Here is a 115,343-nt window from a genome sequence, read left to right as displayed (position 1 = left end):
GCCGCTGCCGCGACCGCGCTGTCCCTCGCGCACGGCAAGGCCGGTGCCCTGCTGATCGTCTGCGGTGACCCGCAGAAGATCAACGCGGTGCTGGGCGTCGGAGTCTGACGGCCGGCCGACGGCTTCGGCCACATGTCCGCGGCCCCGTGACGGGCGGGACCGGGAGGGTGGCCGGCGGCTGCCGGGGGGCCCTCGCGGGCCATGCCGCCCCGGGGTGTGCCGTACCCGCTGGTCGACAGCGGCTGCGGCCGCTCGAGGGGCCGGGTTTTCCCGCGTCCGCGCCGTCGTACGGCGTGGATCTGGCCAGCCCGCGCACGCTCGGCCGGGCTCGGCGCAGGAGCCCGGCAGGAGAGTGGGCGGGAGCCCGGCTCGGGAGCGGGCGACCTGCCGGCGAGCGGGCGGGCCCGGCTGGGGGAGTGGCACCTTGTCCGAGTCGTGCGAAGCCCGGGCCGTGACGCCGCACGCGGCGGTGGGTCATGGGCCCGCCGTGCTCGACGGCCTCGGCGCGTCTTCGACGGCTCCGGTCGGCCAAGTCGGCCCGGTCGGGTCAGCGGGCCGCTGCCCGGCGCAGGATCTCCGAGGCGACGCCGCCCGTGCGAGGCAGGTGAGGCGGTGCCTCGGCCGTCGCGAAGGGTTCCGGCGCCGAGGAGGCGTGGGGGCGGCGGCCGCCGCGTCCTTCGCCGAGGACCTGCCAGCCGTCGCGGGTCAGAGTGATGTACGCCCCGCAGCGCAGCCCGTGCAAGGTGCAGGCGTCACGCAGGCCCCACATCCACGCGCCGTCCTCCTCCGTCCAACGCGCGTCGCCCTCACGGCAGTACAGCAGCACGGCGGTGCGCACCGGAGTGCGGCGTCGCAGATCGTGCGGGATCACCCGGCGCAGTTGGGACAGGAGCGCGTTGCGGAACTGCCAGCCGTCCGCCGGTGCGGCGCGGCGGGTGAACGACGCGCTCGCCCGCAGCCGCTCGTCGGGGTCGAGAACGGCCACGATCGCGGTCGACGGCCCGGGCTGGTGCCGGGCGTGCAGTCCGCTGACGACTTCTCTGGGGTTGCGCAGCAGAGGGATTCCCGCGGCGGCCCACTCGGCGGGTTCGAGCATGCGGCCGGTGGACGCGGCGGACGCGGACGTCGACAAGGACGCCGCGGAGGACGGAGCGAATCCGAAGGTCACGTTCCTCCCTTCGGCTACGCGCCCACACTGCGGGCGAGTCGGATTCGGGGGAGCCCACACCGCAGCAGAGCTCTGCCGGACCACGGGCGAGCCGCGCGGGGAGCGGACTTCAATTCTTCCTGTCGAACTGGGATGCGGCAACGAGCAATTGGGGCCACAGACCGGTATGAGCTGGTGTGAGGCTTATATCTCGGCGTTGTATTTCTTCCCCCGTTCCCGGCCGCTGATGCACCGCCACGGCCCGGCCGGAAGACGCCACGGAGAGTGAGAAACGGCCGTGGCACCGAGGGCAGCCTGGGCGGCGAGGGCTCCGGTGGCCCGGCGCGCAGGGCGGGCCGCCGGGGCGGGCCGGCTCGCTCCTTCGCGCCGAGCCGGTGGCTCAGCCCTGCACCGCCAGGACGAGCGGCAGCACCCCGGTTGCTCCGGCCCGTCGGAGCAGCCGGGCGGCGACCGCCAGCGTCCAGCCCGTTTCGGTGAAGTCGTCGACTAGGAGAACCGGACCCTGAGCTTCTCCCAGGGCGGCGGCCACTGCCGGCGGCACCTCAAGCGTGCTCGTGAGCGCCTTGAGGCGCTGGGCGCTGTTGCTGCGCGCGACCGGAGCGGCATCGGGTGTGTACTCGACCGACCCCAGCAGAGGCAGCCGCCCCACTTCAGCGATGCGCGCGCCGAGCGAACCGATCAACTGCGGTCGGCTGCGCGACGCGATGGTGATCACGCCGGCCGGGCGGGGCGGGGCGTCCGCCGCCCCCGAGGCCCAGCCGCCGGGTCCCTTGGCCCAGTCGGCCAGCACGCCGATCACAGCCTTCGCGACATCGTCCGGAACCGGCCCGTCGGGCGTCTGGGGCGCCAGCAGCGGTCGCAGCCGGTTGCCCCAGCCGATGTCCGAAAGACGTCCCAACGCCCGCCCGGGACCGGCCTGTTCCCCGGCTGGAATGCGCCCCTTGAGTTCGATGCCGATCGCCGGCAGGCCCGTCGGCCACATGCGCCGCGGCTCCACCTCGATACCGGCCCTGCCGAGGTCGACGCGCGCCGCGTCCACCGCGGACGCCGTGGTGTCGGCCGTGAAACGGGATCCCGCGCAGTTGTCGCATCGGCCGCACGGCTTGGCACCCTCGTCGTCCAGTTGCCGCTGCAGGAACTCCATGCGGCAGCCCGTTGTCGAGGCGTACTCGCGCATCGCTTGCTGCTCCGCCTTGCGCTGCCGTGCGACCCAGGCATAGCGCTCCGCGTCGTACGTCCACGGCTGCCCGGTCGCGATCCAGCCGCCCTTGACCCGCTTCACCGCCCCGTCCACGTCGAGCACCTTGAGCATGGTCTCCAGCCGCGACCGGCGCAGCTCCACCAGGGGCTCCAGCGCCGGCAGGGACACGGGCCCCTCGGCACGCCCGAGGACGTCGAGCGTCCGGCGCACCAGGTCCTCCGAAGGAAAGGCGAGGGAGGCGAAGTACTCCCAGATCGCCTCGTCCTCCTTGCCGGGCAGGAGCAGCACCTCGGCGTGCTCCACACCGCGGCCGGCGCGGCCGACCTGCTGGTAGTAGGCGATCGGTGAGGAGGGCGAACCGAGGTGGACGACGAAGCCGAGGTCGGGCTTGTCGAAGCCCATGCCCAGGGCGGAGGTGGCGACCAGGGCTTTCACCTTGTTGCCGAGCAGGTCGTCCTCGGCCTGCTGCCGCTCCGCGTTCTCGGTCCGCCCGGTGTACGACGCGACGGTGTGACCGCGATGCCGAAGGAACGCGGTCACCTCCTCGGCGGCGGCCACGGTGAGCGTGTAGATGATGCCCGAGCCCGGCAGATCGTCGAGATGGTCGGCGAGCCACGCGATCCGGTGCGCGGCGTCCGGCAGCCGCAGCACGCCCAGCGTCAGGCTGTCCCGGTCCAGCGGACCGCGCAGCACCAGGGCGTCGGAGGCGTCGCCGGTGCCGAGCTGCTCGGCGACATCGGCGGTCACGCGGGCGTTGGCGGTGGCCGTCGTCGCCAGCACCGGCACCCCGGCGGGCAGATCCGCGAGCATGGTCCGCAGCCGCCGGTAGTCCGGCCGGAAGTCGTGCCCCCAGTCGGAGATGCAGTGCGCCTCGTCCACCACGAGAAGGCCGGTGGCGGCCGCGAGGGCGGGCAGAACCTGGTCGCGGAAGTCGGGGTTGTTGAGCCGCTCCGGGCTGACCAGGAGCACATCCACCTCACCGGCGGCGATCTCGGCCTGTACCGTCCCCCACTCCTCCGTGTTGGCGGAGTTGATCGTGCGGGCCGTGATGCCGGCCCGGGCCGCCGCCTCCACCTGGTTGCGCATCAAAGCGAGCAGCGGGGAGACGATGACCGTGGGCCCGCTGCCCCGGGCCCGCAACAGCGAGGTCGCCACGAAGTAGACCGCGGACTTTCCCCAGCCCGTCCGCTGCACGACCAGGGCACGGCGTCTGTCCGCGACGAGCGCCTCGATCGCCCGCCACTGGTCCTCGCGCAGTCGCGCCGCGCCGGTGGGGTCCCCGACGAGACGGGCGAGGACCGCGTCGGCGGCCTTCCGGAGATCCGCGTTGCTCGTGTGCTCCATGTGTCCATCCAACAGGACGCCACTGACAATCCGGGCCCGGCGGCCGAGGGCTCGCTCATGCTTCCCGCCCGGGCTCGGTCTCCCGTCCAGAACTCGGCTTCGCGAGAGGGATCGTGGCGAACGTTCAGCGCCTTGTTGACGCGTCCCTGACCGGACTTATCCACAGCCCCAACCGGAACATCGAAATCCGCGAGATCGTCTGCGCATGACGAACCACAGCGAAACCACCGGATCCTTCGAAAACGACGCCTTCCACCACCTTGTCGGCCCCTTCGGGCCTGACGACAGCCCCGCACACCAGGTGACCCTGCGGACCCCCGCCGAGCTGGCCGAGGCCCTGCCCTACCTGCTCGGCTACCGCCCCGAGGACAGCATCGTCCTGGTCGCCCTCTACGACCACGGAGGACGCGGCCGGTTCGGCGGCCGAGCCCGGCTCGGCATCCCCCGCAACCCCGACGACTGGCCGGCGATCGCCCACGAACTGGCCCGGGGACTGATCACCGGAAGCCGACGGCGGGGCGCACCGCCGGTGCAGATCGTCGCCTACCTCTGCCAGGAACCGGCACAGGGGGAAACGGGCCGGCAGGTCAAGGAACGCCTGGAGCCCCTCGCCGCCAAACTCCGCACCGAGTGCGGATCCTTCGACGTGCCGGTCATCGAAGCGTTGTGCATCTCGGACAGCCGCTACTGGTCGTACATCTGCGAGCGCGAGTGCTGCCCCTCCGAAGGAACGCCGATGGGGCTGCCCGGCACCTCCGTGCTGGCCGCCGCGGCCGCCTACGCCGGCGTGCAGGTGCGCGGCACCCTGCGCGAGCTGCGGGCACGCCTGCTGCCCTGGGAGACGTCCGCCGCCCTCGCACAGGAGGTGGCCCTGGACACCGCCAGCATGGAGCTGATCCCGAGGATCATCGACGGCGCGGGCCGCGAGGTCGCCCAGGAGACGGTCACCTCGGCCGAACAGGTCATGCGACGCCTGGCCGCGGCGCCACCGCTCTCCGACGCCGCCGCAGCGGACCGGCGCGACGACGAACTGCTGGACCACGACGAAGCCGCGGCCCTGATTCTCGGCCTGCAGGACCGCAGCACCCGCGACCGGCTGGCGGAGTGGATGGAGGGCGACCAAGCAGGCCCCGCGCTCCGGCTGTGGCGAGCACTCGCGCGCCGGTGCGTCGGTCCTTACGGCGAGCACGCCGCGGCGCCTCTCGCCCTCGCCGGCTGGGTCGCCTGGTCGACAGGCGATGAGATCGAAGCCCGTGAAGCCCTCGCCATGGCACTCGGCGCAGACCCCGGGTATGTCTTCGCACGCCTCCTCCACCAGGCCGTCAACGAAGGGCTGGACCCCGAGTCGGTCCGGCGCTGCCTGCGCACGGAACGGGACGAACGCACACGTGCCACGGCCTCACCGGAGCGTGCCGACGTCGTGGCGGAGAGCCGAGACAGCGCGGAGGGTCCGTGCGCCGAGAAGCCGTCCACGACGCCGATCCTCGGCCTCGGTGATGTCACGGACGCGGACGCCGCACAGCTTGTCACCGGTGCCGCGATGAAGGCCTCGTCCAGGCCCGGCACCGCCGAGCGACGACGACGCCCCGGAACGGGACGCGCACGTGCCGGAACGCACCCGCGGACCGCACGGCCGGCCGGCACACGCCCACGCGCCGCGGGTAAGGCGGCCGCCCGACAGGAAGGCGCCGCCGGGGACGACTCGCTGCCGGCCGGGGCAGATGCCGAGGCGGAAGGGTGAGCGGGCCGCTTCCTGGTGCCAGGAGACACGGCGGTTGCACGGACGGCGGTGACGTGGGGCGCGAACCCGCTGCTGCCCCCCTTCGCCCCACGACAAGGCCACCCTCATACGGGCGTGACCCCGGCGAGCCCCGCTCCGTTCACCTGAGTGGCGGAACGACAGGGCGGGGCGCACGACCGCACCGACCCCGCTCCGCCGCAGCCCCCCACCCGGCGCCGACCACGCCCGAGACGCACCGCGCGCAAAAGAGCCCTCGCATGCAGCAGCCCACGCCGCCGTCCGCGGCCCCGCCGGACACACCCACGGCTCCGTCGTACCGGTCACCCGGCACCCCGCACCCCGCACCGACCCCGCCGCCCACGACCTCCACCACCGCCCCCCAGCCACACCCGGCCGCGGCGACGCACCACGCCACTCCCAGTGGGACACCACGTACCGCTGATTCGGCCGCGTCACTGGGCCCCCCACCTCGTTCTGCCCAAGCCGCCGCGCCGCCCGGCACACCGCGTACCGCCGCGTCGGGCGCACCACCGGGCACCCCACCGCGTGCCGTCGCATCGGCCGCACCACCGAGCACCCCAGGCGGCTCCGTGACCGCCACTCGACCCATCTCCCGCGACACCCCGGCGCCCGCCCGGCCCGGCGCTCCACGGCGGTTGGTCGATCTCCCGCCCGTTCACACCAGCCTGATCTGTGTCGCCCTGCCGGGTCTCGCGATCTCCCAGGACGGGCAGCTCACCGGCCGAGGGCTCGACGGCATCTACCGCGCCGGCCGGCGTCTGCTGTCCCGCTGCCAAGTCCGGGTCGCCGGGCGTGAACCGCTCACCGTGCAGGCTCGGACGACCTCCGCCGACCGCGCCCGCTTCGTGGCGACACTGCGCGCCTCCCCGCACAGCGGCCCCGACCCGGACGTCGTCGTCGAACGAACCCGCTGCGCCGACGGCACCGAGCGGATCACCCTGCGCAGCACCGCCCCGCGCCCCCTGCGGCTCCCCCTCGAAGTGGCCCTCGGCACCGACCTGGCAGACCTCGCGGCCATCGCCTCCGGCGACGCGGGCCCCGAACTGCCCGCCACGGTGCACGCCGGCGGTCTGCGCTGGACCTCGCCCTCCGGCACCAGCTCGGTCACCGCCGATCCGCCCCCCTCCGATGCCCTGGCCTCGGCCGGGCTGCTGCGCTGGGACCTGGAACTGCGCCCGGGCGAGACCGCGACCGTGGAGCTGCGCGTTCGGCCGGACGGCGCGGGCCCCCTCCGCGCGGCGGGCCGTACGGCCACAAGTCCGCTCGCATCGCCACACGCCGACGGCGACGACCCTCGAGCACAGGAACTGCTGCGCACCAGCGTCGAAGACCTGCACGCGCTTCTGCTCCGAGACCCGGTACACCCGGCCGACACCTACCTCGCGGCCGGCGCCCCCTGGCGCTGTGGCCTTGCCCCCGCCGATGCGCTTGCCGCAGCCCGTATGGCGCTGCCCCTGGGCACCCGGCTCGCCGCCGGCACGCTGCGCGCCCTGGCCCGCACCCAAGTCACCGCCGCGGGACCGCGGTACGGACTGATCCCGGGACCGCGCCGCGACGCGGGTCCTCATCTGCCACCGAGCTGCACGGGCACGGAAGCCACCCTGCTCTTCCCCGTGCTCCTGGCGGAGGCCCGTCGCTGGGGACTGCCCGACCAGCAGACGGACCAGCTGCTGCCCGCCGCCGAACGCTGCCTGCACTGGCTGCGCGCCACCGTGCGTGACGGTACCTATCTGCGCGACCCGCAGCAGGGAGGACCGGCGCGCTGTGAGACGCAGGCGCATGCCCATCGCGCCGCGCTGCTCGGAGCCGAACTGCTCGACACGCACGGCAGGCCCGGCGCCGACGAACTGCGGCAGTGGGCAGCGGCCCTTCGTTCGGCGTTCCGGGAGGAGTTCTGGGCGGACGATCCGGGCGGCGGCCGTCCGACGGCCGCCCGTGCGCCCGACGGCCGACTTGTCACACACCTCGGGGCAGGCGCGGCCCACCTTCTCGACACCGGCCTGCTCGGCGAGGGAGAGCACGCCCAGGGGCTGCTGGACCGCGTTCAGACCGAACAACTCGCCCGGCTGCTCGGCAGCCCCGCCCTGGACTCCGGCTGGGGGCTGCGCGGCCTGTCGGCGAAGGAAGCCGGATACAACCCGTTCGGTCACCGCAGCGGCGCCGTACGGGTCCACGAGACAGCGGTGGCCGTTGCCGGACTCGCCGCAGCAGGCTACGAGAAGGAGGCATGCTCCCTGCTGCGCGGACTGCTGGCGGCATCGGAGGCCTTCGGGCACCGGCTGCCCGAGATGTACGGCGGCGAGCAACGCGCCGAGGGCAGGCTTCCACTCCCTCATCCAGCCGCGTGCCGTCCTGCCGCGACCGCGACCGCCGCAGGGGTCCTGCTGCTGACCATCCCCGCCGGAATCCGCCCCGACGTCGCGGCCGGCACGGTGACCTTGCGGCCCATGCCCAGCGCACCGCTGGGTGAGCTCGTTCTCACGGGCCTCCGAGTGGCCGACGCCCCCTTTTCCGTACGCGTCAGCAGACTGGGCCTGGCCATGGTCGAGGAGGCGGCCGACGGACTCCAACTGGGCTCCTGAACATCCCGGCTCCTGCGGTTCAGGCCGCACCCGGGTCCGGGCTACCGTGCGCGAGTCGCCACCTGATCGTCTCAGCCGTGATCCACTCTGCCTCGCCCGCGATCCGCTCGGCGTCGGGCCCGATCCGTTCGGACCCGGCCCCGACGCCCGAAGCCGCCTGCACCTGCATCAGCCACCTACACCTGCATCAGCCATCCTGGGCCCCGCGCCGCTCCGTCCTCCCTCTCCTGCGTCCTGACCTCGGCCGACCGGTCGGAACCCGGCACGGACAGACCCGGAACGGAAAGGCACTGGACGCGATGTGCACCGCATGGCGAACGGAAGTGGATCAGCGCGCGAAGCGGCCGACGAAGGGCGTGTTTATCGTCAGGCAGACGACTATGATCGCCGCATGCCCTACGACCCGTCAGCCTTTCCGCCCTTCGCCGTCACCGTGGACCTGGTCGTGCTCACCGTACGCCGCCATGCCCTGTGCGCTCTGGCGGTGCGCAGGGGCGAGGCGCCGTTCAAGGGCCGCTGGGCGCTCCCCGGCGGTTTCGTACGGGCCGACGAGGATCTCGCGCAGGCCGCGGCGCGCGAGCTGGCCGAGGAGACGGGGCTGCGCGTCCACGACCCCGCGGCACCCATCCAGGACAACGGCGCGCACCTGGAGCAGCTCGCCACCTACGGAGACCCCAAGCGTGACCCGCGGATGCGCGTCGTCAGCGTCGCGCACCTGGCGCTGGCCCCCGACCTGCCCGCGCCCCGGGCGGGTGGTGACGCCAGCAACGCGCGGTGGGCCCCCGTCGACGAACTGCTGCAGCAGGGCGGTTACGGCCGCGACGAGGAACCGGTCGCCCCCCTTGCGTTCGACCATGCGCAGATCCTCGCGGACGGCGTCGAGCGGGCCCGTTCCAAGATCGAGTACTCCTCGCTGGCCACGGCCTTCTGCCCGCCCGAGTTCACGGTCGGTGAGCTGCGCCGCGTGTACGAGGCGGTGTGGGGTGTCGCGCTCGACCCGCGCAACTTCCACCGCAAGGTGACCGGCACTCCGGGCTTCCTGGTGCCCACCGGCGGCACCACCACCCGGCAGGGCGGCCGCCCTGCCCAGCTCTTCCGCGCGGGCGGTGCCACCCTGCTCAACCCGCCGATGCTGCGCCCCGAGGTCTGATCAGCACCCTTCAGCGCAACCCGCTGCTCCCGGGACCCGCGCGTTTCACGCGCCATCCCGTGCTTCAGCGATGTGCGGGCGCTCCCGCACCCGCACACAGCCGTACGGTGGCGACGAGTGCCCGAACGCGCCCGTGATGCCCGAAAAACCCGAAATGGCGCGCTATCTTGCTGCGGTGATCCAGGCCTTCGGACTGACCAGCAATCCGCGCAAGGACCTTCCGCCCGTCGTCGACGACGTCTCCTTCGAGGCACACGCGGGCCGTGTCACCACGCTGCTGGGCGCAGCCGGTGCCGGCAAGACCACCGTGCTGAGACTGATGCTCGAACTGCAACAGGGCCGTGGCATCACCTACTTCAGGGGTCGTCCGCTGCACCGCATCGCCCATCCCTCCCATGAGGTGGGAGTGGTGCTGGGCGATGTACCCGGCCACCCGGCCCGCACCGTCCGTGGCCATCTGCGCATGTTGTGCGCGGCGGCCGGTGTCCCGGCGCGACGGGCCGACGAAGTCCTCGAAGCCGTCGGACTCGTCAGCCTGCGCGAGGAACGCCTCGGCACTCTCTCGCGCGGTATGGACCGCCGGCTCGGACTGGCCTGCGCACTCCTCGCCGATCCGCACACCCTCGTCCTCGACGACCCCACCGACGGTCTCTCCGCCCGCGAGAGCCGCTGGCTGCACGGGATGCTGCGCGCGCACACCGCCCAGGGCGGCACGGTGCTGCTCACCACGACCGACCCCAAGGAAGCAGCCCGCACCGCCGACCGGGTCGTCACCCTGGAAGAGGGCAAGGTCGTCGCCGACCAGGAGGCCGCGGACTTCTCCCGGACCCGGCTGCGCCCCAGAGTGGCCGTGCGCAGCCCGCACGCCCCCCGCCTGGCGGCCCTGCTCGCCAAGGAGGCCCGCACCTCCCGGCGCTCCGTGGAGGTCGTGCCGGAGGCCGGAAACCGCCTCTCTGTTTACGGCAGCACCTGCGCCGAGGTCGGCGAGGTCGCCTACCGGTACGGCATCCTCGTTCATCAACTCGCCGACGAGGTCGGGGACATGGGCGCAGGTGCGGCTGCGGAGCCGGGGGATGGCGCGGCGCACGCAGTTGGTCTCGGGAGGCTTGAGCAGGCATACGGCAACGATGGGGAGAGGGATCGCGCAGGTCTCCGGGCTACGGAGAGCGAGGTGCCGGATGGGTTCGGCCAGGGGCCGGTCCTTGCGTCCCATGCGCATCAAACGGCAAGTGACGACTCATCGGTCACAGAGGCATCAGCGGACGGAACGCCGGACCTTCTCCAGGGCCTGGACGCGCAGTCGCACGGCGAAGGAGAGCCGGAGGGCGACGACGGACGCCGCAGTGGCGACCGCGGTGGTCCGGAAGTCCCCGGGGTGCGGGCCCCCCTCCCACCCCTCCCACCCCCCATCTCCGTCCGCTCCGCGCCCAGCCCGATGCGTCCGCTCCGCTACGAGGTGCGGCGCGCCACGGGGATCAGTACCGGTTTCGTCACCTGCGCCGCCGTACTGATCGTCTCCGCTCTCACCGCCGTGGTCCTCGCTCGTCTCGGGCACACTCCGCAGCACCGGCTGCTCGCCGCCTGGCCGCAGGAGCTGCCCTGGCCGCCCGCGGCGCTCGGTGCCGGGTTGCTCGGCGCGCTCGCGTTCGGTGACGAGTTCCGCCACCCCGCTCTGGCGGCGGACCGCGGCACGGTGCCCCGCCGGCTGGGGCTGCTCACGGCCAAGCTCCTGGTCTCCGCGGCCACGGCGCTGATGCTGGCCTTTCTCTCCGTGGGCTGCGATGCGGAAATGCTGTACCTGTTCTACGGGCGGGAGCTCACGAAAGTTCCCGGGGACTGGCTTGTGATGTCGGCGAGTTGGGCCGGACTGGTCGTCGGCTGTGCGTGGGCCGGCGTCCTGGCCGCCGGTGTGTTCCGGTCCACGACGGCCGGGCTGGCCGCCGTGGTCGCCGTACCGGTCGTCGTCGTACCGCTCGTACACCAGGTCGTGACGGGAGCGTCCGTGCGAGAGGCCGCCGGGCTGTCCGCGCGGATGCGGGAGGTGTTTCTGCTGCAGTGGCCCTTCGGCGGAGAGCGCTATCTGCTCGCCGCCGTGCGCTTGATCGCACAACCCGTCGGGGGCGCGCTGATGTTGTCCCTCACGGCTCTGCTCTGCGCGTATGTGCTCACGAACCTGCGCAGCCGGGTCCGCTGACGACCGTCCGTGCCCGCCCGTGCACGGGTTGTGCGCAACTCCCTCGAGGGAAGCTCATTTCTTTCCGATAAGGCGTCAATTGCGACGGGGTGAGCGATCACCCTTTCGTGTGCTTTTCACCAAAGCCCTCAAGGGAGTTGGGAGCAGCGCCGAGAAAGGAATCCGTGAGTACCCTTGCGCACACCATGATGACCGCCGCCCGCTCCGCAGACTCCGGCCTCGCCGGCCCGGGCGAACTCGACCGCTACCCCTACGCCGAGGCCCCCGCCGACCGCGTCGGCGCACCCGTCTGGGAAGGAGCGGACCCCGAGCTGGGCCGGGTGGGCCGACGGTCCGCGGGCAACCGCGGCCGCGGACTGCACGGCCAACTCGTCCAGCAGCTGGGACAGATGATCGTCTCCGGTGACCTCGGTGCCGACCGCCCGCTGGTGCCGGAGGAGATCGGCCAGCGCTTCGAGGTCTCCCGCACCGTCGTGCGCGAGTCGCTCCGTGTGCTGGAGGCCAAGGGGCTGGTCAGTGCCCGTCCGAACGTGGGCACGCGCGTGCGCCCCGTCAGTGACTGGAACCTTCTCGATCCGGACATCATCGAGTGGCGCGCGTTCGGGCCGCAGCGTGACGACCAGCGCCGCGAGCTGAACGAGCTGCGGTGGACGATCGAGCCGCTGGCCGCGCGCCTGGCCGCCGGGCACGGGCGTGAGGACATCCAGCAGCGGCTGGCCGACATGGTCGAGATCATGGGGCACGCCCTGGCGCAGGGCGACGCGCTGACCTTCGCCCGCGCCGATGCCGAGTACCACACCCTGCTGATTCAGATCGCGGGCAACCGCATGCTCGAGCACCTGTCCGGGATCGTCTCCGCGGCGCTGCAGGTCTCCGGCGGTCCGGTCACCGGCTGTGACCGGCCGAACGAGGCGTCCCTGGTGCTGCACGGCAGGATCGTCGACGCCGTCGCCGCCGCGGACGGTTCCGCGGCCGAGACGGCCATGCGGCAACTGCTCACCGTCCACCCCGAGGTGGAGCGTGTGGTGCCCGCACCGCGCGAACACTGACCCCGTTCCGAACACTGACCCCGTTCCGCGGACGGTCCGGCCGGTGGATGCCGCCCCCCCTCCTGCGGCATTACCGGCCGTCCGCCGCCACGCCGGTCCCCGCGAACCGGGACGACACCGCGGGGACCGGCGGCCGGGCGGCCGGCTCGGTCCGGCGGCGAGGCGCCGGGGGCGACGGGGCAGCGCGACCGGCGGACCGGTCGTCCTCGAGCGGCGCCCGGAGCCGACGGCCGGTCCCGGCGGTTCCGGTTGAGGCTCATGGACCTGTGTCGAACGGGGATTCGGCGCCTCGTTCACGGGTACAGGTGACCATGTGTGCCCGTGTCTGACCGTTTTTGAGCGCTTACGGGGTGTGACTCGGGCCACGAAGATTGGGCGTAACGCTCAAGGAAACAACGCGATGACCTAAGAGGTGACAGCCGCGGAGGGAATACGGACGCCGTTCAAGGCGCTGTGCAACTTCCCGGCGCCCGCCCGCGCCGTCGGCCCATCCCCAAGCCGGTGGTCGGCTCCTGTCCGCAGTGGACGGGGCCGGAAGCCGTTTTCCAACGTTCCGAGAGGTTGTTCGTGTCGGCCAGCACATCCCGTACGCTCCCGCCGGAGATTGCCGAGTCCGTCTCTGTCATGGCGCTCATCGAGCGGGGAAAGGCTGAGGGGCAGATCGCCGGCGACGATGTGCGTCGGGCCTTCGAAGCTGACCAGATCCCGGCCACTCAGTGGAAGAACGTACTGCGCAGCCTCAACCAGATCCTCGAGGAAGAGGGTGTGACGCTGATGGTCAGTGCCGCAGAGCCCAAGCGCACCCGCAAGAGCGTCGCAGCGAAGAGCCCGGCCAAGCGCACCGCCAGCCGGACGGTCGCGGCGAAGACCGTGACCACCCGCAAGGCCACCGCCACGACCGCGGCTGCCCCGGCGGCACCGGCCGACCCCGCAGCCGATCCCGCCGAGGAAGCCGAGACCGAGAAGAAGGCCGCGGCGAAGAAGGCAGCCCCCGCCAAGAAGGCGACGGCGAAGAAGGCCGCCCCCGCCAAGAAGACGGCGGCCAAGAAGACGGCTGCCAAGAAGGACGACGCCGAGCTCATCGAGGAAGAGGTCCTCGAGGAGGCCAAGGTCGGCGACGAGCCCGAGGGCACCGAGAGCGCCGGCTTCGTCCTCTCCGACGAGGACGAGGACGACGCGCCCGCGCAGCAGGTCGCCGCGGCCGGCGCCACCGCCGACCCGGTCAAGGACTACCTCAAGCAGATCGGCAAGGTCCCCCTGCTCAACGCCGAGCAGGAGGTCGAGCTCGCCAAGCGCATCGAGGCGGGTCTGTTCGCCGAGGACAAGCTGGCCAACTCCGACAAGCTCGCCCCGAAGCTCAAGCGCGAGCTGGAGATCATCGCCGAGGACGGCCGCCGCGCCAAGAACCACCTGCTGGAGGCCAACCTCCGTCTGGTGGTCTCCCTGGCCAAGCGCTACACCGGCCGCGGCATGCTCTTCCTGGACCTGATCCAGGAGGGCAACCTCGGTCTGATCCGCGCGGTCGAGAAGTTCGACTACACCAAGGGCTACAAGTTCTCCACGTACGCCACCTGGTGGATCCGTCAGGCGATCACCCGCGCGATGGCCGACCAGGCCCGCACCATCCGTATCCCGGTGCACATGGTCGAGGTCATCAACAAGCTCGCGCGTGTGCAGCGTCAGATGCTCCAGGACCTGGGCCGCGAGCCCACCCCGGAGGAGCTGGCCAAGGAACTCGACATGACCCCCGAGAAGGTCATCGAGGTCCAGAAGTACGGCCGCGAGCCCATCTCCCTGCACACCCCGCTGGGCGAGGACGGTGACAGCGAGTTCGGTGACCTCATCGAGGACTCCGAGGCCGTCGTCCCCGCCGACGCCGTCAGCTTCACGCTCCTGCAGGAGCAGCTCCACTCCGTTCTGGACACCCTCTCCGAGCGCGAGGCCGGCGTGGTCTCCATGCGGTTCGGTCTCACCGACGGTCAGCCGAAGACCCTCGACGAGATCGGCAAGGTGTACGGCGTGACGCGTGAGCGCATCCGTCAGATCGAGTCCAAGACCATGTCGAAGCTGCGCCACCCGTCCCGTTCCCAGGTGCTGCGCGACTACCTCGACTAGGTCGCGGTCGTACGACGCGAAAGGCCCGGTCTCCCGCGAGGGAGCCGGGCCTTCTCCATGGTCCAGCGGGTGCGGGGCGCCGGGAGCTGGATCACTCTGGGTGTTCCATGGCGAACCCCGAGTGAGGAGTGTGCATGCGTCGTTCCATTGCCCGCGCGTTGATCCGGCCGCTGGTCCTGGCGGCCGCCGCAGGGGCCATACCGCTGATGTCCACCGCCCCCGCGTCCGCCGACAGCGTGGTGGTCGGGGGTTTCCCCGTCGACGTCGCGCAGAGCCCCTGGACGGTCGCGCTGTCCAGCCGTGACCGGTTCGGGGGTACACGGGCCGGGCAGTTCTGCGGCGGCGTGGCGATCGGCCGCACCGCCGTGCTCACCGCCGCCCACTGCCTCGGCGAGGACGTGCTGGGCGGCCCGCCGGAGCGGCTGCGGGACTTCAAGGTGATCGCCGGGCGCACCCACCTGTTGTCGGACGAGGGCAGCGAGATCCCGGTCCGCGAGACCTGGGTGAACCCGTCCTACGACGCCGGCAGCAACGCCGGTGACTTCGCCGTCCTCACCCTCTCCCGGCCGCTGCCCGACAGCGCCGTCATCACCATGGCCGCCGACGGCGACCCGGCGTACGCGCCCGGCACGCGCGCGATGGTCTACGGCTGGGGTGACGTCACCGGAGCAGGAGACTACGCCGCCAGTTTGCGGGCCGCGCCCGTGCGTGTCCTGTCCGACGCGCTCTGTGAGCAGGCCTATCCGGGCAGCGGCGACGGAACGTACAACGCCGAGAGCATGGTGTGTGCCGGCGAACAGTCCGGCGGCAGGGATGCCTGCCAGGGCGACAGCGGTGGCCCGCTGGTCGCCCAGGGGCGGCTGATCGGCCTGGTCTCATGGGGGAGTGGCTGTGGGCGGGCCGGCAGCCCCGGCGTCTACACGCGCGTGTCCGACGTGGTGCGGACGCTCAGCCGCGGCTGATGGCCGCACGGGGCCCGAACGCCCCTGAGAGCCTCTGTACGGGGCCTCACAACCCTTGACTCGACTGGGGGGCCCTGCGGGGCCCCTCACCGCTTTGCTGTACCGCGACGAGGACGGGCGGTCGCCCCTTGGGGGGACGACCGCCCGTGCCGCCGGCCTGTGCCGGAGCTCGCTCGTCGTGGTCGCGCAGGGTCAGCGCTCTTCTTCGGAGGCGGACTCGGGAACGGAGGTCAGTCGCTCCGTCTCGTCCTGTATCTCAGCGGCGATCTTCTTGAGTTCCGGCTCGAACTTGCGACCGTGGTGGGCGCAGAAGAGCAGTTCTCCGCCACTCAGCAGGACGACGCGCAGGTACGCCTGGGCGCCGCAGCGGTCGCAGCGATCAGCGGCCGTCAGCGGGCTCGCGGAAGTCAGAACAGTAGTCACGTCGCCTCTTCTCTAGCTCGACGAGCTGTCGTACCAGGGTCAACATCCAACCAGCCCCAAAACGTTCCCGCTCGCGGCTTTTCCTCGAAAAAAATCTCCGAGGCGGCTGGCTGCTGCCGGGTTGGCGGCGAATGTGCCGTATTGCGTATCGGTCGTGTCCTACGGTTTCGCTCGGTCGGTCATGGTTCCGCCCTCCCGGCGGGATTGCCGGTTTGTTCATGAGGACGTGCCCGGAGCCTAAACGGTTCATGCCTCCCAGGGAACGTGATGTGCACTTCACCCCATCGAGGGATCGAACAAGTATGCGACCCTGCACTAGGCTGACTCGAGCACGAGGGTGGCGTTACAACGGCTCTACCAGGCCTCGGTACCCTCTCACCGGTGACCGAAGCCGGCCCCTTACCCATGAGGGCCCCATCTGAAATTCAGCGAGGAGCGAACCGCGTGACCGCCGAGACGTCCGTGTCGTCCACAGCGCTGCTGGCAGGAGCAGAGCGGGACGGATCCAACTACACCGCGCGGCACCTGCTCGTCCTCGAGGGGCTCGAGGCCGTGCGTAAGCGTCCGGGTATGTATATCGGGTCCACCGACAGCCGTGGCCTGATGCACTGCCTGTGGGAGATCATCGACAACGCCGTGGACGAGGCCCTCGCGGGCGTCTGCGACCACATCGAGGTGATCCTCCACGACGACGGCTCCGTGGAGGTGCGCGACAACGGCCGCGGCATCCCCGTGGACGTCGAGCCGAGGACGGGCCTGTCCGGCGTCGAGGTCGTCATGACCAAGCTGCATGCCGGCGGCAAGTTCGGCGGCGGCTCCTACGCGGCGTCCGGCGGTCTGCACGGCGTGGGCGCCTCCGTGGTGAACGCCCTGTCCGCGCGGCTGGACGTCGAGGTCGACCGCGGCGGCCACACCCACGCGATCAGCTTCCGACGCGGTGTCCCCGGCGCCTTCGCCGGCGAGGGCCCGGACGCGAAGTTCGAGGCCAAGGGCGGCATGCGCAAGGCCAAGAAGGTCCCGCGGACCCGCACCGGCACGCGCGTGCGCTACTGGGCCGACCGCCAGATCTTCCTCAAGGACGCCAAGCTCTCCCTCGACACGCTGCACCAGCGCGCCCGCCAGACCGCCTTCCTGGTGCCGGGCCTGACCATCGTCGTCCGCGACGAGTACGGCCTGGGCGAGGGCGGCAGCAAGGGCGAGGAGTCGTTCCGCTTCGACGGCGGCATCAGCGAGTTCTGCGAGTACCTGGCGAGCGACAAGCCCGTCTGCGACATCCTTCGCTTCGTCGGCCAGGGCACGTTCAAGGAGACCGTGCCGGTCCTGGACGAGCACGGCCAGATGACGCCCACCGAGGTCACCCGCGAGCTCGGCGTGGACGTGGCGATGCGCTGGGGCACCGGCTACGACACGACGGTGAAGTCCTTCGTCAACATCATCGCCACGCCCAAGGGCGGCACCCACGTCGCCGGCTTCGAGCAGGCCGTCGCCAAGACCATGAACGAGGTCCTGCGCGCCAAGAAGCTGCTGCGCGTCGCCGAGGACGACATCGTCAAGGACGACGCCCTGGAGGGCCTCACCGCCGTCGTCACCGTGCGACTGGCCGAGCCGCAGTTCGAGGGCCAGACCAAGGAGGTCCTCGGCACCTCGGCGGCCCGCCGCATCGTGAACAACGTGATCACCAAGGAACTCAAGGCGTTCCTGACCTCCACGAAGCGTGACGCCGCCGCCCAGGCCCGGGTCGTCATGGAGAAGGCCGTCGCCGCGGCACGTACGCGTATCGCCGCGCGTCAGCACAAGGACGCCCAGCGCCGCAAGACGGCCCTGGAGTCCTCCTCGCTGCCCGCCAAGCTGGCCGACTGCCGCAGCGACGACGTCGAGCGCAGCGAGCTGTTCATCGTCGAGGGCGACTCCGCGCTCGGCACGGCCAAGCTCGCCCGCAACTCCGAGTTCCAGGCCCTGCTGCCGATCCGCGGCAAGATCCTCAACGTCCAGAAGTCCTCCGTGACCGACATGCTGAAAAACGCCGAGTGCGGCGCGATCATCCAGGTCATAGGAGCCGGCTCCGGGCGGACCTTCGACATCGACGCGGCCCGCTACGGCAAGATCATCATGATGACCGACGCCGACGTCGACGGCTCCCACATCCGCACACTGCTGCTGACCCTGTTCCACCGCTACATGCGGCCCATGGTCGAGGCGGGCCGGGTGTTCGCCGCGGTGCCGCCGCTGCACCGCATCGAGCTGGTCCAGCCGAAGAAGGGCCAGGACAAGTACGTCTACACGTACTCCGACCGCGAGCTGCGGGACAAGCTGATGGAGTTCCAGAGCAAGGGCATCCGATACAAGGACTCCATCCAGCGCTACAAGGGCCTCGGTGAGATGGACGCCGACCAGCTGGCCGAGACGACGATGGACCCGCGCCGCCGCACGCTGCGCCGGATCAACCTCACCGACCTCGAGGCGGCGGAGCAGGTGTTCGACCTGCTCATGGGCAACGACGTGGCGCCCCGCAAGGAGTTCATCTCCAGCTCGGCGGCGACGCTGGACCGCTCCCGCATCGACGCCTAGCCGCTGGGCTGAGCCTGGACCACCCGGGGCCCCGGGCCGGACGTGAGCGCGTCCGGCCCGGGGCCCCGCCGGTTCTCCGCGTCGCCCTGCCAGGACCCGCAGGTCCGGCGCCGCGCCCGGCCCTCGGTGGTTCTCCGCCCCGGCCTGCCGAGCCTTACGCCCTGCCAGGCCTTACGTCCTCCCAGGGCATACGTCCCGCCACGCCCCACGTTCGGCCAGTGCTTACGTCCTGGCATAGCCCGTGTGCTGACGAGGCGGGGCGCCCAAGCCAAGAGCCGCCGTGCGCAGCACCGAGCGTTCCCTCGGCCGGGCCCGGCCCCGCCAGGGAGAGCCCTACCCGGCCCCACCCGACCCGGCCCCACCCGACCCGGCCCCGCCCGGCCCGAGCTCAAGCTTGCTCCCCGCGGCCACCGCCCCCCATACACACGAGCGAACGCCGGCTCTCCACCCGTGGGTGGAGGAAGCGCCGGCCGCGGTTCCACCCGGTTTTCCACCCCCACTCCGATCCGCCCCACCTGGGCTTTTCCGTAGCTTCAGAGGCGTCGGCGGCACTCCGCTGCCGGCCCTCGTTCCGCTCACGGAGGCTTGCATGTCCGGGCTCGTCAATGTGCTGGTGATGGTCGCCGTCGCCGTGCTGGTGATCGCGCGCCAGTTCACTGCCCGCCGCGTCAGCGCCGACCGCCGCTGGTGGCTGGTGCCGGTCATCCTCACGGTCATGGCGCTGCGCTCGCCGGGGCTGCTCGACGCCCATCACCGCGCCGGATCCGTGGTGCTGCTCGCCGCCGAACTCCTCATAGCCGTCGCGACCGGCGCCGGCTGGGCCTGGACGACCCGCATGTGGGTGGAGACCGACGGCACCGTGTGGAGCAAGAGCACCAAGGCCAGCGGGGCGGCCTGGGCCGCCGGCGTCGCCCTGCGCCTGGGACTCATCGGCGTCGGACTGCTGGTGGGCATACACCAGAACAGCTCCGCTCTCCTGCTCGGCCTCGCCTGCACGCTGCTCGTCCGCTCCGCGATCCTGGTCAAGCGGGCCCAGTCCCTGCCCCCGGTGGCCGGCCCCGCTGCGGCGTACGGTGACGACATCATCCGCCAGGCACGGAAGGAACGCGTGTGACGGAGAACGCCTGGACGCGCTGGCCCTCCCGGGAAGCCCTGGGCAGCGAGGGCATCTCCCGGGCCCGGCGTCTGCTCGCCTGGGCGGTCAGGCTCGTCGCGATCGGGGCGCTGCTGTTCAGCTCCTTCACCGGCGGCCATGTCCACGGCTGGGGCATCGCCGCCGCCGCTGGGGTCGTCTTCGCGGCCACCGCCGCCGGCTGGGCGTTCTACCGGACCACGCTCGCCCACCGGCTCGTCCCGTCCGTCGCCCTGTGCCTGCTGCTCGTGGCTCTCGCGGTCGGCGCACAGGCCACCGATTTCAAGGTGCCGGCCCTGGTCATCTGGTGCGGCTGCGGTGTCGCCGCCCTGGAGCGGCTGCCCCTCGCGGCGGCGCTGCCCGTCACCTGGCTGTCCTTCCAGGCGTACGCGACCGTCAACAACGACGCATGGCTGACCACGGTCGTCACGACGGCCGGCCTGGCTCTCGGCGGGTACGCCCTGCGGCTGGACGCCGAGGCGCGCGGCAACGCCCAGCGGCTGCTCGCGCAGGAGCGAGCCGCCCGGGCGGCCGAGGCGGAGTCGGCGGCTCTGGCGGAGCGGGCCAGGATCGCCCGGGAGATCCACGACGTGCTCGCCCACAGCCTCTCTGCCCAGCTGGTGCATCTGGAGGCGGCCCGGCTGCTCGTCGAACGCGGCGCGGACCGCGAGCAGATCCTCGAACGGGTCGTGGCGGCCCGGGGTATGGCTCGGGAGGGCCTCGCCGAGACCCGGCAGGCGCTCTCCGCCCTGCGTGGGGAACTGACTCCCGTGGAGGACTTCCTCAAAGAGCTGGTCAGGCAGACCGACGGCGCGGAGGTCACCGTCTCGGGTGACAGCCGGCCGCTGCCGGCGGAGGCCTCGCAGGCGGTGCGCAGGGTCGCCCAGGAGGCGCTGACGAACGTCCGCAAGCACGCGCCCGGGGCCAAGGTCGAGGTGCGGCTGGACTACTCCGAGCACGAAGTGGCCCTGCGAGTACGGGACTCGGGGGGCAGACCGGGGGAGCTGACCGGGGCGGGCGGCGGGTACGGTCTGCTGGGCATGCGCGAGCGGGCCGAGCTGCTGGGCGGATCGCTCGACGCCGGGCCGGGTGAGGAAGGGTTCGTGGTGACGTTGAAGGTGCCGGTATGACCGAGGGGGAGGGCACGGTGTCGGCCAGGGTCGTGGTCGCCGACGACCAGACCGTCGTTCGGGAAGGCATCGTGATGCTGCTGGGGCTGCTGCCCGGTGTCGAGGTCGTCGGCGCGGCGGGAGACGGGGACGAGGCGGTGAGACTCGTCGCCGAACTGGACCCCGACGTGGTGCTGATGGACCTGCGCATGCCCCGCTGTGACGGGGTGGAGGCCACCCGGCGGATCCGCGCGGAACATCCGCGCACCCAGGTCGTGGTGCTGACGACCTACGCCGACGACGACTCCCTGTTCCCGGCGCTGCGGGCGGGTGCACGCGGCTATCTGACCAAGGACGCGGGCGGGGACGAGATCGTGCGGGCCGTGCACAGCGTGCTCTCCGGAGACGCCGGGCTGTCCCCGAGTATCCAGCGCCGCCTGCTCGAGCGGCTGTCGGAGCCCGAACCCCGGCAGCAGCCCGTCGAGCCGGCGCCGGACGGACTCACGGTGCGGGAGACGGAGGTGCTGCTGCTCATCGCGGAGGGCCTCAGCAACCAGGAGATCGCCCAGAGGCTGCACGTGTCCACCGCGACGGTGAAGACCCACATCAACAACCTCTTCGCCAAGACCGGGCTCAAGGACCGGGCGCAGGCGGTGCGTTATGCGTATGCGAAGGGGCTGGCCCGGCCGTCGGCGGGGGAAGTCACCTGATGGGGTGAACAGCAGGGGGAAGAAGAGTCAGGGATCTTCCCGTTCTGTCCATCCTTGGGCATGCAGTCAAGCAACGGTCGTCCACGCGGGGGCGGTCCAGACGGAACCGCCGCGCCCGAGCACCACCCCGCCCCCTCTGCCGTCGGCGCTCCCGAGAGCGCCCGGCACGACGACCCCTGGTACGACGCGCTCGCCTCCGGCTGGGGCGAGTCCGTGGACGGCACGGCGACGACCTCCGCTGCCGTGCCGGCCCCGCGAGGGGAGCGGTCGCAGGTGGCCGCGGCCGACGTCTACCTCGAAGTGCAGCGCAGCGCTGCCTTCCAGGAGGTCCGCAGCCGGTACCGGAGGTTCGTGGTGCCGGCGGTCGCCGGCTTCCTGCTCTGGTACGTCGGATACGTCGTGGCGGCGACCGCCGCGCCCGCCTTCATGGCGCGGCCGGTGGTGGGCGCCGTGAACGTGGCGATGGTCGCCGGGCTCGGTCAGTTCCTCAGCACGTTCCTGCTCACCTGGGCCTATGCGCGTCACGCCCGGTTGCGCCGGGACCGGGCCGCACTGGAACTGCGCTGGGACACTCAGGAAATGACCCGCGGCGCCCGAGGCGGTGCCGTATGACCGGGAACCACCAGACGCTGGCGTTGGCGCTGTTCAGCGTGTTCGTCGCCGTCACACTGGCGATCACGACCTGGGTGAGCCGCAACCGGCATGGTTCGGCCGAGGAGTTCTACGCCGGGGGGCGGCTCTTCTCCCCGATGGAAAATGGTTTTGCCATCGCGGGCGACTACATGTCGGCCGCTTCCTTCCTCGGCATCTCCGGACTCATCGCGCTGTACGGCTACGACGGCCTGCTGTACTCGGTCGGCTTCCTCGTGGCGTGGCTGGTGGTGCTCTTCCTGGTCGCCGAACTGGTCCGCAACTGCGGACGGTTCACCCTCGCGGACGTGGTCGCGGCCCGCATGCGGGAGCGGCCCGTGCGGATCGCGGCGGGAACTTCCTCCGTCACCGTGTCCGTTCTGTATCTGGTGGCGCAGATGGTGGGCGCGGGCAGCCTGGTCGCCCTGCTCCTGGGGCGTACGAGCGGTGCGGCGCAGTCCTGGACCGTCATCGGCGTGGGCGCACTGATGGTGATCTACGTGTCGTTGGGAGGGATGCGGGCCACCACATGGATCCAGATCGTCAAGGCGGTCATGCTGCTCGGCGGTACGGTCGCGCTGACCGTGCTCGTCCTCGTCCGCTTCCACGGCGACTTCGACCGGCTGCTGCTCACGGCGGCCGACCGCAGCGGCCACGGAGACGCGTTCCTGGCCCCGGGGCTGCGCTATGGCGCGAACTGGACCGCCCGGTTGGACTTCATCAGCCTGGGCCTCGCGCTGGTGCTGGGCACGGCCGGGCTGCCGCACATCCTGTCCCGCTTCTACACCGTGCCCACGGCCCGGGCCGCCCGGCGCTCGGTGATCTGGTCGATCGGGCTCATCGGTGGCTTCTACCTGATGACGATCGTCCTCGGCTTCGGCGCCGCGGCGATCGTTGGGCCGCAGGCGGTACGGCAGTCCAACGCGGCCGGAAACACGGCGGTCCCGCTGCTGGCGCTCGACTTGGGCGGCGGCCTCGACTCCACGGGGGGCACGGTGCTGTTCGCGATCGTCACCGCCGTCGCCTTCGCGACGATCCTCGCGGTGGTCGCCGGCATCACGCTGGCCTCGTCCGCCTCCGTCGCCCACGACCTGTACGCGTCACTGCGCCGCCGTACGGGCAAGCAGCGCAGTGAGGTCGCCGTCGCCCGGGCCGCCGCGGTCGGTATCGGCGTGGTCGCGATCGCCCTCGGGCTGCTCGCCCGCGACCTCAATGTGGCGTTCCTGGTCGGGCTGGCCTTCGCCGTGGCCGCGTCCGCGAACCTTCCGGTGCTGCTCTACTCGCTGTTCTGGCGCGGCTTCACGACGCGTGGCGCGGTGTGGGCCGTGTACGGCGGACTCGTCCCGGCCCTGCTGCTCGTCATCCTGTCCCCGGTGGTCTCCGGAGCCCCGAACTCCCTCGTCACGGGCGTCGACTTCCAGCTCTTCCCGCTGGAGAACCCGGGCCTGGTCTCGATCCCGCTGGGCTTCCTCGCCGGCTGGCTCGGCACCGTCACCTCCACGGAGGTCCCGGACGAGGCCAAGCACGCGGAGACCGAGGTGCGTTCGCTGACGGGCGCGGGAGCGGCCTAGAGCTGCCGCTCCGCTGGACGGCGTGTCTATTCGTTTGCCGCGGCCCGCGTCAGTCCTATAGGAAGATCGCATGCTCAGGGGCAGCAAGGTCGGGCTGAGGGCCCGGCACGAGGAAGACATCCCGGTCCTGCGCGCCGAACTCCTCGACGACGTGCTCACGTCGGCGCGGTCGGAAGGACGACCGTGGCGGCCCACGACGCCCGGCGCGGAGGACTCACGGCTGGTCTCCGACGACAAGGACGAGTCGAATGTCCGCTTCTCCGTCGTGGAGTCGGACGGCGGCACGCTCGTCGGTATGGCGACGCTGTGGGGCATCGACAACCACAGCCGCTCCGCGCACATCGGGCTGGGGCTGCTGCCGTCCACCCGCGGCAAGGGCTACGGCACCGACGTCGTCGCGGTGCTGTGCCACTACGGCTTCGTCGTACGCGGTCTGCAGCGGCTGCAGATCGAGACGCTGGCGGACAACGCCGCGATGCTGCGCTCCGCCGAGCGCAACGGCTTCGTCCGCGAGGGCGTACTCCGCTCCTCGGCCTGGGTGATGGGCGAGTTCCTCGACGAGGTGGTGCTCGGGCTCCTCGCCCGGGAGTGGAAACCGGGCGGCCAGGCGTAGGGTGCGCGCGCGAGGGCGAGGCGCGGTCGGTCAGCGAGTACGGCAGCGAGACACCCCCTAGGGCGCCACCCACGCGTACCGGTGTTCCGGGCGGCCCGTGTCGCCGTACTTCAAGGACAGCCGTAGGCGGCCGGCCTGTTCCAGGTGGCGCAGGTAGCGCTGGGCGGTCGAGCGGCTCAGGCCCGTGCGGGCGGCGACCTCGTGGGCCGACAGCGGCTGGTCGGAGCGGTGCAGCACCGAGCAGATCAGGTCCGTGGTGGGCTCCGAGTGACCGCTCGGCAGCCCCGGCGACGACGGCACCGAAGCGGTCCGCAGGGCGCCGAAGATGCGGTCGACCTGCTCCTGGCCGGCGACACCCCGCCCGCCGACCCGGTCCACGGTGCGGCGCAGGGCGGCGTAGGAGTCCAGGCGGGTGCGCAGGGCGGCGAAGGTGAAAGGTTTCACCAGGTAGTGCAGCGCGCCGAGACGCATGGCGGTCTGCACGGTCGTGACGTCGCCGGCCGCCGTGATCATGATGACGTCGGTGCCGTGCCCCTGCTGGCGCATCCGGTGGACGAGTTGCAGGCCCGTCTGGTCGGGCAGGTAGTGGTCGAGCAGCACCAGGTCGATCCCGCCCCGCTCGACGGCGGCCAGGGCCTGGGCAGCGCTGTGCGCGCGGGCGGCCACCCGGAAGCCGGGAACCTTTCCCACGTACTTGGCGTTGATCTCGGCGACACGGAAGTCGTCGTCCACCACCAGGACGTCAATCATCGGGCCTCTTTCTGTCAAGGCCAGGCGGGCGTTACGCCCGTGTTTCGGCTCCGTTGTTGTAGCGCGAGCAAAACGAGCACAACAGTCTGTTGCAAGCAAAAGAAGCGCATGTGCTCACAAGACTGCTGCTGTGGCCCCCGCCACATCTACGGTCCCGGCCCATGAGCACAGACACCAGCCCCGCCATCGAACTGCGGGGCGCAGGCAAAACCTTCCGGACGCCGTCCGGTGGTCTGCACACGGCCGTCAGGGACCTCGACCTGACCGTCCGGCAAGGCGAGTTCGTGGCGGTCGTCGGCCCCACCGGCTGTGGCAAGTCGACGACGTTGACGCTGGTGAGCGGCCTTGAGGAGCCCAGCGAGGGCGACGTCCTGGTCGCCGGTGAGCCGGTGCGCGGCGTCGGCGACAAGGTCGGCTTCGTCTTCCAGCAGGACGCCACCTTCCCGTGGCGCACGGTGCTGTCCAACGTCATGGCGGGCCCCCGCTTCCGCGGCGTGCCGAAGGCCGAGGCGAAGGAGAGGGCCCGCGCCTGGCTCGCCCGGGTCGGGCTCGCGGCCTTCGAGGACCGCTACCCGCACCAGCTCTCCGGAGGCCAGCGCAAGCGGGTCGCCCTCGCCGCGACCTTCGTCAACGACCCCGAGATCCTGCTCATGGACGAACCCTTCTCGGCGCTCGACGTGCAGACCCGGGCCCTGATGTCCGACGAGCTGCTGGAGCTGTGGGAGGGCACACGCGCCTCCGTCGTCTTCGTCACCCACGATCTGGAGGAGTCCATCGCCCTGGCCGACCGGGTCGTCGTGATGACGGCCGGACCCGCCACCGTCAAGCAGGTCTTCGACATCGACCTGCCGCGGCCCCGCAAGGTCGAGCAGGTGCGGCTGGAGCCGCGCTTCCTGGAGATCTACCGGGAGATCTGGGAGTGCCTCGGCGAAGAGGTGCGCATCACCCGCGAGAGGGGTGCCGCTCATGTCGCCTGAGGTGCTCAGCACGCCGGTCGTCGACACGGCCAAGACCCCGGACCGCGCGCACTCACGCGCGCGTGCCGCCCGCAGACGCAAAGTCGTCGTCATGTCCGTCCGTGCCCTGCTGCTGGTCGCCGTGCTCGGCCTGTGGGAGGTGCTCTCCCGCGCCAAGGTCATCGACCCGTTCAACTTCTCGATGCCCTCGCAGATCTGGGACCAGATCTCCACCTGGGTCCTGCACGGGACGGCGCTCGGCTCCCTCGGCGAGCAGATCTGGTACACGCTCTACGAGGCGCTCATCGGGTGGATCGTCGGTGTCATCGCCGGTGTGATCCTCGGTATCGCGCTCGGACGGATCGCGTTCCTCGCCGATGTCCTTGGTCCATACATCAAGGTGCTCAACTCGATACCCAGGATCGTCCTGGCCCCCATCTTCGTGATCTGGTTCGGCCTCGGTCCGGTCTCGAAGGTGGCCTCCGCCGTCGTCCTGGTCTTCTTCCCGGTGTTCTTCAACGCCTTCCAGGGCGCCCGAGAGGTCGACCGCAATCTCGTGGCCAACGCCCGGATCCTCGGTGCGAGCAACCGGAGGGTGACTCTTCAGGTGGTCATCCCGTCGGCGACGTCCTGGATCTTCACCAGCCTCCATGTCAGCTTCGGCTTCGCCCTCATCGGCGCCATCGTCGGCGAGTACATCGGCGCGACGAAGGGCATCGGCCTGCTCGTCGCCCAGTCGCAGGGCACCTTCAACGCCGCCGGTGTGTACGCGGCCATGGTGATCCTGGCCGTCGTCGCCCTCCTCGCCGAGGGACTGTTGACCTTCGCCGAACGGCGCATCTTCCGCTGGAAGCCGTCGCGCTCCGACAGCTGACGCCCACCCTCCTCTGCCCCTTGACGCGCCCTGCCGCCTCTTTCCCCGCCGCCCGGCCCTCTTCCAAGGACGTGAACGCTCATGCGCAAGACCCCTCGCCGGACCGCCAGATACGCCTCCCTGGCCACCGCCGGCCTGCTCGCCCTCACCTCGCTCACCGCCTGTGCCAACGACGCCGCCGACACCTCCGCCGACGCGGGCGGCAAGGGTGACGGCAAGGGCGTGAAGGTCAAGATCATGGTCGGCGGCCTGGACAAGGTCATCTACCTGCCGGCGATGCTCACCCAGCGCCTCGGCTACTTCGACGCCGAGGGCCTGGACGTGGAGCTGCTGAGCGAGCCGGCCGGCGTGCAGGCCGAGACCGCACTCGTCTCCGGTCAGGTCCAGGGAGCCGTCGGCTTCTACGACCACACGCTCGACCTCCAGGTGAAGGGCAAGGCCGTCGAGTCCGTCGTGCAGTTCTCGCACGCGCCCGGCGAGGTGGAGGTCGTCTCCACCAAGGCGGAGAAGGACATCACCTCGCCCAAGGACTTCAAGGGCAAGAAGCTCGGCGTCACCGGCCTCGGCTCCTCCACCGACTTCCTCACCAAGTACCTGGCGGTCACCAACGGCGTGAAGGTCAGCGATTTCACGCCGGTCGCCGTCGGCGCCGGACCGACCTTCATCTCCGCCCTCCAGCAGGGCGCGATCGACGGCGGCATGACGACCGACCCCACGGTCACGACCATCCTGGACAAGAACGCCGGGAAGGTGCTGCTCGACATGCGCACGCCCGAGGGCTCCCAGGCGGCGCTCGGCGGTCCGTACCCGTCGTCCAGTCTGTACATGCAGACGGACTGGGTGAACAGCCACAAGGACACCGTCCAGAAGCTGGCCAACGCGTTCGTCAAGACGCTCAAGTGGATGTCCACCCACAGCGCCTCCGAGATCGCCGACAAGATGCCCGCCGACTACTCGAAGGGCAACAAGGTCCTGTACGCCGCCGCCATCAAGAGCACGCTGCCGATGTTCACCAAGGACGGCGTGATGCCGGCGAACGGCCCCCAGACCGTCGAGAAGGTCCTCAAGGCGTTCAACCCCACCATCAAGAACGCCGAGGTGGACCTCGCCAAGACGTACACGACCGAGTTCGTCGAGAAGGCGGCCGGCTGACCACAACGAGCAGCGCCACGGGGGATCGAGAAGGCCGGGGGCCGTGCCCGTACTCCTGTGCGGGCACGGCTCCTTCCACCGCCCTCACGGCCGTGCCTCAGGCGCGGGTCGCCCACACGTAACGGTGTTCCGGGCGGCCCGCGTCGCCGTACTTCAGCGTCAGCCGCGCCCGCCCGGTGCGCTCCAGCAGCTTCAGATAGCGCTGCGCCGTCTGCCGGCTCAGGCCCGTCCGCTCGGCGATCTCCTGGGCCGACAGCGGCCCGTCGGCGTGCATCAGCGCCTGCCGGACCAGTTCCGCGGTGGTGGGGGAGTGCCCCTTGGGCAGCCCCGGCTCCGACGACGCGGACAGCGCGCCGAAGATCCGGTCCACGTCCGCCTGTTCCGCCTCACCGCCGCCGTCCAGCCTGCGGCGCAGCTCCGCGTACGCCTCCAGCTTGGCGCGCAGGCCCGCGAAGGCGAACGGCTTGACCAGGTACTGCAGTGCGCCCTGCCGCATCGCCGCCTGCACCGTCGCGATGTCCCGCGCCGCCGTCACCATGATCACGTCCGTCTGGTGACCGCGCCGCCGCATCTCCGACACGACCTCCAGACCCGTCTCGTCGGGCAGGTAGTGGTCCATGAGGACGAGGTCCAGGCGGGGCAGCTCCTCCACCTGCCGCAGTGCCTCCGCCGCGCTGTGCGCCTCGCCGGCGACGTGGAAGCCGGGCACCTTGGCCACATAGGCGGCGTTGACCTGGACGACCCGGGTGTCGTCGTCCACGACCAGGACCTCGATCATCGCGTCTCCTCCTCGACGGCCGAGTCCGCCGGTGTGGCCAGGACGGGCTGCAGTTCCGGCTCGGGCTCGGCCACCGCCTCCGGCAGCACGACCGTGAACTGCGCGCCCCCGCCCTCCGCCTCGGCCACGGTCGCGCTGCCGCCCTGCCGCTGCGCGAGCCGCCGCACCAGGGACAGGCCGATCCCGCGCTTGCCGTGCGCCGGCGGCTTCTTGGTCGACCAGCCCTCCGTGAACACCAGCTCCCGCTGCTCCTCCGGGACGCCCGGCCCGGTGTCCCGTACGCGCAGCACCGCGGTGCGGTCCTCGGCGCGCAGCTCGACCTCCACGCGCGCGTGCGGCGTGCCCGCGACGGCGTCGAGCGCGTTGTCGACCAGGTTGCCCACGATCGTCACCAGCCCGCGCGGGTCCACCAGGCGGTCCGGCAGCCAGGTCCGGTCCGAGATCCACAGGGCGACACCGCGCTCGGCCGCCACGGTCGCCTTCCCCACCAGCAGCGCGGCGAGCAGCGGGTCCTGGATCTTCTCGGTGACCTGCTCAGCGGTCGCCCGGTGGTCGCCGACGACCTCTCCGACGAACTCGACGGCGTCGTCGTACATCTCCAGCTCGAGCAGCCCGAGCAGGGTGTGCATGCGGTTGGCGTGCTCGTGGTCCTGGGCGCGCAGCGCGTCGATCAGGCCCCGCGTGGAGTCCAGCTCGCGGCCCAGCTGCTCCAGCTCCGTGCGGTCGCGCAGCGTGGCCACCGCGCCGCCGTCGTCGGTGGGCATCCGGTTGGCGACCAGGACGCGTTGCCCGCGGACCGTGAGCAGATCGGTGCCGGTGACCCGGCCGGCCAGCACGTCCGCCGTACGACCCTCACCGAAGGCCTCGTCGGGGGAGCGCCCCACGGCCTCCTCGCCGATGCCGAGCAGCCGCTGCGCCTCGTCGTTGAGCAGCCGGATGCGGCCGCCGCGGTCGAGCGCCACGACCCCCTCACGGATGCCGTGAAGCATGGCCTCGCGCTCCGCGAGCAGCGCCGAGATGTCGGAGAACGCGAGGTCCCGGGTCTGGCGCTGGACGCGCCGTGAGATGAGCCAGGCGGCCAGGGCACCCACGGCCAGGGCTCCGCCGGCGTACGCCAGCAGCCCCGGGATGGCGCTGATCAGCCGCGCCCGCACGCTGTCGTAGGCGATACCGACGGACACCGCGCCGATGATGTCGCCGTGTGCGTCGCGCAGCGGCACCTTGCCGCGCGCGGAGCGCCCCAGGGTGCCCTTGTCGATCTCCATGACCTCCGTGCCCTTCAGGGCGTCCTCGGGGCTGGTGGAGACGAGCTTGCCGATCTCCGAGGGCGTGGGATGCGACCAGCGCACCCAGTGCCGGTCCAGGACCACGATGTACTCGGCGTGCGTGGCTTTCCGGATCCGTTCGGCCTCCTGCTGCACCGGGCCGTCCGCGGTCGGCGCGGTGGTGAGCACTCCCTCGGCGATCTCCGGGTCCTGAGCCGTGGTCTGCGCGATCGCGAGGGCGCGGCGCATCGCCTGGTCGTCCAGCTGGTGGCTGAGCGGTGCGAGGAACAGCCCGGTCGCCAGCACCGCTACGCCCGCGGCGATCGCCACCTGCATCAGCAGCACCTGCGAGAACACCCGCCGCGGCAGACCGAGGCGCAGACGGCGTGCGGGGGGAGTGGGGCTCATACCCATGACGGTACGTGCCGGGGACGGCTGAGCCGTAGGGGGTGTGGCCTGGATCTCTTGACCCGGGCTTGACCGGATCTTGATCGGTGGGCACGCCTGGATGGATCAAGGACGACGGTCCATGTGATCAACCATGTGCGGCGGACGCGCACGACACGTCGAGGCGGGGACGGTCAGCGGACCCCCGCGGTCAGTTCCTCGACGGCCACGACGTCCATCCGTGCGGGCGTGCCCAGCACGGCGGCTCCGCAGCTCTCCGGGCGCGGCGGCAGCGCCTCGCCCTGCTCGACGGTGACCCGCCAGCGGCGGCCGTCGACGTGGGCGACGAACACCTCCCAGCGCGGTGCCGCGCCGTCCGTCCGTTCGATGCGCAGCGCCTGTGCGGCGTACTCGCCCGCGACGCCGCGCACGGCCAGCTCGGCCGCCTGGCCCGGGCGCTCCCAGGCGGACGCGCCACGGCAGCCCTCCACCACGATCCGGTCCTCCTGGACGCCGTGCAGCACCTCCTTGACGGAGTGCGCCTGCGCGCGGCCGTAGGCGTAGCCGTACGGCAGGACGAGCACCGTCGGTGAGAAGCGATGTCCACCCAGATGGGTGACCTCCCACACCCCCGGCACACCGGATGCCGTGAGCTCGGTGGCGAGGGGCCGGCCGAGCAGTGCGCAGCACCGGTCGCGCTTGCCGTTGGTGCACACCAGGGCCAGTGGCCCGCCGGTGTGCCGGCCGCCGCCGAGAACGGTGTCGAAGCCCGTGTGGTCGCCCCGGCCGAGCGCGGTGAGGTCGAGATCGAGCAGGCGGTGAGGGTCGGTGAGTGCCGCTCCGTGCAGCCACACGTTGCCGGGGACGGTGTGGGCGGCGTACACCTGCCGTACGTCCGGGGTGCCGAGGTCGGCGTGGCGGCCCGGGCGCCGGATCAGCGCGATCCGTACGCCGGTGCCTTCGGCGGCCGCTTCCAGGGCGCGGCCCAGCGCCGGATCCAGGTGGCTGGAAACGAGCGCCTTGGCGCCCCAGGGGCCTGGCTGCTCCAGGAGCAGCCAGGTCGTCGCCGTGGCTGCGGTTCCGGAAACGGGCTCGTCGAGGGCCCGCGAAACGGTCGCGCACGTACTCACACAGGTGAGCCTAACCTGACTTCGCATGGCGTGACTTCCGGCCGCGTCCGTGTCCTGGTTCGGACGAGTACCCCGGGGCTCACTCCGGCAACGGCTGCGGCGGTTTCGGCCCCACGTACTGCCCGCTCGGACGCATCCGCAGCGGCCGTTCCGCGTACTCCTCGAGGGCGTGCGCGATCCAGCCGGCGGTACGGGCCACCGCGAAGATCGTCTCACCGGCGGTGGGCGGCATCCCGTGCGCGGCGGTGAACACGGCGAGGGCCAGGTCGACGTTGGCGTGCAGCGGGGCGTGGCGGGCGGTGGTGGCCACGATGTCGCGGGCGGCGGCCAGGGCGGGCTCGGCCTGCGGGACCTGCTCCAGCAGGGCGAACAGGGCACGCGCGCGTGGGTCCTCGCCGGGGTAGAGCCGGTGGCCGAGGCCGGGGATCCGGCGACCCGCGCGCAGTTCCTCCGCGATCACCGGACCGGCGTTGCCCTCGTCCAGCACTTCCTGCAGCAGACGGTGGGCGAGCCCGCTGGCGGCGCCGTGCAGCGGCCCCTCGATGACGCCGAGGCCCGCGGAGACGGCCGCGTAGGCGTGCGCGCGGGCCGAGGCGGCGACGCGGACGGCCAGGGTGGAGGCGGCCAGGTCGTGGTCGACGAGAAGGCAGAGCGCGGCGTCCAGGGTCCGCAGGGAGGGCTCGTCCGGTTTCCGGCCGGTGAGCGCGGCCCACAAGCGGTGGGCCAGCGGTCCGGTCCGGAGGGGGGAGCGGTGCGTGGGGGCGAGGGCGGCGACGAGCGTGGGGATGAGGGTGCGCGCGGTGCCGAGCACGGCCTCCTCGGAGAGGTCGAAGCGCAGCGGGTCCTCGGCCGCGGAGGCGATCGCCGCGACCCGCAACCGGTCGGCCGGGCCGGCGTGTTCGGGCAAGGAGCACACGGCGCTGCGGGCCGCCGCCACGGACGCCTCAGGGGCGGTGAACGTGACACCCGGGCGCAGCCGGCCGGTCCACAGCCACTCGGCGATCTCCTCGTAGGAGTACCGGGCGGCCAGTTCGGTCGCGTCGACGCCGCGGAAGTAGTAGCCGTCCTTCTCGATCAGGGTGATCCGGGTGCGGACGGACAGCTCGCCGCCGGATCCCGAACCGCCCGCGCTCTCCCGCCTGTTGCGGCGGGCGAGCGCCTCGACCTCCGCGGCGTCGAAACTGCTGCCCCGCCCGCCGGGCACGCGGCGGCTGCTGAGCTGACCGCGACTCACGTACGCGTACACGGTCTCGGGCTTCACGCCCAGCAGTTCGGCGGCCTCCTTGGTGGTCAGCCGCCGTCCCGGGTGGCCGGGGTGGGGTTCATGGTCACGCATGGAGGTCACCGTAGCCGCCCTCTCGATGTATTGATTCAATCAATATTGACAGTAGTTGAGTCAAGCATAGACAGTCGAATCAATGCCAAGGAGGGAAACATGTCCGTCAACGCATCTGCCGTGAGGCCCGCCTCCCCGCTGATCGAGGCGCCCCGAGGGCTGGCCGGAGTCGTCGTGACCGACACCGAGATCGGTGACGTCCGTGGCCGTGAGGGCTTCTACCACTACCGCCAGTACTCGGCCGTGGAACTCGCCCGGACCCGCTCCTTCGAGGACGTCTGGCATCTGCTCGTCCATGGTGAACTGCCGGACGCCGAGCGCGGCGCCGCCTTCACCGCGCGGACGGCTTCGCTGCGCCGGCTGCCGGACGAGGTCCGTGCGGTGCTGCCGGCCGTCGCGGCGGCGGGTTCCGCCTCCGGGCCGCTCGCCGGGATGCGCACGGCGCTGTCGCTGCTCGGCGCGGCCAAGGGCTTCCGTCCGGTCTACGACATCGACACCACGCAGCGCCGCGACGACACCCTCGTGGCCACCGCGGCCGTACCGACGCTGCTCGCAGCGCTGTACCGGCTGGGCCGCGGGCTGGAGCCGGTGGAGCCACGGGAGGACCTGTCGTACGCCGCGAACTATCTGTACATGGTGACCGGTGCCGAACCAGACGCGGAGCGGGCCCGGGCGATCGAGCAGTACTTGATCTCAACCATTGATCACGGCTTCAACGCGTCAACGTTCACCGGGCGGGTCATCGCCTCGACCGGGGCGGACGTGGCCGCGTGCCTGGTCGGCGCGGTGGGGGCACTGTCCGGACCCTTGCACGGCGGCGCGCCCAGCCGGGCACTGGACACCCTGGACGCGATCGGCAGCCCCGACCGCATCGACGGCTGGATCCGCGAACGTGTCCTGGCCGGCGAGCGGATCATGGGCTTCGGGCACGCGATCTACCGCACCGAGGACCCCCGCTCCCGGATGCTCCGCGAGATCGCCCAGAGCTTCGGCGGCCCTCGGGTGGACTTCGCCGTCGAGGTGGAACGCCGGGTCGAGGCGATCCTCGCCGAACTGAAGCCCGGCCGGGAACTGCACACGAACGTCGAGTTCTACGCGGGCGTCGTCATGGAGCGGTGCGGTCTGCCCCGCGAGATGTTCACCCCCACCTTCGCCGCGGCACGGGTGGTGGGCTGGAGCGCCAACATCCTGGAACAGGCGGAGGATCCGAAGATCATCCGCCCGGTGGCGCGGTATGTGGGTCCGCAGGCGCCGGTTGCCGTCCCCGGGGGCGCCTGACCAGGCGAGCGCCGCCCGGCTGACAGGCATCCGGCGGTGCCTGAACGGGCGTCCGGTGGCCGTCTGGACAAGCGTGTGGCCTGGTGCCGTTCCGGGCGCCAGGCCTCATCGGTGGAGCGTCGAGCAGGAGCGGGGTACCGGACTGCTCGCCGGGTGACTCGTCCGGCTCGCGTGCGGTCGGCGTGCGGCCGGATGCGGGGAGGGGACACGTCAAGGGTGGACGTGCCGCCTGCGGGAGACGTCAGGCGTCGGGGATGTCCGCCTTGGCGCGGATCAGGGTCTCCCGGCTCACGACGACGATGCGTTCGTAGTCCGCACGCGCGGCGTCCGCCGGGAGCTCGGGGTCCAGCGCCTCGGTGGCCTCGGTGCCGATGACGGCGAAGTTGCCGTCGCTCAGCTCGAACACGTCCGGGCAGGTGGCTCCTGAGTTACTGCCTCGGGCGCTGGGCGGCACACCGATGCGGCGCACGATCTTCAAAGGTACCGGTCCTTACAGAGCACAAAGTCGGGGCAGAGTGGTGGGGATCACGCTAGTGGTGTTGATGTGCTCCGTGTGGTCGGACGGGCAAAAGTCACTCCGTCGTGTCAGCCGGTCGGCGGGTTGCCGACCACCCACCACTCCTCCGTGTCGGCGTCGTCCAGCTCCTGGACCAGGCCGTCGATCATGCGGCCGATCTGCGCCTCCTCGGACGACTCGTTCAAAGTGGCGCGCATGTGCCGGGAGGCTTCCCAGTACTCGCGGAAGGCTTGGCTCTGCAGCAGCTCCCGCATGTGCCGGTACAGCTCCTCCCGGTCCAGGAGGCCGGCCCGATGGCTGTGGTACAGGTAGGCGTACCAGGCGTTGGCGTACAGGAACTGGCGGCGCTTCTCGGCCGGGATGTCCTTGTCGTAGGTGTCGATCACCGGGGCGAGTGAGGGATCGTCGATCGCCTTGGTCAGCAGCTCCCAGTGCATGCGCTGCTGATGGGCCAGGGCCTGGCGCAGCGAGGCCACTTCCTCGAGTTCGAGCCGTTTGGCGTGGAGCCGTTCCGCCTCCGACCGTTCCGCTTCCGACCGTTCCGTCCGCGACCCTTGCGCCTGCGACCCTTCCGCCTCCAGCCGTCGCTGCCACGCGGCCAGCGTCGTGCCGAGCGCGGTGAGCAGCAAGCCGGCGGCGGAGCCGAACCTCCCTGCCGTGAATTTCCGTGTGGCCATGTCAACCCCCGAATCAGGCGACCGTCCGCCGGTCGTCGGTGTGGGTCGACTGATGGGGACCGGCGAGCGATGGGCGGCGCTTGCCGCCTCCAGGGTGCCGAGCGGCTCTGATCGGCGGGGAGGCGGAGAGGAGGCGCACGGAGGGAAGCGAGGGTCGCACAATCCGGCGCCTTCCCAACGTCTGCCCCGCAAGTGCTGCTAACAATCGTTCACTTCGCCGTGATTCTTACGGCTCGTATCCTGGGGCGGCATTCAATCCTCAGACGTACGCCGTCCCGCGAGCCGGTGTACGCACAGGCGTGAGAGAGGTCGTACGTGGGGCAGAGCCCGAGTCCGCAGCAGATCCCGGTCGTCGTGCTCGCCGGATTCCTCGGCTCCGGCAAGACCACCCTTCTCAACCACCTGCTGCACCGCAGCGGCGGCAGCCGGATCGGCGCGATCGTCAACGACTTCGGCACGATCGAGATCGACGCCATGGCGGTGGCCGGCGCGCTCGGCGACTCCAGCGTCTCCCTCGGCAACGGGTGTCTGTGCTGTGCCGTGGACGCCAGTGAACTTGATCAATATCTTGACCGGCTCGTCCGGCCGTCCCTCGGCATCGACGTCGTCGTGATCGAGGCCAGCGGACTCGCCGAGCCGCAGGAGCTCGTCCGCATGCTCCTGGCCAGCGAGAACCCACGCGTCGTCTACGGCGGTCTCGTCGAGGTCGTGGACGCGGCGGAGTTCGACGACACCCGCGCCCGGCACCCCGAGATCGACCGGCACCTCGCCCTCGCCGACCTCGTCGTCGTGAACAAGCTCGACCGGGCCGCCGACGGGGAGCGCGTCCTCGGCCTCGTCCGCTCCCTCACCGACGGGGCCGCTGTCGTACCCGCCACGTACGGCCGCATCGACCCGGAGTTCCTCTTCGACTGCCGGCCCAGCGACGAGCGCGTCGGGCAGCTGTCCTTCGACGACCTGCACCGGCATGACGACGACGAGGCCGGCGAGCACGCCGGGCATCTGCACACCGGCTACGACAGCCTCTCCTTCACGTCCGACCTGCCGATGGAGCCCCGGCGGCTGATGGAGTTCCTCGACAGCCGTCCCGAGGGGCTGTACCGGATCAAGGGATACGTCGACTTCGGACCGTACGACCGGCACAACCGGTATGCCGTGCACGCCGTCGGGCGGTTCCTGCGCTTCTACCCGGAGCCGTGGGAGACGGCGGACGCCCAGCCAGGGGCAGCGGACGCCCAGCCACGGGAAACGACGGACGCTCAGGGAGGGGCCGTAGCGGACGCCCAGCCGGGGACGGCGACGGACGTCCGGCGCACCCAGCTCGTCCTCATCGGCGCCGGCATCGACGCGGACGCGCTCGCCGGGCAGCTCGACGCGTGCAAGAACGGCGCCCCACACGCCGACGAGCACGGCATGTGGGGCGTCCTTCGCTACGTCCGCGATCCCGAGGCCGATCCCGAGCCCGGGGGCGGCCTCGGGGGCGATCCCGGGACCGCCGACGGGCCGCCGGTCGAGAGTGACGAGGTGCCGGCCGTGACCGACTAGGTTCCGGCCGGCACCGACGAACCGCCGGTTCAGACCGGTCCCGCCACCGCCGCCACCGTCTTCGGCAGGGACACGCCCGAGCCGTCGCGGCGCGGGTCGGGCTCGGGCAGCTCGGCCGGCGTGCCGTTCTTCTGCGCCGCCTTGGCCGGCGCCGGGCCCGCCCAGGCGAGCGACAGGCAGTCCTCGCCCTTGAGGAACCGCTGGCAGCGCACGCCGCCGGTGGCCCGGCCCTTGCGCGGATACTGGTCGAACGGGGTCAGCTTGGCCGTCGTCTGCACGGAGTCGTCCAGCGTGCCGCGCGAGCCCGCGACCGTGAAGACGATCGCGTCGGCCGCCGGGTCCACCGCGGTGAACGAGATGACCTTGGCGCCGTCGGTGAGCTTGATGCCCGCCATGCCGCCCGCCGGCCGGCCCTGCGGACGCACCACGGACGCCTGGAAGCGCAGCAGCTGGGCGTCGTCCGTGATGAAGACCAGGTCCTCCTCACCCGTGCGCAGCTCGACCGCGCCGACGATCCGGTCGCCCTCCTTGAGGGTGATGACCTCCAGCTCGTCCTTGTTGGCCGGGTAGTCGGGCACCACCCGCTTCACCACGCCCTGCTCGGTGCCGAGCGCCAGACCGGGGGAGGACTCGTCGAGCGTGGTCAGGCAGACCACCTGCTCGTCGCCGTCCAGCGAGATGAACTCCGCCACGGGGGCGCCGCCCGAGAGGTTCGGCGCGGCCGCCGTGTCCGGCAGCTGCGGCAGGTCGACCACGTTGAGCCGCAGCAGACGGCCCCCGGAGGTGACCACACCGACCTCGCCGCGCGCCGTCGCCGGCACCGCCGAGACGATCACGTCGTGCTTGCTGCGCCGGCCGTCGCCGTCGTCGAAGGGGTCGGCGGTCGCGGTGCGGGCCAGCAGGCCGGTGGAGGACAGCAGCACCCGGCACGGGTCGTCGGCGACCTGCAGCGACACCGTGGCCGCCGGGGAGCCCGCGGACTCCAGCAGGACCGTACGCCGGTCGGTGCCGAACTTCTTGGCGACCGCCGCCAGTTCGTTGGACACCAGCTTGCGCAGCTCGGCGTCCGAGTCCAGGATCCGGGTCAGCTCCTCGATCTCCGCGTTCAGCCGGTCCTTCTCCGCCTCCAGCTCGATGCGGTCGAACCGGGTCAGGCGGCGCAGCGGCGTGTCGAGGATGTACTGGGTCTGGATCTCGCTGAGCGAGAAGCGCTCCATCAGGCGCTGCTTGGCCTGCGCGGAGTTGTCGCTGGAGCGGATCAGCCGGATGACCTCGTCGATGTCGACGAGCGCCGTCAGCAGGCCCTCCACCAGGTGCAGCCGGTCGCGCTTCTTGGTCCGGCGGAACTCCGAGCGGCGCCGGACGACCTCGAAGCGGTGGTCGAGGTAGACCTCCAGCAGCTCCTTCAGGCCCAGCGTCAGCGGCTGGCCGTCGACCAGGGCGACGTTGTTGATGCCGAAGGACTCCTCCATCGGCGTCAGCTTGTACAGCTGCTCCAGGACCGCCTCCGGCACGAAGCCGTTCTTGATCTCGATGACCAGGCGCAGTCCGTGCTCGCGGTCGGTGAGGTCCTTGACGTCGGCGATGCCCTGGAGCTTCTTCGAGCCCACCAGGTCCTTGATCTTGGCGATGACCTTCTCGGGACCGACCGTGAAGGGCAGCTCCGTGACGATCAGGCCCTTGCGGCGCGCGGTGACGTCCTCCACGGACACCGTCGCGCGCATCTTGAACGTGCCGCGGCCCGTCTCGTAGGCGTCGCGGATGCCGGAGAGTCCTACGATCCGGCCGCCCGTGGGCAGGTCGGGGCCGGGGACGTGCTTCATCAGCGCTTCGAGGTCGGCGTTCGGGTGCCTGATCAGGTGCCGGGCGGCGGAGATGACCTCGCGCAGGTTGTGCGGCGGCATGTTCGTCGCCATGCCGACCGCGATCCCGGACGAGCCGTTGACCAGGAGGTTCGGGAAGGCGGCCGGAAGGGTGACCGGCTCGCGCTCCTGGCCGTCGTAGTTGGGCTGGAAGTCGACGGTGTCCTCGTCGATCGACTCCGTCATCAGCCCCGTGGCCTCGGCCATCCGGCACTCGGTGTACCGCATGGCGGCCGGCGGGTCGTCGTTGCCGAGCGAGCCGAAGTTGCCGTGGCCGTCCACCAGCGGCACGCGCATGGAGAACGGCTGCGCCATACGCACCAGGGCGTCGTAGATCGACGCGTCGCCGTGCGGGTGCAGCTTGCCCATGACCTCGCCGACGACACGGGCGCACTTGACGTAACCGCGCTCGGGGCGCAGCCCCATCTCGTTCATCTGGTAGACGATGCGGCGGTGCACCGGCTTGAGGCCGTCCCGGGCGTCCGGCAGGGCGCGGGAGTAGATGACCGAGTACGCGTACTCGAGGAAGGAGCCCTGCATCTCGTCGACGACGTCGATGTCGAGGATCTTCTCCTCGAAGTCGTCGGGCGGCGGGGTCTTCGTGCTGCGGCGGGCCATCGCTGCCTGGCTCCTTGCTGAAGCGTGAACGGTATCTGACGCGGACCATTGTGGACCGTGGGACTGACAAGCCGGGCGCGGACCCGGCTCCGGCGTACGAAGCCGTGCCCGGGCACCCGGGTCCTGGCTGCGTGGAGCGGCGCCGGACAACCGGATCCAGGCTGCGTGAAGCCGTGCCCGGACGCCCGGATTCCGGCTGTGTGGCGGAGCCCGGACACCCGGCCGCCGTCACCCCGCGGCCGTACCGGACCGCCCGACGCGGGGTGCCGGACTCCGGCCGGCCCGGACCGCGCACCACGATCGCCCGAAGGCTACGCGATCTCGCTGTCGGCGTACGCCGTGCGGGAACTTCGCCGCCGGTCCGCCCGCTTGCATACAGTGGCAGGACGGCAGGAAACACGCGGTTTCACGACCGCTTCCGCGATCGAAGGGACGTACATGCCCATGGGTCACACGGCCACAGCCGAGGCAGGCTCCGGCGGACTGACAGCAACCGAGCACCGCCTGGCCAACGGCCTGCGCGTGGTGCTCTCCGAGGATCACCTGACCCCGGTCGCGGCGGTGTGCCTCTGGTACGACGTCGGCTCGCGCCACGAAGTCAAGGGGCGTACGGGTCTGGCTCACCTCTTCGAGCACCTGATGTTCCAGGGCTCCGCCCAGGTGAAGGGCAACGGTCACTTCGAGCTGGTGCAGGGCGCCGGCGGGTCGCTGAACGGCACCACCAGCTTCGAGCGGACCAACTACTTCGAGACCATGCCCGCCCACCAGCTGGAGCTCGCGCTCTGGCTGGAGGCCGACCGCATGGGCTCCCTGCTGGCCGCCCTGGACGACGAGTCCATGGAGAACCAGCGCGACGTCGTCAAGAACGAGCGCCGCCAGCGCTACGACAACGTCCCCTACGGCACCGCCTTCGAGCGGCTGACCGCCCTCGCCTACCCCGAGGGCCACCCCTACCACCACACGCCGATCGGCTCCATGGCGGACCTGGACGCGGCCACCCTCGAGGACGCCCGCCAGTTCTTCCGCACCTACTACGCGCCGAACAACGCGGTCCTGTCCATCGTCGGCGACATCGACCCGGAGCAGACCCTCGCCTGGGTCGAGAAGTACTTCGGCTCCATCGCCTCCCACGACGGCAAGCCCGAGCCGCGTGACGGCACGCTGCCCGACGTCATCGGCAGCCAGCTGCGTGAGGTCGTCCGCGAGGAGGTCCCGGCGCGCGCCCTGATGGGCGCCTACCGGCTGCCGCACGACGGCACACGCGCGTGCGACGCGGCGGACCTCGCGCTGACGATCCTCGGCGGCGGCGAGTCCTCCCGCCTGTACAACCGGCTGGTGCGCCGCGACCGCACGGCCGTCGCGGCCGGCTTCGGACTGCTCCGGCTGGCCGGGGCGCCCTCCCTGGGCTGGCTGGACGTGAAGACGTCCGGTGACGTCGAGGTGCCGGTCATCGAGGCCGCCATCGACGAGGAGCTCGCCCGGTTCGCCGCGGAGGGCCCCACGGCCGAGGAGATGGAACGCGCCCAGGCGCAGTTGGAGCGCGAGTGGCTGGACCGGCTCGGCACCGTAGCGGGCCGCGCCGACGAACTGTGCCGCTACGCGGTCCTGTTCGGCGACCCGCAGCTCGCCCTGACCGCCGTCCAGCGCGTGCTCGAGGTGACGCCCGAGGAGGTGCAGGAGGTCGCCAAGGCCCGCCTGCGGCCCGACAACCGCGCGGTGCTCGTGTACGAGCCGAAGACCCCGGAGGCCGCACCGGCCGCAGACGTGCCCGAGGACCCGGAGCAGGAAGCGACCGTAGAGGCCGGCAACGACAACGAGGAGACGGCCAAGTGACCGAGCTCGCCACGATGGACTTCCACCCCCAGCCCCAGGCGGGCGAGGCCAAGCCGTGGGCGTTCCCGGCTCCCGAGCGCGGCACGCTCGGCAACGGCCTGACGGTGCTGCGCTGCCACCGCCCCGGCCAGCAGGTCGTCGCCGTGGAGGTGCTCCTGGACGCCCCCCTGGACGCCGAACCGGCGGGCCTGGACGGCGTCGCCACGATCATGGCGCGCGCCTTCTCCGAAGGCACCGACAAGCACTCCGCGGAGGAGTTCGCCGCCGAGCTGGAGCGGGCCGGCGCCACCCTCGACGCGCACGCCGACCACCCGGGTGTCCGCCTCAGCCTGGAGGTCCCCGCCTCCCGGCTGGCCAAGGGCCTCGGCCTGATCGCCGACGCCCTGAGGGCCCCCGCGTTCGCCGACAGCGAGATCGAACGGCTGGTGCGCAACCGCCTGGACGAGATCCCGCACGAGCTGGCCAGCCCCGCCCGCCGCGCGGCCAAGGAGCTGTCCAAGCAGCTCTTCCCGGCGTCCTCGCGCATGTCGCGCCCCCGCCAGGGCACCGAGGAGACCGTCGCGGCCGTCGACGCGGCCGCCGTGCGCGCCTTCTACGAGCGGCACGTGCGCCCCGCCACCGCCACCGCGGTGGTCGTCGGTGACCTGACCGGCCTCGACCTCGACGACCTCCTCGGCGACACCCTGGGCGCCTGGACCGGCTCGCGCACCGAGCCGCGCCCCGTGCCGGCGGTGACCGCCGACGACACCGGCCGGGTCGTCATCGTCGACCGCCCGGGCGCCGTCCAGACGCAGCTGCTCATCGGCCGGATCGGCCCCGACCGGCACGACCGCGTATGGCCCGCGCAGGTGCTCGGCACCTACTGCCTGGGCGGCACCCTCACCTCCCGCCTGGACCGGGTCCTGCGCGAGGAGAAGGGCTACACCTACGGCGTGCGCGCCTTCAGCCAGGTGCTGCGCTCCGCCCCCGACGGCACGGGCGCGGCGATGCTCGCCATCAGCGGCTCCGTGGACACGCCGAACACCGGCCCGGCGCTGGACGACCTCTTCAAGGTGCTGCGCACCCTGGCGGAGGGCGGCCTGACCGAGACCGAGCGCGATGTCGCCGTGCAGAACCTCGTCGGGGTGGCCCCGCTGAAGTACGAGACCGCCGCCGCCGTCGCGGGCACGCTCGCCGACCAGGTCGAGCAGCACCTGCCCGACGACTACCAGGCCACGCTGTACCGGCAGCTCGCCGCGACCGGCACGGTGGAGGCCACGGCGGCGGTCGTGAACGCCTTCCCGGTGGACCGGCTGGTGACCGTCCTCGTCGGTGACGCCGCGCAGATCAAGGAGCCCGTCGAGGCCCTCGGTATCGGCGATGTCACCGTGGTGAGCGCGGAGTAGCCGCACACGCGCGTGGGGCCCTGGTGTCTGACGGAGCACCAGGGCCCTTGCCGTGCCTGCCGGCCTGTTTATGATCCAAGGCGCGGCATCCCCCATATGCCCGAATTGGGGCGGAGGTTGCCTGTCTGGCCTGTGGGATGGCTTACAAAACCCCTGATTCGTTTGAGGACTGAAGGTCGATCACCGTAGCTTCGTCCGGGCTGTTCGTCAGGCAGTGCGCCGCACCCGCGGCACCGGACAGTCATCGCCGAGTCCCCGTACGGCGCGAGCCAGGGGAGCCGGGGACCCACACGTCCCTGGGGTGAATCGGGCGCCCGCGAGGGTGCCCGTAGGAGACCTTCCTGCTCCGAACCCGTCAGCTAACCCGGTAGGCGAGAGGGAAGGAAAGGACAAGCCACCACATGGCGTTCGTCAGCGCCACCGGGAAGCACCGTCGTCCCAGCCGGATGAAGCGCACCACCGCGCAGGCCGCGGGTATCGCCGCGCTCACCACCACCGGCGTCATCGGCACCCTCGCGGCCCCCGCCCTCGCCGCCGACACCTCCGCCGAGCACACCGGTCTGCTCCCCGTCATCAGCGTCGACGACGCGGTCGCCGCGCAGATCGACGCCCAGGCCGAGGCCCAGAAGCAGGCCGCCGAGCAGGCGGCCATCGAGCAGGCCGCCCGTGAGGCCGCCGCCGCGCGGGCCCACGAGGCCAGGGAGCGTGCCGCCCGGGAGGCCGAGCGCAAGCGCCTGAACAGCTTCACGGCCCCGATCGCTCACTCCTACGTCTCCACCGGCTACGAGGCCAGCAGCTCCCTGTGGTCCTCCGGCCACCACACCGGCATCGACTTCCACGCCGCCACCGGCACCACGGTGCACGCGGTGGGCTACGGCACCGTCGTCGAGACCGGCTGGGGCGGCGCCTACGGCAACCAGATCGTCATCCGCATGCACGACGGCACGTACACCCAGTACGGGCACCTGTCGTCGATCGGCGTCGTCGTGGGCCAGCAGGTCGTCACCGGCCAGCAGATCGGTCTGTCCGGCGACACCGGCAACACCACCGGGCCGCACCTGCACTTCGAGGCGCGCACCAGCCCCGAGTACGGCTCCGACATGGACCCGGTCGCCTATCTGCGCGCGCACGGCGTGAACGTCTGACGCACCAGCACGGCATCAGCCCCAGGAAGCCCCGGCGCACCGCGCCGGGGCTTTCGGCGTTTCCCGGCTCCTCGTCCCCGGGAGAAAACCGGCAGGTGACCAAAAAATATCCATGGAATCCGGCTCGCCGTCGGAAATTCCGCCCCCTTGGAATAGAGTCACGGAACACGCGTCCATCGTCGGCGTTTCACGGGGATCAAGGCGGAGGTCGGACATGCGAATTCCGGCGCACTCGGTGTGCACGGCGATCCGGGACGACATCGTCGCCGGTGTCCATGAACGCGGCAGCCGGCTCACCGAGGAACTCCTCGCCCGCCGCTACGGAGTCTCCCGGGTGCCGGTGCGGGAAGCGCTGCGCACCCTGGAGGCCGAGGGCTTCGTCGTGACGCGACGGCACGCGGGCGCGTGCGTGGCCGAGCCCACCGAGCAGGAGGCGGCCGACCTGCTGGAGATGCGGATGCTGCTGGAGCCCCTCGGGGCGGCGCGCGCCGCCCAGCGGCGCTCCGAGGCGCACCTGAAGGTGCTGCGCGGCCTGGTGCGGCTCGGCCAGGAGCGGGCCAGGCGCGGCACCGGCGACGAGCTGCGCTCCCTGGGCGGCTGGTTCCACGAGACGCTCGTGCAGGCGTGCGGGAGCCAGGCGCTCACCGCCACGCTCACCCAGCTGCGCCACAAGATCGCCTGGATGTACGCCGTGGAGCCGTCGGCCGACCCCGTGCGGTCCTGGGCCGAGCACGGCGCGCTCGCGGACGCGGTCGCACGCGGCGACGCTGAGCGGGCACGGGCCGTGGCGGCCCTGCACGCCGAGCGCTCCACCGCCGCGCACCGGCTGCGCTCCTTCGGCGGTGAGCGGCCCGAGCCGGTGAGGAGTTCGCAACATCCCGTAAACACGTGGAGCCTGCGGAATTAACGTGAGCGCCGTATACAAAGAGAGGGAGTACTCGCCCGCTGAAAGGGCTGCCCTCCTTTTCTTTCCCGGGCGCCTCCTATTTCCTCCGCCTTCTGTTTTCCTGCGCCTCCTGTTCGCCAAGTCTCGCCGGGGGTGAAAAGAAGGCCGCGTCGGCCTCGAAAGGCCGACGCGGCTTCTTTGTGCGTGACTCGGACGGTCAGGCGTGACTCAGACGGTCTCGGGGAGCTCCTCGAGGCCCTCGGAGACCAGCTTCGCCAGACGGTCCAGGGCGGCGTCCGCGCCCTCGGCGTCGGAGGCGAGCACGATCTCCTCGCCGCCCTGGGCGCCCAGGCCGAGGACGGCCAGCATGGAGGCCGCGTTGACCGGGGTGCCGCCGGCCTTGGCGATCGTCACCGGGACGCCTGCGGCCGTGGCGGCTCGGACGAAGATGGAGGCGGGGCGGGCATGGAGGCCCTCGGCCCAGCCGACGTTGACGCGGCGCTCAGCCATGTGTTGCTGCCCTTCAGTTTCTCAGGGTTGTCTAGACCAGTTTCCCATATGGTGAAGCATGCCCGAAGAGGTCCTGCGACCCCTTCGGACGCGATCACCGGGCCTCGGCCTCGACCCGGCATCCGTCCTCCACAGAGTGCCCCGCGCCGTTGTCGTACGCGAGCCGTACTCTGGGCCCCATGCAGAGCGCGTCGGACAGGCAGGAGTACCCCGCCCACTGGGAGGCCGACGTGGTGCTGCGCGACGGCGGCACCGCGCGGATCCGCCCCATCACCGTCGATGACGCGGACCGCTTGGTCAGCTTCTACGAGCAGGTGTCGGACGAGTCGAAGTACTACCGCTTCTTCGCCCCCTACCCGCGTCTGTCCGCGAAGGACGTCCACCGCTTCACACACCACGACTTTGTGGACAGGGTGGGACTCGCGGCCACGATCGGCGGCGAGTTCATCGCAACCGTACGCTACGACCGGATCGGCCCGAACGGAATGCCCGCGTCCGTACCCGCCGACGAGGCCGAGGTCGCCTTCCTCGTCCAGGACGCCCACCAGGGCCGCGGGGTCGCCTCCGCACTGCTCGAACACATCGGCGCCGTCGCCCGCGAGCGCGGCATCCGCCGCTTCGCCGCCGAGGTGCTGCCCGCCAACAACAAGATGATCAAGGTGTTCACTGACGCCGGGTACACCCAGAAGCGCAGCTTCGAGGACGGCGTGGTGCGCCTGGAGTTCGACCTGGAGCCCACCGAGCGCTCCCTCGCCGTGCAGTACGCGCGCGAACAGCGCGCCGAGGGCCGTTCGGTCCAGCGGCTGCTGATGCCCGGCTCGGTCGCCGTCGTCGGCGTCGGCCGCACCCCCGGCGGCGTCGGCCGCAGCATCCTCGCCAACCTCCGCGAGGCCGGCTACACCGGCCGCCTGCACGCCGTGAACCGCGCCTTCGAAGCCGACGTCACCGAACTCGACGGAGTCCCCGCCCACCGCTCCGTCACGGAGATCGAGGGCCCGGTCGACCTCGCGGTCGTCGCCGTGCCCGCCGACCACGTGCCCCAGGTCGTCGCCGAGTGCGGCGAGCACGGCGTGCAGGGCCTCGTCGTGATCTCCGCCGGGTACGCCGAGAGCGGCCCCGACGGACGCGAGCGCCAGCGCGAACTGGTCCGCCAGGCCCGCAGCTACGGCATGCGGATCATCGGCCCCAACGCCTTCGGCGTCATCAACACCTCGGCGGACATCCGGCTGAACGCCTCCCTGGCGCCCGAGATGCCGCGCCCCGGCCGGATCGGCCTGTTCGCGCAGTCCGGCGCCATCGGCATCGCCCTGCTCTCCCGGCTGCACCGGCGCGGCGGCGGCGTGACAGGCGTCACGGGCGTCTCGACGTTCGTCTCCTCCGGCAACCGTGCGGACGTCTCCGGCAACGACGTCCTGCAGTACTGGTACGAGGACCCGGACACCGACGTCGCCCTGATGTACCTGGAGTCGATCGGCAACCCCCGCAAGTTCACCCGCCTCGCCCGGCGCACCGCGGCCGCGAAGCCGCTGGTCGTCGTCCAGGGCGCCGCGCCGCAGGGACACGCCGTACGGGCGACACGCCTGCCGCACGCCACGGTGTCCGCGCTGCTGCGCCAGGCCGGCGTGATCCGCGTCGACACGATCACCGAACTGGTCGACGCCGGTCTGCTGCTGGCCCGCCAGCCGCTGCCCGCCGGCCCGCGCGTGGCGATCCTCGGCAACTCCGAGTCCCTCGGAGTGCTGACGTACGACCAGTGCCTGGCCGCCGGGCTGCGCCCGCACCGCCCGCTGGACCTCACCACCGCCGCCTCCGCGGAGGACTTCCGCGCGGCCCTGGCCCGGTCGCTCGCCGACGACACCTGTGACGCCGTCGTCGTGACCGCCATCCCGGCGATCGGTGAGGGCTCACCGGACGATGCCGAGCTGGCGCGGGCGCTGCGCTCGGCGGCGGCCGCCGTACCGGGCAAGCCGGTGCTGGTGGTGCACGTCGAGCTGGGCGGCCTCGCCGAGGCCCTGTCGGCGGCGGCGAGCACGGCGCCGCAGCCGGACACGCGCGTGCCGCTCCCGCCGGGCCGGGGCGACGACACACAGGGCTCGTCGACCGCAGGAGACGCGCCTGCGCCGACCGGCCCGGGGACCACACACCCATCCGCCCCGCCGGCCGGCACGGCACCCTCCGGCATAGCCCCCGCCCCCGCCGAGGCCTCCGCCCCCACTGAGTCCCCGGCTCCCGCCGACGCCCCCGAAGGCACGCACCTCATCCCGGCCTATCCCGCCGCCGAGCGGGCCGTGCGGGCGCTCTCCGAGGCCGTCCGGTACGCCCAGTGGCGGCGCGAGGCCGCCGACCCCGGCAAGGTCCCCGAGTACGACGACATCGACGTCAAGGGCGCCGCCCGCAAGATCGACGCCCTGCTCGCGCGTGGACAGGGCCTCACCCTGTCCACCGAGGACACCTGCGAACTGCTCGGCCGGTACGGCGTCCACGTCCGCCGCGCCCTGCCCGCGCCCACCCCCGAGGACGCCGCGGATGCCGCCCGTGCCCTCGGCTACCCGGTCGCCCTCAAGGCCACCGCCCCGCACCTCAGGCACCGCGCCGACCTGGGCGGCGTACGCCTCGACCTGGCCGACGAGGAGCAACTGCGCCGGGCGTACGCCGAATTGACCGACCTCTTCGGCAAGCCGGAGGAGCTGCGGCCGGTCGTGCAGGGCATGGCGCCGCGCGGCGTCGACACCGTCGTACGGGCGGTCATCGACCCGGCCGCCGGTGCCGTGCTCTCCTTCGGTCTCGCCGGGGCGGCCTCCCAGCTGCTCGGCGACATGGCGCACCGGCTCATACCGGTCACCGACCGGGACGCGACCTCCCTGGTCCGCTCGATCCGCACGGCCCCGCTGCTGTTCGGCTGGCGCGGCTCCACGCCGGTGGACACCCCCGCCCTCGAGGAGCTGCTGCTGCGGGTCTCCCGGCTGGTCGACGACCACCCCGAGGTCGTCGCCGTCACCCTGGAACCCGTCGTGGTCGCCCCGCACGGCCTGAGCGTGCTCGGCGCCTCCGTACGGCTGGCACCGCCCCCCGCCCGCGACGACCTCGGCCCCCGCACCCTCCCGGCGTACTGACGACCCCGGCCCCCTCCGGCGCACCGACAACCCCGGCCCCGGCCCCCTCCGGCGTACCCGGCGGCCCCGGCCGCCTCCGCACCCGCCGGCCCATTGATCGCCCCGCCCCGCAGCCTCCGGCGTACACCGACGGCCCGGCCACGCGCGCTCCCGGCGTACCGACGACCGGCCCCCACCCCCGTCCGCGGGCGTCGCAGCTCCCGCAAGTCCCCTGCCCGGGCCACCGGGACCCCGTGACGGGTCCCTCGCAGTCAGTGGTCCCCCGTAGGATGGGGCCCATGGCCAAGACCAGTACGACGACCCAGGGGCTGCGTGCGGCGATCGAGCGCAGCGGCTACTACCCGGCCCTCGTGGCCGAGGCGGTGGAGGCCGCCGTGGGCGGCGAGCCCATCCGGTCGTACCTGGTCCACCAGGAGACCACCTTCGACCAGAACGAGGTGCGGCGGCACGTGACCGTGCTCGTCCTCACCGGCACCCGCTTCCTCGTCAGCCACACCGACGAGCAGAGCGCCGACAGCACCTCCCCGACGCCGTACGCCACCACGTCCACGGAGTCCGTCAAGATCGACCGGATCTCGTCGGTCGTGGTCAGCCGCGTCGTCGCGAACCCCGAGTCGTACACCCCGGGCACGCTGCCCCGCGAGGTGGTGCTGACCATCGGCTGGGGCGCCGTCTCCCGCATCGACCTGGAGCCCGCCGCCTGCGGCGACCCCAACTGCGACGCCGACCACGGCTACACCGGCAGCTCGACCGCGGACGACCTGAGCCTGCGCGTCAGCGAGGCGGGCGACGGCCCGGAGACCGTCCGCCAGGCGCTCGCCTTCGCCCAGGCGATCTCCGAGGCCACGGCGGACATCACCCGCTGATGGTCCACATCGCCTGGGAACCGCACCCGGAACCCCTCGCCCTCGCCTCCGCTCCCGTCCCCGAGTACGGCAGCGGTTCCCTGGCCGACGTGCTCCCCACCCTCGCCGCCGGCATGGGCGTGCCCGGCATGACCGCCGTCATCGAGGAGCTGACCGCGGCCGACCGCAACTGCGTCTTCCTGATCGACGGCCTCGGCTGGGAGCAGCTGCGGGCCCACCCGGACGAGGCACCCTTCCTCACCTCCCTGATGGCGGCCTCGCGCGGTGGCACCGGCCGCCCCATCACCGCGGGCTACCCGGCCACCACCGCCGTGTCCCTCGCCTCCGTCGGCACCGGCCTGCCCCCGGGACGGCACGGCCTGCCCGGCTACACCGCCCGCAACCCGGCCACCGGTGAGCTGATGAACCAGCTGCGCTGGAACCCGTGGACCGACCCGCGCGCCTGGCAGCCGCACCCGACGGTCTTCCAGCTGGCCCAGCAGGCCGGCGTGCACGCCGCCCAGGTGTCGTCGCCCACCTTCCAGAACACCCCGCTGACCAAGGTCGCCCTCAGCGGCGGAACGTTCCACGGACGGCTCACCGGCGAGGAGCGCATGGACCTGGCCGCCGAGCAACTGGCCGCCGCCGACCGCTCCCTGGTCTACACGTACTACGCCGAGCTGGACGGCTCCGGCCACCGCTACGGCGTCGCCTCCGACACCTGGCGCGGCCAGCTGATGTACGTCGACCGGCTGGCCCAGCGGCTGGCCGAGCAGCTGCCGCCGCGCAGCGCGCTGTACATCACGGCCGACCACGGCATGGTCGACATCGCCTTCGACGAGGACCACCGCATCGACTTCGACGAGGACTGGGAGCTGCGCGCCGGCGTCGCCCTGCTCGGCGGCGAGGGCCGCGCCCGGCACGTCTACGCGGTCTCCGGCGCCGAGGACGACGTGCTCACCTGCTGGCGCGAGGTGCTCGGCGACCGGTTCTGGGTGGCGTCCCGGGACGAGGCGATCGCGGCCGGCTGGTTCGGCCCGCACATCGACGACCGGGTCTACGGGCGCATCGGCGACGTCGTCGCGGCCGCGCACGACGACGTGCTGCTCATCGCCTCCGAGCGGGAGCCCAACGAGTCGGCGATGGTCGGCAACCACGGCTCTATGACCCCTGCCGAGCAGCTGGTCCCGCTGCTCGAAGTACGCTCCTGAAGCCCCACTGGTCCCCTCTCCCGCCGAAAGGTGCTCATCCCCCCATGCCCGAGCTGGTGTTCTTCTCCGGAACGATGGACTGCGGGAAGTCGACGCTGGCTCTGCAGATCGAGCACAACCGTTCCGCCCGCGGCCTGGTGGGCATGATCTTCACCCGCGACGACCGGGCCGGCGAGGGCAAACTGTCCTCCCGGCTCGGCCTGGTCACGGACGCGGTGGAGGTCGCGGACGGCATGGACCTGTACGCCTATGTCGTCGACCACCTCTCGCACGGCGGGCGCGCGGACTACGTGATCGCGGACGAGGCGCAGTTCCTCGCGCCCGAGCAGATCGACCAGCTCGCGCGTGTCGTCGACGACCTGGAGCTCGACGTGTACGCCTTCGGCATCACCACGGACTTCCGCTCCAAACTCTTCCCCGGCTCGCAGCGGCTCGTGGAGCTGGCCGACCGGGTGGAGGTGCTCCAGGTGGAAGCCCTGTGCTGGTGCGGCGCCCGCGCCACGCACAACGCGCGCACGGTGGGCGGCGTGATGGTCGTCGAGGGCGCCCAGGTCGTCGTCGGCGACGTCAACCGCTCGGCGGACGAGGTGGGTTACGAGGTGCTGTGCCGCCGTCACCACCGCCGCCGTATGACGGCTGCGACGGCCCACGCGGCGGCCCTGTCCCCGGACGTCCTTCCGGTCTCACCCGCCTGACCTCGCTGCCCGCTCCTGCCCGAGCCGGCCTTCGCTCCGCCCGAGCAGGCGGTTCGCTCCGGCCCGAGCCGGCCGTTCGCTCCTGCCCGGCCACGCGGCCTGCCTGGGACACGCGGGTCCGCCCGAGCCGCGGTGCGTCACGCGGGCTCCCCGTCCGGCGGCTGGAGCAGTGAGAAGCGCGCCCCCTCGGGGTCGGACACCTGCGCCATGCGCCCGAACGGACTGCTGCGCACCGCGCCGAGGACCTGGCCGCCCAGTTCGGTGACCCGGGCGAGGGCCGCGTCCGCGTCGGCCACCTGGAAGTACGTCATCCAGTGCGGGCCCCGCTCGCGCGGCAGCGCGTGACCCACCCCGCGGATTCCGGCGACCGGCCGCCCGCCGACCCGCAGGACCACACGGTCCTCGTCGGCGGAGACCCGAGGCTCCTCCTCGTAGCCGAACACCGTCTCGTAGAACTTGGCGATGGTCTCGGTCTCGAAGGTCACCAGCTCGTTCCAGACGGGCGTGCCGGGTACGCCGGTGAGGCCGGTGCCGAGATGGGCCGAGGCCTGCCAGATGCCGAACACCGCGCCGGACGGATCGGAGCCGATCGCCAGCCGGCCCGCCTCGGCCGCGTCGAGCGGGCCGACGCCGATGGTGCCGCCGCACAGCCGGGCCGTCTCGGCGCTGACGTCCACGTCGTCGGAGGCCAGGTAGGGCGTCCAGGCGATGGGCAGATGACGGTCGGGCGGCAGCTGTCCGATGCCGGCCACCTCACGGCCGTCGAGGAGGGCCCGCACGTACGGGCCGAGTTGCTGCGGACCGGGCTGGAACTCCCAGCCGAACAGCTCCGAGTAGAACTCCTGGGTCGCGGTCACCCCGTGCACCATCAGACTCACCCAGCAGGGTGTTCCCGGCGCGTACCGAGCGTGCGCCGCACCGTTCCGGTCGGCCGACCCGCCTGCCTCGGTCATCGTCACTCTCTTCTCGGCCCCTCGCGGTGGCCGTGTCCAATTCCGCTCACCGGACGAGTGCGGGATACGCACACCAGCCGCGGACCGGGCCCGCCACGCGCGGTACGGGGCGGTCGGTACGTCGGGCTGTGCCCGGAGCGCGGTGTCCCGCGCGTCGCGGTGTACCGGCGGCGGGTGTCGATGGATGGTACGGCATGTGCTCGATCCCGTACGCATGGTGACCGAGCCTGTCCGGCCGAGCAGAGTAGCCGGACCGGGACGACGCGGCCACCCCGTGCGCAAGGATGGGGGTCATGAACGCCATCATCTCCGCATCCGATCTCGCCGGTGAGCTGACCGGCGAGAACCCGCCGGTCCTGCTGGACGTCCGCTGGCAGCTGAGCCTGGCCACGGCGGCCGGCGAACCGCCGTTCGACGGCCGCGCCGAGTACCAGGACGGACACATCCCCGGAGCCGTCTTCGTCGACCTCGACGGTGAGTTGGCCGCCACGCCCGGCCCCGCCGGCCGCCATCCGCTGCCCGACCTCGACGTCTTCGGTTCGGCGATGCGCCGGGCCGGCGTGTCGGCGTCGCGGCCCGTGGTCGCGTACGACGGCGGGCAGGGCTGGGCGGCGGCACGCGCGTGGTGGCTGCTGCGCTACACGGGTCACCCAAATGTGAGGGTCCTGGACGGTGGGTTGACGGCATGGCAGGGCGAGCTGGAGACGACGGTGCCGCAGCCCCCGGAGGGCGACTTCCGGCCGGTTCCCGGAGCCGTGCGGCGTCTGGACGCGGACGAGGCGGCCGCGCTCGCCCGCTCCGGCCTGCTGTTGGACGCCCGGGCGGGGGAGCGGTACCGGGGCGAGGTGGAGCCCATCGACCGGGTCGGCGGCCACATCCCCGGCGCGGTCTCCGCGCCGACGACGGACAACGTCGGCCCCGACGGCCGCTTCCTGCCCGCGGAGGAGCTCAACGCGCGCTTCAAGGCCCTCGGAGCCGCCGACGACACCGAGGTCGGGGTCTACTGCGGCTCGGGTGTCTCCGCGGCGCACGAGGTGCTGGCGCTGGCCGTGGCGGGCATCCCGGCGGCCCTGTACGTCGGTTCGTGGTCGGAGTGGTCGTCGGACCCCGGCCGGCCGGTGGCCGTGGGACCGGACCCGCGGTGATCCCATGGCGTCCGGGGCGGAGGACCTCCGCCCCGGCTCGCCCGCGGGACGGCAGGCACGCACACGCGCGTGGAGCATGACGCGCCGCACGCACGTGCGCGCGCGCAAGCCTGATCCGCCGCACGCGCGCGTGGAGCGCTGACGCGGGGTGCGTGAGCGTTGCCCTGCCGGGAGTCTTCACGCGCGCCTGAGGGCGTGTCGGCCCACGCGCGCACCTCGTGCGTACCGGCCGAGCGGGTTCAGCCCGGGGACCGTACGGCCTGAGACGCCCGCGCGACCGGCGTCGTACCGGAGCCCGTGCGCCCTGCGGCGTGCGCCTGGACGCCGCCGTACGCCCGGGCGTGGCGGCCGCGTCCTGGGCGGGGACGCAGCCGGCTCCCGCCTGCTACTCCTGCTTCTTGCGTCGGGTGCCGAAGACGATCTCGTCCCAGCTCGGCACCGCGGCGCGGCGGCCGGGGCGGACGCCGTCGGCCTCGGCCTGGCGGTCGGTCGCGCCGATCAGGCGGTCCCGGTGGCTGCCGACCGAGCGGGGCATGAGCACGTCCGCGTAGGCGGACCCGGCACCGGCCGAGGCGGCGGGTGCGGGCGGTTCCTCCGCCGCGGGCTCGGCGTCCGGCTCGTCGTCGTCCGGCTCCGTGGACGGCGAGCGCTCCGGCACCACCAGATCGCCCCGGAAGCTCGGTACGGCCTCCAGCAGACTGGTCAGCGAGTCGCGCTCGCCGGTGCTCTCCTCCGCGGGCTCCGACGCCTGCGCGGGCAGGCTCGGCCGCTCCCGGTCGAGCGAACGGTCCAGTGCGCGGTCCAGCGGACGGTCGCGTGGCAGCCGCGCGATGCGGGGCACGAAGGGGAAGCTGGGCTCCGGCGGTGCGAGGTCGTCGGACTCGCCGATGAGCGAGCGGGCCTCGTCGTCGACGGCCTGCACGAGCCGCCGCGGCGGGTCGTACGTCCAGCTCGCCGAGTGCGGTTCGCCGGCCACCCGGTAGACCAGCAGCACCTCCCACGTGCCGTCGTCGCGGCGCCAGGAGTCCCACTGCACGGTGTCCTTCTCGGCGCCGCGCAGCAGCAGCCGCTCCTGCACGGCCTCGCCGAGCAGCGGCCCGGCGTTCTCGCCGGGACGGCGGACGGGGGTCTTGCGTGCCCGCTCGGCCATGAAGGCGCGCTCGGCGAGGACGGGACCCTCGAAGCGGCGTACGCGGTCGACGGGGATGCCGGCCATCTGCGCGACCTCTTCGGCGGTCGCGCCTGCGCGTATACGCGCCTGGATGTCACGGGGGCGGAGATGGCTCTCCACCTCGATCTCGATCTGGCCGAGGCGGGGACGGTCGCCGCGCACGGCGGCGCGGAGCCGTTCGTCGATCGGAAGCGTGTACTCCGTGCTGTCCGCAGCCTTCAGCACCAGCCGTGTGCCGTCATTGGAGACGGCCACGACACGCAGTTCGGGCATGGGGACCTCCCGGGTGGTGCCTGCCGACGTCACGTGCGTCGCTGCTTCCGCTAGTCGAGTGTGGCCTGCCCGGGTGCAGCCTGCCACAACCTTGCCGAGTTGCCCGGCGTGTCGGGCACGGGCCCTGGATCGCCGTTATGGCACGGTTACCTATTCGCCACGCTAAGTGACCAACTCCGTCACCCTGTGCGACAAGCCCCCCTCCCGGCGGTCCAGCAGGGCCCCGGACATCCTGGCGGGAGACCGGACCCAGGGCTCGCAACAGTACTCCATTCGGGCCACGTGCGTGGATTGGCGCGCCGCTCAACTTCTGGCAAGAGGTGGGACTTGGCCGTCTGTTAACCGGTTTTCGCGATCTTGAACGTGGCGTACTTCACGCAATCAGCAGAAACGGAACTATTGGTTTCGTTCGTACGTCCCTTTCTCGTGCAGTTGGTTGATCAAGTGGGAAAAGTCGATCACGTACCGGAATGAGAGGGAACGCACAGGTGACGCAGGGGCAGGACAAGAAGCGCATCGACCTGAGTCTCCCTCAGGTGGCGGGCAGCGCCGTGGCAGCTGTGGTGGCGGCCAAACTCGCCTCCTCCTTCGGCGTCTACGGCACGATCCTCGGCGCCGGGGTGGTCAGCATCATCGCCACCTGCGGCGGCACGGTCTTCCAGCACTTCTTCAAGCAGACCGGCGAGCAGTTGCGCACGGTCACGGTGCCGGGCCGCACCAAGGAGCAGGGCCGGCCGCCCGGGCCCGGCGAGTACACCCACGGCACGGTCTACCGCGCCCGGGTCAAGAGCTGGCGACGGCCGCTCGTCGCGGCGGCGGTGGTCTTCGGCGTGACGATGGCCGGTGTCACCACCTTCGAACTTGTCTCCGGCAGCAGCTTCAGCGGCGGCAAGGGCACGACCGTCAGTCACGCGTTCACCGGCCGCAGCGCCTCCTCGCCCGCCACCCGGCCCCCGTCCTCCGGCCCCGGGGACGACGGCGACCGCTCGCCCTCGGGGGCGCCGTCGGCGGACGGCGGCACCGCGCCGAGCGGGACGCCCTCCGCGTCCGGCGGTACGGCATCGGGAGCGACCCCCGGTGCGACGCCGACGCCGACCCCCGGCGGCGATGCCACCGGCGACGGCTCGCCCGGCGTCAGCGGCACGCCCGGCGCGTCCGCGACCGCTCCTACGCCCCCAGCACCCGGCGCAGATAGCCGTTCTGGAAGCGCCGCTGCGGATCCAACCGGTCCCGCAGCGCCGTGAACTCGGCGAAGCGCGGGTAGACCTCGGAGAAGTACGCGGCGTCCCGGGTGTGCACCTTGCCCCAGTGCGGCCGGCCCTCGTGCGCGGTGAAGATCCGCTCGGCCTCCGTGAAGTACCGCTGGTAGGGCGTGCCCCGGAACATGTGCACGGCAATGTAGGCGCTGTCGCGGCCGGAGGCGGTGGAGAGGGTGATGTCGTCGGCCGGGGCGGTGCGCACCTCGACGGGGAAGCTGACACGCACACCCGAACGGTCCACCATGGCCTTCAGCTCGCGCAGCGTCGTGGTCAGGGCCGCGCGCGGAACGGCGTACTCCATCTCCACGAACCGCACCCGGCGGGGCGAGGTGAAGACCTTGTAGGGGATGTCGGTGTAGGTCCGCGCGGACAGGGCCTTGCTGGAGATCTGCGCGATCGCCGGGATCGCGGCGGGCGCCGCCCGGCCGACCCAGTTGGCCACCTGGAACACGCCGTTGGAGAGGAACTCGTCCTCGATCCAGCCCTTGACCGGGCTCACCGGCCGGGCCGGACCCGCGCTGCGGTTGTTGCGCTTGGTGTTGGTGCTGCCGGTGTGCGGGAACCAGTAGAACTCGAAGTGCTCGTTCTCGGCCCACAGTTCGTCGAACTCGGCGAGCACCCGCTCCAGCGGCATCGGCTCCTCGCGCGCGGTGAGCAGGAAGACCGGCTCGACCGCGAAGGTGATCGCGGTGACGACCCCCAGGGCGCCGAGCCCGATCCGGGCGGCGGCGAAGACCTCCGGGTTCTCCTTCTCGGAGCAGGTGAGCACCGAGCCGTCGGCCGTCACCAGCTCCAGCCCCTTGATCTGCGCGGCGATCGACGCGGAGTCGCGCCCCGTGCCGTGCGTGCCGGTGCTGGTCGCGCCGGAGACGGTCTGCTCCATGATGTCGCCCATGTTGGTGAGCGACAGACCCTCGCGCGCCAGAGCCATGTTGAGTCTCTTGAGCGGGGTGCCCGCCTCCACCGTGACGGTCCCGGCCTCACGGTCGATGGTGCGTATACCGGTCAACAGTTGAGGGCGTATCAAGACGCCGTCGGTCGCCGCGATCGACGTGAAGGAGTGGCCGGTACCGACGGCCTTCACCGTCAGACCGTCCTCGCCGGCTTGCCGCACCGCGGCGGCCAGCTCGTCCACGGAGGCGGGCGTGACCTCCCGCGCGGGCCGGGCCGAGACATTGCCGCCCCAGTTACGCCACGTGCCGTTCTTCCCGCTCGCTGTGCTGCTCAACGGTGCCTCCCCGACGCGGAACCGGCCTGCTGAGCCGGCGGTACCCGAGGAAACCGACCGCCACCGCGACCGCTCCGGACACCGCCGGAACCCCGTACCCGGCACGCGCGCCGGCCGAGTCGATCACCCAGCCGGCCACCGAGGAGCCGAGCGCGACCCCGACCGCGAGCCCGGTGCTCACCCAGGTCATGCCCTCGGTCAGGTGCGCGCGAGGTACGTGCTCCTCGATGAGGGCCATCGTCGTGATCATCGTCGGAGCGATGGACAGGCCCGCAAGGAAGAGCGCCGCGGCCAGAAACGGCAGGTTCCCGACCAGTAGGAGGGGGATCATACTCACGCCCATGGCGCACACGCCCAGCAGCCAGCGGCGGGCGGGCGACCCGGTGAAGCGCAGCAGACCGAACACGATCCCGGCGACGCACGACCCGGCCGCGTACAGCGCCAGGACGACGCTCGCCGCGCTCTTGTGGCCCTGCTCGTCGGCGAAGGCCACCGTGACGACGTCGACCGAACCGAAGATCGTGCCGGTGGCCACGAAGGTCGCCACCAGCACCTGCAGCCCCTTCGCGCGCAGCGCCGAGCCGCCACCGTGCTGCTCGCGCGGGTGCGGCGCCGGCTCGGTCGCCCGCTGCGCGGTCAGCCAGAAGACACCCACGGCGAGAAAGCCCGCGGCGAGCAGCGGCCCCGCCTCCGGGAACCAGGCCGTGGACAGGCCGATGGAGATGATCGGCCCGAAGATGAAGCACACCTCGTCCACCACGGACTCGAAGGAGTACGCGGTGTGCAGCTTCTCGGTGCCCCGGTACAGCTCGGCCCAGCGGGCCCGGATCATCGCGCCGAGGCTCGGCACGGTGCCGATGCCCACCGCGCACACGAACAGCAGCCACTCCGGCCAGCGGAAGTGGGCGGTCAGCAGCAGCCCGGCCGCCGCGACGAGCGTGACCAGCGTCGCCGGACGCAGCACCCTGCGCTGCCCGTACTGGTCGACCAGCCGTGAGATCTGCGGGCCCAGCGCCGCGGCCGCCAGCGCGATCGTCGCCGACAGTCCGCCCGCGAGGCCGTAGCGCCCGGTGAGCTGCGAGATCATCGTGACGACGCCGATGCCCATCATCGACAGCGGCATACGGCCGAGGAAGCCCGCGGCGGAGAAACCCTTGGAGCCGGGGGCGGCGAACAGGGCGCGGTAGGGGCTGGGCACGTGGTCTCCGCAGGTCCGGTACGGCCAGGGGAGGGGCCGTGTGAGTGGGTGGCGCCTCCGTAAGGTGCGAGGGCAGCCGCTACAGCTTACGAGTTAGGGCGCCCTAACGCACACGAGTAAACGGGCCTGAGAGGCGCGGGCCGGCCGCGCGGGCGCCGCACCGGTCACCCGGTCGTTTCCCCGCTGTCAGTGACGGGTGGCAGGATCGACTCATGCCAGACGTGCTCGATGCCAGCCCCTACGACGCCCTGCTCCTGCTCTCGTTCGGCGGCCCGGAGGGCCCGGACGACGTGGTTCCGTTCCTGGAGAACGTGACGCGCGGCCGCGGTATCCCGACCGAACGCCTCAAGGAGGTCGGGCAGCACTACTTCCTGTTCGGCGGGGTCAGCCCGATCAACGACCAGAACCGCGCCCTGCTGGAGGCCCTGCGCAAGGACTTCGCCGAGCACGGCCTGGACCTGCCGGTCTACTGGGGCAACCGCAACTGGGCGCCGTACCTCACCGACACCCTGCGCGAGATGGTGCGCGACGGCCACCGCCGCATCCTCGTCCTGGCCACCAGCGCCTACGCCTCCTACTCGGGCTGCCGGCAGTACCGCGAGAACCTTGCCGACGCCCTGGCGACCCTCGAGGCGGAGGGCCTGGAACTGCCGAGGATCGACAAGCTGCGGCACTACTTCAACCACCCGGGCTTCGTCGAGCCCATGATCGACGGTGTGCTGGAGTCCCTCGCCGACCTGCCCGAGGACGCCCGCGCCGGCGCCCACCTCGCCTTCACCACGCACTCCATCCCGACCGCGGCCGCCGACACCTCGGGACCGGTCGAGGACCACGGCGACGGCGGTGCCTACGTCAGGCAGCACCTCGACGTGGCGCAGCTGATCGCCGACGCGGTCCGCGAGCGCACCGGCCACGACCTGCCCTGGCAGCTCGTCTACCAGTCCCGCTCCGGCGCCCCGCACATCCCGTGGCTGGAGCCCGACATCTGCGACCACCTCGAGGAGCGCAGGGCCGCCGGGGCTCCCGCGGTCGTCATGGCGCCCATCGGCTTCGTCTCCGACCACATGGAGGTCCTGTACGACCTCGACACCGAGGCCAAGGCCAAGGCGGAGGAGCTGGGCCTGCCGGTGCGCCGCTCGGCCACCGTCGGCGCCGACCCGCGGTTCGCCGCCGCGGTCCGCGACCTCGTCCTGGAGCGTGCCGGACTCGAGCGCGGCCAGGAGGTCACGCCGTGCGCGCTGGGCGCTCTGGGCCCGAGCCACCAGCTGTGCCCGGTGGGCTGCTGCCCGTCCCGCGCCCCCCGTCCCGCCGCCGCGGGCGCCGACAGCCCCTACGCGTGAGGAGAGCCGTGAACGACCCCCTGCACGTGGAACTGCTCAGGCTCGCCCGGGAGGCCGCCCACCGGGCCGGCGCCCTGCTGCGTGACGGCCGGCCGGCCGACCTCTCGGTCGCCGCGACCAAGTCCAGCGATGTCGACGTCGTCACCGAGATGGACATCGCGGCGGAGAAGCTGATCACCGGGCTGATCTCCGAGCGCCGCCCCGAGGACGCCTTCCTCGGCGAGGAGGGCGGCACCACCGAGGGCACCTCCGGCATCCGCTGGGTGATCGACCCGCTCGACGGCACGGTGAACTACCTGTACGGCCTGCCGACGTGGGCGATCTCCATCGCCGCGGAGCAGGACGGCGAGACGGTCGTCGGCGTCGTCGCCGCCCCGATGCGCGGGGAGACGTACCACGCGGTACGCGGCGGCGGTGCCTGGGCCACCGGCTCCTGGGACGGCGAGCGTCGGCTGACCTGCCGCGCGGCGGCCCCACTGGAGCAGGCCCTGGTCTCCACGGGCTTCAACTACGTGGCCGAGGTCCGGGACCACCAGGCCGAGGTCGTCCGGCGGCTGGTCCCGCTCGTGCGCGACATCCGCCGGGGCGGCTCCGCCGCGATCGACCTGTGCGACGTCGCCGCCGGCCGTCTCGACGGCTACTACGAGCGAGGTCTGCACCCGTGGGACTTCCGCGCCGGTGACCTGATCGCCCGGGAAGCGGGCGCGGTGACCGGTGGAAGGCCCGGAGAGCCCCTCTCGGCCGACCTGACGATCGCTGCCACCCCCGCCGTCTTCCAGCCCCTCCAGCGGCTCCTGGAGGACTTCGGCGCCTGGCACGACTGACGCCGGGGCCTGCCCGCACAAGCAGCAGGACCCGGTGCTGGATTCACCGGGTCCTGCTGGGGGGTCGTGCCACGGGCTGATCAGACGCCGGACAGGCCGACTTCCACGCCATGTTCGGCGGCCAGGCGGCGCAGGTCGTCGAGCTCGCCCTGCTCCACGTCGATGAGGAAGTCGTCGCCCTCGTCACGAGCCCGCGACAGGTCGGACTCGGTCGCCCTTATGCGCTGCAGAAGTCCTGCGGTGAAAGCGTCCATGCTGCGCCCCCTCGTCCTGGGTCGTGGGTCGGTGGCACGGGGGTGTGCCGGGTTGGGAAGGGGCGATCACGTCTCCGTAGGTGCCCAGCGCTGCCCTGCTGGGCGGCGACGGTGCCGGACACCCACGCCCGCTCTGCGGAAGCGGCCTGTCATGCCGCATGGTGCTGCGGCACAAGCAGAGCGTGATCGCGGGGTGTAAAGCCGTCCTCCCCCTGCGGACATCCGGGGAAACCTCGCCGAGCCGATAAATCTTCCCGCGACCGCATGTGGCCGCATATGCCTCCGGCGGTGGCCGGAACCCTACGGGTCCGGGGAGAGGGTGAGTTGGGGGGCGGGGGAGCCAGGACGGGAGTGGGAGAGGCCGGTGTGGGGCGGGCCGATGGGGAGAGGCCGGTGCCGGACCGACGGCGCGGTCACCGTCCCGGACGGGCGCGGTCGGTTGGAGACCGGCGGTGCGGTCATCGTCCGGGACGGGCGCGGTCGGCGGGAGACCGGCGGTGCGGTCATCGGTCACGCACGCGTACGGGCGGTGCCGCCTCGTACGGTGGCCGGCACGGGAGCGGCCGTCCGGGGCCGCCGAGGCGGAGCGGCGATGCGGCGAGGCCGACGGGGCCGGCGGTGACTCCCTCGAGCGGCCGAGCCAGGCGCCCCGCGGGGGCGGCCGCGGCCAGGCCTGCCGTCGGGCGGCCGAGGCCAGGTCTTTCCCGCCCAGCGCGAGCCCCACCCCCCCGGTCACCGCGTCCGGGCCCCGCAGCGCGCATCACGGCGCCCCGCTCCGGCGGCCCCGGGCGGCGGGTCCCGCATGGGGCGACCGGCGCCTTACAACCGGTTTATGGGCTAACGCGGCAGGATGGAGGCGTAGACCCCGGTACGGATTCCGCCTGTGTGCGCCGATGCGGCGTGCCCGGCGGCTTTGAGGAAGGACAAGCGACGTGCGCGTACTCGTCGTCGAGGACGAGCAGCTGCTCGCCGATGCGGTGGCCACCGGACTGCGCCGGGAGGCCATGGCGGTCGACGTCGTGTACGACGGTGCGGCCGCCCTGGAGCGCATCGGCGTCAACGACTACGACGTGGTCGTCCTCGACCGCGACCTCCCGCTCGTGCACGGCGACGACGTCTGCCGCAAGATCGTCGAGCTGGGCATGCCCACGCGCGTGCTGATGCTCACCGCCTCCGGCGACGTCAGCGACCGCGTGGAGGGACTGGAGATCGGCGCCGACGACTATCTGCCCAAGCCCTTCGCCTTCAGCGAGCTGATCGCACGCGTGCGTGCGCTCGGCCGGCGCACCAGCGTTCCCCTGCCGCCGGTCCTGGAGCGGGCCGGCATCAAGCTCGACCCCAACCGCCGCGAGGTCTTCCGGGACGGCCGCGAGGTGCAGCTCGCGCCCAAGGAGTTCGCCGTGCTGGAGGTGCTGATGCGCAGCGAGGGCGCCGTGGTCTCCGCGGAGCAGTTGCTGGAGAAGGCCTGGGACGAGAACACCGACCCGTTCACCAACGTCGTGCGGGTGACGGTGATGACGCTGCGCCGCAAGCTGGGCGAGCCCCCGGTGATCGTCACCGTGCCCGGCTCCGGCTACCGGATCTGACGCGCGATGGCCGCCACCCCCGCACCCCCCGTACCGACGGCGCCGCCCAAGCCCACCTGGGACCCCAGGAAGCCCGAGCCGCCCTTCCCGTGGCTGCGCCCCACCATCCGCATACGGCTCACTCTGCTGTACGGCGGCATGTTCCTGATCGCCGGGATCCTGCTGCTGTCGATCATCTACCTGCTGGCCGCTCAGGCCCTGCACGAGGGCAGCGGCCCGGCCTTCACGGTGTCCGGCACCAACCTGGACGTGACCAGCACGACCTGTCCGAACCTGAACACGGCGACCAACAGCGCCGAGCTGAACACGGCGCTCAAGCAGTGCGAGGCCGTCCAGCAGCAGCACGCCCTGGACGACCTGCTCAGCCGCTCCCTCCTGGCCCTCCTGGGCCTCGCGGTGATCGCGTTCGCGTTCGGCTACGCGATGGCGGGCCGGGTGCTCTCGCCGCTGGGCCGTATCACCCGCACCGCGCGTGCGGTGGCCGGATCGGATCTGTCCCGCCGGATCGAGCTGGACGGCCCGGACGACGAGCTGAAGGAGCTCGCCGACACCTTCGACGACATGCTGGAGCGTCTCCAGCGGGCCTTCACGGCTCAGCAGCGCTTCGTCGGCAACGCCTCGCACGAGCTGCGCACGCCGCTGGCGATCAACCGCACACTGCTCGAGGTGCATCTGTCCGATCCGAACGCCCCGGTGGAGCTCCAGCAGCTCGGCAAGACGCTGCTGGCCACCAACGAGCGCAGCGAACAGCTGGTGGAGGGCCTGCTGCTGCTCGCCCGCAGCGACAACCAGATCGTCGAGCGCAAGCCGGTCGACCTCGCCGAGGTCGCCTCGCAGGCCATCGACCAGGTGCGCGGCGAGGCCGAGGACAAGGGTGTGGAGCTGCGCGGCAAGCGCGAGCCGGCGGTCGTCCAGGGCAATGGCGTCCTGCTGGAGCGGATCGCCCTGAACCTGGTGCAGAACGCGGTCCGGTACAACGTCCCCGAGGGCGGCTGGGTGGAGGTCACCACGCAGACCCAGCACGGCCAGGCGGTACTGGTGGTGTCGAACACCGGTCCGGTGGTCCCGGCGTACGAGATCGACAACCTCTTCGAGCCGTTCCGGCGGCTGCGCACCGAGCGCACGGGAAGCGACAAGGGGGTCGGCCTCGGCCTGTCCATCGTGCGGTCCGTGGCGCGGGCCCACGGCGGGCACATCGCGGCGACGCCCCGCGAGGGGGGTGGGCTCGTCATGCGGGTCACCCTGCCGGTGTGAGACCCTCGCGACACACGCGGAGGATGTTCGCTTTGCGCGGAATTTTCCGGGCACTCGACCAAGCCTCCGATGTGTGATCGATCACAAAGGCGATTTTCCGGCCATCTACTCTGCGTGATCATGAAGGCGGTCGGAAAGCCCGGAAAATCCGGGTTTTCAGGGGTCTTGATCACGGGAAGTACACGGTGGGACACCTTTGAAGTGCGACATTCGGACCGTGTACGGTCCCGATCGCCATCCAAGCCGATCACTCTTGAGGTGTCCGGTTGGGTGTCGATTGAGTAACAGACCTTGATGTGAGGCAAAATCTCCGCCTCGAGGCGGGCACAAGTCCGGCCTCTCACGCGTTACGTGCGCTGGAGACACCGCAGACACCCAGAGGGGGAGAGCGACATGGCAACTGACTACGACACCCCACGCAAGACCGACGACGACGTCGATTCCGACAGCCTTGAGGAGCTGAAGGCCCGGCGCAACGACAAGTCGGCGTCGTCCGTCGACGTCGACGAGTTCGAGGCCGCAGAAGGCCTCGAACTGCCCGGAGCGGACCTCTCCAACGAGGAGCTGGCCGTCCGGGTGCTGCCCAAGCAGCAGGACGAGTTCACCTGCATGAGCTGCTTCCTGGTGCACCACCGCAGCCAGCTGGCCCGCGAGAAGAACGGTCAGCCGATCTGCCGCGACTGCGACTGAGGGCGGGTCGGCCGTGACTGGCTCGACCCCTCCTCGGAAGCGCCGCTTCTCCCGCAGGGGAGCGGACCCGGGGCCGCTGGAAGGCCCCCACGGCGTGCGTGACGACGAGCGAGGCTCACCCCTTACGTCCTCGACGGAAGGAACAGGGTCGGCCTCGCTCGAAGCCGCAGGCGACCGGACCGGTCCCGACGACCGGGCCGGAAGTGTCACGCCCGTCGCCAGAAGGCGGGCCGCGGCCGCCCGCACCAAGGCCGCAGAACTGGCCAGGACCGGCGCGAGCAAGGGAAAGGACCGCGCCCGCGCGGGCCTGAGCTATCTCGCCGACCGGATCATCGACCTCGCCCCACGCGTGCCCGTACGCGATCTCGCGACACTGCGCGCGCAGTTCCCCGGCCTCGGACCGGAGCAGCTGGCGGACAAGCTCGTGGCCGGCGCCACCACGTCGACGGCGACGGTCGGAGCCGGAGTGGGCGCGGCGGCGATGCTGCCCGTGCCGCCCGCCATGCCGGCCCAGCTGGCCGCCGAGATCACCGGCGTCGCGGCGATCGAGCTGAAGCTCATCGCCGAGCTGCACGAGGTCTACGGCGTGCGACCGCCCGGTTCCCTCAAGGACCGCAGCACGGCCTACCTGCGTGCCTGGTCCGGCGAGCGGGGCATCGACGTGATGAAACCGTCGACCTTCGACGCGGCCCTCGGTGGCCGGATGAAGCGCGAACTGCGCCAGCAGATCATGAAGCGCCTGGTGCGCGATCTGCCCAATCTGATGCCGTTCATGGTCGGCGCCGCGGTCGGCGCGGTCATGAACCGCCGCGAGACCCGCAGGCTCGCCGGGCGCGTGCGCACCGACCTGCGCACGATGCAGGTGCCCTGGGGAGCCCTCGACGAGCTGCCGCCCCTGGAGCAGCCGGACGAGCCCCTGACGATGGGCGAGCTGACCAAGGGCCTGGAGAACACCAAGGACCTGGAGAACTGAGCCCCGGGCCCGCGGGGGCCCACCGGGCGCTCGGCCGGGCCCCTGGGGCGGCTACGAGCCCTGCTGGGCCGCCGCCTCCCGCGCCGTCTTCAGCGCCTCGGCCAGCCGCTCCGGCTCACGCGTCGACAGGTACAGGTACGGGGTCGGGTCGGCCGGGTCGGTGACCTCGACCTTCAGCGCCCTCGGGATATAGGCGCGCAGCAGCATGAACGCGCGCGTGTCCGCCTTGTAGGTGCGCCAGGCGCGCGCCTCCTCCGCGTCCAGCACCTCCGCCTCGCCCAGCGCCGACACGGGGACCTTCGCCTCGCCGGCGATCAGGAAGCCGTTCACCACGCGGATGCGCAGCGAGCCGTACGCGCTGGCCACGACCGCCGACACGGCCGTACCGCCGACCAGGGCGCCGAGCGTCGGCAGCGTGCCGAAAGGCAGGAAGACCAGGGCGAGCGCGAGGCCCACGAGGAAGGAGACCAGCCACCACGAACGGGGGGCGGTGAGGCGTTCTTCGTAGGGGGTGGCGGAGAGCTGCATGGAGCCAAGCTTGGCACGGTCCGCGGACGTCCCCGCAATCAGGCGCCGCCCCCCCCGCGCCCACCCCGCCGGCGGTGGTGGCCCCCGGGGGGCCGGGCAGGACTGGTCGAGGGGTACGGGTGGGCGGGTAAGGTCTGCGGCTGTGAGTGGTACTTCCCCAGCTCTTCAGCCTCCGGCCGACGCCGCGCCACCCGTGCGGCATCCCGACGCTCCCGCACCCGGTGAGCTCCTCGGCGCGCACTACGAACAGTGTTTCGGCTGCGGCGGCGGGCAGGCGCACGGACTGCACCTCGCGGCCCGCGCCGGTGACGGCGTCAGCATCACCGCGGAGTTCACCGTGCAGCCCGCCCACCAGGGCGCGACCGGCCTCGCCCACGGCGGCGTCCTGGCCACCGCGCTCGACGAGACGCTGGGCTCGCTGAACTGGCTGCTGCGCACGATCGCCGTCACCGGACGGCTGGAGACCGACTTCGTGCGGCCGGTGCCGGTCGGTACCACCCTGTTCCTGGAGGCCGAGGTCACGGCCGTGGCCGGACGGAAGATCTACTCCACCGCCACCGGCCGCATCGGCGGTCCCGACGGTCCCGTCGCCGTACGCGCCGAAGCCCTGTTCATCGAGGTCAAGGTCGACCACTTCGTCGACCACGGCCGCCAGGAGGAGATCCTGGCCGCCATGAACGACCCGGACCAGCTGCGCCGGGCCCGCGCCTTCGAGGTGAACCCGTGAGCCGCGAGCCGCTGCGGGTGCTCCTGCGCCGCATCGATCCCGAGGTGCCGCTGCCGGAGTACGAGCACCCCGGGGACGCGGGAGCCGATCTGCGCACCACCGAGGCCTGCGAACTCGCCCCCGGGGAGCGCGCGGTGCTGCCCACCGGGGTGTCTGTGGCCCTGCCGGAGGGGTACGCGGCCTTCGTGCACCCGCGTTCCGGCCTGGCCGCCCGCTGCGGTGTCGCCCTGGTGAATGCCCCGGGGACGGTTGATGCCGGGTACCGTGGGGAGATCAAGGTGATCGTGGTGAATCTCGACCCGCGCGAGTCCGTGCGGTTCGAGCGCTTCGACCGGATCGCCCAACTGGTCGTCCAGCAGGTCGAGAGGGTCCGCTTCCAGGAGGTGGCGGAACTTCCCGACTCGGCACGGGCCGAGGGGGGCTTCGGGTCCACCGGGGGCCATGCCGCGGTGGGCGGTGAGAGCGGCACGAGCGGTCAGGTCGCCGAGGGCGGCCCGACGGGTGGGAATCGATACGCTTCGGTCGTATCCGACCGGGAAGGACAGTGACGTGTTCGGACGTCGCAATAAGAAGGGCGCCGCCGAGGACGCGGCCGGCGAGGCCGAGCAGGTCGTCGACAGCGTCGACACCGAGGCGGACGAAGAGGGCGAGCGCGAGCGCGTACGGCTCGAGCCGGAACCGCGGCCCGACGGGCCCTGGGACGTCTCCGAGGTGCGCGACCCGGCCGAGGGCCGCGTGGACCTCGGAGGTCTGTTCGTGCCGGGCGTCGACGGCATGGAACTGCGCGTGGAGGTCGCGGGCGACGCGATCGTCGCGGCGACCGTCGTCCTGCGCGACAGCGCGATCCAGCTGCAGGCCTTCGCCGCGCCCAAGCGCGAGGGCATCTGGGGCGAGGTGCGCGAGGAGATCGGCTCCGGCATCACCCAGCAGGGTGGCATCGTCGACGAGGTCGAGGGCCCGCTCGGCTGGGAGCTGCGTGCCCAGGTGCCGGTGCAGCTGCCCGACGGCACGGGCGGCTTCCAGGTCGTGCGGTTCGTCGGTGTGGACGGCCCCCGCTGGTTCCTGCGCGGTGTGATCTCCGGGCAGGGCGCGGTGCAGCCGCAGGCCGCCGGCCTGCTGGAGCAGATCTTCCGGGACACGGTCGTGGTCCGGGGCGAGGGGCCGATGGCACCGCGCGACCCGATCGTGCTGAAGCTGCCGAACGACGCGCAGATGGTGCCCGAGGGCGTGCAGCAGCAGGAGGAGGGCTCGCGCTTCTCCGGAGGCATGGGCCAGCTGCAGCGCGGACCGGAGATCACCGAGGTCCGCTAGACACCCGCTCGATCGAGCGACGTAAGGGCCGCACTCCCGTGACGGGGTGCGGCCCTTACGTGCGTCGGGACGTCTCCCGCCGCGCCTCGACTCCTTCTGTTCCGTGTACGTGACCCCGCTTCCGTGTACGTGACCCCTTGACGGCGCATTGGTCCGTACCTATGGTCTCCGGCCAACGCCTGAGTTCACAGGGGCGCTCCACGTTCACATATCAGAACGGAGTCGCTATGCGTCGTGCCGCACTGCTCGCCGGGGTGGCCTCCCTCCTCATGGGCGCCTTCACCGCGCCCGCCGCCCACTCCGCGCCCACCGCCTTCGCCCATCCCGGAGTCACCGTCTCCCGCAGTCAGCTGGACTTCGCCCGCGCCCGGGTACTGGACGGCGCGCAGCCCTGGAAGGGCGCCTTCGACCAGCTGCTGGCGAGCAAGTACGCCGATCTGAACCGCACCCCGGCACCCCGTGCGATCGTCGAGTGCGGCTCGTACTCCAACCCGAACTACGGCTGCACCGACGAACGCGAGGACGCCCTCGCCGCCTACACCGACGCGCTCGCCTGGTACGTCACCCGCGACGACCGGTATGCGAAGAAGGCCATCCAGCTGATGGACGCCTGGTCCGCCGTGATCCAGGACCACACCAACAGCAACGCACCCCTGCAGACCGGATGGGCCGGCTCCACCTGGCCGCGCGCCGCCGAGATCATCAAGTACGCGTACCCGGGCGGCTGGCCGAACGCCGGCCGCTTCGCCACCATGCTGCGGAACGTCTACCTGCCCGAGGTGATCAACGGCTCGAACTCCAACGGCAACTGGGAGCTGTCCATGACGGAGGCCGCGATCGGGATCTCCGTCTTCCTGGAGGACAGGACCTCGTACGACAAGGCCATGGCCACCTTCCGGACCCGGACCGCCGCCTACGTCTACCTCGCCTCCGACGGCGACCTGCCGAAGACCGTCCCGAGCCAGCACCTCGACACCCGCGACAAGATCGTCAAGTACTGGCAGGGCCAGTCCACCTTCGTCACCGGCCTCACCCAGGAGACCTGCCGCGACTTCGTGCACACCGGTTACGGCATCTCCGCCATCTCCCACGTCGCCGAGACCAGCCGCATCCAGGGACAGGACCTGTACGGCACCGACGTCGGCGAGCGGCTGCGGCAGGCGCTGGGCTTCCAGTCCCGCTACGAACTGGGCACGGCCGTCCCGAGCTGGCTGTGCGGCGGTTCGCTCAAGCTCGGACTGGGCCCGGTCACCGAGGTCGGGTACAACGCGCTGCACAACCGCCTCGGCGTCGCCATGACCAACACCCAGGCCCTGACCGAGCGCAACCGCCCGGCCGGAAGCAACAACTTGTTCGTGGCCTGGGAAACGCTCACCCACGGTGACAATCCGGCGTGAACCGCTGAGGGGGTCTCGTCCGATGAGGAAGTGAGAGCGCGGAACGGGAGCGGGAAACATTGAGGGACCGGGCGCCCGCTGGTGATACTGGCGCCCGGTCCGCACACAGCGGGTCCACGGGGGAACAGGGGGAGCACACATGACGAAGGTCGTCACCGAGACGATGGTGCGCGTCGAGGACGTGCACAAATCCTACGGCGAAGGCGCGGCCGCCGTCCACGCGCTGCGGGGTGTCTCCTTCGAGATCCCACGCGGCGAACTCGTCGCCCTCAAGGGCCGCTCGGGCTCCGGCAAGACGACGCTGCTCAACATCGTCGGCGGGCTCGACCAGCCGGACCGTGGCCGGGTGACCGTCGACGGCAGCGATCTGTCCGACCTGGGGGAGGAGGGGCTGCTCGCCCTGCGCCGGGACCGGATCGGATTCGTGTTCCAGTCCTTCGGCCTCATCCCGATCCTCACCGCCGCCGAGAACGTGGGCGTGCCGATGCGCCTGCGCCGCGCCGACCCGCGCGAGCGCGAACAGCGCGTGGAACTGCTGCTGTCCCTCGTCGGCCTCGGCGAGCACGCCGCGCAGCGCCCCGGTGAGATGTCCGGCGGCCAGCAGCAGCGGGTGGCCATCGCCCGCGCCCTGGCCAACGAGCCGGCGCTCCTCATAGCCGACGAGCCGACAGGACAGCTGGACGCGGAGACCGGCCACGCCGTGATGGAGCTGCTGCGCGCGGTCGTCCACAGTGAGAACGTCACGGCTCTGGTCGCCACGCACGACGCCACACTGCTGGACCTGGCCGACCGGGTCCTGGAGCTGAGAGACGGCGAGATCGTCGAGGCGGACGCGGGAGCCTGAGAGCGGGACCCGGGAGCTGGAGCGCAAGGAGCCCAAGAGCAGGCGAGCCGACGCGCAGGCCCGGTCGGACCTGTCCGCTGCGTCTCGCGTGCCGTTCTCCTGCGCGTCAGAGTCGCGTCAAAGGTGTCCGCTGCCCGCCCGCACGTCCCTTTTGCCGTTCTCGCGCGTCGTAAGGTCGACGCTGCGTAGGGGCAGTCACAACGGAAGACAATGGGTTCATGGCACGCGGCAAGCTTCGGATCTACCTGGGAGCGGCACCCGGCGTCGGCAAGACGTACGCGATGCTCTCCGAGGCGCACCGGCGTGTCGAGCGCGGTACGGACTGCGTCGTGGGGTTCGTCGAGCACCACGGGCGACCGCGTACCGAGGTGATGGCGCACGGACTGGAGACGGTGCCGCGCCGGGAGCTGGAGCACCGGGGGGCGCGCTTCACCGAGATGGACGTCGGCGCGGTGCTGGCCCGTCGCCCGCAGGTGGCGCTGGTGGACGAGCTGGCCCACACCAACGTCCCCGGCTCGCGCAACGCCAAGCGCTGGCAGGACGTCGAGGAGCTGCTGGCCGCCGGCATCGACGTGGTGTCCACGGTCAACATCCAGCACCTGGAGTCGCTCGGCGACGTGGTCGAGTCGATCACGGGGGTGCGCCAGCAGGAGACGGTGCCGGACGAAGTGGTGCGCCGGGCGGACCAGATCGAGCTGGTGGACATGTCGCCGGAGGCGCTGCGCCGCCGGATGGCGCACGGCAACATCTACCAGCCGGACAAGGTCGACGCCGCCCTGTCGAACTACTTCCGGCCCGGCAACCTGACGGCGCTGCGGGAGCTGGCGCTGCTGTGGGTGGCGGACCGGGTGGACGCCTATCTCCAGCGGTACCGCAGCGAGCACCGGGTGTCGGCGATATGGGGCTCGCGCGAGCGGATCGTGGTGGGCCTGACCGGCGGCCCCGAGGGGCGCACGCTGATCCGGCGGGCGGCGCGGCTGGCGGAGAAGGGAGCGGGAGGGGAGGTGCTCGCGGTGTACATCGCCCGCAGTGACGGCCTCACCGCCGCCTCGCCCAAGGAGCTGGCCGTGCAGCGCACGCTCGTGGAAGATCTGGGCGGCACGTTCCACCATGTCGTCGGCGACGACGTCCCCGCCGCCCTGCTGGCGTTCGCCCGCGGGGTCAACGCCACCCAGATCGTGCTCGGCTCCTCGCGCCGCAAGAGCTGGCAGTACGTCTTCGGGCCCGGCGTCGGCGCCACGGTCGCCCGTGAGTCCGGGCCCGACCTCGACGTGCACATCGTCACGCACGAGGAGGTCGCCAAGGGCCGCGGGCTGCCCATCGCGCGCGGCGCCCGGCTCGGGCGGTCACGGGTGGTGGGAGGCTGGCTGCTGGGCGGCGCCGGTCCGGTGCTGATGACGCTGCTGCTGACCGGGATCGACGCGTCGCTGGGGCTGACCAACGACATGCTGCTGTTCCTCGGGCTGACGGTGGCGGCGGCCCTGGTCGGCGGGCTGCTGCCGGCGCTGGCCGCGGCGGCCTTCGGCTCGATGATGCTGAACTGGTTCTTCACGCCGCCCGTGCACCGGGTCACGATCGCCGACCCGAAGAACATCCTCGCCCTGGTGATCTTCGTGTCGGTGGCGGTGTCGGTGGCCTCCGTCGTCGACCTCGCCGCCCGGCGCACCCAGCAGGCGTCCCGGCTGCGCGCGGAGTCGGAGATCCTGTCCTTCCTCGCCGGGAACGTGCTGCGCGGCGAGACCAGCCTGGAGGCGCTGCTGGAGCGGGTGCGGGAGACCTTCGGCATGGAGTCGGCGGCCCTGCTGGAGCGCGAGAGCGACGTCGCGCCGTGGACCTGCGCCGGGCGCGCGGGGCTCGGCAGACCCGTGGAGCGGCCGGAGGACGCCGATGTGGACATGCCGGTCGGTGACCACATGGCCCTGGCGCTGACCGGGCGGGTGCTGCCCGCCGAGGACCGGCGGGTGCTCGCCGCGTTCGCCGCGCAGGCCGCCGTGGTCCTGGACCGCCGGCGGCTCCAGCAGGAGGCCGACCAGGCCAAGGAGCTGGCCGAGGGCAACCGCATCCGTACCGCGCTGCTCGCCGCCGTCAGCCACGACCTGCGCACCCCGCTCGCCGGGATCAAGGCGTCGGTCTCCTCGCTGCGTTCCGACGACGTCGAGTGGTCCGAGGAGGATCAGGCGGAACTGCTGGCGGCGATCGAGGAGGGTGCCGACCGGCTCGACCACCTGGTCGGCAACCTGCTCGACATGTCCCGGCTGCAGACCGGCACGGTCACCCCGATCATCCGCGAGATCGATGTCGACGAGGTGGTGCCGATGGCGCTCGGCGGAGTCCCCGAGGGCAGCGTCGAGCTGGACATCCCCGAGACGCTGCCCATGGTCGCCGTCGACGCCGGCCTGCTGGAGCGGTCGGTGGCCAACCTCGTGGAGAACGCCGTCAAGTACAGCCCGCCCGAGCGGCCCGTGCTGGTGGCCGCGAGCGCCATGGCCGACCGGGTCGAGGTCCGGGTCGTCGACCGCGGCCCGGGCGTCCCGGACGAGGCCAAGGAACGCATCTTCGCGCCCTTCCAGCGCTACGGCGACGCACCGCGCGGCGCCGGCGTCGGCCTCGGCCTGGCCGTGGCGCGCGGCTTCGCCGAGGCGATGGGCGGATCCCTCGACGCCGAGGACACCCCCGGCGGCGGTCTCACCATGGTCCTGAGGCTCCGTGCGGCCGTCGGCCCGCCCCCGCGGGAGCCGGCGCGGTACGCGGCGGTTCAGTCGGTTCCCTCAGAAAGGCAGGCCACATGACCCGGGTGCTCGTGATCGAGGACGAGCCGCAGATCGTGCGCGCCCTCGTGATCAACCTCAAGGCCCGCAAGTACGAGGTCGACGCGGCGCACGACGGCGCCGGTGCCCTGAAGCTCGCGGCCGCCCGCCACCCCGACGTGGTGGTGCTCGACCTGGGTCTGCCGGACATGGACGGCGTCGAGGTGATCAAGGGGCTGCGCGGCTGGACCCGGGTGCCGATCATCGTGCTCTCCGCGCGGCACTCCTCCGACGAGAAGGTGGAGGCGCTGGACGCCGGCGCCGACGACTACGTCACCAAGCCCTTCGGCATGGACGAACTGCTCGCCCGGCTGCGGGCCGCCGTGCGCCGCGCCGAGCCCGTCGGGGCCGGGGAGGAGGAGGTGACGGTGGAGACGGCCGAGTTCACCGTCGACCTGGCCGCGAAGAAGGTCAACCGCGGCGGCCGGGACGTACGCCTGACGCCCACGGAGTGGCATCTGCTGGAGGTCCTGGTGCGCCACAGCGGCCGTCTGGTCGGCCAGAAGCAGCTGCTGCAGGAGGTGTGGGGGCCGTCGTACGGGACGGAGACGAACTACCTGCGCGTGTACATGGCGCAGCTGCGCCGCAAGCTGGAGGCCGACCCTTCGCACCCCAAGCACTTCATCACCGAGCCGGGCATGGGCTACCGGTTCGAGCGGTAGCGCGGGCCGTGCCCCGCTGCCGGCCGGGCAGGGCGTGTGAGGGCAGACACGGGGACTACGTAGCGGTCAGTGCACCCCGGTACGCTTCAGATATGAGTGCTGTTCCTCGTTCCGAAAAGCCGGCGGGCCGGTTCCGGCGGATGCTCGACCGGCTCTCCTCGTCGCAGGAGGACCTGGAGTCCGAGGAGCTGCGCGAGGACGCCGCGACGGCGGGCTGTACCCGGATCGGTGACTGCAAGGACCGTCAGATCGTTACGGTTACTGGTACCTTGCGCACGGTCACGCTGCGTCCGCGTGCGGGTGTCCCGGCTCTGGAAGCGGAGCTGTTCGACGGCACCGCCGCGCTGGACGTGGTGTGGCTCGGCCGGCGCTCCATCGTCGGGATAGAACCGGGGCGCAAGCTGATCGCATCGGGCCGGATCTCGATGAGCCGGGGCCGCCGGGTGCTGTTCAACCCCAAATACGAACTGCGACCCCTCGGACGGGAGTAGCCGGTGACGTCACTCGACAAGCCGACCGACGACACATCTGCCAACGACGCCCGGGCGGTGACGGAGGCCGCGCTGTTCGAGGCGTTCGGCGGAGTGCGGGGCATGGTCGAGACGGTGGTCCCCGGCCTCCTCTTCGTCACGATCTACACGATCAACAAGGACCTCCATCTGTCGGCGATCGCCGCGGTGGCCGTGTCCCTGGTGCTGGTCGTGGTGCGGCTCGCGATGAAGGACACCGTCAAGCACGCCTTCAGCGGCGTCTTCGGCGTCGCCTTCGGTGTCGTCTTCGCGATGATGACCGGCAACGCCAAGGACTTCTACCTGCCGGGCATGCTCTACACCCTGGGCCTGGCGCTGGCGTACATCGTGACCACGCTCGCCGGGGTCCCGCTGATCGGTCTGATCCTCGGTCCGGTGTTCAAGGAGAACCTCTCCTGGCGCACCCGCAACCCGGGCCGGAAGAAGGCGTACGCCAAGGCCAGCTGGGCCTGGGGCCTGATCCTGCTCGCGAAGTGCGCGATCCTCTTCCCGCTGTACTGGTGGGCCGACACCACGCAGCTCGGCTGGGTGCTGGTCGCGCTGAAGATCCCGCCGTTCCTGCTCGCCGTCTGGCTGACATGGGTCTTCCTGGCGAAGGCACCGGCGCCGATCGACGTGTTCGCGGAGATGGAGGCGGAGGAGAAGGCCGAGGAGGAGCGCAAGGCGGCGGCCCTGGCCGCGCAGCGCGGCGACGACCCGGACGCCGCGGACACCGCGGAGCCGACCGGCGGCCGTCACCGCAGGCAGGCCTAGGCGCCTCACGCGGCACAGGGCCCGGTGCGGCGCGGGGAAGAGGTCGCGGGATCACGGCGACGCGCGTCTGCCGCGGTGCCGTGACTCGCCGAGGCAGACGCCGCGGCAGTGCGACAGCCGACGCCGCTGTCCGTCGGCACCGGTGCCGCCGTACGCCGACGCCGGTGCCGCCGTACGCCGGCATCGGTGCCGCCCGTACGGCAGCCGACGCCCAGGGCTCGCCGCGCGGTGCCCGCCGCCCGTGCCGGTCGTACGGCAGCCGCAGCCGCCGCCGACGCCCGGGGCTCGCCGCCCGCGCCGGCGGCCGTACAGCAGTCGCACCCAAAGCCGCAGCCGCCGTCCGCACCGGCCGTCCGGCGGCCGACGCACCGCGCTCGCCGCACGGCGGCCGGCAAAGGCTGCCGGGCACGGCGATGGGGGCGCCCGGTGATCACCGGGCGCCCCCATCGCCGTATCCGAGCGGAGCGAACCGTCAGCTGTCGTCGCGTCGCACCGACAGCAGGTCCTCCAGCTGGCCCTCGCGGGCCTGGGCGGCCACGAACAGCAGCTCGTCGCCCGGCTCCAGGGAGTCCTCGCGGGACGGCGTGAGCACCCGGGTGCCGCGGATGATCGTGACCAGCGAGGTGTCCTGCGGCCACTCGACATCCCCGACCTGCGTGCCGGCCAGCGCCGACTCCTCCGGCAGGGTCAGCTCGACCAGGTTCGCGTCGCCGTGGCTGAAGCGCAGCAGCCGGACCAGGTCGCCGACGCTCACCGCCTCCTCGACCAGGGCCGACATCAGGCGCGGGGTGGAGACGGCCACGTCCACGCCCCAGGACTCGTTGAAGAGCCACTCGTTCTTCGGGTTGTTGACCCGGGCCACGACGCGCGGAACGCCGTACTCCGTCTTAGCCAGCAGGGAGACGACGAGGTTGACCTTGTCGTCGCCGGTCGCGGCGATCACGACGTTGCAGCGCTGGAGCGCCGCCTCGTCCAGGGAAGTGATCTCGCAGGCGTCGGCGAGCAGCCACTCCGCCTGCGGGACGCGCTCGACCGAGATCGCGGTCGGCGCCTTGTCGATCAGCAGCACCTCGTGGCCGTTCTCCAGCAGCTCGCCCGCGATCGAGCGGCCCACCGCGCCGGCACCGGCAATGGCGACCCTCATCAGTGCCCGCCCTCCTCTTCAGGGCCCTTGGCGAACGCCGCCTCGACCTTCTCCACCTCGTCGGTGCGCATCATCACGTGCACCAGGTCGCCCTCCTGCAGCACCGTCTGCGAGGTGGGCAGGATCGCCTCGCCGAGGCGGGTCAGGAACGCCACCCGGACGCCCGTCTCCTCCTGCAGCTTGCTGATCTTGTGGCCGACCCAGGCCGCCGAGGCGTGCACCTCGGCGAGCTGGACGCCCCCGGTGGGGTCACGCCACAGCGGCTCGGAGCCGGAGGGCAGCAGTCGGCGCAGCATCTGATCGGCGGTCCAGCGCACCGTGGCGACCGTGGGGATGCCGAGGCGCTGGTAGACCTCGGCGCGCCGGGGGTCGTAGATACGGGCCGCCACGTTCTCGACACCGAACATCTCACGCGCCACGCGGGCGGCGATGATGTTGGAGTTGTCGCCGCTGGAGACCGCGGCGAAGGCGCCCGCCTCCTCGATGCCGGCCTCGCGCAGGGTGTCCTGGTCGAAGCCGACCCCGGTGACCCGGCGGCCCCCGAACGAGGAACCGAGGCGTCGGAAGGCGGTGGGGTCCTGGTCGATCACAGCGACCGTATGCCCCTGCTGCTCCAGGGTCTGGGCGAGAGCGGAACCCACTCTGCCGCAGCCCATGATGACGATGTGCACGACCGTCCTTCCGGTGTCAAGAGATCTCACTTGGCTTCAACAGGGTCTCAGACCGGCGACCAAGCTACACAGGGGCGGCGCGGGCTGTGCACCCCCGGGCCCGATTGGGCCCGCCGTTGTCACGCCGCGCGTGCCGGGCCGGCGACGCCGGGATGATCCGCACGAGGGGCCTAGCGGGGCTGCGCGGTCCGCCGGCGAGTGATGCTGCGCACGCTGCGCAGGGTGAGGAATCCGAGGCCGAGGAGTGCGACGGCGGCGCCGATCAGCTCTGCGGTGGCGGGCACGGTGACCTCCGAGGTGCGGCGGGGGGCGGGAGTCCAGCCATCTAGGCACGGCAACCGCCCGACCTGCGGAATCCGTAGCGCTGTGAAGCGCCGATTCCACTCGTGCGGCAGATCGGCCACGGCAGGTGGGCGAGCCCGTGTTCGAAGGCTTACGATCCTCTGTTGTGTCCAAACTGACCGACGTGCCCAAACGGATTCTCATCGGGCGCGCACTGCGCAGTGATCGGCTGGGCGAAACGCTCCTGCCGAAGCGCATCGCCCTTCCCGTTTTCGCCTCCGACCCGTTGTCCTCCGTGGCCTATGCGCCAGGGGAGGTGCTGCTGGTCCTGTCCATCGCGGGCGTGTCGGCGTACCACTTCAGCCCCTGGATCGCCCTCGCGGTGGTCGTGCTGATGTTCACGGTCGTCGCCTCGTACCGACAGAACGTGCACGCCTACCCCAGCGGTGGCGGCGACTACGAGGTCGCCACCACCAACCTCGGCCCCAAAGCCGGTCTGACCGTGGCGAGCGCGCTGCTCGTCGACTACGTCCTGACCGTCGCGGTGTCGATCTCCTCCGGCATCGAGAACCTGGGCTCGGCGATCCCGTTCGTCGTCGAGCACAAGGTGGCCTGTGCCGTCGCCGTGATCGTCCTGCTGACGCTGATGAACCTGCGCGGCGTGAAGGAGTCCGGCAAACTCTTCGCGATCCCGACGTACGTCTTCGTCGCCGGCGTCTTCATCATGATCGCCTGGGGCGCCTTCCGCGGCCTGGTCCTCGGCGACACCATGCGCGCGCCCACCGCCGACTTCCACATCAAGGCCGAGCACCAGGGCCTGGCCGGCTTCGCGCTGGTCTTCCTGCTGCTGCGCGCCTTCTCCTCCGGCTGTGCCGCGCTCACCGGTGTCGAGGCGATCTCCAACGGCGTGCCCGCCTTCCGCAAGCCCAAGTCGAAGAACGCGGCGACCACGCTGGCGGCCATGGGCCTGCTCGCCGTCACCATGTTCTGCGGCATCATCGTCCTCGCCCTGACCACCAAGGTCCGCATGGCCGAGAACCCGGCCACCGACCTGCTGAAGAACGGCGTCGGCGTCGGCACCGGCTATGTCCAGAACCCGGTGATCACCCAGGTCGCCGAGGCCGTGTTCGGCAAGGGCAGCTTCTTCTTCGTCGTGCTGGCCGCGGCCACCGCGCTGGTGCTGTTCCTCGCCGCCAACACCGCCTACAACGGCTTCCCGGTGCTCGGCTCGATCCTCGCCCAGGACCGCTACCTGCCGCGTCAGCTGCACACCCGCGGCGACCGCCTCGCCTTCTCCAACGGCATCGTGCTGCTGGCCGGCACGGCGACCCTGCTGGTCCTCATCTACGGCGCCGACTCCACGCGGCTGATCCAGCTGTACATCGTCGGCGTGTTCGTGTCCTTCACGCTCAGCCAGATCGGCATGGTCCGGCACTGGAACCGCCACCTGGCCGCGGAGAAGGACCAGGCCAAGCGCAGCCACATGATCCGCTCCCGCGCGATCAACACCTTCGGCGCCTTCTTCACCGGCCTGGTGCTGGTCGTCGTGCTGATCACCAAGTTCACGCACGGCGCCTGGGTCGCCCTGCTCGGCATGTGCATCTTCTACGTGACGATGACCGCGATCCGGCGTCACTACGACGCCGTGGCCGCGGAGATCGCCGCACCCGAGGGCCCCAGCGACGACATGGTCCGCCCCTCGCGCGTCCACTCGGTGGTCCTGATCTCCAAGATCCACCGTCCGACGCTGCGCGCGCTCGCCTACGCCAAGCTGATGCGCTCCGACTCCCTCGAGGCGCTCACGGTCAACGTCGACCCGGCCGAGACCAAGGCGCTGCGCGAGGAGTGGGAGCGGCGCGGCATCGACGTACCGCTGAAGGTGCTGGACTCGCCGTACCGCGAGATCACGCGGCCGGTCATCGAGTACGTCAGGAGCCTGCGCAAGGAGAGCCCCCGCGACGCGGTCTCGGTGATCATCCCGGAGTACGTGGTCGGTCACTGGTACGAGCACTTCCTGCACAACCAGAGCGCGCTCAGGCTCAAGGGCCGGCTGCTGTTCACACCGGGCATCATGGTCACCTCGGTGCCCTTCCAGCTGGAGTCCTCCGAGGCCGCCAAGAAGCGGGCCCGCAGGCGGCAGGAGTGGAACGCGCCGGGTTCCGTACGGCGTGGTCCGCTGACGCAGGCGGAACGGGCGAAGGAGGCCGGGAACCGGCAGTAGTGCCGGTGGCGTGCGGGTGCCGTGAACCGGCCGTGGCGCCGGTGGTGCCCGGCAGGCCGTGAAGCGGCCCTGACACGGATGCCGTGAACCGGCCGCGACGCGGACGGGTGTGCGGGGGCCGTGAACCGGCCATCGCACCGATGGGGCCGGGGGCCGTCGCACGGACGGGGCGGGGTGGGCCGTGAACCGGCCGTCGCGCCGGTGGGAGGGCCGGGGGACCGGCGGTCGGGCGGGGACGCCGGTGGTCGTGCGCAGCACGTAGACTGGTGGGCTGTTGTCCGCTCGCACCCCTCACCCGATCTGGAGTCACCCCGCCATGCAGGCAGAAGAGAAGAAGTCGCAGGCGGGGTCGCTGGTCGGGGCCGAGTACGAGGTCGAGATCGGCCCCGTCGCCCACGGCGGTCACTGCATCGCCCGCACGTCCGAGGGCCAGGTCCTGTTCGTCCGGCACACGCTGCCCGGCGAGCGGGTCGTGGCCCGGGTGACCGAGGGCGAGGAGGGCGCGCGTTTCCTGCGCGCGGACGCCGTGGAGATCCTCGAGGCGTCCAAGGACCGCGTCGAGGCGCCCTGCCCCTTCTCCGGCCCCGGCCGCTGCGGCGGCTGCGACTGGCAGCACGCCAAGCCGGGCGCCCAGCGGCGGATGAAGGGCGAGGTCATCGCCGAGCAGCTCAAGCGGCTCGCGGGCCTGACCCCCGAGGAGGCCGGCTGGGACGGCACGGTGGTCCCGGCCGAGGGCGACAAGCTGCCCGCGGGCCAGGTCCCGCAGTGGCGCACCCGCGTGCAGTACGCCGTCGACGCCGAGGGCCACGCCGGTCTGCGCCGTCACCGCTCCCACGAGGTCGAGCGCATCGACCACTGCATGATCGCGGCCGAGGGCGTCAGCGAGCTGGGCATCGAGCAGCGTGACTGGTCCGGCATGGAGTCGGTCGAGGCGATCGCCGCGACCGGCTCCCAGGACCGTCAGGTGATCCTGACCCCCCGCCCGGGCGCCCGTCTGCCTCTGGTCGAACTGGACCGTCCGGTCTCCGTGATGCGCGTGGAGGAGAAGGACGGCGGCGTGCACCGCGTCCACGGCCGCCCCTTCGTCCGCGAGCGCGCCGACGACCGCACCTACCGCGTCGGCAGCGGCGGCTTCTGGCAGGTCCACCCGAAGGCCGCCGACACCCTCGTCACGGCGGTCATGCAGGGCCTGCTGCCGCGCAAGGGCGAGATGGCGCTGGACCTGTACTGCGGTGTCGGCCTGTTCGCGGGCGCGCTCGCCGACCGCCTCGGCGAGCAGGGCGCGGTACTCGGCATCGAGTCCGGCAAGCGCGCCGTCGAGGACGCCCGGCACAACCTCGCCGACTTCCCCCGGGTCCGCATCGAGCAGGGCAAGGTCGAGTCGGTGCTGCCGCGCACGGGCATCACGGAGGTCGACCTCATCGTCCTCGACCCGCCCCGCGCGGGCGCCGGCCGAGCGACGGTGGCCCACCTGTCGTCCCTGGGCGCCCGCCGCATCGCGTACGTGGCCTGCGACCCCGCCGCGCTGGCCCGGGACCTGGGCTATTTCCGGGACGGTGGGTACCGGGTGCGGATGCTGCGGGCCTTCGACCTGTTCCCGATGACGTCGCACGTGGAGTGTGTGGCGATTCTGGAGCCGGTGGCCAAGGGCCACTGACCCGGTCGTCCGCCCGGTGGCGGCCGCGCCCGTGATCGTCGCGGGCGCGCAGCCGCTCCACGGGCGGGCGGCCGGGACCACCAGCGCCCGGTGCGGGGCCCGTCATCTCCGGGGGCGACGGATGCGGAGGGGTCCGCGGGCCTCGGTCTCCGTGACGGGCCGGCCGGCCTGGGTCACTTCTGCCTTGCCGGCCGCCACCAGGCGCCAGGCCGCTCGTCGGGCCGGTTCCATCAGGGCTCGCCAGCCGTCGTCGTCACCCTCGTAGACCTCGCGGGCGGCGTCGGACGGGCAGATCGACGCGGTGTCGGCGCGGCGCTCCAGCAAGCCCATGATGGCCCGCTCCAGCCGCTCGGCGAGCTGCCGATCCGTCTCCGCCACGCGATCCAGTGTGGCACCGCCCACCGGGCTCGGCACGGGCCCTTCACCATGGGTACGTCATCTGCGGGGCGTCAGCAGCAGATGTCGTACGTCGATGCTCGACAAGGTCTGCGGGTCGCCCGTGAAGGCGCGTAGGCGGACCCGGACCCTGGCGTTGTTGCGGGAGACGGGGAACGTGCCCTTGGGTGGGCGCAGGGCGTAGACGGCCGTGCCGTGGGCCGGCATGGTGGCCGGGCCGCGCACCACCGTCCAGTACCGTCCCATGCCCTCACCCGTGGTGAGCATGAAATGGGGCGTCAGGGGGTGGTCGCCGGTGTTGGTGACGTGGACCGTCAGCAGCGACACCTTGCTCGGCGTGGCGTGCCGCACCTCGGTGACCCGCATCCGCAGAGGTGGGGTCCCGGTCGCCGCGACCAGGGCGCTCACCAGTGCCGGGGCCAGCAGCAGCGCGCCCGCCGCGGCCAGTGCCGCGCGGCGCCGTGGGCCGGTCGGCAGCCGGCGGGGCCGCGGCTGCCAGGCGCCCGCGAACTCGGCCGCGGGCGCAGTGACCACGGCCGCCAGCCACAGCGGCGTCATCAGCAGGTAGTAGCCGTCCTGGGAGCGCGTCGCGAGATAGAACGCGCACCACGGCAGCACGGTCGCCGCGGGTCCGAGGCGCCGCACGAACAGCACGAACACCGCCAGCAGCCCGGCCAGGAGCAGCATGCTCGCGTGCCCGTACCAGTCCAGCCGGTCGCTGCCGTCGGTCAGCAGCAGCGACACGATGTTCAGGCCCTGGCCGTGCAGCACCGCGCCCTGCGTGATCAGCAGCAGGATGCCCTCGAACCAGGTGCGCGGTTCGTGCACGATGAAGTACGTGTTGATCAGCAGCCAGGTGGCGAAGACGATGCCGAGCACGCGCAGCAGGAGCCGCCCGGCCCCGCGCCCGCCCAGCTCACCCCGGCGCACCGCGTAGAGGCCGGCCAGCAGGAACGGCGTGACGAACCATGGCAGTTGTTGCGCCGCGCACGCCGCGCCCAGGCACACGCCCCGGGCGATCCCGGCGGCGCCGAGCCGCCCGCCGCGTCCGATCCGGGGCCAGCGCACCACCACCGGCACCAGCAGCGCGAGGCCCAGCATCGCGGGGTAGCCGAGACGGGCGTAGGAGGGCAGGAACCCGAAGCCGAGGCAGACCATCGTCGCCGCCGAACGCCACGGCACCGGCAGCATCCGCCACAGCGTGATCGCGGCCACCAGCAGCGCGGCCGTGGTGACCACCGTCGCGGGGGTGCCCGCGTGGCCCAGCCACAGGAAGGGCGCGGTGAGCAGCGGGGCCAGCGGGGGGTAGCCGTACGTGTAGTCGTAGCCGCCGTCGACGGTGGGGGTGAGGGCGATGCCGGGGCCGAACAGCCAGGGCCAGGGCTGTCCGTAGACCGGGTGTCCCGCGACCAGTTCCCGGGCGGCCTGGGTGGTCAGTACGGCCTCGTCGGCGCCGTTGTGGTTCAGCACCCAGGTGCACAGGGTGAGCGTCACCGCGGTCAGCAGGACGGCCAGGTCGAGGCGGGCCAGGGTGCGGTGGCGCCGGGTCACCACGGTGAGCACCCCGCACGCCAGGATCGCCGCGTAGCACGCCGTGATCACCAGGGCCACCGGGAGCCGGTGGGTCGCCGCCTGCGTCCACACCGTGCGGGTGCCGATGAAGAGGCTGATGACGGCGAGCAGGGTGAGGACGCGGTGCCACTGCGCGGGCGGTGGCTCCTGAAGGGGGGCGGCCGGCGCCGGGCGCGGCCGGAGAGCGGGAGCTGCCGCCTGTGTGTCTGCCATGTGCACGGCATGGAACGCTAAGAGGGCCCGGTGAACGGGGCACGGCCGGAGGTGAAGGTTCCGGTGTGCCCGAGATGAGCGGTGGCAGTCCGGGAGGAAGTCGGCATTCAGGATGGTGTGACCGGCTCGTCCGGTGGCGGACCGTGTCGCTGTTGGGCCGAACAGGTGACTTGGCGTAAGAATTGCCTGGTGCAGGAGATGAGTGCGAGTCGGAACGGGGGAACGGTGAACCGCTACGACGTCACCGATGAACAGTGGGAAGGGCTCGCCCAGGTCGTACCCCTGCGTGGTCGCGACTCCTGGCCGTCAGCGGTGAACCACCGCTCGCTGCCGGAGGCGGAGACCGAGATGCGGCGCCGCTTCGTGGTGCTGCGGGTCAATGTCTTCGCGGACGCCCGCGAGGTCGCCGAGACGCTGATGGCCGGCATTCCGGTCCTCCTCGACCTGACCGGCGCCGAGACGGAGGTCGCCAAGCGCGTCCTCGACTTCTCCACCGGCGTGGTCTTCGGTCTCGCCAGCGGCATGCACCGCGTCGACCGCAACGTGTTCCTCCTCACCCCGAACGGCACGGAGGTCAGCGGGCTGATGGAGAACTCGGGGTTGTCGGGGAGTTGAGCGGTCGGATGCGGATCGCCTCGGCCGGCCCCGGCTCGGTTCGGGCGCGGGGCCCGGTGCGGGCAGTGCGAGGCGAGTCGGACGCGGTCCGGGAGCGCCGGGCCGCGTCCACGTCCGTCGTCCCCCGTTAGAAGGAAGATGACGTCGGCGGAACGGTTCCCTGGGCGGGCGCGGGCCTAGCGTCCGCCGTATGGGCGTTTCTTCCGTTTCGTCGTCGTCTGTTTCATCGTCATCTGTTTCGTCGTTGCCCGCCTCGTCGTTGTCCGTCTCGTCGTTGTCGGTCTCCGAAGAGCCGGACGTGGTGCGGCCGGTGCGGCCGCGGGTCACCGAGGTGCGGCTGTCCGCCTTCGCCATGCACCGGCGGGTCGTCCTGCCCCTGGACGGTACGTTCACCTTGCTCGCCGGGCGCAGTGGAAGCGGCAAGTCGAGCGCGCTGCGCGCCTACGCGGCGCTCGCGCGGCTCGCCGGCGGCGCCGGACTCGCCGAGGCGTTCCCGGACCCGGTCGCCTGTGTCCCGGAGCGGGCCCGGCCCGACGCCCAGCGGCGGCGGGGATTCCGCATCGGCTGTACGGCCGACGGCCCCGTCGGTCCGGTACGGCTCGATCTCGCCGTACAGGTCGAGCCGGAACTGCGCGTCGTGGGCGAGCGGCTCACCGCCGGCGGGACCGTCCTGCTGGAGACCGCGCTCGTCGATCCCGGGCGACGCGCCGTGCAGGCCGCCTGGCACACCGCGGGCTCCGCCCCGGTGACGCGTGCCCCGCTGCCCGACGACCGCCTCGGGACCGCCCTGCTGCCGTTGCGTGTCGCCGGGAAGACGGACGGGCAGCGCCATGTGCTGGCCGCCGCCGAGCAACTGGTCGTCGCGCTGCGCTCGGTGTTCGCCTGCGACCCGCGCCCCTCCCGGATGCGGGCGCCCGTCCCGGGCGGTTCCGGCCGGCTGCTCAGCGGCTGCGACAACCTCGCGGACGTCCTGTGGCGCACCCGCGGCGAGTGCGGCCGCCGCCACGCGCTGCTCGTCGCCGCTCTGCGCGCAGGCTGCGCCGTCCCCGCCGCCGACGTGGTGGCCGAACTCGACAGCGACGGAACGGTGCGGGCCTGGCTGGAACGGGACGGCGGCACCCGTACGGCGCTGTCCCGGCTCGGCGACGGCGAGTTGCGCTATCTCGCGCTCGCCCTGGTGCTGCTCACCGGGCCCGGCATCCTGGAGGTCGACCCGGCCGGCGAGGTGCCCTCGGCTCTGCAGGCGCTGACCGTGCTCGCCGACGGCTTCGACCGCTGCCTGGACACCGTGCAGCGTGACGAACTCGCCCGGCTGGCGGTCCGGATGGGCGAGCGCGGCCATATGCGCTGCGTCGGGGCGGTGGCCGACGCCTCGTGGGCGGCGGGGATCGACGGCGTCACGGTGGTACACCTGGAGCCGTGACGAAGCATCCGGATCTGGCGCAGTTGCAGCGCAGGCTCGCCGAGTTCGCGGCCGCCCGCAACTGGCAGCCGTACCACACGCCCAAGAACCTGGCGACCGCGCTGAGCGTGGAAGCCGCCGAACTGGTCGAGATCTTCCAGTGGTTGACGCCGGAGGAGTCGGCGGGGGTGATGGGCGACCCGGACACCGCGCACCGGGTCCGCGACGAGGTGGCCGACGTGCTCGCGTATCTGCTGCAACTGTGCGAGGTGCTCGGCGTCGACCCGCTGACGGCTCTGGCGGAGAAGATCGAGCGGAACGAGGAGCGGTTCCCGGCGCCGGGCGACGGCGACGCCAACGGCGATGTGACCGGCTGAGGTTGGAGGACATACCTCCGCTTTCACTCTCCGCAGTCGTTCAACTGCCCGAAACCGATTTGTTGTCCGCAGATTTCCGCCTTCCTCTGGCTTTTCGTCCCACCTGCCTTCACGCTGGGTAGTGGACAAGGGAGTTCGGGCAGACGTGCGAGAGGTACGTCGGATCGCCACCGGGGGCGCGTATGGACGCGGTGAGGCTCATCCTGACGAGCAGACGGGCGCTGGCGGCGAGCAGCGATCCGTCGCGGGTGCTGCGTGAGGTCTGGCAGGCGCAGGCCCTCGCCCAGGCGATCGGCAGCCGTCTCGCGGTCTCGGGCCCACCCGAACTACGCGGGGAGGCGCTGGGGTTGACCGAGCTGGCGGGGCGCGGCTGCGGGGTGCTGGACCCGCCCGACCTCGACCCGGACGAATTACGTGCCGCCCAGCTCACCGCCCTCGACGACGCCCGGCAGACGCTGCTCGCGCTCGACGCCCTGCTCGCCGACGTCGGCATCGCCCTCGTCGGCATCGCCAGCGGGGCGGACGACGAGGGCACGTACTGGCAGTGCATGGAGGCGATCGACGCGGCCGACGAATCCCGCGACCGCGTCCACTGGATGCTCCGCAAACTGGCCGGCCGCGAGGAGGCGTTACCGGAACGGTGAGCCGAGGGGGCCCACGCATCGCCGTGACGCCCGCCACCGGAGCGACCGCGCGCGCCGTGCGCCGCTGTCGCGAGCCGCCTGCTGCGGGGCGAGCGGCTGCATACCGTCGGTCGCCCGGCCGTCCGCCGCGGACGCCTACGGTCCGTCCGCGCCTGCGGATGCTCCCGCTTCCGGCGAGAGGCGCGGGACAAGCCCTTCCGTGCTCGCGCTGTGGCGCAGACCCGAGTGGCCTCGGCTGGGGTGCACGGTGCCCGCGAGTCCCCGCTGTGCGCGTGCCGCGCTGGGCGGCCGTCCCGCCAGGCCCCCGCCGAGCGATCGTGCCGCCGCGGCTGCCGGGGCCGCGCTCAGCTGTGGTGAGCACCGCGCCGGCCTCGGACGGGGCGCGCTCGTCAGGGAACGTGCCCTGTCGGGGCGGGGTCGCCCGCCGGCCGCAGCGATCGGGCCCCGGCGTCGCGTCCGGCCCCGCAGCCGACGTTCAAGCCGAGGCCCCGCGGTTCCGGGCGGCCGACTCCTCGTACCGCTGGGAAGGCTCAGGGCTCCGCAGCCGACGTTCATGCCGAGGCCCGCGGTTCTGGGCGGCCGAGTCCACGCCCCCCGCCCGGAGGGCTCAGCTCGGCTCCGGTTCTTCGCGGGGAGCGCTCACCGTGCCCGTCGACGACTGGAGGTCCGCGTCGAGTGCCGACAGGTCCGCGTTCAGCGCCGCCATCAGTTCCTCCATCTGCTGCAGCAGCCCCTTCGGCTGGGCGACGCCCGGCACGGACTCTTCGGACATGACGGCCTCCTCGGCCCACGGCCCCCGCACGAGGACCGGCACGGTGACGCGACGGCGGTCACCGCCGGCGCGGGCGCCGGGCGGTCCGGCTCCGCCCGAGCCAACGATCACCGCCGGAGGCGGTCACTGGCCCGGTGGTCACCCGTGCACGGCGTTGACGGTTTTCACCCGACCGGGGAGAGACGGGCCGGGCCCCGGGGACCGGTGACGGCAGCGACGGCCGTGGTGTGGAGGATGGAGGGCATGGATCTTCGCATCTTCACCGAACCCCAGCAGGGCGCGAGCTACGACACCCTCCTCACCGTGGCGAAGGCCACCGAGGATCTGGGCTTCGACGCCTTCTTTCGCTCCGATCACTATCTGAAGATGGGTGACGCCGACGGCCTCCCCGGCCCCACGGACGCCTGGATCACCCTGGCCGGGCTCGCCCGCGAGACCCGCCGAATCCGGCTCGGCACCCTGATGACCGCGGCCACCTTCCGGCTGCCCGGTGTCCTCGCCATCCAGGTCGCCCAGGTCGACCAGATGTCCGGTGGCCGCGTCGAACTCGGCCTCGGCGCGGGGTGGTTCGAGGAGGAGCACACGGCGTACGGCATCCCCTTCCCGAAGGAGAAGTTCGGCCGCCTCGAGGAGCAGCTGGAGATCGTGACCGGCCTGTGGGAGACGCCGCAGGGCGCGACCTTCGACTTCCACGGCACCCACTACGACCTCACCGGCTCGCCCGCGCTGCCCAAGCCCGCGCAGGAGAAGATCCCGGTCCTGGTCGGCGGTCTCGGCGCCACCCGCACGCCGCGTCTCGCCGCCCGGTTCGCGGACGAGTTCAACGTCCCCTTCGCCTCCGTCGAGGACAGCGAGCGGCAGTTCGGCCGGGTGCGGGCCGCCGCCGAGGCGATCGGCCGCAAGGCCGACGACCTCGTGTACTCCAACGCCCTCGTCGTCTGCGTCGGCCGCGACGACGCCGAGGTCGCCCGCCGCGCCGCCGCCATCGGCCGCGAGGTCGACGAGCTGAAGGCGAACGGCCTGGCAGGCACTCCGGCCGAGGTCGTCGACAAGATCGGCCGGTACGCCGAGATCGGCGCGAGCCGCGTCTACCTCCAGGTACTCGACCTGGACGACCTCGACCACCTGGAGCTGATCTCCTCCCAGGTGCAGTCCCAGCTGTCGTAGGCCCCGTGACCGGCGGCCACGGCGTCGCCCAGGCCGCCGTATGACCGCCCCGGTGGCTTTCGGCCTCGCCCAGGCTGCCGTAAAACCGCCCGGGTGGCTCCCGGCCTCGCCCCGGCTGCCGTAGAACCCCGCCCCGGGGCTCGTGCCCGCCGTGCGCGGCAGCCGAGTCCCGGGGCCGGGAGCTTCCCGCCCGCTCCCCGCCCCGATCGCTCCTCCCTTAATCGTGCTCGCATTTGCCTAAATGCTTTAGGCAGGAGCACAATGAATGTTGGCAGGAGAGGGGAAGGTCATGGCACGCGCAGGGCTGACCACCGAACGCCTCGTGCGCGCGGGCGCCGAGCTCGCCGACGAGGTCGGCTTCGACCAGGTGACCGTTTCGGCGCTCGCCCGGCGTTTTGACGTCAAGGTCGCGAGCTTGTACTCGCATCTGAAGAACTCGCAGGACCTCAAGACGGGCATCGCCCTGCTCGCGCTGGACGAACTCGCCGACCGGGCCGCCGACGCTCTTGCCGGCCGGGCCGGCAAGGACGCCCTGACCGCCCTCGCCGACACCTACCGCGACTACGCCCGCGAACACCCCGGCCGCTATGCCGCGACCCGCCTGCCCCTCGACCCCGACACCGCGGCGGCGAGCGCCGGCGTCCGGCACGCGCGGATGACCCGGGCGCTGCTGCGCGGTTACGACCTGACCGAACCCGACCAGACCCACGCGGTCCGGCTGCTGGGCAGCGTCTTCCACGGTTACGTCAGCCTCGAGCTGGGCGGTGGTTTCGCTCACAGCGCCCCCGACAGCCAGGAGAGCTGGGAACGCGTCCTGGACGCCCTCGACGCCCTGCTGCGGAACTGGCCCGCACCCGGAGGACCCCGATGACCGCCGACTGGATCACCACCCCCCTCACCGCCGCCCACCTGCGCGGCGCCCTCGAACTGGAGCGCACCGCGCACGGACTGCTGCCGCACCGGCTGCCCGCCCGTGCCCGCGCCCAGAACGACGACCCGCAGCTCGCCCTCGCCGAATCGCAGCCCAGCGGCGTCCGCCTGGCCCTGCGCACCCGCGCCACCGCCGTCGAGCTGGACGTGCTGGCCACCAAGCGTGTGTACCGCGGCGCCCCGCCCCGCCCGCACGGCGTGTACGAGCTGCTCGTCGACGGCCGCCCGGCCGGCAGCGCCACCGCGGACGACGGCAACACCGTCACCATCGACCTGGCCACCGGCGCCAGCGACATCCGCCCCGGCCCGGTGCGCACCCTGCGCTTCACCGGCCTGCCCGAGGGGGACAAGGACGTCGAGATCTGGCTGCCGCACAACGAGCACACCGAGCTCGTCGCCCTGCGCACCGACGCCCCCGTCGAGCCCGCCCCCGACCGGGGCCGTCCGGTCTGGCTGCACCACGGCAGCTCCATCAGCCACGGCTCCGACGCGGACGGGCCCACCACCACCTGGCCGGCGCTCGCCGCCCGGCTCGCCGGAGTGGAGCTGGTCAACCTCGGCTTCGGCGGCAGCGCGCTGCTCGACCCGTTCACCGCCCGCGCGATCCGCGACACGCCCGCCGACCTGATCACCCTCAAGATCGGCATCAACATCGTCAACCTCGACCTGATGCGCCGGCGCGCCTTCTCACCGGCCGTCCACGGCTTCCTCGACACCGTCCGCGAGGGGCACCCGACGACACCGCTCACGGTCGTCTCCCCGCTGTACTGCCCGATGCACGAGGACACGCCCGGCCCCGGCGCCTTCGACTTCGCGGCGCTCGCCGAGGGCCGGCTGAACTTCCGCGCCACGGGCGACCCGGCGGAGGTCGCCGCCGGGAAACTCACCCTCGCCGTCATCCGCGAGGAGCTGTCGCGGATCGTCACCGAGCGCTCCGCCGACGACCCGCACCTGCGCTACCTCGACGGCCGTGAGCTGTACGGCGAGGACGACCACGCCGAGCTGCCGCTGCCCGACGGGCTCCACCCCGACGGCGCCACCCACCGCCGTATCGGCACCCGGTTCGCGGACGTCCTGCACCGGACGCTGCCGCAGGGCGTGGCGAAAACCGGTGGCCCGGCCGCCTGACGGCCGGGAAACTCGCTCACATGTTCCTGACCATCAGCACCACCGGCACGGCGGAGCGTCCCGCGACCGACCTCGGATTCCTGCTGCACAAGCATCCAGGGAAGGCGCAGGCGTTCTCCACCTCCTACGGCACCGCGCACGTCCTCTACCCCGAGGCGGACGCCGAGCGCTGCACGGCGGCGCTGCTGCTGGAGGTCGATCCGGTGGCGCTGGTGCGGCGCGGCAAGGGCAAGGGCCGCGGCGGCGCTCCCGACGCGGCCCTCGCGCAGTACGTCAACGACCGCCCGTACGCGGCGTCCTCCCTCCTCGCCGTCGCGCTGAGCAGCGTGTTCTCCAGCGCGATGCGCGGGGTGTGCGCCGCCCGGCCCGAGCGCGCCGCCGAGCCGCTGCCGCTGCGCATCGAGGTGCCCGCGCTGCCCGCGCGGGGCGGCACCGCTGTCGTCCGCGCTCTCTTCGAGCCGCTCGGCTGGACGGTGAGCGCCGAACCGGTCGCCCTGGACACCGAGTTCCCGGAGTGGGGCGACTCGCGGTACGTACGCCTCGTCCTGGAGTCGCAGGCGCTGCGCCTGTCCGAGGCGCTGCGCCACCTGTACGTCCTGCTGCCCGTGCTGGACGACGCCAAGCACTACTGGGTGTCCGCCGACGAGGTCGACAAACTGCTGCGAGCCGGCGAGGGATGGCTGCCCGGCCACCCGGAACAGAAGCTGATCACCAGCCGCTTCCTGTCGCGCCGCTGGTCGCTCACCCGGCAGGCGCTGGAGCGACTGGAGCTGGTGCGGCTCGCCGAGACCGACGACGCGGACGTCGAGGAGATCGACAACGCGGTCGCCGCGGAGGCCGAGGAGGAGGAGAAGCCGGCCCCGCTCGCCGTGCAGCGACGTGACGCCATCACGGCCGTCCTGCGCGAAAGGGGCGCCGCCCGGGTGCTCGATCTGGGCTGCGGACAGGGCCAGTTGGTGCAGGCGCTGCTGAAGGACGCGCGGTTCACGGAGATCGTCGGCGTCGACGTGTCGATGCGCGCGCTCACCATCGCCTCCCGGCGGCTGAAGCTGGACCGGATGGGCGAGCGGCAGGCGGCCCGGGTCACCCTGCTCCAGGGCTCGCTTGCGTACACCGACGCCCGGCTCAAGGGCTATGACGCGGCCGTGCTCAGCGAGGTGATCGAGCACCTCGACCTGCCCCGGCTGCCCGCCCTGGAGTACGCGGTGTTCGGCTCGGCCCGGCCCCGCACGGTCGTCGTGACCACCCCGAACGTCGAGTACAACGTGCGCTGGGAGTCCCTGCCGGCCGGGCACGTCCGGCACGGCGACCATCGCTTCGAGTGGACCCGGAAGGAGTTCCGCGCCTGGGCGGACGCGGTCGCCGAACGGCACGGCTACGGCGTGCAGTTCCACCCCGTCGGCCCGGACGATCCCGAGGTCGGCCCGCCCACCCAGATGGCCGTGTTCACCCGCACCAGTGAGAAGGAGGCGAAGGCGGCATGACCGAGACCACCACCACCGAGGGCCGCGTGCTGCCCGTCACCGACCTCTCCCTCGTCGTCCTCGTCGGCGCCTCCGGCTCGGGCAAGTCCACCTTCGCCCGCCGTCACTTCAAGCCCACCGAGGTCATCTCCTCCGACTTCTGCCGCGGCCTGGTCTCCGACGACGAGAACGACCAGAGCGCGACCCGCGACGCCTTCGACGTCCTGCACTACATCGCCGGCAAGCGGCTCGCCGCCGGCCGCCGCACCGTGGTGGACGCCACCAGCGTCCAGCAGGACGCCCGCCGGCAGCTGATCGACCTGGCCAAGCAGTACGACGTGCTGCCCGTCGCCATCGTCCTCGACGTCCCCGAGGAGGTGTGCGCCGAGCGCAACGCGGCCCGCACCGACCGGGCCGACATGCCGCGCCGGGTCATCCAGCGGCACATCCGCGAACTGCGGCGCTCGCTGCGCCACCTGGAGCGCGAGGGCTTCCGCAAGGTGCACGTCCTGCGGGGCGTGGAGGAGATCGAGCGGGCCGCCGTCGTCACCGAGAAGCGGTTCAACGACCTCACCCACCTCACCGGCCCGTTCGACATCGTCGGCGACATCCACGGCTGCTCCGCCGAACTGGAGGCGCTGCTGGAGAAGCTGGGCTACGTCGACGGCGTCCACCCCGAGGGCCGTACCGCCGTGTTCGTCGGCGACCTCGTCGACCGCGGCCCGGACAGCCCCGGCGTGCTGCGCCGCGTGATGTCCATGGTGAAGTCGGGCAACGCACTGTGCGTGCCCGGCAACCACGAGAACAAGTTCGGCCGGCACCTCAAGGGCCGCGCCGTCCAGCACACCCACGGTCTCGCCGAGACGATCGCGCAGATGGAGGGCGAGAGCGAGGAGTTCCGGCACGAGGTACGGCAGTTCATCGAGGGCCTGGTCAGCCACTACGTCCTCGACGGCGGCCGGCTCGTCGTCTGCCACGCCGGTCTGCCGGAGAAGTACCACGGCCGCACCTCCGGCCGGGTCCGCTCGCACGCCCTGTACGGCGAGACCACCGGCGAGACCGACGAGTTCGGGCTGCCGGTGCGCTACCCGTGGGCCGAGGACTACCGCGGCCGGGCCGCCGTGGTCTACGGCCACACGCCCGTCCCCGAGGTTACCTGGCTCAACAACACGATCTGCCTGGACACCGGCGCCGTCTTCGGCGGCAAGCTGACCGCGCTGCGCTGGCCGGAGCGGGAGCTGGTCGACGTACCGGCGGAGCGGGTCTGGTACGAGCCGGTCAAGCCGCTGCGCACCGAGGCGCCCGGCGGGCACGACGGCCGGCCGCTGGACCTGGCCGACGTGCACGGCCGCCGTGCGGTGGAGACCCGGCACGCGGGGCGGGTCGCCGTCCGTGAGGAGAACGCGGCCGCCGCGCTGGAGGTGATGAGCCGCTTCGCGACCGACCCGCGGCTGCTGCCGTACCTGCCGCCGACCATGGCGCCGACCGCGACCAGCAGGGAGGAGGGCTACCTGGAGCACCCGGTGGAGGCGTTCGCCCAGTACGCCGCGGACGGCGTCGAGCGGGTCGTGTGCGAGGAGAAGCACATGGGCTCGCGGGCCGTGGCCCTGGTGTGCCGGGACGCGGAGGCGGCGCGCAAGCGGTTCGGCGTGGACGGGCCCACCGGGTCCCTCTACACCCGTACCGGCCGGCCGTTCTTCAGCGACGCGTCGGTCACCGAGCAGATCCTCGACCGGCTGCGCACCGCGATCGGCGAGGCCGGCCTGTGGACCGCACTCGACACCGACTGGCTGCTGCTGGACGCCGAGCTGATGCCGTGGTCGCTGAAGGCGTCCGGGCTGCTGCGGTCGCAGTACGCGGCCGTCGGCGCCGCGTCGGGCGCGGTGTTCCCGGGCGCGCTGGCCGCGCTGGAGGGGGCCGCGGCCCGGGGCGTCGACGTGACCGGCCTGCTGGACCGCCAGCGGGAACGGGCCGCCGACGCCGCCGCGTTCACCGAGGCGTACCGCCGTTACTGCTGGACCACCGACGGGCTCGACGGGGTGCGCCTGGCGCCGTTCCAGATCCTCGCCGTCCAGGGCCGCAGTCTCGCGGCGCTGCCGCACGACGAGCAACTCGCCCTGCTCGACCGGCTGGTGGAGCACGACACGACCGGCCTGCTGCAGACCACACGGCGGCTGTATGTCGACACCGGTGACCCCGAGTCGGTCCGGGCGGGCGTCGACTGGTGGCTGGAGATGACCGGCCGCGGCGGCGAGGGCATGGTCGTCAAGCCGCTGGGCGCGCTGGTCCGCGGCCCGGAGGGCCGGCTGGTGCAGCCCGGCATCAAGTGCCGCGGCCGCGAGTACCTGCGGATCATCTACGGCCCGGAGTACACGCGTCCGGAGCAGCTGGCCCGGCTGCGGCAGCGGTTCCTCAACCACAAGCGGTCGCTGGCGCTGCGCGAGTACGCCCTCGGCCTGGAGGCCCTGGACCGGCTCGCTGAGGGAGAGCCGCTGTGGCGGGTGCACGAGGCGGTGTTCGGCGTACTGGCGCTGGAGTCGGAGCCGGTGGACCCGCGTCTGTGAGCCGTCGGCGGCGGCCGCCGGTGGGGGCCTCTGGGCCGTGAGTGGTTCTGCCGACGGGGGCTGTGGGCCGGTTGCGGCCGGTCACGCAGTTCCCCGCGCCCCTTCAAGGCGTTGCCGGCGCCCGGCGGTTACCGGCCGTGCGGGCGATCGGTTCCGGCCAGGTCGTCCCCGCTGGGGCGGTCCTGGCCGGACATCGTGACGCAGGTCCCGTTCGTCCCTGGTTAACCGCTGGTAGCCGTGCTAACTTCGCTGGTCGGTCAGGCAGGTGAACCGGCTCAGGGGGAAAGTCGGTGAATACAGGCGCGGGGTCGGTCGGACCCGAGGACGCATCCGGCTACGCGCAGGGCGTGGGTCTGCTGTTACGTCTCACCGACGCGCTGTGCGAGCTGAGCTGCATGGAGGACGCCCAGGGGCGCGTCCAGTTCGCCGCCATCCTCGGTGACCACCTGCGCCGCCCGATCGACCTGCGCGGTGTCAAACAGCGCGAGGACGTCGTCACCCTGGTGCGCGCCGCGCTGAACGTCGACGGCGGCGAGCGCGTGCTCGTGGGCATGGTGCGCGTCTTCGAGGGGGGCCCGGCCGGCGACCGGCTCGACCGGCTGCTGGAACCCGCCGCCCCGCCGGTGGAGGACGAGCTGCTGCCCGGCCCGCTCACCCGCGTCGACGAGAACAGCGCCCGCGCCGTCCTCGCCAAGGGCGAGCTGCCCGCCGGCCGGCTGCGCGACGACCTCGTCCAGGAACTCAACGGACTCTTCCTCCCCCTCGGTCTCACCGCCGACCAGCTCTTCGGCTACGCCCTGGAGTGCAACGCCCAGCCCGACGGCCTCCCGCCCGCCGTGCTCCTCCTCGACCGGGCCGCCGCCCTCGCCGCCACGCCCGCCCACCGCACCGCCCTGTCCGGCTGGGCCGACGACTGGGCCCGCCGCGCCGGTCTCACCGCGCAGCTCGAACAGCGCCGCGGCGCCCGCCCCGCGGCGGCCGGCGACCCCGACATCCCGCGCTGCCTCGTGGTCGCCGTCGAACCCGCCCGGGACGGCACCGGAGAGGTGCTGGTGCGCCCCTGGCTCAACACCGTTCCCGGCCACTGGGACCCGCTGCCCTGCGAGCCCGTCACCACGACCCTCGACGGCCTCGGCCCCGCCGTCGAGGAGGCCCTGCGGCAGGGCGCGCGGCTGTGGACCGTGCCGCCCGAGCCGCACCCGAGCGGACGCCGGCCCCCACCGCCGTACGTCGAGTTCGTCCTCCCCTACGACCTGCTCAACCACGATGTGGCCGCGCTGCCGTACCGGATCGGCGACGGGCGTCCGCTCGCGCTCGGCACCCGGTACGGGATCCATCTGCGTTCCCTGGAGCGGATGCGCTCGCGGGACGGGGCGGTGCGCGAGCAGTGGCAGCAGCGCTGGGACACCCTGCGCCACGGCGGCGTCGGCGTGCACCACTGGAGCGGACCGGACGCCGAGCGGCTCGACGCGTGGCAGGCCGAACTCGCCGGTGAGACCTCCCACACGGCGGTCGTGCTGGACGCCCCGGACACCGCGCCCGCGCTGGAGGCGCTCAAGGCCGCCATCGCGGAAGGGATAGGGCTCGCCATCTGGGACCGCAGGGGAGTGTTCCCGGAGGAACGGCGGGAGGTCGTGACCGCCGTGTTCGCCGCGGTGCCCACCCCCGCGCAGATCCCCGCCGTGGTGCACCGGCTGCGGCAGAGCGCCGCCCGCAACGCCGAGGGGCCCGGCCGTCTTCTCGGCCGGCACATCGGCTTCTTCTGGGACGATCCGACCCGGCTCGTCGACCTTCAGACCCCCGATCCCGGCGATCTCGCCAGCGAGGAGGCACCGGCATGAGCGCGCAGGAGCACACGGCAGGCGGCGGCTGGCGCGTCTTCGACGCCACCGGCCGGCCCCCGGCCGCCCCGCCCCCCTTGCCGGAACCCCCGCCCTGGCGCCGGTTCCGCGGCGGCCCGCCGCAGCCGGCGCCGCCCGACGACCCCGAGGCCGCCCAGCGCCGCCTGGGCCCCGGCGACCTGGCACCGCAGCTCGACGCCGACGAGATCGACGTCGTCAACGCCGCGCTGGTGCTGCGCAGGCCCCTGCTGATCACCGGCCCGCCCGGCGTCGGCAAGTCCACCCTCGCCTATCTGATCGCCCGCGAACTGGGCCTCGGCCGGGTGCTGGAGTGGAACATCGTCAGCCGCACCACGCTCAAGGACGGCCTGTACGTCCATGACGCCATGGGCCGCGCCCAGGCGATCGCCGCCTGGCAGGCCGCCCTGCCCGGCGCCGATTCCCCACCAGACCCAAGAGAGAGTCAACTCCCGCCTCAACTGGGTGACTTCGTCACCCTGGGGCCCCTGGGAACCGCTCTGCTGCCCTACGATCGTCCCCGGGTGCTGCTTGTCGACGAACTCGACAAGAGCGACATCGACCTGCCCAACGACCTGCTGCACGTGCTGGAGAACGGAAGTTATGACGTCCCGGAGCTGGTGCGCGACGCCGCCGACACGGCACGCGTCCACACCAGCGACCCCGGGGGCCGCGCCGAGGTGCGGCACGGGCGCGTGGAGTGCCGGGAGTTCCCGGTCGTGGTGATCACCAGCAACGGGGAACGTGAGTTTCCGGCCGCTTTCCGGCGCCGCTGCCTGCCCCTGGAGATGCGCCCGCCCGGCCGCGAGCGGCTGCTGGCGATGATCGAGGGACACCTCGGCACCCGGCCCGAGGGCGCCGAGGAGCTGGTGGAGGAGTTCGTCCACCGCGTCCAGGCGGGCGGCACCCACAGCCTGGATCAGCTACTGAACGCTGTCCAGATGACTACGGCGGGTGGTTTCCAGACCGATGGTGACGGGCGTAAGCTCGTCGAAACGCTGCTCCGCGACCTCGCGAAGGGCCGCTGAATTGACCGGTAGGGAGCGCGCATCCGGACTGGGCGACGGCGGACCCGTCATGGGGTCGTCGTCGCCTCCTTCGGCGTTCCCCGGACCGGAGCCCGCCCTGCCGCACTGGCAGGAGATCGTCGACGCGGTGTGGCTCGCCGCGCACTGGACCCGGCACGACCCGGGGCCGGAACCCGGCCAAGGACCGGCTCCCGGCCCGGAGGCGGACGCCGGTGCCCGCCCGGACCCCACCCCCGCGGACGCGGCGACCCCGGCCGACGACCCCCCGGCCACCCAGCCCGCCGAGGACCTCGCCCGCGACGCGACCTCCGCCCTGCCGCCCGAGCCGCCCCCGTCCGCACCGACCGACGCCGACCCCGTGCCCGGGCCCACGACCGGCGAAGCCACCCTCACCGCCCGGCTGTTACCCGACCCCACCGGCACCCGCACGCTGCACCTCAGCCGCCCCCTGCTGCCCGCCGACGAGCCGCCCCAGCCCGGACCCGGCCGGGCCACCGCCCTGCTCGCCCGCGCCCTGCACCGGCTCGCCCGCCGCATCCCCTCCCGCGACACCCTCGAACTCGACGAGGAGACCACCGCCGAACAGGGAGTCGTGGACGGCATGTGGCTGCCCTTCCTGCGCCCCGCCCGCACCTGCGCCTTCGACCTGGTCCTCCTCGTCGACGCCGCGCCCACCATGCGCATCTGGGACGACGCCGTCGCCCGCCTCGCCGAGGCCGCCGAACACAGCGGCGCCTTCCGCGGGGTGCGCACCGTCCGCGTCACCGTCCCCCGCACCGGCACCGCCACCCTGCGCTGGCCCACCGGGCGGGAGGCCGCCGACCCGGCCGAACTCCTCGACGGCCGCGGCGGCCGCGTCTTCCTGCTCGTCACCGACGGACTCGCCCACGGCTGGGCCGCGCCCGCCGCCGACACCCTGCTCGGCCGCCTCGCGCACGCCGGCCCCACCGCCGTCGTCCACCTGCTGCCGCCCCACCTGCGCCACCGCACCTCCCTCAACCCCTACGACGCCACCCTGGAAGCCGGCGGTTTCGGCGCCGCCAACGCGGCGCTGCGGCACTGGGCGCCGCCCGGCGGACCCGACCCGCTGCGGCCGCTGCCCGCCGCCGGCGACGGTGCCGTCCCCGTGCCCCTGCTCTCCCTGCGGCACGGCTCGCTCGCCGCCTGGGCCGACCTCGTCACCGGCGAACGCGGAGTGCGCCGCGCGCTGCCCGTCGTCCTGGCCGGCACCCTCACCAAGGGCGCGCCCGCCCCCGGACTGCGCGCCCCGCGCTTCCCGCGCGCCGCGGCCGCCGCCGTACGCCGGTTCCTCACCCTCGCCACCCCCGCCGCCCGCGCGCTGGCCGCCCAACTCGCCGCCATCCCTTTCGACTTCGACCTGGTGGAGCAACTGCGGCGGCGCGCCATGCCGGAGACCCGCCCCGACCACCTCGCCGAGATCCTCATGGGCGGGCTGATCGACTGGGACAGCGGCGAGGACCACCCCGAGTTCGCCGACGGGGTGCGCGAGGCGCTGCTCGCCACCACCACCCGCTCCCAACTCGCCCGTACCGTCAGCATGGTGGGCGACCTGCCCGCCGCGGGGGAGCGGGGCGTGGCGCTGCGTGCCGCGCTGCGCGACCCCGGCGGCGCCCGGCTGCCCGACCCGGCCGCCCGCGGCTGGGCCCGCAGCGAACTCGCCGTGATGCGGGCGCTGTCCGGGCCGTACGGCGAGCGCGCCCGGCGCATCGAACCGTGGCTGTCCCCGTACGGAGAGCGGCCGTCCGCCGACCGGACCCACGCGGACGGGCCGCCCGGCGAGCGGGCGTTCGCGGGCGGGCCCCCCGACGAGTCCGGTACGGCTGAACGGGTGGGCACCGGTTTGTCGAATGCTTCACCCACAGCGGTGAACCAGGGGGACGCGGTGCTCGCTCCCCCGGGTCCGGAAGGCAGTGATCCAGCGTCGACCGAACCCGAGACCGCTGGAGACCACGTGAGCCTGGTGACCGACGCTACCCAACCACAAGCCCCGGAGGCTGAACCGCTCATGCAGAGCACCACGACCGCGACGCCGGCCCTCCTGGTGAACGTTCCGCTCAGGAACACCTCGTTCGTCGGCCGCCGGGCGCTGCTCAGGGCCGTGGAGGAGCAGCTCAGCGCCCAGGACACGACGGCCGTGCTGCCCAACGCGCTGCACGGCCTGGGCGGTGTCGGCAAGTCCCAGCTGGCGCTGGAGTACATCTACACCCACCAGCACGACTACAAGGTCATCTGCTGGATCCCCGCCGAGCGCGAGAGCCTCGTCCTGGCCGCCCTGGCCAGCCTCGCCGCCCAGCTCGGCGTGGCCCCCACCGGTCAGGACAGCGCCGCCGCGCCCGCCGCGAACACCGCCGTGCCGGCCGTCCTCGAGGCGCTGCGCACGGGCAAGCCGTACGACAACTGGCTGCTCGTCTTCGACAACGCCGAGGACATCGACAAGGTCCGCAACTACTTCCCGACCAACGGGCCCGGCAAGGTCATCGTCACCTCCCGGAACCGCGGCTGGGAGCGGGTGGCGACCTCCCTGCCGGTCAACGTCTTCGAGCGCGCGGAGTCCGTCGAGCTGCTGCAGAAGCGCTCGCCCGACCTGAGCAGCGAGGACGCCGAGCGGCTGGCCGAGGCCCTCGGCGACCTGCCGCTGGCCGTCGAGCAGGCGGGCGCCTGGCGGGCGGTGACCGGCATGCAGGTCGACGAGTACCTCGACGCCCTCGCGCAGCGCAGCCCCGAGATCCTCGAACTCGACCCGTCGCCCGACTACCCGGTGTCCGTCGCGGCCGCCTGGAACATCTCCCTGGACCGGATCCAGGAGAAGAACCCCGGCGCCCGCCAACTCCTCGACATCTGCGCCAGCATGGCCCCCGAGCCCATCCCGCGCTCGATGCTGCGCGGCAGCCGCGGGGTGAGCATCACGCCGGAGGTCGACCCGCTGCTGCGCGAGTCGATCAAACTGAACCGCGCCATCCGCGACCTGAGCCAGTTCTCCCTGATCAGGGTCGACCCCCGCTCCGACACGCTCCAGATGCACCGCCTGCTGCAGACCGTGCTCCTGGCCAAGCTGGGGGCCGACGAGCGCGAGCAGATGCGCGACGCCGCCCACCAGCTGCTGTCGGCCGCCAAGCCCGGCCAGCCCGGCTCGTCCCTCGAATGGCGCGCGTACCAGGCGCTGCTGCCGCACGTGCTCGCCTCGCAGGCCGTCACCAGCACCGACGACTACGTCCGCGACCTGGTCGCCGACACCGTGTGGTTCCTCTACTACTGGGGCGACCACGAGGGTGCCGCCGCGCTCGCCCGGCAGGCGTGGACCGCCTGGGTGGCCGCCTCCGGCGAGGAGGACATCCAGGTCATCCGGATGGTGAAGTGCTTCGCGTGGCTGCTGCGCCAGATCGGCGAGGTCGGTGAGTCCATTCCGCTCACCGAGCGGGCGCTGGAGATCTCCCGCCGCATCGACGCCGAGCCGGAGGTCCTGATCGACTCCCTGTGCGAGATGGCCGACGCCTACGGCTACCAGGGGCGCTTCCAGGAGGCCCGGGAGGTGGCGAAGGAGGCGTACGAACTCGCCCGCTCCCTGTTCGGCACCGACGACCCCATCACCCTGCGCGCCACCCACTCCTACGGTGTCGAGCTGCGGCTGTGCGGGCAGTTCGGGGAGGCGCTGGCCCTGGACCAGGAGAACGCCCGGCTGCGTGACCTGCTGTTCGGGCCGGCGAGCTTCTACACGCTGAACACGCTCAACGCGCTCTCCATCGACATGCGTGAGCGCGGCGACTACCCCGGTGCCCGCGACTTCCAGGAGGACGTGCACCGGCGGGCGCGCGACACCATGGGGGAGGAGCATCCGCTCACCCTGCGCATCGCGCGCAACCTCGCGGTGTGCCGACGCCGTGACGGGGCGCTCGGCGACGCGGCGGAGCTGGCGAGCCAGACTCTGCGCAGGTTCACCAGCCGCTACGGGCAGGACCACTTCGACGCGCTGGCGACGGCGACCAACGTCTCCGTCGACCTGCGCCTCGCCGGAGACCTGGACGGCTCCCGGCAGCTCGCCGAGGTCACGCTGCAGCGTTATGAACAGCGACTCGGCAAGAACCACGCCTACACGCTGCTGACCAAGGCCAACCTGGCCGCCACGCTGCGGGCGCTAGGGGCGCTCGACGAGGCGCAGGAACTGGAGGACGACGCGGCGCGGCGGCTGGCGGAGACGGTCGGGCCGCGCCATGTCACGACCCTCACGGTCGCCCTCGGCCAGGCCAACACGGCTTACGCCCGGCTGGACTTCGAGCGGGCGCGCGAGATCGACGAGGCCAACCTGCCGCTGCTCACGGAGGTCGCGGGGGAGATGCACCCGCTGACCCTGTCCTGCACCGCCAACCTGGCACTGGACCTGCGGGGCCTGGGCCGCGGCCGGGAGGCGGACGAACTGGAACGCAAGGCGGTCGACGGCTTCTCCGGCGGCGTGGTCCGCCCCGACCACCCGTGGCTCCAGTCGGCCCGCAAGCGCCGCCGCATCGAGTGCGACATGGCCCCGATGCCGCTGTAGCCCGCCGGCGGCTTCACCGGGCGCCTTCCTGAGCCGGGGGCTCCGGCCGCGGGGGCCTCCGGCCAGGGGGGGCTGAGGTGTGATCGGCCTTCGGCCCGGGGGTGGCTGGGGCGTGGTCGGGCTCCGGCCCGGTGGTGGCTGGGGTGTGGTCGGGCTTCGGCCCGGTGGTGGCTGGGGTGCGGTCGGCCTCCGGCCGGGGGTGGGCGGGGCTGTGGCCGGCCTCCGGCGGGGAGTGGGCGGGTCGTGGTCGGCCTTCGGTCCGGGTGGGGCGCCGTGTGGTGGGCCGTCGGCCGGGCTTCGGCGCGGGGGAGGCGGTCGGTTTGCGGCCCGGCCCTGATGGGACGCGGTGTGGTGGGCCTACCGCCGGGTTTCGGGTGGGGCCCGGAGACCGTGGACCCTGTGGCCGGGTCAGGGTTGATGGCGGGCGCCGTGCCGTTGGCCTTCAGCCGGACCTCTGCCGGGCGGGGAAGTGGTCGACCCGTGGCAGGACAGGGGCCGCGGCAGGGAGCCCCGGCGCGGATGCCTGCGCCGGGGTCGGTGCCTTGCACGGGCGGGCCCCGTGCGGCCGCTTGCAGCGCCTCCCGCTCGCAGCGTTTCCCGCCGGCGGCGTCGGCCTGTCCTCGGCGGTTCCTCCCGGCGGCGTAAGCCTGCTCTCGGCGTTTCGCTCTGGTGGCGGAAGCCTGCCCTCGGCGATTCCTGCCGGCGGCGTGGCCCCGCCCCGGGCGTTTACCGCCCCCGGCGTTTCCCGTCGGCGGCGTGGCCCGCCCGCGGCGATCCCGTTTCGCTCTGCCGGCTCGGGGCGCCCGGTGCGAGGCCCGGCGCTGCGAAGTTTCGCCCCCTCCCTCAGCTCGGGGCGCCCCCTGCGCGGCCCGGCGCTGCGAATCCGCCCCCTTCTTCAGCCCGGCGCGCGCCGCTTGTGGCTTGTGTCGTTCAGGAGCGAGCCGTGGCTCCCGCCGTGGAGGGTGCGGTGGGGGCCGTTGAGGTGTCGTTCACGCTCCCGGGAGTGGGGTTTGCGTCGGGTTCGGGTGGGTGGGGTCGGGGGCGTCGTCGTCCTGGGTCCGGCCCGGGCGGGACAGGCGGCCGGCCAGGTGGAGGAGCGGCTGGGTGAGCAGGGTCGTGGCCAAGGCCATGAAGACCAGGACCGTGTAGAGCTGTTCGCTCAGCAGGTGGGCCTGGTAGCCCGCGTTGAGGGCGATCAGCTCCGTCAGACCCCGGGTGCTCATCAGGACGCCCACCGTGCGCGCGTCGTCCCGCTCCAGACCGCTCAGCCGTGCCGCCGCCGTACTCGGACCGACCTTCGTCACCACCGCCAGCACCGTCACGACCAGCAGCGCGGTCCAGCCCGTCGCGTTCATGGAGTTCAGCGCGACGGACTGGCCCGAGACGACGAAGAAGAACGGCAGCAGCAGCGAGCTGACGTCGTGCAGCGGCCGCACCAGGTCGGGATCGAGCGTGCCGTCGGCCTCCCGCGGCAGCACCGCCCCCGCCAGCAGCGCGCCGAAGATCACGTGCAGACCCAGATAGTGCGTCACCCACGCCGACCCCAGCGCGAACCCCAGCAGCAGCGCCATCCGCAGCGACGGCTCCATCGCCGTGCGCCACAGCAGCCGGCGCAGCAGCGGCCGCGCCACCAGCGGCATCAGCACGATGAACCCCACCGCGAGCAGCGCCCGCCACTGCCAGGCGAGCGTCTGGTCACCGGCGCCGCTGTTCAGCAGCGTCCCCGCCAGCACGGTCCACCCGAGCACGTCGAGCAGCCCGGCCGCGGACACCGCCACCACCCCGGGCACCGTGCGGGCCAGGCCGTTCTCCCGCACTATGGCCGTCAGCACCGGCACGGCCGTTATCGACAGGGCGACCCCGGCGAACACCACCTCGGCCGGGGAGAGGTCGCGGTCCATGCCCAGGTGCCGCAACTGCTCCCGGAACAGCAGTGCGCAGCCCGCGCCCACCACCATCGGCACCACGAACGCCGCCACCGCCACGGCCACCGCCGACCGCGCCCGGTCCCCGAGGATCCGCAGGTCCAGTTCGTAACCGACCGAGACCAGGAAGACGACGAGGGAGATCTGCGCGAAACCGGTGAGCGCCGGTGAGATGCCCTGCGGGAACAGCGCGTCGTGCGTCCCGGGCGCCACACTGCCCAGCAGTGACGGGCCGAGGGCGATGCCCGCGGTCAACTGGCCCACGATGTACGGCTGTCCCAGCCGGCGCGCCAGCCAGCCGGCGGCGTGCGCGGCCACCAGGATCAGGGCCGAGGCACCCACGATGTGCAGGACGAGCGCGTCAGGGCTCATGGTGTCCCCCAGTGGTCCGGTGGGCCGGGCCGGCAACCCGGCCGCCGACGGGGATCGCACACGCTCTCGACCCCAACCTCCTTATGATACTGGTAACTTGACGTACCAGCGGCAGTCGTACAGGGCGCTGCACCAGTGTCACGGGGGGCACATGACGGCGGTAGTCTTCATCCATGGAACAGGGGTTCGCGAACCGGGTTTCTCTGCGACGGCGGGGCGCGTCGCGGCCGGACTGACCGCGCTGCGCGACGGACTACGCATCGTGCCGCACTACTGGGGCGGCACGCACGGCGCCACGCTCGCCGCCGGCGGAGCGAGCCTGCCCCCGGCCACCGGCACCACCCGCGGCCTCGCCGAGGCGGCCACCGCCGGCCCGGCCCGAGAACTCGGCGAGACGACGAGCGCCGCGGACCCCGGTGACGACACGGCCGTCTGGGCCGCCCTGTACGCCGACCCGTACGCCGAACTCGCCCTCGCCGCCCAGCAGGCGGCCGCCCGGACCGGCGAGCGGCCCCCCGGCTCCGTACCGCCCGCGCACCAGCTCCAGTCGCGGCTCGCCGCGCTGGCCGCCCAGGGCGACGCGCCCGCCGCCGAGCTGGGTCCCGGTCTGGCCCGCGCCGCCACCGACCTCGCCGCCCACCCCCTGCTCGCCCCCGCCGCCGAGGCCCTGGACCCCGAGGACCTGGCCGCCGTCGCCGCCCGCAGCCTGACCGCCCGCGTCATCGCCGACGCCCTCGACGCCGACACCCCGCTCGTCCCGGTCGGCGACACCCGCGACACCGTCACCGACCGGCTCGCCGAGGCACTCGGTGCACCACCCCGCGGCACCCGGCGCGGTGTGCGCTCCCTGCTGCTGCGCACGGCCGGTTCGGCGGCCTCCCGCGCCGCCCTGCGCCGCCGGCGCGCCCTCACCGAGGCCGCGCACCCCGCCGCCGGGGACGTGCTGCGCTACCTCGCCCGCGGTGCCGCCGTCCGCGCCGGACTGCGTTCCCTCGTCGAGGGCCTCGAGGAGCCCGTCGTCCTCCTCGGTCACAGCCTGGGCGGCATCATCGCCCTGGACACGCTGATCTCCGCCCCGCTGCCGCAGGTGCGGCTGCTGGTGACGGCCGGCTCCCAGGGGCCGTTCCTGTACGAGTCGGGCTCCCTGCCCACCCTGGAACACCCCGCCCCGCTGCCGCCCCACGTCCCCGCCTGGCTCAATCTCTACGACCCCCGCGACCTGCTCTCCTACCTCGGCGCCGGTCTCTTCCCCGGCCGCGTCACCGACGTCGCCGTCGACAGCCGCCAGCCCTTCCCGGCCGCGCACAGCGCCTACTGGACCAACCCGGCGGTGTACCGGCACATCGTGGACCGCCTGCCGTGACCGCTGCGCACACCCCCGGCGTCGACCCGGCGCGCGTGCACGCCCTGATCGTCGGCATCGAGTCCTACGGCGCCGGTCCCGCGTGGGACCTGCCCGGGCCGGCCCGCGACGCGGTCCGCTTCCACGCCCTGCTGCGCGCCGCCGGCGTACCGCAGGAGCAGCTGCGCCTGCACCTCGCGCCGCTGCCGCCCTACCGTCCCGGCGTCCCGCACGCGCCCGCCGACCAGGCTACCCTGCGCCGCGTCCTCGTCCAGGAACTGCCGCGGGAGGGGGGCGAGGTGCTGTGGGTGTGGTGGGGCGGCCACGGTGCGCTGGACCGGTCCGGGCATCTGCGGCTGTTCTGCGCGGACGCCACCACCGCCGACAAGCTCGGCATCGACCTGGACTCCGCGCTGGAGCGGTACCGCAGCGACGCCGTGCCGTCCCTGACCGGGCAGTTGTGGGTCGTCGACGCCTGCGAGACCTTCGAGGAGGACCTCGCGCTGCGCGAGCCGCTGCCGCCGGACGCGCTGCCCGTGGGCCGGCGCACCCTCGTGCACCGGCAGACCGTGCTGCGGGCCGCCGGGCGCGGCCGGGCCGCCGCCAACGACCCCGTGCGCGGCACCGGACTGTTCTCCGACGTCCTGCTCGGCCTGCTGGCCGAACACGCCCGGTCGCTGCCGGCGCCGCCCGATCCGGAGGAACTGTTTCCGGCCGTCCGGGCACGCATCGCGGCCCTCAGGGAAGCGGGCCGGACCCTGCAGTATCCGGAGATCCGGCTGCAGAGCCCCGAGCGCGGCGAGACCATCACCCCGGCGCCGCCGCCCGCCGCGCCCCGGCCCCCGTCCCCGTTGCAGCGGGCGGTGGAGGCCCTGCTGGCGTATCCGCTGATGGCCGACCCGGTCGAACGGCAGATGGTGGTCGGCGCGCTCGACCCTCGCGTCACCGGGACGCTGGCCCGTCACACCCGGGCCCGCACGGACGCCGTGGGGCTGCTGGGCGGGCTCGCCCGGCAGGGAGAGCAGGCCCTGTGGCAGCTGTACGACGCGGTCGTGTCCGTCGACGACGACACCGGGCGCGCGGCGGAACTGGCCGAGGCGCTGCGGGAGTTCGGCGCCGCGTCGGGGAGTCCCCGCGGTCGTGGATGATCAGGTGGCGTGATCGTACGGTTTTCGACCGGGGCGGGAATGGCCATGATGGAACAGGACGCGGGGCATTGCGTGCCACCGTGCGAGAAGGGGGAGCATCTTGGACCAGCCGCCCGCCGGGCAGCACGCCGCAGCCGTCCGTGATCCGGACCGCGCCGCGGGCGCCCTCGTCTGGGAGTCGGATCTGACGGACGTCGCCGCGCTGCCCTTGACCGCCGTGGACGAGCTGGCGCCGCTGTCGCCCACCGCCCGCCTGCTCGAGGAGGTCCTGCGCGCCCGCGGCGGCGTCAAGGGCGGCAGCGACGGCCCCGGCGGCGCCCGAGCCGAATAGCGGGGCACCGCCCGGGCGGCAGGCCGCGCCCGCCCCGAACCCGCGGCTGCCCGCGGTCCGCTTCGTCCGCCGCCGGCCGGCACCGCGGGCGGTGGCGCCGTGCCGCCCTTACCCGTGACCGGAGGTCCCGCCCATGACGAGCGAGCGCCCCGCCCCGCTGCGCATGCCCGACGCCCTCTTCGCCGAACTCGCCGCCGGCGGCGGCTCGGCGGCGGCCGTCGCCTTCCTGGAACGGGCCGAGCGCGCCCGCCGGCTGCTGCTCCTGCGCACACTGCTCGACCGCGCCGCGCACCTGCCGACGCCCGCCACGTCCGTCGCCGGGGCCTGGCGGATCGTCAAGGAGGCAGCCGCCCGGGCGCCCGGACCCGTCGACCGGCTGCTGCTCGCTCCGGCCACCGGCGGCTGGCTCGCCCATGTGCTGCGCCGGCTGCACGGCACGGCGTCCGGGCCGCCGCTGTGGGCGGAGGCCGGCCACCTGGGCGCCCTCGCCGTCTCCGCGTCCCTGCTCGCCGGTACGGAGGCGGACCTCCGCGTCCCGCTCACCGACGGCCGGCTGCCGCTGCCCGGCCTCGGACTGGCCCGGCTGCCCGGCGCGGCACCGGGCCCGGCGGTCGCCCGTGCCGTCACCCGCGCCGGCGAGCTGACCCTGACCGCGGGCGACGCCTCCGCGCTGACGATCCGCCCCGCGACCGAGGCCGTGGCCGGACCCGCCCGGGAGACACCGGCGCAGCCCGGGTGGCTCCCGCTGCGCACCCTCACCCTCGACCGCCCGGCGGGCCCGGTCGCCGTCCCGCTGGACGATCTCGACCCCTACCGCGACCTCGACGACCCGCTGCCCCCGGCCCGGCTGGAGGACGCCGAGGCCCGGGCCTGGCAGCGGCTGTTCGAGGAGGCCGCCGCCGTGCTGGACGCCTCCGGCGGGCCCGGCCCCGGCCGCACGGACGCGGCCCTGATCCGTTCCGTGGTCCCCTACGGCCGTACCGCCGCCACCCCGCCCGCGCCGCCCGCCGTCCGGGTGTCCGCCTCCAGCGGCGACTCCTACGGCGGCATGGTGATCTCCCGCCCCTCCTCGGCGCTCGCCCTCGCCGAGACCCTCGTCCACGAGTTCCAGCACAGCAAGCTGGCCGCCCTGCTGCACCTCTTCCCGCTGCTCGACGACGACCGGGAGGAGCGCTACTACGCCCCCTGGCGGGCCGACCCGCGCCATCTGACCGGCCTGCTGCACGGGGCGTACGCCTTCACCGGCGTCGCCGGCTTCTGGCGGGACCGGCTGGCCGGCGCCCGCGACGACGACCGTGCGGCCGACACCGCCGCCTACCACTTCGCGCTGCGCCGCCTGCAGAGCCGGCTCGTCGTGCGCACCCTGCTGACCAGCGGCCGCCTCACCGTCCAGGGCCGCGCCCTGGTCACCGGCCTCGCGGCCACGCTGGACGGCTGGCTGCGCGAACCCGTCCCCGCGGCCGCCCTGGCCCGGGCCCGTACGGCGGCCCTCCTGCACCGCACGGAGTGGCGGCTGCGCAATGTGGCGGCACCGGCCCCGGGCGGGACCTCCGACCCGCTGCGCTTCCGCGCCGACCGCGCCTTCTGGCCCGACCTGCGCACCCACGCCTTCGCCACCGTGCCCGCCCTCCCGCGCACCCCCGACGAGCACCTGGCCGCCGGTGACCCGGCCGCCGCGCTGACCGGCTACACCGAAGTGCTGACGGCCCGCCCGGCGGAACCGCACACCCTGGCCGGCTGGATCGTCGCCCGGGCCGGCGCCCACCCGGGCCGCACCGCCCGCCGTCTGCTCGCCCGCCCGGAGGAACTCCAGCCCCAGCCGACCGCGTGACCCCCGCCCCCTGGACGAAAGCGCCCCCTGTGCGAGAGCCGGGGCGGAGATCTCCTCGCGCCGATCAGAAGAGAAACGTGCGAGTGGAGGGTCAAGACGGGAGCCGGTGGTCAGGATGGAGGCATGGGATTCCACGTCGACTCCGAGGCCGGGCGGCTGCGCCGCGTGATCCTGCACCGGCCGGACCTCGAGCTCAAAAGGCTCACGCCCAGCAACAAGACGACCCTCCTCTTCGACGACGTGCTGTGGGTGCGCCGGGCGCGCGCCGAGCACGACGGGTTCGCCGACGTCCTGCGCGACCGCGGTGTCACCGTGCACCTCTTCGGGGACCTGCTCACCGAGACGCTGGAGATCCCGGCGGCCCGGTCGCTCGTCCTGCAGCGCGTCTTCGACGAGAAGGAGTACGGCCCGCTCGCCACCGACCATCTGCGCACCGCCTTCGAGGCCCTCCCGGCACACGAGCTGGCCGAGGCGCTGGTCGGCGGGATGACCAAGCGCGAGTTCCTCCAGGAGCACGCCGAGCCGGTCTCGGTCCGCTTCCACGTCATGGAGCTGGACGACTTCCTGCTGGCCCCGCTGCCCAACCACCTCTTCACCCGCGACACCTCCGCCTGGATCTACGACGGTGTCTCCGTCAACGCCATGCGCTGGCCGGCCCGGCAGCGCGAGACGGTGCACTTCGAGGCGATCTACCGGCACCACCCGCTGTTCCGTGACGAACCGTTCCGCCTGTGGTCCGAGGGGCAGGCCGACTACCCCTCCACGATCGAGGGCGGCGACGTGCTGGTCATCGGCAACGGGGCGGTGCTGATCGGCATGAGCGAGCGCACCACGCCCCAGGCCGTGGAGATGCTCGCGCACAAGCTGTTCGCGGCCGGATCGGCCCGCACGATCGTGGCGCTCGACATGCCCAAGCGGCGGGCGTTCATGCACCTCGACACGGTGATGACCATGGTGGACGGCGACACCTTCACCCAGTACGCGGGCCTCGGCATGCTGCGCTCGTACACCATCGAGCCGGGGGCCGGTGAGAACGAGCTGAAGGTGACCGACCATCCGCCGGAGCACATGCACCGCGCGATCGCCGCCTCGCTCGGGCTGAGCGAGATCCGGGTGCTGACCGCCACGCAGGACGTGCACGCCGCCGAGCGGGAGCAGTGGGACGACGGATGCAACGTGCTGGCCGTCGAGCCGGGCGTCGTCGTCGCCTACGAACGCAACTCCACCACCAACACCCACCTGCGCAAGCAGGGCATCGAGGTGATCGAGATCCCGGGCAGCGAGCTGGGCCGGGGGAGGGGAGGCCCGCGCTGCATGAGCTGTCCGGTGGAGCGGGACGCCGTATAGGCGGCGGGCCGCGGGGGGCGACTGTATATAAATGCTGAACGTCGTATAGACTTCCAATAGTCAGCCGTCCCCCGTCCCTCTGGAGCGCCCCCATGGCGACAGTCCCGACCGCCCTCGCCGGCCGCCACTTCCTCAAGGAGCTGGACTTCACCCCCGAGGAGTTCCGCGGGCTGGTCGAGCTGGCCGCGGAGCTGAAGGCCGCCAAGAAGGCCGGGACCGAGACGCAGCACCTGCGCGGCAGGAACATCGCGCTGATCTTCGAGAAGACCTCCACCCGTACGCGCTGCGCGTTCGAGGTCGCCGCCGCCGACCAGGGCGCCCACACCACCTACCTGGACCCGTCGGGCTCCCAGATCGGTCACAAGGAGTCCGTGCGGGACACCGCGCGGGTGCTGGGCCGGATGTTCGACGGTATCGAGTACCGCGGCGACAGCCAGGAGAAGGTCGAGGAGCTGGCCGCCTGCGCCGGTGTGCCCGTGTTCAACGGGCTCACCGACGACTGGCACCCCACCCAGATGCTCGCCGACGTGCTCACCATGACCGAGCACAGCGACAAGCCGCTCGACCTGATCGCCTTCGCCTACCTGGGTGACGCCCGCTTCAACATGGGCAACTCCTACCTGGTCACCGGCGCCCTGCTCGGCATGGACGTGCGGATCGTCGCCCCGAAGTCCTACTGGCCCGCCCAGGAGATTGTCGACCGGGCGCGCGAGCTGGCCGAGTCGACCGGCGCCCGCGTCACCCTCACCGAGGCCGTGGAGGAGGGCGTCCGCGGCGCCGACTTCGTCGCCACCGACGTCTGGGTCTCCATGGGTGAGCCCAAGGAGGTCTGGGACGAGCGCATCGCCGCCCTCGCCCCGTACGCCGTGACCATGGACGTGCTGCGCGCCACCGGCAACGCGGACGTGAAGTTCCTGCACTGCCTGCCGGCCTTCCACGACCTCGGCACCAAGGTCGGACGCGAGATCTTCGAGAGCCACGGCCTGGACTCCCTCGAGGTCACCGACGAGGTCTTCGAGTCCGCCCACTCGGTCGTCTTCGACGAGGCCGAGAACCGGCTGCACACCATCAAGGCCGTCCTCGTGGCCACCCTCGCCTGATCCTCGCGTCGGACCGGCCTGACCACCAGGCCTTATGCTGTCCGGCGGCCCGGAGCCACCCCTTCCGCGGCCGTCGCGCGCCCCCATCCGGGCGCATCCGTCCCCAGAAACGAGCACCACCCGCATGCCCCGCATCAAGTCCCCCGCGCTCCTGGTCGCCGAATCCGGCGCCGACCTGGACGGCCACGGCCTGAAGCGCACGATGGGCCTGTCCCAGCTCATCTGCTTCGGCGTCGGCGCGATCGTCGGCACCGGCATCTTCGTCGGCCTCTCCGACTCCGTCGCCCAGGCCGGGCCCGCCGTCGTCGTCTCCTTCCTGCTCGCAGCGATCACCTGCGTCTTCACCGCGTTCTCCTTCGCCGAACTGGGCGGCGCGATCCCGGTCTCCGGATCGTCGTACTCCTTCGCCTACGCCGGACTCGGCGAGACCACCGCCTTCCTCGTCGGCTGGTGCCTGCTCCTCGAATACGGCGTGTCCATCTCCGCCGTCGCCGTCGGCTGGAGCCAGTACGTCAACGAGCTGCTGCACAGCCTCACCGGCTGGCAGCTGCCCGCCGCCCTGTCCGCCGGGCCCGGCGAGGGCGGGATCGTGAACCTGCCCGCCGTGATCGTCATCGCGCTGGCCTGCGTGCTGCTGGTGCGCGGAGTGCGCGAGAGCGCCCGCGCGACCGCCGCGATGGCCGCCGTCAAGCTCGTCATCCTGCTCGCGTTCTGCGCCATCGGCTTCTACGCCTTCAAGGACGGCAACCTCACCCCGTTCGCGCCGGCCGGACTCGGCGGCATCGGCGCGGGCACCACCGCCGCGTTCTTCTCCTACATCGGCTTCGACGCGATCACCACGGCCGGCGAGGAGGCCAAGAACCCGCGCCGGGACATTCCGGTCGCCATCCTGGTCTGCATGGGCATCGTGACCCTGCTGTACTGCGCGGTCGCCCTCGCCGCCACCGGCGCCGTCGGCGGCAAGGAGGTCGGCGGCCGCCCCGCCGCCCTGTCCTACGTCGTCAACGAGGTCACCGGCTCCACGGTCGGCGGCGGCATCATCGCCTTCGGCGCGGTCGTCGCGATCGCCTCGGTGACGCTGGCCGTGATGTACGGCCAGAGCCGCATCCTGATGTCGATGTCCCGGGACGGCCTGGTCCCGCGCGTCTTCGAGAAGGTCTCCCCGCGCACCGCCACCCCCGTCGCCGGCACGATGATCATCGCCGTCGTCTTCGCGATCCCGGCCGCCTTCGCCTCCCTGGACGCGGTGGTCGACCTGTGCACCATCGGCACCCTCGCGATCATGGCCGTGGTGAACATCGCCGTCATCGCCCTGCGCCGCCGCGAGCCGGGCCTCGCCCGCACCTTCCGGGTGCCCCTCTACCCGGTGCTGCCGCTGCTCGGCGTCGGCTTCTGCCTGTACCTGATGTACGAGACGGGCTGGAGCGCCTGGCTCCAGTTCGCCGTCTTCCTCGCCGTCGGCCTGGGCGTGTACGCCGCCTACGGGCGCCGCAACTCGCGGCTCGCGCGGCACGGGGCCGCCGAGGTCACCCCGGACGCCGCTGAGCGGGAACCGCTGGGAGTCTGAACCACACCGCCTTGCCGGACTCGGTGGGGCGGTGCCCGCACGACGAGCTGAGCGCGCGGATCAGCAGCAGTCCGCGCCCGCCCTCCTGCCACGGATCCGGCACGGCCAGGGCGGGCCGGGTCAGATCGCCCGGCGGAGCCGGGTCCGGGTCGTGCACCTCCACCTGGCAGCCGCCCGGCAGCAGCTCCACGACCAGCTCTATCGGCGCGCCCCCGGCGGTGTGCTCCACGGCGTTCGCCACCAGCTCCGCCGTCAGCAGCTCCGCGGTGTCGCTGTCCGCCCCGTGCTCCAGCTCGGCCAGGGCCGTGCGCACCAGAGCGCGCGCCACCGGCACGGCCGCCGCGGTGTGCGGCAGCGCGATACGCCAGGAGGCGGACGAGGTGGGGGGTTCGTACACAGCGAGTCCGTTCATCAGCAGGCTGTCCTGCTTTCAACGTATGAAGGATACGGCGCCGCCCCGGTGACCCCTCGGTCGGGCGGCGTCCGGGTCCGACGGCCCCGGCACCCGGCGACCTACCCGCGGGCACGCCCCGCCGCGCACCACGAGCCCCACTGTTACCGGGTCATCGAGGTGCCGTGACGCTCTTCGGCCAATGTCCCGTCCGTCATATCGCGCCCTCGTGACGATAGTCACGGATCGGTGATAGCTTCGTCGGGTAGCGCTCAGTGAGGAGGCCGCCCGCATGAGTCCCTTCACCGGCTCCGCCGCCCGCACCCCCGCCTGGGAACACTTGCGGGTGGAGCACGCCGACGGGGTCGCCACCGTCACCCTGGCCCGCCCCGACAAGCTCAACGCGCTCACCTTCGGTGCCTACGCCGACCTGCGCGACCTGCTCGCCGAACTGTCCCGCGAGCGGTCCGTGCGGGCCCTGGTGCTGGCCGGCGAGGGCCGCGGCTTCTGCTCCGGCGGCGACGTCGACGAGATCATCGGCGCCACGCTGTCCATGGACACCGCCCAGCTGCTCGACTTCAACCGGATGACCGGCCAGGTCGTCCGGGCGATCCGCGAGTGCCCGTTCCCGGTGATCGCCGCGGTGCACGGCGTGGCCGCCGGCGCCGGCGCGGTGCTCGCCCTGGCGGCGGACTTCCGGGTGGCCGACCCGTCGGCCCGGTTCGCGTTCCTCTTCACCCGGGTCGGCCTGTCCGGCGGTGACATGGGCGCGGCCTACCTGCTGCCCCGGGTGGTCGGCCTCGGTCACGCGACCCGGCTGCTCATGCTCGGCGAACCGGTCCGCGCCCTGGAGGCCGAGCGCATCGGCCTGATCAGCGAGCTGACGGAGGACGGCCGCGCCGACGAGGCCGCCCAGGCCCTGGCCCGCCGCCTGGCCGACGGCCCGGCCCTGGCGTACACCCAGACCAAGGCCCTCCTCACCGCGGAACTGGACATGCCGCTGGCGGCCTCGATCGAGCTGGACGCCTCGACCCAGGCCCTGCTGATGAACGGCGAGGACTACGCGGAATTCCACGCGGCCTTCACGGAGAAACGCCCACCGAAATGGCAGGGGAGGTAGGGATGTCCTCGACCAAGGGGACCACGCCGACCTCAGGGGCGCGGGGCAGTGCCGACATGCGGGCCCGCCGCGGGGCGCGGCCAGCCGCCATCGACCCGCGGCCACCCGAGGACACGAACGGCCCCCGACGCATCGCGATCGTCGGCGGCGGCCCCGCCGGCCTCTACGCAGCCGCGTTGCTGAAACGCCTCGACCCCACCCGCGACATCACCGTGTGGGAACGCAACGCCCCCGACGACACCTTCGGCTTCGGCGTGGTCCTCTCCGACGAGACCCTCGGCGGCATCGAACACGCCGACCCGGTGGTCTACGAAGCCCTGCAACGCCACTTCACCCGCTGGGACGACATCGACATCGTCCACCGCGAAACCAAGCAGACCTCCGGCGGCCACGGATTCGCCGCCCTCGGCCGCAAACGCCTCCTGCAGATCCTGCACGACCGCTGCCGGGACCTCGGCGTCGAGCTGCGCTTTCGCGAACAGGCGCCGGACGTGGACACCCTGTCGGCCGCCTACGACCTGGTCATCGCCGCCGACGGAGTCAACAGCACCACCCGCGCGGCGTACGCCGACACCTTCCGCCCCCGCATCACCTCGCACCGCTGCCGCTACATCTGGCTCGCCGCCGACTTCGCCTTCGACGCCTTCCGCTTCGAGATCGCCGAGACCGAGCACGGCGTGATGCAACTGCACGGCTACCCCTATGCGGACGACGCCTCCACCGTGATCGTCGAGATGCGCGAGGAGGTCTGGCGGGCCGCCGGGTTCGACGAGCTGACCGAGAGCGAGTCGATCGCGCGCTGCGCAAAGATCTTCGCGGACGCCCTCGGGGGCCGGCCGCTGCGCTCGAACAACTCCGCGTGGACCACGTTCCGCACGGTCGTCAACGACCGCTGGTCGCACGGCAACGTCGTCCTGCTCGGCGACGCCGCCCACACCGCCCACTTCTCCATCGGCTCCGGCACCAAGCTCGCCGTCGAGGACGCGCTCGCCCTGGCCGCCTGCCTGGAGGAACAGCCCGCACTGGCAGAGGCGTTGACCGCCTACGAGGAGGAGCGCAAACCCGTCGTCGCCTCCACCCAGCGCGCCGCCCGGGCCAGCCTGGAGTGGTTCGAGAACCTCGCGCTGTACCTCGGCCAGCCGCCCCGGCAGTTCGCGTTCAACCTGCTGACCCGCTCGCGCCGCGTCACCCACGACAACCTGCGCCTGCGCGACGCCCGCTTCACCGCGTCCGTGGAGCGGGAGTTCGGCTGCCCGCCCGGCACGCCCCCGATGTTCACTCCGTTCCGGCTGCGCGGTCTGACCCTGCGCAACCGGGTCGTCGTCTCCCCGATGGACATGTACTCGGCCGTCGACGGTGTCCCCGGCGACTTCCACCTCGTCCACCTCGGCGCCCGCGCGCTCGGTGGCGCGGGTCTGGTGATGACCGAGATGGTGTGCGTCAGTCCCGAGGGCCGGATCACCCCCGGCTGCGC

At 72.5% G+C, this 115,343-nt stretch carries 93 protein-coding genes and 1 riboswitch (2 of these 94 running past the window's edge); of the genes, 68 read left to right on the top strand and 25 right to left on the bottom strand.

The features are described from left to right. A protein-coding gene (locus tag AB0E88_RS07000; protein ID WP_361625070.1) for a hypothetical protein crosses the window boundary here: on the top strand, positions 1-108 show its end. Its footprint begins 510 nt before the window's first position; only the last 108 of its 618 coding nucleotides appear in the window; its start codon lies off the left edge, out of view; the stop codon is at positions 106-108. Between the two features lie 439 nt (positions 109-547). Here AB0E88_RS07000 and AB0E88_RS06995 read toward each other — a convergent pair whose 3' ends face one another. Beyond that, positions 548-1,168 carry a hypothetical protein gene (locus AB0E88_RS06995; RefSeq protein WP_361625067.1) on the bottom strand — a complete coding sequence of 207 codons (621 nt, stop codon included), beginning with the start codon at positions 1,166-1,168 and terminating at the stop codon, positions 548-550. 379 nt (positions 1,169-1,547) lie between these two features. Then, positions 1,548-3,713: a RecQ family ATP-dependent DNA helicase gene (locus tag AB0E88_RS06990; protein ID WP_361625064.1), complete on the bottom strand. Its 2,166-nt coding sequence runs from the start codon at positions 3,711-3,713 to the stop codon at positions 1,548-1,550. A gap of 205 nt (positions 3,714-3,918) precedes the next feature. Here AB0E88_RS06990 and AB0E88_RS06985 point away from each other — a divergent pair, with 205 nt between their 5' ends. From AB0E88_RS06985 to AB0E88_RS06955, 7 genes are all read left to right on the top strand, one after another. Next, positions 3,919-5,454, top strand: coding sequence for a DUF4192 domain-containing protein (locus tag AB0E88_RS06985; RefSeq protein ID WP_361625061.1), 1,536 nt, complete (start codon positions 3,919-3,921; stop codon positions 5,452-5,454). Between the two features lie 689 nt (positions 5,455-6,143). Continuing rightward, the gene (locus AB0E88_RS06980; protein WP_361625163.1) at positions 6,144-8,057 is read left to right on the top strand and encodes a glycogen debranching N-terminal domain-containing protein; all 1,914 of its coding nucleotides are present in this window, start codon (positions 6,144-6,146) and stop codon (positions 8,055-8,057) included. 391 nt (positions 8,058-8,448) lie between these two features. Beyond that, complete coding sequence (locus tag AB0E88_RS06975) at positions 8,449-9,207, top strand: NUDIX hydrolase (RefSeq protein WP_361625058.1); 759 nt, start codon at positions 8,449-8,451, stop codon at positions 9,205-9,207. A 175-nt stretch (positions 9,208-9,382) separates the two neighbouring features. Beyond that, the gene (locus AB0E88_RS06970) at positions 9,383-11,401 is read left to right on the top strand and encodes an ABC transporter ATP-binding protein (protein WP_361625160.1); all 2,019 of its coding nucleotides are present in this window, start codon (positions 9,383-9,385) and stop codon (positions 11,399-11,401) included. 164 nt (positions 11,402-11,565) lie between these two features. After that, positions 11,566-12,450, top strand: a complete 885-nt coding sequence (locus AB0E88_RS06965; protein ID WP_361625055.1) for an FCD domain-containing protein — start codon at positions 11,566-11,568, stop codon at positions 12,448-12,450. Between the two features lie 567 nt (positions 12,451-13,017). Further along, on the top strand, positions 13,018-14,565 hold the full coding sequence (locus tag AB0E88_RS06960; RefSeq protein WP_361625052.1) for an RNA polymerase sigma factor: 1,548 nt from the start codon (positions 13,018-13,020) through the stop codon (positions 14,563-14,565). 134 nt (positions 14,566-14,699) lie between these two features. Then, positions 14,700-15,527: a serine protease gene (locus tag AB0E88_RS06955; protein WP_361625049.1), complete on the top strand. Its 828-nt coding sequence runs from the start codon at positions 14,700-14,702 to the stop codon at positions 15,525-15,527. Between the two features lie 192 nt (positions 15,528-15,719). Here the strand turns inward: AB0E88_RS06955 and AB0E88_RS06950 are convergent, their stop codons facing one another. Then, positions 15,720-15,950 (bottom strand): hypothetical protein, encoded by a 231-nt coding sequence (locus tag AB0E88_RS06950; protein ID WP_361625046.1) that lies wholly within the window; start codon positions 15,948-15,950, stop codon positions 15,720-15,722. A gap of 444 nt (positions 15,951-16,394) precedes the next feature. Here AB0E88_RS06950 and AB0E88_RS06945 point away from each other — a divergent pair, with 444 nt between their 5' ends. The 7 genes from AB0E88_RS06945 to AB0E88_RS06915 all read left to right on the top strand — a co-directional run bounded on the left by AB0E88_RS06945 (position 16,395) and on the right by AB0E88_RS06915 (position 24,283). Then, positions 16,395-18,518, top strand: a complete 2,124-nt coding sequence (locus tag AB0E88_RS06945) for a DNA topoisomerase IV subunit B (RefSeq protein ID WP_361625043.1) — start codon at positions 16,395-16,397, stop codon at positions 18,516-18,518. A gap of 589 nt (positions 18,519-19,107) precedes the next feature. Continuing rightward, entirely contained in the window at positions 19,108-19,632 is a 525-nt protein-coding gene (locus tag AB0E88_RS06940; RefSeq protein ID WP_361625040.1) for a DUF1453 domain-containing protein, read from the top strand. Continuing rightward, complete coding sequence (locus tag AB0E88_RS06935) at positions 19,629-20,780, top strand: histidine kinase (protein WP_361625037.1); 1,152 nt, start codon at positions 19,629-19,631, stop codon at positions 20,778-20,780. The genes AB0E88_RS06940 and AB0E88_RS06935 overlap by 4 nt, the downstream gene beginning before the upstream one ends. After that, on the top strand, positions 20,777-21,469 hold the full coding sequence (locus AB0E88_RS06930) for a response regulator transcription factor (protein WP_361625034.1): 693 nt from the start codon (positions 20,777-20,779) through the stop codon (positions 21,467-21,469). The genes AB0E88_RS06935 and AB0E88_RS06930 overlap by 4 nt, the downstream gene beginning before the upstream one ends. Before the next feature lie 60 nt (positions 21,470-21,529). Next, positions 21,530-22,081, top strand: coding sequence for a DUF485 domain-containing protein (locus AB0E88_RS06925; protein ID WP_361625031.1), 552 nt, complete (start codon positions 21,530-21,532; stop codon positions 22,079-22,081). Further along, a complete protein-coding gene (locus tag AB0E88_RS06920) occupies positions 22,078-23,670 on the top strand; it encodes a cation acetate symporter (RefSeq protein ID WP_361625028.1) in 1,593 nt (530 codons plus the stop codon). The genes AB0E88_RS06925 and AB0E88_RS06920 overlap by 4 nt, the downstream gene beginning before the upstream one ends. Before the next feature lie 70 nt (positions 23,671-23,740). Then, positions 23,741-24,283 (top strand): GNAT family protein, encoded by a 543-nt coding sequence (locus AB0E88_RS06915; protein ID WP_361625025.1) that lies wholly within the window; start codon positions 23,741-23,743, stop codon positions 24,281-24,283. A 57-nt stretch (positions 24,284-24,340) separates the two neighbouring features. Here AB0E88_RS06915 and AB0E88_RS06910 read toward each other — a convergent pair whose 3' ends face one another. Further along, the gene (locus AB0E88_RS06910) at positions 24,341-25,033 is read right to left on the bottom strand and encodes a response regulator (RefSeq protein WP_361625022.1); all 693 of its coding nucleotides are present in this window, start codon (positions 25,031-25,033) and stop codon (positions 24,341-24,343) included. Positions 25,034-25,194: 161 nt separating this feature from the next. Here AB0E88_RS06910 and AB0E88_RS06905 point away from each other — a divergent pair, with 161 nt between their 5' ends. From AB0E88_RS06905 to AB0E88_RS06895, 3 genes are all read left to right on the top strand, one after another. Beyond that, on the top strand, positions 25,195-26,010 hold the full coding sequence (locus tag AB0E88_RS06905) for an ABC transporter ATP-binding protein (protein ID WP_361625019.1): 816 nt from the start codon (positions 25,195-25,197) through the stop codon (positions 26,008-26,010). After that, positions 26,000-26,863 carry an ABC transporter permease gene (locus AB0E88_RS06900; protein ID WP_361625016.1) on the top strand — a complete coding sequence of 288 codons (864 nt, stop codon included), beginning with the start codon at positions 26,000-26,002 and terminating at the stop codon, positions 26,861-26,863. Before AB0E88_RS06905 ends, AB0E88_RS06900 begins: the two co-directional genes overlap by 11 nt. An 81-nt stretch (positions 26,864-26,944) precedes the next feature. After that, positions 26,945-28,015, top strand: a complete 1,071-nt coding sequence (locus AB0E88_RS06895; RefSeq protein WP_361625013.1) for an ABC transporter substrate-binding protein — start codon at positions 26,945-26,947, stop codon at positions 28,013-28,015. Between the two features lie 97 nt (positions 28,016-28,112). Here AB0E88_RS06895 and AB0E88_RS06890 read toward each other — a convergent pair whose 3' ends face one another. The 4 genes from AB0E88_RS06890 to AB0E88_RS06875 form a co-directional block, all read right to left on the bottom strand. Then, entirely contained in the window at positions 28,113-28,793 is a 681-nt protein-coding gene (locus tag AB0E88_RS06890) for a response regulator (RefSeq protein ID WP_361625010.1), read from the bottom strand. Continuing rightward, a complete protein-coding gene (locus AB0E88_RS06885) occupies positions 28,790-30,466 on the bottom strand; it encodes a sensor histidine kinase (protein WP_361625007.1) in 1,677 nt (558 codons plus the stop codon). The genes AB0E88_RS06890 and AB0E88_RS06885 overlap by 4 nt, the downstream gene beginning before the upstream one ends. A 173-nt stretch (positions 30,467-30,639) precedes the next feature. Beyond that, complete coding sequence (locus AB0E88_RS06880; protein ID WP_361625004.1) at positions 30,640-31,575, bottom strand: sucrase ferredoxin; 936 nt, start codon at positions 31,573-31,575, stop codon at positions 30,640-30,642. A 79-nt stretch (positions 31,576-31,654) separates the two neighbouring features. Beyond that, positions 31,655-32,911 (bottom strand): citrate synthase, encoded by a 1,257-nt coding sequence (locus AB0E88_RS06875; RefSeq protein ID WP_361625001.1) that lies wholly within the window; start codon positions 32,909-32,911, stop codon positions 31,655-31,657. A gap of 99 nt (positions 32,912-33,010) precedes the next feature. On the opposite strand from AB0E88_RS06875, the gene AB0E88_RS06870 reads away from it, so the two are divergent. Then, a complete protein-coding gene (locus AB0E88_RS06870) occupies positions 33,011-34,189 on the top strand; it encodes a citrate synthase/methylcitrate synthase (protein ID WP_361624998.1) in 1,179 nt (392 codons plus the stop codon). Positions 34,190-34,430: 241 nt separating this feature from the next. Here AB0E88_RS06870 and AB0E88_RS06865 read toward each other — a convergent pair whose 3' ends face one another. Beyond that, positions 34,431-34,667: a hypothetical protein gene (locus tag AB0E88_RS06865; RefSeq protein ID WP_361624995.1), complete on the bottom strand. Its 237-nt coding sequence runs from the start codon at positions 34,665-34,667 to the stop codon at positions 34,431-34,433. 107 nt (positions 34,668-34,774) lie between these two features. After that, entirely contained in the window at positions 34,775-35,383 is a 609-nt protein-coding gene (locus AB0E88_RS06860; protein ID WP_361624992.1) for a DUF6082 family protein, read from the bottom strand. Between the two features lie 315 nt (positions 35,384-35,698). Here AB0E88_RS06860 and AB0E88_RS06855 point away from each other — a divergent pair, with 315 nt between their 5' ends. Beyond that, entirely contained in the window at positions 35,699-36,928 is a 1,230-nt protein-coding gene (locus AB0E88_RS06855; RefSeq protein WP_361624990.1) for a CobW family GTP-binding protein, read from the top strand. Between the two features lie 29 nt (positions 36,929-36,957). On the opposite strand, the gene AB0E88_RS06850 is transcribed toward AB0E88_RS06855, so the two are convergent. After that, complete coding sequence (locus AB0E88_RS06850; RefSeq protein WP_361624987.1) at positions 36,958-39,408, bottom strand: DNA topoisomerase IV subunit A; 2,451 nt, start codon at positions 39,406-39,408, stop codon at positions 36,958-36,960. A 438-nt stretch (positions 39,409-39,846) separates the two neighbouring features. Here AB0E88_RS06850 and AB0E88_RS06845 point away from each other — a divergent pair, with 438 nt between their 5' ends. From AB0E88_RS06845 to AB0E88_RS06830, 4 genes are all read left to right on the top strand, one after another. Further along, positions 39,847-41,241 (top strand): pitrilysin family protein, encoded by a 1,395-nt coding sequence (locus AB0E88_RS06845; protein WP_361624984.1) that lies wholly within the window; start codon positions 39,847-39,849, stop codon positions 41,239-41,241. Beyond that, on the top strand, positions 41,238-42,626 hold the full coding sequence (locus AB0E88_RS06840; RefSeq protein WP_361624981.1) for a pitrilysin family protein: 1,389 nt from the start codon (positions 41,238-41,240) through the stop codon (positions 42,624-42,626). The genes AB0E88_RS06845 and AB0E88_RS06840 overlap by 4 nt, the downstream gene beginning before the upstream one ends. A gap of 235 nt (positions 42,627-42,861) precedes the next feature. Beyond that, positions 42,862-43,015, top strand: a riboswitch (cyclic di-AMP (ydaO/yuaA leader). A gap of 12 nt (positions 43,016-43,027) precedes the next feature. Continuing rightward, positions 43,028-43,771 (top strand): M23 family metallopeptidase, encoded by a 744-nt coding sequence (locus tag AB0E88_RS06835; RefSeq protein ID WP_361624978.1) that lies wholly within the window; start codon positions 43,028-43,030, stop codon positions 43,769-43,771. 214 nt (positions 43,772-43,985) lie between these two features. Then, a complete protein-coding gene (locus AB0E88_RS06830) occupies positions 43,986-44,678 on the top strand; it encodes a GntR family transcriptional regulator (protein WP_361624975.1) in 693 nt (230 codons plus the stop codon). A gap of 207 nt (positions 44,679-44,885) precedes the next feature. Here AB0E88_RS06830 and AB0E88_RS06825 read toward each other — a convergent pair whose 3' ends face one another. Beyond that, a complete protein-coding gene (locus AB0E88_RS06825; protein WP_030235221.1) occupies positions 44,886-45,167 on the bottom strand; it encodes an HPr family phosphocarrier protein in 282 nt (93 codons plus the stop codon). Between the two features lie 179 nt (positions 45,168-45,346). Here AB0E88_RS06825 and AB0E88_RS06820 point away from each other — a divergent pair, with 179 nt between their 5' ends. From AB0E88_RS06820 to AB0E88_RS06805, 4 genes are all read left to right on the top strand, one after another. Beyond that, positions 45,347-48,280, top strand: a complete 2,934-nt coding sequence (locus tag AB0E88_RS06820) for a GNAT family N-acetyltransferase (RefSeq protein ID WP_361624971.1) — start codon at positions 45,347-45,349, stop codon at positions 48,278-48,280. Positions 48,281-48,558: 278 nt separating this feature from the next. After that, complete coding sequence (locus tag AB0E88_RS06815; protein ID WP_361624968.1) at positions 48,559-49,146, top strand: DUF5998 family protein; 588 nt, start codon at positions 48,559-48,561, stop codon at positions 49,144-49,146. Next, positions 49,146-50,336 carry a nucleotide pyrophosphatase/phosphodiesterase family protein gene (locus tag AB0E88_RS06810; RefSeq protein ID WP_361624965.1) on the top strand — a complete coding sequence of 397 codons (1,191 nt, stop codon included), beginning with the start codon at positions 49,146-49,148 and terminating at the stop codon, positions 50,334-50,336. Before AB0E88_RS06815 ends, AB0E88_RS06810 begins: the two co-directional genes overlap by 1 nt. A gap of 44 nt (positions 50,337-50,380) precedes the next feature. Further along, a complete protein-coding gene (locus AB0E88_RS06805) occupies positions 50,381-51,031 on the top strand; it encodes a thymidine kinase (RefSeq protein WP_361624962.1) in 651 nt (216 codons plus the stop codon). A gap of 137 nt (positions 51,032-51,168) precedes the next feature. Here AB0E88_RS06805 and AB0E88_RS06800 read toward each other — a convergent pair whose 3' ends face one another. Then, positions 51,169-51,984 carry a VOC family protein gene (locus AB0E88_RS06800; protein ID WP_361624959.1) on the bottom strand — a complete coding sequence of 272 codons (816 nt, stop codon included), beginning with the start codon at positions 51,982-51,984 and terminating at the stop codon, positions 51,169-51,171. 293 nt (positions 51,985-52,277) lie between these two features. Here AB0E88_RS06800 and AB0E88_RS06795 point away from each other — a divergent pair, with 293 nt between their 5' ends. Beyond that, positions 52,278-53,129 (top strand): sulfurtransferase, encoded by an 852-nt coding sequence (locus tag AB0E88_RS06795; RefSeq protein ID WP_361624956.1) that lies wholly within the window; start codon positions 52,278-52,280, stop codon positions 53,127-53,129. Between the two features lie 385 nt (positions 53,130-53,514). On the opposite strand, the gene sepH is transcribed toward AB0E88_RS06795, so the two are convergent. Beyond that, complete coding sequence (gene sepH / locus AB0E88_RS06790; protein WP_361624953.1) at positions 53,515-54,573, bottom strand: septation protein SepH; 1,059 nt, start codon at positions 54,571-54,573, stop codon at positions 53,515-53,517. A gap of 488 nt (positions 54,574-55,061) precedes the next feature. On the opposite strand from sepH, the gene AB0E88_RS06785 reads away from it, so the two are divergent. Further along, positions 55,062-55,817 carry a hypothetical protein gene (locus AB0E88_RS06785; RefSeq protein ID WP_361624950.1) on the top strand — a complete coding sequence of 252 codons (756 nt, stop codon included), beginning with the start codon at positions 55,062-55,064 and terminating at the stop codon, positions 55,815-55,817. Here the strand turns inward: AB0E88_RS06785 and AB0E88_RS06780 are convergent. Together AB0E88_RS06780 and AB0E88_RS06775 are read right to left on the bottom strand one after the other, a co-directional pair. Further along, the gene (locus AB0E88_RS06780) at positions 55,741-57,060 is read right to left on the bottom strand and encodes a D-arabinono-1,4-lactone oxidase (protein ID WP_361624947.1); all 1,320 of its coding nucleotides are present in this window, start codon (positions 57,058-57,060) and stop codon (positions 55,741-55,743) included. The genes AB0E88_RS06785 and AB0E88_RS06780 overlap by 77 nt on opposite strands. Further along, positions 57,020-58,258, bottom strand: a complete 1,239-nt coding sequence (locus AB0E88_RS06775) for an MFS transporter (RefSeq protein WP_361624944.1) — start codon at positions 58,256-58,258, stop codon at positions 57,020-57,022. Before AB0E88_RS06775 ends, AB0E88_RS06780 begins: the two co-directional genes overlap by 41 nt. A gap of 212 nt (positions 58,259-58,470) precedes the next feature. Between AB0E88_RS06775 and AB0E88_RS06770 the strand changes: the two genes are divergently transcribed. Together AB0E88_RS06770 and AB0E88_RS06765 are read left to right on the top strand one after the other, a co-directional pair. Beyond that, positions 58,471-59,598, top strand: a complete 1,128-nt coding sequence (locus AB0E88_RS06770; protein WP_361624941.1) for a ferrochelatase — start codon at positions 58,471-58,473, stop codon at positions 59,596-59,598. Positions 59,599-59,606: 8 nt separating this feature from the next. Further along, a complete protein-coding gene (locus AB0E88_RS06765) occupies positions 59,607-60,422 on the top strand; it encodes an inositol monophosphatase family protein (RefSeq protein WP_361624938.1) in 816 nt (271 codons plus the stop codon). Positions 60,423-60,502: 80 nt separating this feature from the next. On the opposite strand, the gene AB0E88_RS06760 is transcribed toward AB0E88_RS06765, so the two are convergent. Next, the gene (locus AB0E88_RS06760; RefSeq protein WP_361624935.1) at positions 60,503-60,676 is read right to left on the bottom strand and encodes a hypothetical protein; all 174 of its coding nucleotides are present in this window, start codon (positions 60,674-60,676) and stop codon (positions 60,503-60,505) included. 932 nt (positions 60,677-61,608) lie between these two features. On the opposite strand from AB0E88_RS06760, the gene AB0E88_RS06755 reads away from it, so the two are divergent. The 4 genes from AB0E88_RS06755 (at position 61,609) to AB0E88_RS06740 (ending at position 65,179) form a co-directional block, all read left to right on the top strand. Continuing rightward, the gene (locus AB0E88_RS06755; protein WP_010353034.1) at positions 61,609-62,262 is read left to right on the top strand and encodes a response regulator transcription factor; all 654 of its coding nucleotides are present in this window, start codon (positions 61,609-61,611) and stop codon (positions 62,260-62,262) included. Between the two features lie 6 nt (positions 62,263-62,268). Then, positions 62,269-63,516 (top strand): HAMP domain-containing sensor histidine kinase, encoded by a 1,248-nt coding sequence (locus AB0E88_RS06750; RefSeq protein ID WP_361624932.1) that lies wholly within the window; start codon positions 62,269-62,271, stop codon positions 63,514-63,516. Between the two features lie 393 nt (positions 63,517-63,909). Then, positions 63,910-64,206 (top strand): DUF4193 domain-containing protein, encoded by a 297-nt coding sequence (locus tag AB0E88_RS06745; RefSeq protein WP_043504706.1) that lies wholly within the window; start codon positions 63,910-63,912, stop codon positions 64,204-64,206. 13 nt (positions 64,207-64,219) lie between these two features. Beyond that, positions 64,220-65,179: a hypothetical protein gene (locus tag AB0E88_RS06740; protein ID WP_361624928.1), complete on the top strand. Its 960-nt coding sequence runs from the start codon at positions 64,220-64,222 to the stop codon at positions 65,177-65,179. 51 nt (positions 65,180-65,230) lie between these two features. Here AB0E88_RS06740 and AB0E88_RS06735 read toward each other — a convergent pair whose 3' ends face one another. Continuing rightward, positions 65,231-65,707, bottom strand: a complete 477-nt coding sequence (locus AB0E88_RS06735) for a DUF3093 domain-containing protein (RefSeq protein ID WP_361624925.1) — start codon at positions 65,705-65,707, stop codon at positions 65,231-65,233. Between the two features lie 142 nt (positions 65,708-65,849). On the opposite strand from AB0E88_RS06735, the gene AB0E88_RS06730 reads away from it, so the two are divergent. The 9 genes from AB0E88_RS06730 (at position 65,850) to AB0E88_RS06690 (ending at position 74,738) form a co-directional block, all read left to right on the top strand. After that, positions 65,850-66,434: a PaaI family thioesterase gene (locus AB0E88_RS06730; RefSeq protein WP_361624922.1), complete on the top strand. Its 585-nt coding sequence runs from the start codon at positions 65,850-65,852 to the stop codon at positions 66,432-66,434. Further along, positions 66,431-66,982, top strand: a complete 552-nt coding sequence (gene dut / locus AB0E88_RS06725) for a dUTP diphosphatase (RefSeq protein WP_361624919.1) — start codon at positions 66,431-66,433, stop codon at positions 66,980-66,982. The genes AB0E88_RS06730 and dut overlap by 4 nt, the downstream gene beginning before the upstream one ends. Before the next feature lies 1 nt (position 66,983). Further along, positions 66,984-67,745 carry a DUF3710 domain-containing protein gene (locus tag AB0E88_RS06720; protein ID WP_361624916.1) on the top strand — a complete coding sequence of 254 codons (762 nt, stop codon included), beginning with the start codon at positions 66,984-66,986 and terminating at the stop codon, positions 67,743-67,745. Positions 67,746-67,972: 227 nt separating this feature from the next. After that, a complete protein-coding gene (locus tag AB0E88_RS06715; protein WP_361624913.1) occupies positions 67,973-69,142 on the top strand; it encodes an alginate lyase family protein in 1,170 nt (389 codons plus the stop codon). A gap of 139 nt (positions 69,143-69,281) precedes the next feature. Next, a complete protein-coding gene (locus AB0E88_RS06710; protein ID WP_361624910.1) occupies positions 69,282-69,986 on the top strand; it encodes an ABC transporter ATP-binding protein in 705 nt (234 codons plus the stop codon). A 218-nt stretch (positions 69,987-70,204) separates the two neighbouring features. Further along, positions 70,205-72,775, top strand: coding sequence for a sensor histidine kinase KdpD (locus tag AB0E88_RS06705; protein ID WP_361624907.1), 2,571 nt, complete (start codon positions 70,205-70,207; stop codon positions 72,773-72,775). Next, positions 72,772-73,455, top strand: a complete 684-nt coding sequence (locus AB0E88_RS06700) for a response regulator (protein ID WP_361624904.1) — start codon at positions 72,772-72,774, stop codon at positions 73,453-73,455. Before AB0E88_RS06705 ends, AB0E88_RS06700 begins: the two co-directional genes overlap by 4 nt. Before the next feature lie 92 nt (positions 73,456-73,547). After that, positions 73,548-73,946: an OB-fold nucleic acid binding domain-containing protein gene (locus AB0E88_RS06695; protein ID WP_361624901.1), complete on the top strand. Its 399-nt coding sequence runs from the start codon at positions 73,548-73,550 to the stop codon at positions 73,944-73,946. Between the two features lie 3 nt (positions 73,947-73,949). Then, on the top strand, positions 73,950-74,738 hold the full coding sequence (locus tag AB0E88_RS06690; RefSeq protein WP_361624898.1) for a DUF3159 domain-containing protein: 789 nt from the start codon (positions 73,950-73,952) through the stop codon (positions 74,736-74,738). 472 nt (positions 74,739-75,210) lie between these two features. Here the strand turns inward: AB0E88_RS06690 and AB0E88_RS06685 are convergent, their stop codons facing one another. Further along, complete coding sequence (locus AB0E88_RS06685) at positions 75,211-75,882, bottom strand: TrkA family potassium uptake protein (RefSeq protein ID WP_361624895.1); 672 nt, start codon at positions 75,880-75,882, stop codon at positions 75,211-75,213. Next, positions 75,882-76,553 carry a TrkA family potassium uptake protein gene (locus AB0E88_RS06680; protein WP_361624892.1) on the bottom strand — a complete coding sequence of 224 codons (672 nt, stop codon included), beginning with the start codon at positions 76,551-76,553 and terminating at the stop codon, positions 75,882-75,884. Before AB0E88_RS06680 ends, AB0E88_RS06685 begins: the two co-directional genes overlap by 1 nt. Before the next feature lie 448 nt (positions 76,554-77,001). On the opposite strand from AB0E88_RS06680, the gene AB0E88_RS06675 reads away from it, so the two are divergent. Both AB0E88_RS06675 and AB0E88_RS06670 read left to right on the top strand, forming a co-directional pair. Next, on the top strand, positions 77,002-79,056 hold the full coding sequence (locus tag AB0E88_RS06675; RefSeq protein ID WP_361624889.1) for an APC family permease: 2,055 nt from the start codon (positions 77,002-77,004) through the stop codon (positions 79,054-79,056). Positions 79,057-79,372: 316 nt separating this feature from the next. Further along, positions 79,373-80,713, top strand: coding sequence for a TRAM domain-containing protein (locus AB0E88_RS06670; RefSeq protein ID WP_361624886.1), 1,341 nt, complete (start codon positions 79,373-79,375; stop codon positions 80,711-80,713). Between the two features lie 102 nt (positions 80,714-80,815). On the opposite strand, the gene AB0E88_RS06665 is transcribed toward AB0E88_RS06670, so the two are convergent. After that, positions 80,816-81,091, bottom strand: a complete 276-nt coding sequence (locus tag AB0E88_RS06665) for a DUF3253 domain-containing protein (RefSeq protein WP_361624883.1) — start codon at positions 81,089-81,091, stop codon at positions 80,816-80,818. Between the two features lie 57 nt (positions 81,092-81,148). Then, positions 81,149-82,894, bottom strand: a complete 1,746-nt coding sequence (locus AB0E88_RS06660) for a hypothetical protein (RefSeq protein WP_361624880.1) — start codon at positions 82,892-82,894, stop codon at positions 81,149-81,151. A 198-nt stretch (positions 82,895-83,092) separates the two neighbouring features. Between AB0E88_RS06660 and AB0E88_RS06655 the strand changes: the two genes are divergently transcribed. The 4 genes from AB0E88_RS06655 (at position 83,093) to AB0E88_RS06640 (ending at position 85,932) form a co-directional block, all read left to right on the top strand. Then, positions 83,093-83,509 (top strand): cell division protein SepF, encoded by a 417-nt coding sequence (locus AB0E88_RS06655; protein WP_361624877.1) that lies wholly within the window; start codon positions 83,093-83,095, stop codon positions 83,507-83,509. A gap of 190 nt (positions 83,510-83,699) precedes the next feature. After that, complete coding sequence (locus AB0E88_RS06650; protein WP_361624874.1) at positions 83,700-84,932, top strand: ATP-binding protein; 1,233 nt, start codon at positions 83,700-83,702, stop codon at positions 84,930-84,932. Next, entirely contained in the window at positions 84,929-85,288 is a 360-nt protein-coding gene (locus AB0E88_RS06645; protein ID WP_361624871.1) for a nucleotide pyrophosphohydrolase, read from the top strand. Before AB0E88_RS06650 ends, AB0E88_RS06645 begins: the two co-directional genes overlap by 4 nt. Positions 85,289-85,470: 182 nt before the next feature. Then, complete coding sequence (locus AB0E88_RS06640; RefSeq protein WP_361624868.1) at positions 85,471-85,932, top strand: DUF6099 family protein; 462 nt, start codon at positions 85,471-85,473, stop codon at positions 85,930-85,932. A gap of 607 nt (positions 85,933-86,539) precedes the next feature. Here AB0E88_RS06640 and AB0E88_RS06635 read toward each other — a convergent pair. Then, the gene (locus AB0E88_RS06635; RefSeq protein ID WP_361624865.1) at positions 86,540-86,704 is read right to left on the bottom strand and encodes a hypothetical protein; all 165 of its coding nucleotides are present in this window, start codon (positions 86,702-86,704) and stop codon (positions 86,540-86,542) included. Between the two features lie 243 nt (positions 86,705-86,947). On the opposite strand from AB0E88_RS06635, the gene AB0E88_RS06630 reads away from it, so the two are divergent. The 8 genes from AB0E88_RS06630 to fxsT all read left to right on the top strand — a co-directional run bounded on the left by AB0E88_RS06630 (position 86,948) and on the right by fxsT (position 101,395). After that, positions 86,948-87,871, top strand: coding sequence for an LLM class F420-dependent oxidoreductase (locus tag AB0E88_RS06630; RefSeq protein WP_361624862.1), 924 nt, complete (start codon positions 86,948-86,950; stop codon positions 87,869-87,871). A 289-nt stretch (positions 87,872-88,160) separates the two neighbouring features. Continuing rightward, positions 88,161-88,742: a WHG domain-containing protein gene (locus tag AB0E88_RS06625; RefSeq protein ID WP_361624859.1), complete on the top strand. Its 582-nt coding sequence runs from the start codon at positions 88,161-88,163 to the stop codon at positions 88,740-88,742. Further along, positions 88,739-89,929 (top strand): SGNH/GDSL hydrolase family protein, encoded by a 1,191-nt coding sequence (locus AB0E88_RS06620; RefSeq protein WP_361624856.1) that lies wholly within the window; start codon positions 88,739-88,741, stop codon positions 89,927-89,929. Before AB0E88_RS06625 ends, AB0E88_RS06620 begins: the two co-directional genes overlap by 4 nt. A gap of 20 nt (positions 89,930-89,949) precedes the next feature. Next, entirely contained in the window at positions 89,950-91,413 is a 1,464-nt protein-coding gene (locus AB0E88_RS06615) for a 3' terminal RNA ribose 2'-O-methyltransferase Hen1 (RefSeq protein ID WP_361624853.1), read from the top strand. Continuing rightward, complete coding sequence (locus tag AB0E88_RS06610) at positions 91,410-93,956, top strand: polynucleotide kinase-phosphatase (protein WP_361624850.1); 2,547 nt, start codon at positions 91,410-91,412, stop codon at positions 93,954-93,956. Before AB0E88_RS06615 ends, AB0E88_RS06610 begins: the two co-directional genes overlap by 4 nt. Before the next feature lie 290 nt (positions 93,957-94,246). Further along, positions 94,247-95,797 carry a hypothetical protein gene (locus tag AB0E88_RS06605; protein ID WP_361624847.1) on the top strand — a complete coding sequence of 517 codons (1,551 nt, stop codon included), beginning with the start codon at positions 94,247-94,249 and terminating at the stop codon, positions 95,795-95,797. Beyond that, positions 95,794-96,843 carry a MoxR family ATPase gene (locus AB0E88_RS06600; RefSeq protein WP_361624844.1) on the top strand — a complete coding sequence of 350 codons (1,050 nt, stop codon included), beginning with the start codon at positions 95,794-95,796 and terminating at the stop codon, positions 96,841-96,843. The genes AB0E88_RS06605 and AB0E88_RS06600 overlap by 4 nt, the downstream gene beginning before the upstream one ends. Positions 96,844-96,892: 49 nt before the next feature. Next, positions 96,893-101,395 (top strand): FxSxx-COOH system tetratricopeptide repeat protein, encoded by a 4,503-nt coding sequence (gene fxsT / locus AB0E88_RS06595; RefSeq protein WP_361624841.1) that lies wholly within the window; start codon positions 96,893-96,895, stop codon positions 101,393-101,395. A gap of 989 nt (positions 101,396-102,384) precedes the next feature. Here the strand turns inward: fxsT and AB0E88_RS06590 are convergent. Next, complete coding sequence (locus tag AB0E88_RS06590; RefSeq protein WP_361624838.1) at positions 102,385-103,692, bottom strand: cation:proton antiporter; 1,308 nt, start codon at positions 103,690-103,692, stop codon at positions 102,385-102,387. 151 nt (positions 103,693-103,843) lie between these two features. On the opposite strand from AB0E88_RS06590, the gene AB0E88_RS06585 reads away from it, so the two are divergent. The 7 genes from AB0E88_RS06585 (at position 103,844) to AB0E88_RS06555 (ending at position 112,358) form a co-directional block, all read left to right on the top strand. Next, entirely contained in the window at positions 103,844-105,055 is a 1,212-nt protein-coding gene (locus AB0E88_RS06585; protein WP_361624835.1) for a hypothetical protein, read from the top strand. Further along, positions 105,052-106,182 carry a caspase family protein gene (locus AB0E88_RS06580; RefSeq protein ID WP_361624832.1) on the top strand — a complete coding sequence of 377 codons (1,131 nt, stop codon included), beginning with the start codon at positions 105,052-105,054 and terminating at the stop codon, positions 106,180-106,182. Before AB0E88_RS06585 ends, AB0E88_RS06580 begins: the two co-directional genes overlap by 4 nt. 100 nt (positions 106,183-106,282) lie before the next feature. Continuing rightward, positions 106,283-106,513, top strand: a complete 231-nt coding sequence (locus AB0E88_RS06575) for a hypothetical protein (RefSeq protein WP_361624829.1) — start codon at positions 106,283-106,285, stop codon at positions 106,511-106,513. Positions 106,514-106,646: 133 nt separating this feature from the next. Continuing rightward, on the top strand, positions 106,647-108,344 hold the full coding sequence (locus tag AB0E88_RS06570; protein ID WP_361624826.1) for an HEXXH motif domain-containing protein: 1,698 nt from the start codon (positions 106,647-106,649) through the stop codon (positions 108,342-108,344). 123 nt (positions 108,345-108,467) lie between these two features. After that, positions 108,468-109,691 (top strand): arginine deiminase, encoded by a 1,224-nt coding sequence (locus AB0E88_RS06565; protein ID WP_361624823.1) that lies wholly within the window; start codon positions 108,468-108,470, stop codon positions 109,689-109,691. 92 nt (positions 109,692-109,783) lie between these two features. Continuing rightward, complete coding sequence (argF, locus tag AB0E88_RS06560) at positions 109,784-110,791, top strand: ornithine carbamoyltransferase (protein ID WP_361624820.1); 1,008 nt, start codon at positions 109,784-109,786, stop codon at positions 110,789-110,791. 124 nt (positions 110,792-110,915) lie between these two features. Further along, entirely contained in the window at positions 110,916-112,358 is a 1,443-nt protein-coding gene (locus AB0E88_RS06555; protein ID WP_361624817.1) for an amino acid permease, read from the top strand. Here AB0E88_RS06555 and AB0E88_RS06550 read toward each other — a convergent pair. Then, positions 112,318-112,770 (bottom strand): ATP-binding protein, encoded by a 453-nt coding sequence (locus tag AB0E88_RS06550; protein WP_361624814.1) that lies wholly within the window; start codon positions 112,768-112,770, stop codon positions 112,318-112,320. The two genes, AB0E88_RS06555 and AB0E88_RS06550, sit on opposite strands and share 41 nt — an antisense overlap. Positions 112,771-113,041: 271 nt before the next feature. On the opposite strand from AB0E88_RS06550, the gene AB0E88_RS06545 reads away from it, so the two are divergent. Together AB0E88_RS06545 and AB0E88_RS06540 are read left to right on the top strand one after the other, a co-directional pair. Next, entirely contained in the window at positions 113,042-113,869 is an 828-nt protein-coding gene (locus AB0E88_RS06545) for an enoyl-CoA hydratase family protein (protein WP_361624811.1), read from the top strand. Positions 113,870-113,871: 2 nt separating this feature from the next. Then, positions 113,872-115,343, top strand: partial view of a bifunctional salicylyl-CoA 5-hydroxylase/oxidoreductase gene (locus AB0E88_RS06540; protein WP_361624808.1) — the 5' portion only. 925 nt of this gene lie beyond the right edge of the window; 1,472 of the gene's 2,397 nt are visible here — the first part of the coding sequence; it begins with the start codon at positions 113,872-113,874; the stop codon falls past the right edge of the window.

It is taken from the genome of Streptomyces sp. NPDC028635 (assembly GCF_040637635.1).
Taxonomy (GTDB): domain Bacteria; phylum Actinomycetota; class Actinomycetes; order Streptomycetales; family Streptomycetaceae; genus Streptomyces.
This window is presented reverse-complemented; position numbering and strand designations above follow the sequence as displayed.

Coding starts and splice junctions, on each gene's coding strand:
- AB0E88_RS06810 (WP_361624965.1), top strand. CDS start 49,146: ATGGTCCACATCGCCTGGGAACCGCACCCGGAACCCCTCGCCCTCGCC.
- AB0E88_RS06875 (WP_361625001.1), bottom strand. CDS start 32,911: ATGCGTGACCATGAACCCCACCCCGGCCACCCGGGACGGCGGCTGACC.
- AB0E88_RS06805 (WP_361624962.1), top strand. CDS start 50,381: ATGCCCGAGCTGGTGTTCTTCTCCGGAACGATGGACTGCGGGAAGTCG.
- AB0E88_RS06700 (WP_361624904.1), top strand. CDS start 72,772: ATGACCCGGGTGCTCGTGATCGAGGACGAGCCGCAGATCGTGCGCGCC.
- AB0E88_RS06545 (WP_361624811.1), top strand. CDS start 113,042: ATGAGTCCCTTCACCGGCTCCGCCGCCCGCACCCCCGCCTGGGAACAC.
- AB0E88_RS06625 (WP_361624859.1), top strand. CDS start 88,161: ATGGCACGCGCAGGGCTGACCACCGAACGCCTCGTGCGCGCGGGCGCC.
- AB0E88_RS06910 (WP_361625022.1), bottom strand. CDS start 25,033: ATGATTGACGTCCTGGTGGTGGACGACGACTTCCGTGTCGCCGAGATC.
- AB0E88_RS06955 (WP_361625049.1), top strand. CDS start 14,700: ATGCGTCGTTCCATTGCCCGCGCGTTGATCCGGCCGCTGGTCCTGGCG.
- AB0E88_RS06985 (WP_361625061.1), top strand. CDS start 3,919: ATGACGAACCACAGCGAAACCACCGGATCCTTCGAAAACGACGCCTTC.
- AB0E88_RS06570 (WP_361624826.1), top strand. CDS start 106,647: ATGACGAGCGAGCGCCCCGCCCCGCTGCGCATGCCCGACGCCCTCTTC.
- AB0E88_RS06670 (WP_361624886.1), top strand. CDS start 79,373: ATGCAGGCAGAAGAGAAGAAGTCGCAGGCGGGGTCGCTGGTCGGGGCC.
- AB0E88_RS06705 (WP_361624907.1), top strand. CDS start 70,205: ATGGCACGCGGCAAGCTTCGGATCTACCTGGGAGCGGCACCCGGCGTC.
- AB0E88_RS06650 (WP_361624874.1), top strand. CDS start 83,700: ATGGGCGTTTCTTCCGTTTCGTCGTCGTCTGTTTCATCGTCATCTGTT.
- AB0E88_RS06695 (WP_361624901.1), top strand. CDS start 73,548: ATGAGTGCTGTTCCTCGTTCCGAAAAGCCGGCGGGCCGGTTCCGGCGG.
- AB0E88_RS06830 (WP_361624975.1), top strand. CDS start 43,986: ATGCGAATTCCGGCGCACTCGGTGTGCACGGCGATCCGGGACGACATC.
- AB0E88_RS06925 (WP_361625031.1), top strand. CDS start 21,530: ATGCAGTCAAGCAACGGTCGTCCACGCGGGGGCGGTCCAGACGGAACC.
- AB0E88_RS06940 (WP_361625040.1), top strand. CDS start 19,108: ATGTCCGGGCTCGTCAATGTGCTGGTGATGGTCGCCGTCGCCGTGCTG.
- AB0E88_RS06770 (WP_361624941.1), top strand. CDS start 58,471: ATGCCAGACGTGCTCGATGCCAGCCCCTACGACGCCCTGCTCCTGCTC.
- AB0E88_RS06565 (WP_361624823.1), top strand. CDS start 108,468: ATGGGATTCCACGTCGACTCCGAGGCCGGGCGGCTGCGCCGCGTGATC.
- AB0E88_RS06615 (WP_361624853.1), top strand. CDS start 89,950: ATGTTCCTGACCATCAGCACCACCGGCACGGCGGAGCGTCCCGCGACC.
- AB0E88_RS06915 (WP_361625025.1), top strand. CDS start 23,741: ATGCTCAGGGGCAGCAAGGTCGGGCTGAGGGCCCGGCACGAGGAAGAC.
- AB0E88_RS06800 (WP_361624959.1), bottom strand. CDS start 51,984: ATGACCGAGGCAGGCGGGTCGGCCGACCGGAACGGTGCGGCGCACGCT.
- AB0E88_RS06760 (WP_361624935.1), bottom strand. CDS start 60,676: ATGGACGCTTTCACCGCAGGACTTCTGCAGCGCATAAGGGCGACCGAG.
- AB0E88_RS06630 (WP_361624862.1), top strand. CDS start 86,948: ATGGATCTTCGCATCTTCACCGAACCCCAGCAGGGCGCGAGCTACGAC.
- AB0E88_RS06735 (WP_361624925.1), bottom strand. CDS start 65,707: ATGCAGCTCTCCGCCACCCCCTACGAAGAACGCCTCACCGCCCCCCGT.
- AB0E88_RS06585 (WP_361624835.1), top strand. CDS start 103,844: ATGACGGCGGTAGTCTTCATCCATGGAACAGGGGTTCGCGAACCGGGT.
- AB0E88_RS06640 (WP_361624868.1), top strand. CDS start 85,471: ATGGACGCGGTGAGGCTCATCCTGACGAGCAGACGGGCGCTGGCGGCG.
- AB0E88_RS06860 (WP_361624992.1), bottom strand. CDS start 35,383: ATGGCCACACGGAAATTCACGGCAGGGAGGTTCGGCTCCGCCGCCGGC.
- AB0E88_RS06990 (WP_361625064.1), bottom strand. CDS start 3,713: ATGGAGCACACGAGCAACGCGGATCTCCGGAAGGCCGCCGACGCGGTC.
- AB0E88_RS06920 (WP_361625028.1), top strand. CDS start 22,078: ATGACCGGGAACCACCAGACGCTGGCGTTGGCGCTGTTCAGCGTGTTC.
- AB0E88_RS06820 (WP_361624971.1), top strand. CDS start 45,347: ATGCAGAGCGCGTCGGACAGGCAGGAGTACCCCGCCCACTGGGAGGCC.
- AB0E88_RS06975 (WP_361625058.1), top strand. CDS start 8,449: ATGCCCTACGACCCGTCAGCCTTTCCGCCCTTCGCCGTCACCGTGGAC.
- AB0E88_RS06550 (WP_361624814.1), bottom strand. CDS start 112,770: ATGAACGGACTCGCTGTGTACGAACCCCCCACCTCGTCCGCCTCCTGG.
- AB0E88_RS06620 (WP_361624856.1), top strand. CDS start 88,739: ATGACCGCCGACTGGATCACCACCCCCCTCACCGCCGCCCACCTGCGC.
- AB0E88_RS06870 (WP_361624998.1), top strand. CDS start 33,011: ATGTCCGTCAACGCATCTGCCGTGAGGCCCGCCTCCCCGCTGATCGAG.
- AB0E88_RS06835 (WP_361624978.1), top strand. CDS start 43,028: ATGGCGTTCGTCAGCGCCACCGGGAAGCACCGTCGTCCCAGCCGGATG.
- AB0E88_RS06610 (WP_361624850.1), top strand. CDS start 91,410: ATGACCGAGACCACCACCACCGAGGGCCGCGTGCTGCCCGTCACCGAC.
- AB0E88_RS06750 (WP_361624932.1), top strand. CDS start 62,269: ATGGCCGCCACCCCCGCACCCCCCGTACCGACGGCGCCGCCCAAGCCC.
- AB0E88_RS06905 (WP_361625019.1), top strand. CDS start 25,195: ATGAGCACAGACACCAGCCCCGCCATCGAACTGCGGGGCGCAGGCAAA.
- AB0E88_RS06710 (WP_361624910.1), top strand. CDS start 69,282: ATGACGAAGGTCGTCACCGAGACGATGGTGCGCGTCGAGGACGTGCAC.
- AB0E88_RS06600 (WP_361624844.1), top strand. CDS start 95,794: ATGAGCGCGCAGGAGCACACGGCAGGCGGCGGCTGGCGCGTCTTCGAC.
- AB0E88_RS06715 (WP_361624913.1), top strand. CDS start 67,973: ATGCGTCGTGCCGCACTGCTCGCCGGGGTGGCCTCCCTCCTCATGGGC.
- AB0E88_RS06655 (WP_361624877.1), top strand. CDS start 83,093: ATGAGTGCGAGTCGGAACGGGGGAACGGTGAACCGCTACGACGTCACC.
- AB0E88_RS06895 (WP_361625013.1), top strand. CDS start 26,945: ATGCGCAAGACCCCTCGCCGGACCGCCAGATACGCCTCCCTGGCCACC.
- AB0E88_RS06845 (WP_361624984.1), top strand. CDS start 39,847: ATGCCCATGGGTCACACGGCCACAGCCGAGGCAGGCTCCGGCGGACTG.
- AB0E88_RS06745 (WP_043504706.1), top strand. CDS start 63,910: ATGGCAACTGACTACGACACCCCACGCAAGACCGACGACGACGTCGAT.
- AB0E88_RS06890 (WP_361625010.1), bottom strand. CDS start 28,793: ATGATCGAGGTCCTGGTCGTGGACGACGACACCCGGGTCGTCCAGGTC.
- AB0E88_RS06900 (WP_361625016.1), top strand. CDS start 26,000: ATGTCGCCTGAGGTGCTCAGCACGCCGGTCGTCGACACGGCCAAGACC.
- sepH (WP_361624953.1), bottom strand. CDS start 54,573: ATGCCCGAACTGCGTGTCGTGGCCGTCTCCAATGACGGCACACGGCTG.
- AB0E88_RS06685 (WP_361624895.1), bottom strand. CDS start 75,882: ATGAGGGTCGCCATTGCCGGTGCCGGCGCGGTGGGCCGCTCGATCGCG.
- AB0E88_RS06795 (WP_361624956.1), top strand. CDS start 52,278: ATGAACGCCATCATCTCCGCATCCGATCTCGCCGGTGAGCTGACCGGC.
- AB0E88_RS06930 (WP_361625034.1), top strand. CDS start 20,777: ATGACCGAGGGGGAGGGCACGGTGTCGGCCAGGGTCGTGGTCGCCGAC.
- AB0E88_RS06825 (WP_030235221.1), bottom strand. CDS start 45,167: ATGGCTGAGCGCCGCGTCAACGTCGGCTGGGCCGAGGGCCTCCATGCC.
- fxsT (WP_361624841.1), top strand. CDS start 96,893: ATGGGGTCGTCGTCGCCTCCTTCGGCGTTCCCCGGACCGGAGCCCGCC.
- AB0E88_RS06815 (WP_361624968.1), top strand. CDS start 48,559: ATGGCCAAGACCAGTACGACGACCCAGGGGCTGCGTGCGGCGATCGAG.
- AB0E88_RS06885 (WP_361625007.1), bottom strand. CDS start 30,466: ATGAGCCCCACTCCCCCCGCACGCCGTCTGCGCCTCGGTCTGCCGCGG.
- AB0E88_RS06635 (WP_361624865.1), bottom strand. CDS start 86,704: ATGTCCGAAGAGTCCGTGCCGGGCGTCGCCCAGCCGAAGGGGCTGCTG.
- AB0E88_RS06660 (WP_361624880.1), bottom strand. CDS start 82,894: ATGGCAGACACACAGGCGGCAGCTCCCGCTCTCCGGCCGCGCCCGGCG.
- AB0E88_RS06850 (WP_361624987.1), bottom strand. CDS start 39,408: ATGGCCCGCCGCAGCACGAAGACCCCGCCGCCCGACGACTTCGAGGAG.
- AB0E88_RS06590 (WP_361624838.1), bottom strand. CDS start 103,692: ATGAGCCCTGACGCGCTCGTCCTGCACATCGTGGGTGCCTCGGCCCTG.
- argF (WP_361624820.1), top strand. CDS start 109,784: ATGGCGACAGTCCCGACCGCCCTCGCCGGCCGCCACTTCCTCAAGGAG.
- AB0E88_RS06555 (WP_361624817.1), top strand. CDS start 110,916: ATGCCCCGCATCAAGTCCCCCGCGCTCCTGGTCGCCGAATCCGGCGCC.